This is a genomic window from Tenacibaculum agarivorans, from assembly GCF_001936575.1.
GTDB classification, from domain to species: domain Bacteria; phylum Bacteroidota; class Bacteroidia; order Flavobacteriales; family Flavobacteriaceae; genus Polaribacter; species Polaribacter agarivorans.
The window spans coordinates 1-115,343 of sequence record NZ_MSMP01000013.1 but is presented as its reverse complement, the minus strand read 5'-3'; the positions used below and the strand labels follow the sequence as shown (position 1 = coordinate 115,343).

Here is a 115,343-nt window from a genome sequence, read left to right as displayed (position 1 = left end):
ACGAGAAGTAGCAATTCCTAAACGGAAAACAGTATTATCTAAACGTGATTCACATAATTGTAATAATACCTCACCAGTAATTCCACCTGATGCTTGTGCTTTTTTGAATAAGTTACGGAATTGACGCTCTAAGATACCATAAGTATACTTAGCCTTTTGCTTCTCCATTAACTGTACTGCATATTCAGATTTCTTACCTCTTCTCTTACCAACTCCGTGTTGTCCTGGAGGGTAGTTTCTTTTTTCGAAGTTTTTATCTTCTCCGAAGATCGCTTCACCGAATTTACGAGCGATTTTAGTTTTTGGTCCTGTATATCTTGCCATTTCTTAAAATTTAAGTAGGTATTGTGAATTAAGGCGTACTCCTTCGACAATCATTTTATCCTACTAGGTTAAAATATTTATTATACTCTTCTTCTTTTAGGTGGACGACATCCGTTGTGTGGAATTGGTGTAACATCTACAATTTCTGTTACTTCAATACCTGAATTGTGTAACGATCTAATTGCTGATTCTCTTCCGTTTCCTGGTCCTTTAACGTATACCTTTACTTTACGTAAACCTGCTTCTTTAGCTACAGAAGCACAGTTTTCAGCTGCTAATTGTGCAGCGTAAGGAGTATTCTTTTTAGATCCTCTGAATCCCATTTTTCCTGCAGAAGACCATGAAATTACATCTCCTTTCTTGTTAGTTAAAGAGATGATAATGTTATTGAACGATGCTGTGATATGAGCCTCACCTGTAGACTCAATTACAACTTTACGTTTTTTTGTTACTTTTGATTTTGCCATGATTCTTTACGATTAGTAAAAATAATCTAACGATTATTTTTTCTTGTTAGCTACAGTTTTTCTCTTACCTTTTCTAGTACGAGAGTTGTTTTTTGTTCTTTGTCCTCTTAAAGGTAATCCAAGTCTGTGACGGATTCCTCTTTGACAACCGATGTCCATTAAACGTTTGATGTTTAATTGAACTTCAGAACGTAATTCACCCTCTATAGTGTACTTTCCAACTTGCTCACGTATTGCAGCAATCTGATCATCGTTCCAATCTTGAACCTTGATGTTTTCATCAACTTTTGCATCTACTAAAATATCTTTAGCTCTGCTTCTTCCGATTCCAAAAATGTATGTTAAAGCAATTGCTCCTCTTTTGTTTTTTGGAATATCAATACCTGCGATTCTTGCCATATTGTTTTAGTTTTTAGTGTTAGCTTTTAGTTGTTAGAATCCTAAACATTTCTATTTCAAGCAGATTCATCTAACTACTAATTACTAATGACTTATTTTTTAACCTTGTCTTTGTTTAAACCTAGGATTTTTTTTGTTAATCACATATAATCTACCTTTTCTGCGTACAATTTTGCAGTCGGCACTTCTTTTCTTTAATGATGCTCTTACTTTCATCAGTGTGTGTTTTTAATATCTGTAAGTAATTCTTGCTTTAGTTAAATCATATGGACTCATTTCTAACTTTACCTTATCACCTGGTAAAAGTTTGATATAGTGCATACGCATTTTTCCTGAAATGTGAGCCGTAACAATATGTCCATTTTCTAATTCTACACGAAACATTGCATTAGATAATGCTTCTGTTATTGTTCCATCTTGTTGAATTGCTGGTTGCTTAGCCATATTATTTTAATGATTTTCTGTTAGTATTACCTGTTTTCATTAAACCGTCATAACGACTGTTTAATAAATATGAATTAATTTGTTGTATTGTATCTATTGCAACACCTACCATAATGATTAATGAAGTTCCTCCATAAAATAATGCCCAGTTTTGAGTTACCCCAAATTGAACAATTATAGCTGGTAAAATAGATAATGCTGCTAAGAATAAAGATCCTGGAAATGTAATTTTAGATAAAACAGAATCTAAATGATTTGCTGTTTCTTCTCCTGGCTTATATCCAGGTACAAATCCATTACTTCTCTTTAAATCTTCAGCCATTTTATTAGTAGGTATAGTAATTGCGGTATAGAAATAACTGAATATAATTATTAAAAGCGCAAAAATAACATTATACCATAATCCATTAATATTTGATAAACTTACTAATGCTGGATATTTTTGTCCTAATGTAATCGGTAAAAACATTATTGCTTGTGCAAAAATGATTGGCATAACCCCTGCAGCATTTAACTTTAGTGGGATATACTGTCTAGCACCTTCTACATCTTTAATATTAGCAATAGCAGTTCTTCTTGCATATTGAACAGCTACTTTACGTACTGCAGTAACAAGTAATACTGTTAATAATATTACTACAAACCACACTAAAACTTCGATTAAAATCATCATGATACCACCTCCACCAGTATTGGTTGTTTTAGAGATAAACTCTTGTAAAAAGGCAGCAGGGAAATTTGCAATAATACCCACAGTAATTAACAATGAGATACCATTACCAACACCCTTATCTGTAATTCTTTCTCCTAACCACATTGCAAAGATTGTTCCTGCAGTTAGTAAAATCATAGATGATACCCAGAATGTTGCGCCCCCTACTAAGAAAGCAGCTTCTGGTAATCCCATTTGAGTTTTAATGAAAGTAATATATGTTGGTCCTTGAACTAATGTGATAAGTATTGTTAACCAACGTGTAATTTGTGTAATTTTCTTACGTCCACTTTCTCCATCTTTTTGTAGTTTTTGTAAGTAAGGAACAGCAATTCCCATTAATTGTACTACAATAGATGCAGAAATGTAAGGCATTATACCAAGCGCCATAACGGATGCCCTAGCAAATGCCCCACCTGTAAATGCATTTAATAAACCTAAAAGACCGCCGTCAGCGTTATTCTTTAGGGCTGTTAACTGTGTTGGATCAATTCCAGGTAATGGAACTGCAGCCATAAAGCGATAAACAGCGATTAAACCAATCGTTAAAAGCAATTTTTCTCTTAACTCTTCAATCTTGAAAATGTCTCTTAGTGTATTTATAAAATTCATCATTTACAATTCTTATAAAGTTACTGCTTCACCTCCAGCTGCTTCGATAGCTGCTTTTGCTGTAGCTGTAAATTTGTGTACAGTAATATTTAATTTAGCCTTTAATTCTCCACGTCCTAAGATCTTTACAAGATCATTTTTACGTGCTAATCTGTTAGATACTAAAACGTCCATAGTTACTGTATCAGTAATTCTACCGTTATCTACTAACTCTTGTAATTTATCTAAGTTTACACCAACGTATTCTTTACGGTTGATGTTTTTAAATCCAAACTTAGGCACACGTCTTTGAAGTGGCATTTGCCCTCCTTCAAATCCGATTTTACGAGAGTATCCTGAACGAGATTTAGCTCCTTTATGTCCTCTTGTAGAGGTACCACCATGTCCAGACCCTTCACCACGAGCGATTCTTTTCCCGTTTTTTGTTGATCCAGCAGCTGGTTTTAAGTTATGTAAACCCATGTTATTATCTTCTTATTTAATTTCTTCTACAGAAACTAAGTGTTGAACTTTATTTACCATTCCCAAAATTGTAGGTGACGCATCATGCTCTACAGTTTGGTTAATTCTTTTTAATCCTAAGGCCTCTAGCGTTCTTTTCTGATTTTTAAGGCGACCTATTTGACTTTTTACTTGTGTAACTCTAATCTTACTCATCGTCTTAAATTTTATCCGTTAAAAACTTTCTCTAAAGAAATACCTCTTTGTCTAGCAATAGTTTCTGCACTACGTAACTGTAATAATGCATCAAAAGTTGCTTTAACAACATTATGAGGGTTAGATGATCCTTGAGACTTAGATAATACATCGTGTACTCCTACAGACTCTAATACTGCACGTACAGCACCACCTGCGATCACTCCGGTACCATTTGAAGCTGGTTTTATAAACACTTTAGCTCCTCCGAATTTACCTTTTTGTTCGTGTGGTAATGTTCCTTTTAATAAAGGAATACGAACTAAATTCTTCTTTGCATCTTCAACAGCTTTTGCAATTGCAGATGATACATCTTTAGACTTTCCTAATCCGTGTCCAACAACTCCTTTACCATCACCAACTACTACGATAGCAGAGAAACCGAATGCTCTACCTCCTTTTGTTACTTTAGTAACACGTTGCACACCAACTAATCTATCTACAAGCTCTAATCCGCTTGGTTTTACTCTTTCTACGTTTTTATATCCTAACATAATATAATTTCTTAAAATTTTAAACCAGCTTCTCTTGCAGCGTCTGCTAATACTTTTACACGTCCATGGTATAAGTAACCATTTCTATCAAAAGCAACAGTCTCTAAACCTGCCTTAACAGCTTTTTCAGCAATTGCTTTACCTACAGCTGCAGCAGCTTCTGCTTTAGAACCAGATGCAATTTCTTTATCTCTTGATGACGCTGATGCTAAAGTAACACCATCTACATCATTTATAATTTGAGCATAGATTTCTTTATTACTTCTAAACACTGATAATCTTGGCTTTTCAGCTGTTCCAGAAATAACTTTTCTTATTCTATACTTTATACGTTGTCTTCTCTCAAGTTTTGATAATGCCATAACACTAATTATTATGCAGATTTACCTGCTTTTCTTCTAATTACTTCACCAACAAACTTAACTCCTTTACCTTTATATGGCTCAGGCTTACGGAAAGAACGAATCTTAGCCGCAACTTGCCCCACTAATTGTTTATCGTGAGAAGTTAATTTTACGATTGGATTTTTACCTTTTTCAGATACTGTTTCAACCTTAACCTCTGGTGCTAACTCTAATACGATGTTATGAGAAAATCCTAAAGCTAAATCTAATTTTTGACCTTGATTAGATGCTCTATAACCAACTCCTACTAACTCTAATTCCTTAGTATAACCTTTAGTTACACCTTCAATCATGTTACTGATTAAAGCTCGGTATAAACCATGTGCAGCTTTGTGTTCTTTACTATCTGATGGTCTTTCTACTGTTAAAGTACCATCCTCTTCTTTTACAGTAATATTAGAAGTTAATTTTTGAGATAATTCTCCTAACTTACCTTTTACTGTTACCACGTTATCGTTTACTTTAAATTCAACACCTTGTGGCAATGTGATTGGGCTTTTACCTATTCTACTCATCTTACAAAATGTTTATTAATAAACGTAACATAATACTTCTCCACCAACATTCTCTTGACGTGCTTTCTTGTTAGTCATCACACCTTTTGAAGTTGACACGATTGCGATACCAAGACCATTTAAAACTCTTGGCATTTCTTTAGCACCTACATACTTACGTAAACCTGGAGTAGATACTCTTTGAATTTTTCTGATAACTGGTTCTTTTGTCAATCTATCGTACTTTAAAGCTATCTTGATAGTCCCTTGAACTTTATTGTCATTGAACTGATAACTTAAAATGTAACCTTGATCAAACAAAATCTTAGTCATCTCCTTCTTCAATTTTGAAGCTGGAACTTCTACAACTCTGTGTCCTGCCATGATAGCATTTCTAACACGAGTAAGGAAATCCGCGATTGGATCTGTATACATATTAAATTAATTGCGGTTTTGGTTTTCAGCAGTTTCTATTTTCCCTACGGTATACGTAACTACTAAACCTGAAACCAGTTAATACTTATTTTTTGTTTTCCGTAAATGACACTTCATTTTAGTTCACAACAAAGCATAATTTACCCTCTGAAAACAGAGTGCAAATATACATAAACTTTTCGAAAAAAAAAGGGTTTTATAAATTATCAGTTTGACTATTAATTTATTGCTAATTTTCATTGCTTTTTAAGATCAAAATAAACTTTGCAAAAATCTTTTCAAAAAAAGTTTATTTTTAATATTTACCATTCACTTTTTCCCGTTTTTTATCCTCTTGATCTTCATTCCAAATAAAAATCTGGTAAGTTTAAATGGATATATTAAAGTCATATAAATTAAAATAATACTACAGAAAGAGCTAAAAAAGAGTATTAGAATTTTAAACAGAATGCTTATATCGAGCTTTAACACATAATATCCTATAATAATAATTATGGTCTGATGTAATATATAAAAAGGATATACTGCTTCATTTAATTTTACTAATAACCTACTTTCTTTATTTAAATATTCTTTTCCGTAACCTAAAATAGTGATTACAACAGACCAACTTACTAGTACACTAACAATATACCACAACCTCCATCTGTTTTTTATTGATAGATAAGGAGCTATCCATTCTCTTGGCATAAAATAGTATCCATAAAAAATTAAAGTAAAAACAAGTACTAACCGTAAATTATATTTCCTCCTTAAATGTAAAAGTTTCCATAATTCATTGTTTGTGGCTAATATGACTCCGCTAACGAAAAAGAATATAAAATACAAAGAAGAGGATAAATTTCTAATACTCTTCTCGTTACTTGGAAAATACTCTTTGGTTATAATTCGTATACATAGTAATAGAATTACCCAAGAAATCATTCTGTACTGTTTTGAAAGTTTTACAATGGTATTTTTTAACTTATTGCTCTTATTCGATCGGCAATACATTACAAAAGGGATAAAAAGTATAGAAATGATAAACAGATTTTCTATAAACCACAAATGATTTACTTTGAATTTTATTACAATTGAGTTATACGCTTCTAAAAAGGAAGAAAAGTTTATGATATTTTCATAGTAAACTTGTGGTGGCACGATACACAAAACTCCAAAAACAAGCGGCACTAAAAGTCTTTTTACTCTTTCTAAGGCAAAAGCGAGCCAAGTTCTTTTTGAAAAAGCATATACTGTTCCTACACCAGAAACTAAAAATAATAATGGTAGTCTAAATTGTTCAAAATAAACCATAGTATCGTCTAGAAATTTACTATGAGTTGTATTCATAATATGAAAATCATCTCCATTAAAAGGCATTAATATATGATGTAAAAAAACTGCAAACACAGATATTACTCTTAGCCAATCTAAATCATAGCGTCTTTGTTGTATCATAATTGTATCATTTAAAGTTTGTTCAAAACTAATTTTACCAGATACATTTACGCCTCATTATTAGAACAATGGGATTAACAACAAGTATTATGTTACCAATAACAAACTAAATATTCACTTGAATCATTTTTTCTTCAAAAAGAGTTAACTGATTTCTCGAAACAGGAATTTTAGCATCTGAGTTTTTTAATGACAATTTGTAACCTTGTGCATTTCCTTTAATGTCTATAATAGATCTAAGGTTAACTATAAAAGACCTATGTGTTTTTAAAATGAAGTTATAATTAAACAACTGTGTTTCTAAGCTTCTAATAGTCATTCTTTTTATAAGTATATCACTATTTTGCAAATAAATTTCCACATAATTTTTATCTGATTTAGCAAAATTAAAGTCGTTAATATTTAAAACAAAATCATCGGATTTAACTTGGGTTGTTATCTGTATTTCTTCTCTCTCATTTATTTCTTCTTTTTCATCTATTTTTATTTTATGTGCTCTTTTATTATAATTACTTTTTAACCTTTCTATATTTAGTGAAGTAATAATAAAAATAAAAAGTCCACCTACTAATAGCGTATTTCTGACTTCTTCAAATAAATATCTTAGTGACCAATTATCATCTTTATTATAAATAAAATCTCGAATTAAAAATTGAACAACTCCAATTAATAATAGAATTGTTAAAAGTAAGATTAGCTCGTGTTTAACTTTCCAGTCTTTTTCTTCACTCTTTTTACTATTAAGAAAAAGAGTTACAATCATAAAAACACAAAAAGAAACTAAAGAGTGAATTACAACAACTATAAAATAAGAATACTTTAATTCACTATAATTGACCTCGAAAGGCTCAAATAAGAAACTAAATAAAATTGATAGAATGAATATAAGAACACCTATTAAAATGCCTGTTCTCACATCATAATAAAAAGGGTAAAAACTATTGAAAAAATTTTTCAAGATGCATGTTTTATAATTACTGACAATATAAAACAAACTGAAATCATTAACTTAAAAAATATTCAACGGAATTAAAATAGCGTATTAACTATAAAAAGTTATTCCAAACGATATGATTGAAAAAGATAAAATAAAAAAAGGCGAACAATAATGAAATTGTTCGCCTTTTTATATCTCTATAGCTAGATAATAATACTACCAGCTTGCTTTCTTTACTCCAGGAATTAATCCTTGGTTTGCCATTTCACGGAAAGTAACACGTGAAATTCCAAACTGACGCATGTATCCTTTTGGACGCCCAGTTAATTTACAACGATTGTGCATTCTAACTGGTGAAGCATTTTTTGGTAACTTTTGTAATGCTTCATAGTCTCCAGCTTCTTTTAAAGCTTTTCTCTTTTCTGCATATTTAGCAACCGTTTTAGCTCTTTTACGCTCACGCGCTTTCATTGATTCTTTAGCCATCTTTATTAATTCTTTTTAAATGGTAAACCTAATTCTCCTAATAATGATTTAGCTTCCTTATCAGTTTGTGCAGATGTTACAAAAGTAATATCCATACCACTAATTTTCTTCACTTGATCAATATTAATCTCTGGGTAGATGATTTGTTCAGTAATTCCTAAATTGTAATTACCTCTACCATCAAAACCATTTGCTTTAATTCCGTTGAAATCTCTTACACGTGGTAAAGAAGCAGTAATTAAACGATCTAAAAATTCGTACATAATATCTCCTCTTAACGTAACTTTAGCTCCGATTGGCATTCCTTTACGTAATTTGAAGTTTGCAACGTCTTTTTTAGACATCGTTGGCACTGCTTTTTGACCTGTAATAGTGGTTAATTCCTCAACAGCGTATTCAATTAATTTCTTATCTGCAATTGCAGCACCTACACCTTTACTTACAACAATCTTCTGTAACTTAGGCACCTGCATTACGTTCTTGTATCCGAACTCATCAGTTAGAGCTTTAATAACTCTAGCCTTGTACTCCTCTTTTAATCTTGGTACGTAACTCATAATTATATTGCTTTATCTGATTTTTTAGAAAATCTTACCTTCTTATCACCTTCTACTCTATAACCAACTCTTACTGCTTCACCATTTTCAACTAAAGCAATGTTAGAAATATGTAATGGTGCTTCTTGCTTTACTATTCCTCCTTGTGGATTTTCAGCACTAGGTTTAGTATGCTTAGATATCATATTAACACCTTCTACTACAACTCTGTCTTTATCTTTAAGGATACGTAAAACTTTTCCTTCAGATCCTTTATGATCTCCTGCGATAACTTTAACAGTATCTCCTGATTTAATTTTAAATTTCTTCATCTTAAAATCTGATTTTATAACACCTCAGGTGCTAATGATACTATCTTCATAAATTGTTTCTCACGTAACTCACGAGCCACTGGACCGAATACACGAGTACCTCTCATTTCCTCAGAAGGATTTAAAAGTACACAAGCATTATCATCAAATCTAATATATGATCCGTCTTTACGTCTAACTTCTTTCTTAGTACGAACAACAACTGCACGAGATACTTGACCTTTCTTTACAGTTCCGTTTGGAGTTGCAGACTTAACAGTAACTACAATTTTATCTCCAACACTAGCGTAACGCTTTTTTGTTCCTCCTAAAACTCTAATTACTAAAACTTCCTTAGCTCCAGTATTATCTGCTACTTTTAATCTTGATTCTGTTTGTAACATATTATTTAGCTCTTTCTAGGATTTCTACTAATCTCCAACGCTTAGATTTACTTAATGGACGTGTTTCCATTATTTTAACTGTATCTCCAATGTTGCAATCGTTATTCTCGTCATGTGCAACGTACTTCTTAGTTTTTAATACGAACTTTCCGTACATTGGGTGCTTTACTCTTTTTACCTCGCTAACCACGATAGACTTCTCCATCTTGTTGCTAGATACTACACCTATTCTCTCTTTTCTAAGATTTCTTTTTTCCATCTTTAAAACTGACTAGAATTTATTGTAATTCTCTTTTAGTTAACTCTGTTGCAATTCTTGCAACAGCTCTTCTTAAGGTTCTTAACTGCAATGGATTTTCCAATGGAGTTATAGCATGAGCCATCTTAAGATCACTATAATTTTTCTTCAACGCTCCTAGCTTATCTTGTAAGTCAGCTGTTGATAATTCTTTTATTTCTGATTGTTTCATGATCTATTAGAATTAAGCGTTATAATCAAAATCTCTTGCAATGATAAACTTAGTCTTCACAGGAAGTTTTTGAGCAGCTAAACGTAATGCTTCTTTAGCTACTTCCATTGGTACACCACCAACTTCAAATAAGATTCTTCCTGGTTTAACTACAGCTACAAAATGATCAGGAGCACCTTTACCTTTACCCATACGTACCTCTAATGGTTTCTTAGTGATAGGTTTGTCTGGGAAAATTTTAATCCAAAGTTGCCCTTCCCTTTTCATATAACGTGTTGCTGCGATACGAGCAGCTTCAATTTGACGAGAAGTAAGTAAGTTCTGATCTAAAGACTTAATACCAAACATTCCGTTTGATAATTGGGTACCTCTACCTGAGTTACCACTCATATTACCTTTACCTTTCTGAACTCTACGAAACTTTACTCTTTTTGGCTGTAACATCTTCTAATTTCTTTAAAAATTATTTTCTTCTACGAGGTTGACGTCTACCACCTCCACCTTTGTTATTTGAATTACCTTTTTGCTTAGATAATCCAACTAACGGAGATAATTCACGTTTACCATATACCTCGCCTTTCATAATCCATACTTTCACACCGATTCTTCCGTATGTAGTATGTGCTTCAACAAGTGAATAATCGATATCTGCTCTAAAAGTAGATAAAGGAATTCTTCCTTCTTTGTAGTGCTCAGAACGTGCCATTTCAGCTCCGTTTAAACGTCCAGAAAGTTGAACTTTGATTCCTTCAGCATTCATACGCATTGCAGCCGCGATCGCCATTTTAGTAGCACGCTTGTAAGAAATTCTATTTTCGATTTGACGCGCAATACTGGCTGCAACTAAATTTGCATCTAATTCTGGACGCTTAATTTCAAAAATATTGATTTGAACTTCTTTACCAGTAATCTTCTTAAGCTCTTCTTTTAACTTATCTACCTCTTGCCCTCCTTTACCAATAATGATACCTGGACGTGCAGTAGTGATAGTAACGGTTATAAGTTTTAAAGTACGCTCAATAATAATACGAGAAACACTTGCTTTAGATAATCTGGCTTTTAAGTACCTTCTTATCTTATCATCTTCAGCAATTTTATCACCGTAGTCATTTCCACCATACCAGTTAGATTCCCATCCTCTGATGATTCCTAAACGATTTCCTATTGGATTTGTCTTTTGTCCCATTTCTACTAATGATTAATTACTGTTATTTTTAGTTCCTAACTCTAAAGTTACGTGATTAGAACGCTTACGAATTCTATGTGCACGTCCTTGTGGAGCTGGTCTTAATCTCTTTAACATTCCAGCGCTATCTACATAAATAGATTTCACGAATAATCCAGCATCTTCAATACTTGCATCTTCATTTTTAGCTTGCCAGTTAGCAATAGCTGATAATAATAACTTTTCTAAGTTACGAGATGCTTCTTTTGGACTGAATTTTAAGATTTGTAAAGCTTTTTCAACTTCTACACCTCTTACTTGATCCGCTACTAAGCGCATTTTTCTTGGTGACGTAGGACAGTTAGTAAGCTTAGCGATAGCTTTTTGCTTCTTAGCTTCCTTTAACTGTTGTGCCATGTTATGTTTACGACTTCCCATAATATCCTACTATTTTTTTCCTTTATTTTTAGCACCAGCGTGTCCACGGAATGAACGTGTTGGTGAAAATTCGCCTAACTTATGACCTACCATGTTTTCTGTAACGTAAACAGGTACAAACTGACGTCCGTTATGAACTGCGATAGTTTGTCCAACGAAATCAGGAGTAATCATACTAGCTCTAGACCAAGTTTTGATTACAGATTTTTTACCTGATTCAACGTTAGCTAACACTTTTCTTTCTAACTTATAGTGAACGTAAGGTCCTTTTTTTAATGATCTTGCCATGATTTATTATTTCTTTCTACGTTCTATAATATACTTGTTACTAGCCTTAGTTTTAGATCTAGTCTTATATCCTTTAGCTGGGATACCGTTCTTAGATCTTGGATGTCCTCCAGAAGAACGTCCTTCACCACCACCCATTGGGTGATCAACTGGGTTCTTTCTAACTGCGTTAGTTCTTGGTCTTCTACCTAACCATCTTGATCTACCTGCTTTACCAGAAACTAATAATTGGTGATCTGAATTAGATACAACTCCAATAGTTGCTAAACAAGTTTGTAAGATTAATCTTGTTTCACCTGAAGGCAACTTTACAGTAGCATATTTTCCGTCTCTTGCCATTAACTGAGCAAAAGAACCTGCAGAACGAGCCATAACTGCTCCTTGACCTGGACGTAATTCGATACAAGAAATTGTTGTTCCTAATGGAATATCACTTAAGAACATTGCATTACCTACATCTGGTGTAGCTTCTTTTCCTGAAACGATAGTTTGTCCTACTTTTAATCCGTTTTGTGCAATCACATAACGCTTTTCTCCATCAGCATATTGAACTAAAGCGATAAACGCTGTACGGTTTGGATCGTACTCAATAGTTAATACTGTTGCAGGATCGTTATATCTATTTCTTTTGAAATCAATAATACGATATCTTCTTTTATGACCTCCACCTCTGTTAGGAGTAGTCATACGACCCTGATTGTTTCGACCTCCAGTTCTTTTTTTCGGTGCCAATAATGACTTTTCCGGCTTATCAGTAGTGATGGTGTCGAACCCATTCACAACTCTAAAACGCTGACCTGGTGTTATTGGTTTTAATTTTCTAACTGACATTTGTCTTGCTATTCTTATAGGTTGTTATAAAAATCAATTTCGCCTTCTGCTAACTGAACAACCGCTTTTTTATAACCGCTTGTTAAACCAGTAACTAATCCTTTCTTAGTGTACTTAGTTTTTCTTAATGCAGGATGATTTAAAGTTCTCACTTTTTCAACTGTTACTCCGTAAGCAGCTTCTACAGCATCCTTAATTTGAATTTTGTTAGCATTCTTATTTACAACAAAAGTATATCGATTAAACTTTTCGCTATCTACTGTTGCTTTTTCCGTAATAATAGGTTTTATTAAAATACTCATCTGAAAAATCCTATTTACTTAAATTAGATTCAATTCCTTCTATAGTGCTTTCAGAGATAATTACTTTATTTGCATTTAATACATTGTAAGTATTTACTCCTGTAGCGTTAACTACTTTAGAATTCTTTAGGTTACGAGATGATAAGTATACATTTTTACTTTCTTCTCCTAATACAAATAATGTTTTCTTTGTATCTAATTCTAAAGCTTTTAAAACATTAACGAATTCCTTAGTCTTTGGAGTTTCAAAATTGAAATCTTCAACTACTACTAAATTGCTATCTTTTGCTTGAATACTTAAAGCTGATTTACGAGCTAAACGCTTTAAGTTTTTATTTAATTTGAAAGAATAGTTTCTTGGTCTTGGACCGAAGATACGTCCTCCGCCTCTAAAAACAGGAGACTTGATACTACCCGCACGAGCTGTACCTGTTCCTTTTTGTTTTTTTATCTTTCTGGTACTTCCAGCAATCTCACCTCTTTCTTTAGATTTGTGAGTTCCTTGTCTTTGATTTGCCAAATACTGCTTAACATCTAAGTAGATTGCGTGATCATTTGGCTCAATTCCGAATACTTCGTTAGAAAGTTCAACTTTTCTACCAGTATCTTTTCCTGTAATATCTAATACTGCTACTTTCATTACTTCTCAATAATTACATAAGAGTTTTTGTGACCTGGTACAGCTCCTTTCACTACTAAAAGATTCTTTTCTGGTACTACTTTTAATACTCTTAAATTTTGAACTTTAACTTTATCTCCACCCATACGTCCTGCCATACGCATTCCTTTGAATACTCTTGCAGGGTAAGATGCGGCACCAATAGAACCTGGTGCTCTTAAACGGTTATGCTGACCGTGAGTTGCTTGTCCAACACCACCAAATCCGTGACGTTTAACAACCCCTTGAAAACCTTTACCTTTAGAAGTTCCTGAAACATCTACGAACTCTCCTTCAGCAAAATGTTCAACTGTAATTGAGTCACCTAATTTAAACTCTCCATCAAAACCTTGAAACTCAACGACTTTTTTCTTAGCAACGGTACCTGCTTTTGTAAAGTGACCATCTAAAGCTTTATTAGAGCTTTTTGCCTTTTTGTCATCGAAACCTAGTTGTAAAGCGTTGTAACCATCAACTTCTTCGGTTCTGACTTGGGTAACTACGCAAGGACCTGCTTCGATAACAGTACATGGGATATTTTTCCCATTCTCATCGAATAAGCTGGTCATTCCGATTTTTTTTCCTATTAACCCAGACATATCTGTTAATTTTAAGACGATTAGATTATTTTATCCAGCGCGTCTATTAATAAATAATTATTTGAAACAAAAGTTTCTAAATCCTTAAAATCTCATTCAAAAAAAAAGAGCGTAAAACACGTTTTTAGCTCTTAACTTACTGTGTTCTACCGTTTTTCCTTCGCGAAACCCTCCGGACATGTAATTGAAATTTTGTGTTAAATAACTATTAACCACCAATTTCGGACTGCGAAAGTATAAAAAAATAAACACATAACCAAAATAAAGTCAATTATTTAGAGGTCTTTTCAGTAAATACAGAAATAAACATTAATCTTTGGTAGTATTTACCTATATCCACTCTCTATTCTTTTTGTTTCTTTACATATATTTTAACAACAAACAAAAAAAGCTTTCTTACACAATATTGTAAGAAAGCTTTTATATTCTTAAGTATTAAAAACTTATACTTTAATCTCTACCTCAACTCCACTTGGCAACTCAAGCTTCATAAGAGCATCAATAGTTTTAGAAGAAGAACTATATATGTCTAATAAACGCTTGTAAGCTGATAATTGAAATTGCTCTCTAGATTTTTTGTTTACGTGTGGTGAACGTAATACTGTAAAAATCTTTTTATGAGTTGGTAATGGGATTGGTCCGTTAACAACCGCCCCTGTACTTTTTACGGTCTTTACGATTTTTTCAGCAGACTTATCTACTAAGTTATAATCGTAAGATTTTAATTTTATTCTAATTTTTTGACTCATCTTAATTAACCTTTTGCATTAGCGATAACTTCTTCAGCGATATTTGAAGGAGTTTCAGCATAGTGTGAAAATTCCATTGTAGAAGTAGCTCTACCAGAAGATAATGTACGTAACGAAGTTACATATCCAAACATTTCAGATAATGGAACAATCGCTCTTACTACTTTAGAACCTGAACGATCACTCATATCGTTTACTTGTCCACGTCTTCTGTTTAAGTCTCCTACGATATCTCCCATGTTTTCTTCAGGAGTTAACACTTCTAACTTCATCATTGGCTCCATGATTACAGCTCTTGCAGCTTTTGCAGCAGCTTTGTAACCTAATTTTGCCGCTAATTCGAATGATAACTGATCAGAATCAACTGGGTGGAAAGAACCATCTTTTAAAGTAACCTTCATGGCATCCATTTCATATCCAGCTAAAGGACCATTTTTCATTGCTTCTTTGAAACCTTTCTCTACTGAAGGAACAAATTCTTTAGGAACGTTACCACCTTTAATGATAGATTCGAACACTAAACCTTGAACACCTTCTTCAGCAGGCTCCATTGTAAATACAATATCAGCGAATTTACCACGACCACCAGACTGCTTTTTGTACACTTCTCTGTGATCTGCAGATGCTGTAATTGCTTCTTTATACTCTACCTGAGGCTGACCTTGGTTTACCTCAACTTTAAATTCACGCTTTAAACGATCAACAATAATATCTAAGTGTAACTCACCCATTCCTGAGATTACTGTTTGTCCTGAAGCTTCGTCAGTTTTAACTGTAAATGTTGGGTCCTCTTCAGCTAATTTTGCTAAAGACATACCTAACTTATCTACATCTGCTTTAGTTTTTGGCTCAACTGCGATACCGATTACAGGATCTGGGAAATCCATAGATTCTAATACGATTGGCGCTTTTTCAGCTGATAACGTATCTCCTGTTTTAATATCTTTAAACCCTACAGCAGCACCAATGTCTCCTGCTTCAATAAAATCGATTGCATTTTGTTTATTAGAATGCATTTGGTAAATACGTGAAATACGCTCTTTCTTACCAGAACGGTTATTTAACACATAAGAACCTGCATCTAAACGACCAGAATACGCACGGAAGAATGCTAAACGACCTACGAAAGGATCTGTTGCAATCTTAAATGCTAAAGCTGCAAATGGATCTTTCACATCTGGTTTACGAGCTATCTCGTCTCCTGTATTAGGATCAGTACCAATAATAGCTTCTTTATCTGTTGGAGAAGGTAAGTAACGGCAAACTGCATCTAATAAGAATTGTACTCCTTTATTTTTGAATGCAGATCCACATACCATAGGAATGATAGACATATCCATTACAGCAGCACGTAATGCAGCGTGTACTTCTTCTTCTGTAATAGAGTCCTCATCTTCCATGAACTTCTCTAATAAATTCTCATCGTAAGCAGCAACCTCTTCAATTAATTTAGCTCTTAATTCAGCAGCTTCTTCTTTTAAATCTTCAGGAATATCAACGATATCAAAAGTAGATCCGAAGTTATCATCGTGCCAAACAATAGCACGGTTCTTAACTAAATCTACAATACCTTTGAAATCTGCTTCATCACCAATATTTAAAACAATTGGCACTGCATTAGACTTCAACATATCTTTAACCTGTTGACATACTGCTAAGAAGTTAGACCCTTGACGATCCATCTTATTAACGAAACCAATACGAGGCACTTTATAGTTATCTGCTAAACGCCAGTTCGTTTCTGACTGAGGCTCTACACCATCAACTGCAGAAAACAAGAATACTAAACCATCTAATACACGTAAAGAACGATTTACCTCTACAGTAAAGTCAACGTGACCTGGAGTATCAATAATATTAAAGTGATACCCTTTTGTATCAGGAGTAGCTTGTCCGTTTTCAAGTGGAAATTTCCACTCACAAGTTGTCGCTGCAGAAGTAATTGTAATACCTCTTTCTGCTTCTTGCTCCATCCAGTCCATCGTAGATGCACCATCATGAACTTCTCCAATTTTATGAGAAACTCCTGTGTAGAATAAGATACGCTCTGTAGTTGTTGTTTTACCTGCATCAATATGTGCAGCAATACCAATGTTTCGTGTGAATTTTAAGTCTCTAGCCATTTTTATTAAAATCTAAAGTGTGAGAATGCCTTGTTAGCTTCAGCCATCTTGTGAGTATCAACTCTCTTCTTAACTGCTGCTCCTTCTTCTTTAGCTGCTGCTAAAATTTCAGCTGCTAAACGTTGTGCCATCGTTTTTTCGTTACGCTTACGCGCATAACTTATCATCCATTTGATCGCCATTGACACTTTACGATCTGGACGGATTTGCATTGGTATTTGAAATGTAGCCCCACCCACACGACGTGAACGAACTTCAACGTGAGGCATTACATTTGACAAACCATCTTTCCAAATTTCTAAAGCTGACTTCTCTTCGTCAGTTTTCTTCTGATCTACAATATCAATTGCATCGTAGAATACTTTGAACGCTACTGATTTTTTACCATCCCACATTAAGTTATTCACAAAACGTGTTACTAATTGATCATTAAATCTTGGATCTGGTAATAAAATCCTTTTTTTCGCTCTTCTTTTTCTCATGTCTTTACATTAAAAAAGTTACTGAATAATTACTTTTTGTCTTTAGGGCGTTTAGCACCATATTTAGATCTACGTTGAGTTCTTCCTTCAACACCTGCAGTATCTAATGCACCACGTACGATGTGATATTTAACCCCTGGTAAATCTTTTACCCTTCCACCTCTAACTAATACTATCGAGTGCTCTTGAAGATTGTGCCCCTCTCCTGGAATATACGCGTTAATCTCGTTACCATTTGTTAACCTAACACGAGCAACTTTACGCATTGCTGAATTTGGTTTTTTTGGTGTTGTAGTATAAACACGCGTACAAACTCCACGTCTCTGAGGACAAGCCGTCAAAGCAGCCGATTTACTCTTCTTAGTTATTTTGGTTCTTCCTTTACGAACTAATTGTTGAATAGTTGGCATACTAATTAATTACTTGTTTTCGTTTGTATTTTTACTATTAATCTCTATTTTTAAGAGTGTGCAAATGTACGATTAATTTCTAATTAATCAAATATCAACAAGTTATTTTTAAAACTCAAAACAGAATCAACTTTAATTCTATTGATTTTAATGTACTTTAGCCTTTATTTTCAAACGTTGAAAACACTAGTATTTTTTTCTTTTTTTATAACAATCTTAAATTCCAACCATCTTCTTGCTCAAAAGAAGATAATTAAAATTATCCCTAATGATTCTGCACATCAAAAAATCATTGATAACATATTTCCAAAAGAATTAAAAGCTAAGAACAATCATAACTATCTAAAGGATTCAATTTCTGAAGCCCTAAAGAACTACGGATATTTCTACCACAAATTAGACTCTATTAAAGAAATAGAAAACAAAAAACTCTTTTACATAAATTTGGGCAAACAAATAGATTCTGTAAGAATATCCACTTCAGATAAAAATATCACACTTCACATATCTGAATTAAAATCTTTTCTCCAAAAAGTTAATGACAATTTAGAAAAGAAGGGAAAATCTTTTTCAAAAACAAAACTGACAAATATACAGCTAAACAAAAACATACTTAAAGCCAAACTTACCATACATACTTCTCAAAAAAGGACTTTAGATCGTATTATCATAAAAGGTTATGATAAATTTCCTAAATCTTATTTAAGACATTACCTTAGAATAAAGAACAAACCTGTATTTAACAAAGACCTCATAAATCAAATTTCTCAGAACTTAAAAGGAATCCCTTTTGTAAATGAAATTCGAAATCCAGAAATTCTTTTCTCGAAAGATTCCACAGTAGTTTACCTATATTTAGAAAAAATAAAGAACAGTAGTTTTGACGGGCTACTTAATTTCAGTTCTGATGATAATTTCTCAATTAGCGGTAATATTAATTTAGAATTAAATAACATATTGAATACTGGTGAATCTTTTAATCTTAATTGGAATTCTAGTGCAGATGATAGACAAAATCTAAACTTAAAGACTTTCATTCCCTACCTATTTAATTCACCTATTTCTAATCAAACTTATTTTGAAATCTATCGTCAAGACAGCACTTTTTTAAATTCAAAATTAAATACGTCCTTATTATATGATTTTAATCCAAAAACCAAAATAGGAGTATCTTTTGAAACACAAACTTCTACTAATACTTTAACCGAAATAAACAACTCGATCTCTAATTTTTCTTCTTCTTTTATTGGATTACTATTTTCGTTTAAAAGTTTGCGTAAAAATCTTTTTAACGAACCCAAATTCACATTTCAAATACAATCTCTTTTAGGCTCGAGAACAGATGATATGGATGCAGTACAAAATCAAATCAAACTGAATTTTTCAGGCTCCTACACATATAATTTAAATCAGAAAAATGCTATTTACATTAGAAATGAAAGTAACTTTTTATTCTCAAATAATTTTCTCCTAAACGAAACCTATAGATTTGGTGGTGCTAATTCTTTCAGGGGAGTAGACCAACAAAGTATTTTATCTTCTAAATATTCATTTGTTAACATTGAATACCGGCTATTAACTTCAAACAATTCCTACTTATATTCTATATCCGACATAGGAGTTAGTCAAAATATTTCTAAAAAGACCGAACATCTCTTTAGTTACGGACTAGGTTACTCCTATATAAGAAAAAGAACCAATATTAATATTTCGATTTCAAAAAGCAATCAGAAAAACAACAGCAACAATGGATTAAACCTAGCAATTACTTTTAAAAACTATTTTTAAAAAACCTTACTTTTAACAGAACCTTTAAAATATTTATATTTTATTAACTGTTTTTATTGTTTCTTTAAATTTATTTTAAGATTTTAGCTACAATTAACCAAATAATTGTAAATAATGAAAACAAAATTTAAAGGCATGTTAACGCTTTTAATAGCGTTTGTTGTGCATATTTCTTTTGCACAAATCAAAATGATTTCAGGTGCTGTTTCGGATGATTCCGGACCACTCCCTGGGGTTTCAATTCAAGTTAAAGGCACCAATACTGGTACTGAAACTGATTTCGATGGAAAATATTCCATCAAAGCTAAAGCTGGAGATACATTAATATTCAGCTTTGTTGGTATGAAAACTACAGAAAAAGTAGTAGGCAATTCAAATTCTCTTAATGTTGTATTAGCTAGTGATAATGTTCTTGATGAAGTAGTTGTAACTGCTCTTGGTTTATCTAAACAAGAAAAAGCAATTGGTTATGCTATACAAACTGTTAGAGGCGCAAAAATTGATCAAGCTAAGGAACCCAATCTTGTAAACTCCTTACAAGGCCAAATTGCTGGTGTACAAATTCAAGGAACCGCTTCTGGCTTAGGAGGATCTTCTAGAATCACCATACGTGGTGCTAATTCTTTTTTAGGTGAAAACCAACCTCTCTTTGTTGTAGATGGAGTACCAATAAGCAACGCCAGCTACTCTTCCAACTCTCAACAAAGAGGCTTTGGTGGTGGTGCATATGACTACGGAAATGCTGCTTCTGATATTAATCCCGCTGATATTCAAGATATGTCAGTTTTAAAAGGTGCAGCAGCTACAGCATTGTATGGAGCTAGAGGTGCCAATGGTGTCATATTAATTACAACTAAAAGAGGTAAGAATAAAACAAGTATTGGTATAACTTTTAATTCTAGTGTTACACTTGAAAGCGTGAGAAATTTAATACCTGTACAAACTGTCTATGGTGGAGGAACAACATTCCCAACTACAAGTGGGTTTGATGAATTTATTCAAGACGGAATCAGATATTTAGCTCCGAATTATTCTAAGGATGGCTCATGGGGACCTAAATTTAATGAAAATGTTTTAGTTAGACATTGGGATTCTTGGGATCCAAATTCACCAAACTACAAAGAAGTTAGACCATGGACAGCTCCTAAAAATGCTTATGATAATTTTTTTGATACAGGTATTACTCTAACAAATAGTATAGCGCTAGATGGAGGTAATGACCAAGGGACTTTTAGAATTTCTTACACAAATTTAAATGTCGAAGGTACAATGCCAGAATCTAATTTAGAACGAAACACCTTCTCTTTAAACACTGGCTATAATTTAAGCAACAAGTTAGAAGCTAGTGTTTCTGCCACTTATACTAAAACTGATGCAAAAAACAGAAATGTCACAGGTTACAATAATGGTAATCCTCTACAAGCATTTACCCAATGGTGGCAATCAAACCTTGATGTTGAGCGATTAAGAAGTCAACAAAACACTTCTGAAGGCAATCAATATACATGGAATCCTAAAGGATTAAACATCGTTAATGGGGTTTTTCAATCTTTCGACCCTACACCTAATTTCTTTGATAATCCTTTCTGGGTTAGAGAAAACTTTTTACAAGAGGACACCAGAAATAGGGTTTTTGGTAATATAAACCTTAATTATCAATTTACAGATAATTTAAGTATTGCTACTCAATTTGGTACTGACTTATTTCAATTTAGCATAAGAGAAGGTATTCCTTTACGTTCAGTTGATGGATCAAGATACGAAGAAACTGAAAGAAAATTCCAAGAAACCAATATGGAAGTAAGATTACAATATAATAATGACCTTACTGATGAACTCTCTATTAATGCTATCTTAGGAGCTAATAGAATGCGCCAAACATCTAAAAGATTAACAGCTCAGACTGTTGGAGGAATTGTGATAGATAGATTTTTCAATATTGAAAATTCAGCTGATAATGCACAAACTGACACTTTTGAAAGCAATAGAGGTATTAACAGTATATTCGCTTCTGCTTCTTTAGCATGGAAAGATATGTTGTTTTTAGATTTAACAGCTAGGAATGACTGGTCATCAACACTTCCTGAAAAGAATGCGAGCTTCTTCTACCCATCTGCATCTATGAGCTTTGCTTTGTCCGAAATCAAAGGCATAAAAGAAAGTAATGTAATCAATTTTGCAAAAATCAGAGCTAGTATTGCACAAGCTGGTAATGACGGAGATCCTTATTCGCTTTCTCCAGTATTCAATCCTATAACTCCTAATTTTGGAGGTAATCCATTATATCAGGTACCCAATTCTAGGCAAAATCCCGATTTAGTAAACGAATTAACTACTGAATATGAAATTGGTTTTTTAGTAAAAATGTTCCGAAATAGATTAAACTTAGACTTTGCCTATTACGATAGAACTACTAAAGATCAAATATTTAACGTACCTTCTTCTGCTGCTACAGGGTTTACATCTCGTTTATTAAATGCAGGTGAAATGAGAAATTTTGGTTTTGAAATTCAACTATCTGGAACACCTATTAAAACTGATGATTTTTCATGGGATTTAGGCATCAACTTCACTAATCAGAATAATGAAGTAGTTGAGTTATTAAAGGATGAAAATGGAGACACCATAGTTGAAAGTATAAATCAAGGAACTACTTGGGCAGCTGAGTTAAGAATCCAAGAAGGGTTCCCTTTTATGGCTATTTTTGGACAAGATTTTATTTATGATGAAAGTGGTAATAGAACAGTGGATGATACTGGTAATTATTTATACACTGATGATAGAGTATTTCTCGGCTCAGCTTTGGCTGATTGGACCGGAGGTTTTAACACCTCTTTCACTTATAAAAATTTTACTCTTTCCGCTCTTTTTGACTTTCAAGTAGGAGGAACTATTCATTCTACCTCTCTACAATGGTCTAAATTCTCAGGAGTAAATCCTGAAACTGTATCTTACAACGGAGAAAGTGATATTAGGGCAAATGGACTTGTATTACCTGGCGTAAAACAAGATGGAACTCAAAATGACATCAGAATAGATGCGCAAACTTTCTTTTCTGATTTTAGAAAAGCAGCTCCAAATATTTTTGACGCTAGCTTCATCAAGTTTAGAGATGTGAGATTAAGCTACAATTTCCCTTCTAAAATCATAGAGAAAACACCTTTTACCAACCTAAACCTAAGTGCATTTGGTAGAAATTTGGCAATTCTTCACTCGAATATCCCTTATTTAGATCCTCAAGTTGTAACTGGTTCTGGTAATGCACAAGGGTTAGAGAATGCTCAAATCCCTGCTACTAGATCTTTTGGTTTTAATTTAACAGCAAAATTTTAAACTAAAAAAATGAAAAAAATAAACAAATACGCACTTATTTTTATAACTGCTTTACTGATCGGTTGCGATAAAGAATTATCGGAACTAAACATCGATCCCAATAATGCTATAGCCGTACCTCCTTCTACCTTGCTTACTACTGCTCAATACAATTTCTACACCTTAATTCAAGGGGTAGCAATAAACGCTGACTGGGGCAATCTAATGGTTCAACAATGGTCTCAAAATGAATTTACCGAAGATAGCAGATACAGACAAGATATAAATACGTTCAATGGGACTTGGCAAACAATGTATGCTAGTATACTAGCAGAATTATCTCAATCTAAAAAGTTAGTAGATGACATAGAAATTCCTGTTAATATAAAAAATAACCAAAAGGCTATTATTGATGTAATGTCAACCCAAGTATTTGGTTTTTTAACTGATGGATTTGGTGCTATTCCTTACACTGAAGCATTAGGAGATTCTCCTTTACCTGCATATGATTCCCAAGAAGTAGTTTACAAAGAAATGCTTTCTACCTTAGAAAATGCTTTATCTAATTTTTCTACTTCTTCAAGTTCTTTCGATAGTGGAGAAATAATTTTTAATGGTGATGTTTCTAAATGGATCAAACTAACCAACTCCCTCATGCTTCGTTATGCTATGAGGATAGCAGATGTTGACGCTGATACCGCAAGAAAATATGTGATTGCTGCTTCAAATAATTTAATTTCAAGCAATTCCGAAAATGCTTTATTTGTATTTGAAGAGAGCTTACCTAGGGCTAATCCTTTACACAGAAATGCTAGTCCTCAAGGTGGAAATAGAGATGATTATGCTGTCTCTGAACTTCTAGTAACGACTTTAAATTCCTTAGGAGACCCTCGATTAGAAAAGTATGCCAAACCCAATAATGCAGGAATATTTGCCGGAATGCCTTTTGGACTTAGTGATAATGATGCTTCTGTATTAAAAGCAACTACCTCTAGACCCAATGATGCAGTTAGAGAAGCTACAACACCTCATGTGATAATATCATACGCAGAAGTGCAATTCTTGTTAGCTGAAGCATACGAAAGAGGTTTCTTATCAGGCAATGCATCTGATGCATATAACCAAGGCATTACTGCTTCAATGAACTATTGGAACGTCACAGACACAAATGCTATAAATACTTACTTGATCAATAATCCATACAATACTGCTAATTGGAAAGAATCTATAGGCATTCAAAAATGGTTAGCACTATACATGAATGGTTTTGAAGCGTGGAATGAATGGAGAAGACTCGATTTTCCTCAATTGTCAGCTCCAGCTGCGGCAGATATAAGTACAATTCCTGTTAGAATGCCTTACCCTTTATCTGAAACTCAAACTAATTCTAGTCAACTATCAAAAGTTACATCTACACCTGGAAGTCTGACTGAAAAAGTATGGTGGGATGTAAATTAATTATCATTCTAAATTAAACGTATTAAAACCTTTGGGAAATTTCTCAAAGGTTTTTTTATGTAAATTCAATCACACTAATCCCTTCCACATCTAACTTTATTAGTTTAAGGTTTCTCTTCATTTTAAAATTAAATAAAACCTGACCATCAACCCCCTAAGGATTTTTCAAAAAAAACCTCACTTTTAACAAAAACATTGAACTATTTATGTTAAATTAACTATTTCAATTGTTTTTTAGAGTTTAATTTAAGACTTTAGCTGCAATTAACTCAAATAATTGTAAAAAAATGAAAACAAAACTTAAAGGCATTTTAACGCTTTTAATAGCGTTTGTTGTGCATATTAGTTATGCACAAACTAAAACGATTTCAGGTGCTGTTTCGGATGATACCGGACCTCTCCCTGGAGTTTCAATTCAAGTAAAGGGGACTAATACCGGTACCGAAACTGACTTTGATGGAAAGTACTCAATTAAAGCAAAACCAGGAGACATTCTTATTTTTAGTTTCGTTGGTATGCAACCTGTAAGCAGAACTGTGGGGAGTTCATCTACTATTGACGTTACATTAAAACAAGATAATGTATTAGAGGAAGTAGTAGTAACAGGAGTTGCATCTGGTACTTCAAGAAAAAAAATAGGGGTAGCCGTAAACTCTGTAAAAGCTGAAGACCTTCAAGATGCAGGTGCACAATCTATAGATCAGGCACTTCAAGGTAAAATTGCAGGTACTGTAATTCAATCTACTTCTGGTCAACCTGGACAACAACAAAACATCGTATTAAGAGCTATTGGTAGTTTAAACTCATCTCAACCAATGATTTTAATAGATGGTATTGAAGTATCTAGCTCTCAAAACAGTGTTGGTGGAGCTTCTAATTTAAGTTCGAGACTGTCTGACATTGATTTTACCAATGTTGAACGTGTTGAAACAATTTCTGGTGCAGCAGCTGGTACAATATACGGAGCTCAGGGGGCTAATGGGGTAATCAATATTATAACTAAAAAAGGTAAAGCTGGTAAAATCAAAATCAACATCAACACAAATCTTGGTATTAATCAAGCTATTGCTGATGACAGAATGAGAAGAAGTACATTACATAGATATTCTACTAATGCACAAGGATTAATTGTTGACACATCTGGAACTCCTGTTACACAGTTAAATGGATCTGCTCAATATTTAGCTGTAGATGTTAACGAAAGAACTGTAGGGACGACACAACTAGGATCGCAAGGTATCAATGATACTCCTTTCGCTGAACAAACATTTGACGCTACTGATGTATTATTTAAAAATGCATTGAGCTTAAGATATGGGGTTTCAGCTTCTGGTGGCTCTGATAAAATTCGTTATTTAGTTTCAGGAAACAAAACACAACAGGAAAGTGTTTTAGTTGTAGGAGAATATGTCAAATATGACGCGCGTTTAAACCTAGATTTTGATGTTGCAGATAATTTACAAATTACCACTCGTTTTGATGTAATAAATAGCGCTAACGATACAGGTACAAATACTGATAATGCAAATGCGAGTAACTTAATCAATAATGTATTTCAAAATCTACCTCATGTTGATTTATTCAATAGGAATAGTGACGGAGAACTTACAGTTGCACCTGACGCCACAGACCCTAACTCTGTTAACCCTTTCTTTTTCAGAGAAATTCAAAACAGATTAGATCAAGTCAACAGATATATCACAAATTTCAACATCCAATACCAACCTTTTGAAGTTTTAAGTTTAAACGCTAAATATGGGTATGATAGTTATGTACAAAATTTTTCTTTTTTTCAAGAAAATCAAGCTTCTCATATTCAAGCACAACAGATACCAACAAACAGAAGAGGAGCTATTAACAATTTAGATACTCAAGAATATTTTCAAAACTTACTGTTATCCGCTAATCTTGCATTAGACTTTGAAAAAGACTTGAACATATCTGCTCCTATCACTTCTACCACCACTTTTAACTTTGACTGGAGAGATCGCTTTTTTAGACAAACTACCACATCTGGTATAAACTTACCAGAAGGAGAATTCGGACAATTCAATGTTAATCAAGCAGCAACAAAAGTATTCGGAGGCGTTTTAGAACAACCTTTTAGAACATTTGGTTTTTTAATCAATCAAAAGTTTGATTTTGGTTCTATTGCAGGTTTCTCTGCTGGTTTAAGACGTGACAAATCAAACCGATTTGGTAGCGGAAAGAGTTTTACCTTCCCTAGGTTTGATGCATATGTTAATATTTCTGAGTTATTAGAATCAGATACCGTTAGTGGTTTAAAACTAAGAGCAGCTTATGGAGAAGCTGGTATCCAACCTTTATTCGGTCAAAATTTATTCACTTTTCAGCTAACTACTGTAGGAAGTGAAACAATCGCTAGCTTACCTTCTACGGTAGCTAATCCTGACCTTGATGTAGAAATTGCGAAAGAATTCGAAGTCGGTACAGATTATCGCTTTGATTTCAAAAATGAAAGTCCATGGCTTAACTCCATAGATGGATCTATAAACTACTTTGATAGAAAAACAGAGGGAGCTATATTTGACCTAGGATTAGCAACAAGTTCAGGTACATCAGCAATCTCTGACAATGCTTACGAAATCAGCAGTAATGGTATAGAAGCTTCTTTAAACATAAACACTTACAAATCCGAAGATTTTAGTTGGGATTTCGGTTTACGCTTTACCAAATCTAAGGCTACTTTAGATAAGATTGCTAATGGCTTACCAGTTGTAGTTGGTGATTTCTTCGTTTTAGAAGAAGGTCAAGAAATTGGAGCTTTCAATGTAAGAAAGGTAGTTACTAGCTTAGACGAAACAGACTCACAAGGAACACCAATAATTGCAACTGCAGATAGAGATAACTTTACAGTTGCAAGCTCAGGCTATGTAGTAAACAAAAACACAGGTAGAGCTGTAATTACCTCTGAAACTCAAACACTAGGAAGCACACAACCTGATTTTGTAATGACATTTTTAAATGATTTCACATTTAATGATTTTGTTTCAATGTCTATACAATTAGACTGGTTTCAAGGTATGGATGTCTACAATAGAGCTAAACAGTGGTTATACAACAATGGGCTACATGAAGAAACTTCTATCCCAGTTACTATAGAAGACCCAACAGGAACCAACCAAACTGGTGCATTTGTTTCTTATTATACTTCTTTATACAACACCAATGTTCCCACATCTCACTTTATCGAAGATGGTTCTTTTTTACGACTTAGAGACATTAGTTTTAAATTTAAGTTGAATAACTTAATTAAACTTAAAGAAGTAGAACAAATCACCCTTACCTTATCAGGAAGGAATTTAATTACTATTACTGATTATACAGGATTAGACCCTGAAGCCGCCAGAGGGTTTGGTAACACTTTTCAAAGAGGGTTTGACGAATTTACACATCCAAACGTAAAAAGTTATAATGTAGGTCTTAATATTACATTCTAAAAATTGAAAGAAATGAAATCTATTAATAAAATATCTCTGATATTACTAACCATATCAATTATATGGGGTTGTGAAGACAACTTACTAGACACCAATATTGAACCAATAAACAATAATTTACCTGCTTTAAGTTCATTGAATTCTGTAGATGGACTTACTACGTTTTCAAGGTCAATGTATGACTTTTTGGCTACAGATGATGTGTTTCAAGACATTGGCAACGAAAACGAAAGTCCAATGCTATGGTTTACTTATGGATATCACGAAACCATGGGAGACGTAATGACCATGCCTTGGGGTAACTTCGGCGGACGTTGGGTAAACCAAGCGGCCTCTGTTACTCTAGACGATGGATCTGTTGTTAATCCTCCAGAAGGAGGTCCTCAACCTGGAGAAATAGCAAAACGAAATGATAGAGCTGCAGGTAGCGATAATGCAATTCAATACGAATGGCGTGACATGTACAGTTTGATAGTTCAAGGGAACACTGTTATTAGAGCTCTACAAGACTTATCAGCTACAGACGCTGAAAAACAAGCATTCAATGCTTGGGCCACTTGGTGGAAAGCTTATGCATATCATAGATTAGGTTCTTTATACGAACAAGGTGTAATCAATGAAAATAATATTATAGATAATCCTAACCCAGTAACATCTAATACTTTTGTTGCTAACACACAACTTATAGAAAAGTCTAACTCACTATTAGACGAATTATCAACAATAATAGGATCAATCTCAGATGATGACGCATTTAATTCTAGGCTTTCAAATTTACAATTAGCTTATTTGAGATCAGATGCTGTTATCACTAAAAACAACTTGATTGAGAATATCAATACTTTAAGAGCTAGAAACTTAATCTACAATACAAAAGTTATAGACATGAGCAACGCCAATTGGAATGATATCATATCTTGGACCAATTTAGGAGTTTCTAATAATAGAAATGCGTTTATCATGAAGACCGAGTCAACTTTTATTGGTGAAAATTGGTTACCTGATGCTGTTTTTGGCTTTTGGTATTTCCCTAGCGATCGTTTAATACAAGATATCAATCCTGGAGATGAGAGATTAGATCGTTATTTCACAAATACAAGAAGCGGTTTCCCTTTCCCTAACCCAAGAGGTAGAGGAATACATTATGGAGCGAGTTACTTCTGGAAAGATTCTCAAATAGCATCAACGAATCTAGGACAAGTAACTATGTTCTATGCTGGATCATATGAAGAAAATCAATTACTATTAGCTGAAGCCAAAGTTCATACAGGTGACATCGAAGGTGGTTTAGGTCATCTTGATGCCGTAAGAAATTTTCAAAATTCTGGATTACCTGCAACAGTGGGCACAATGCTAACTGAAGAACAAGCTCTAGAAGAAATTAGAAAAGAAAGACGTTTAGCTTTAATTATGAGATCTGTTTCTTTTTATGACGCTAGACGATATGGTGTGGCTGCTGGTTCTAGGACTGGTGCTAGAGTTCTAGATACCGATGGTAATTTAAACACCAATGCGACAATTAATTATGGATACTTAGAATATTGGCCTGTTCCAACGTTTGAAAGCGACTTCAACTCCACAAGTCCTACTCCATTATAAAATTTAATCATTAGTATTAAAAGAGGTTGTTAAAGCAACCTCTTTTTTTTAATAGCATAAATTTCCTTTTCAATACATGAAAACTAGGTTAATAACACTATTATTCGTTTTATCACTAACACTATTTAATTGTGATAAAACAAACAAACAGAGCCCTCCTATTAAAAATAAAAAGTATTTATTTGAAAAAGTATCTACAGAAATAACGGGTATCAATTTCAAAAACGAAATTGAAGATAACGAAAAACATAATATCATTAGCTATATTTATTATTATAATGGTGGAGGGGTTGCTATTGGTGATTTTAACAATGATCAACTGGATGATATTTACTTTGTTTCTAACAAACAACAAAACAAACTCTACCTTAATAAAGGAAATTTAAAATTTGAGGATATTACTGCACAAGCTGGCGTACAGGGAAAAGCTAGCTGGCAAACTGGAGCTACTGTTGTAGATATTAACAATGATGGATTTTTAGATATTTACGTATGCGCCGTATCAGGACTATTAGATTTCACAGGACATAATGAATTGTATATTAACAATGGTGACAATACATTTACTGAACGATCTAAAGAATACAATCTAAACTACAAAGGATTTTCTACTCAAGCCTATTTTTTTGATTATGATAAAGACGATGACTTAGATGTATACATAGTCAACCATGCAGTACACACAAAAACTTCTCATGGTCCTGCTCTACTCAGAAAAAAAAGAACTGATCTTACAGGTGACGTTTTATTAGAAAACAAAAAAGGAAATTATATAAACTCAAGTGAAAAAGCTAAAATTTACGGTGGTGTAAATGGATACGGATTGAGTGCTTCAATAGCTGATTTTAATAATGATGGATGGGATGATATTTATGTATGTAATGATTTTCATGAAGATGACTACTATTATCTAAATAACCAAGATGGAACTTTTACAGAATCATTGGCTAAAAATTTCTCCACAATTAGTAGGTTTTCTATGGGTAGCGATGCTTCTGATATTAATAATGATGGATATCAAGATTTAATTACTTTAGACATGCTTCCAAAAGACGAAAGAGTTATTAAAGAATCAGAAGGAGATGACACTATGTTGAATTTTCAAATTCAATTACAAAACTTAGGATATCAAGATCAATATTCTCGTAACATGTTACAAGTAAATAATTCTGGTGCTTATTTTCATGAAGAAGCTTTATTTAATGATGTTGCAAGTACAGATTGGAGCTGGAGTCCATTATTTGCTGATTTCAACAATGACGGACATCAGGATTTATTCATCACAAATGGAATTTTAAGAAGGCCTAACAACCTAGATTTCAGAATGTATATTTCTAGTAATTATAAATACAGAGATAAAAATAAATCTAAAGAACAATGGCTTCTTTCTTCTTTAAAAGAAATGCCCAATGGGAAAGTCCCTAATCAAATATTTAAAGGTAACTCCAATAAGTTTGAAAATAAAAATAATGAATGGATAGACAATACCCCTTCCTTATCTAATGGAGCAGCTTACAGTGACCTTGATTTAGATGGAGATTTAGATTTAGTAATCAACAACATCAATGAACATGCTGTTATTTATAAAAACACCAGCAGTTCCAATAAGAATCATATCACTTTAAATCTAAAGTATCAAAAAAACAATAGCAATGGAATTGGTTCTAAAGCGATTCTTCACAGCAAAAATAAAAAACAAACAAAACAACTATTCAATTCAAGAGGTTTTCTATCTGCAACCAGCAATAATTTACACTTTGGATTAGATACTATCAAAAAAATAGACTCTATTCAAATAATCTGGCCCAATAACTTAACTCAAAAGATTATCAATCCCGAAATAAACAAAACTCATACTGTAACCTTCAATAAGAATGAAGCTGTACAATATGACCACAAAAAGCATTCAGCTAAAAACTTATTTATAAGCTCTAACGAGGTTATTGATTTTACACACCGAGAAGATTCTTATAACGATTTTTACAACGAACGTTTAATCCCATTTAAAGTTTCAACCACCGGACCAGCTATTTCCATTGGAGATATTGACAAAAATGGTTATGACGATATTTTTATAGGTAATGGTAGCGGAAACAAAGCTAAACTTTTCCTCAATGATGGAAGTCAACTAACCCCTAAAAACATCCCTGAAATTGAAACAGACAAAGAGTACGAAGATATTTGTTCTTCTTTTTTTGACGCTGATAATGATGGAGATTTAGATCTATATGTAGGATCTGGTATTCATCAAAAAAGAAATGTTAAGTATGAAACGGATAGATTATACATTTATGAGAATGGAAATTTCATAAAATCTAACACCACCCCACTAAATCCAAATATTGTTTCATGTGTAAAACCTTGTGATTATGATAAAGACGGAGACATTGATTTGTTTATAGGTAACAGATCTAATCCAAATGATTATGGGCAAAAAGTTTCATCCTATATTTTAAATAATGATGGACAAGGGAATTTCACTATTGACGAAAATTTTAAATTAAAATCCCATGTTACGGATGGTTTATGGATAGATATCAATAATGATCAACAACCTGACTTAATCATTTCTACTGAATGGGACACTCCAAAAATCTATATTAATTTAGACGGTAAACTTTCATTACAACAAACTAACAATTCTTTAAAAGGATTATGGCAAACTGTTAGTTCTTTTGATATTGATGATGATGGTGATTTAGATCTTCTTTTTGGAAATTGGGGTAAAAATTCAAAATTCCAAGCTTCGGAAAAAGCTCCTTTACATATGTATCATCTAGATTTTGATGACAATGGAAAAGCAGAAACTATTTTAGCCTATAATCTCAATGGTGAATATTACCCAATATATTCTAAGGATGAGTTAGCATCACAAATGAATATTATAAAAAAGAGATTTGTAAAATACAAAGACTATGCATTGAAGACAATAGATGAAATCCTTACTCCAGAAAAAGTGAATAAATCTAACAAATATATCGTCAATCATCTGTCTTCAGGATATTTAAGAAATGACAATGGAGTTTTCACAGAATTTATTGACTTTCCTAAACCTTTTCAATTAGCACCAATTCATTCTTTTTTAACTATTAAAAATCCAATTGTAGAAGGCGTTTTAGCTTTTGGTAATTCAAAATCAGTAAACACGTATCATGGAGCATATGAAAGCTTGAAAGGATTATTACTAATGAAAAACAATCAATACAAGTCTACTAATGATTTAGGTATCTCTCCTATTAGTCAAGAAATCAGAAATGCTCAAATACTTAAATTAAGAAACAAAAGTATTTTGCTTTTAATCCCAAACAATAATGCTATAAATTCTTATATCATCAATGAAAAATAAATCACTTTTAGCAATACTACATATTTCATTACTATTACTTCTATTGATTTCATGTAAAAAAGAAAATGCTAAAATTCAAATAGAAACCAAAGAATATCATAACCTAATAGATAAGATTACTGAAATCATGATACATGATGTGTTTTCTCCTCCTGTAGCTAGTAGAATTTATGTATATCCTAATATTGCTGCCTATGAAGCTTTAAACAGCGACAGTAAAACTTATAAATCACTATCAAATCAACTCAATGAGTTTACAATAAACAAAGCAAAAACAAATCAAAGATCGATAAATTACGAGCTATCTGCATTAATTGCGTATATGGATGTAGCAAAAGAGCTTATTTTTTCAAAAAAAGAGTTAATTTCTTATAGAGACAGTTTATACAATAAATGGAAAAAAGAAAATAACTATGATTTTTCAATATCAAAAAATCATGGTCTCCATTATGCTAAACAAGTTATAAAATGGATGAATAAGGATAATTATAAAGAAACTAGAACTTTTCCAGAACATAATATTACTAATAAAAAAGACGATCCTTCTCAATGGAAGCCTACTCCCCCTTCGTATATGGATGCTATTGAACCTCATTGGAATAAGATTAGAACTTTTGCATTAGATTCTGCTTCTCAATTTAAACCCTCACCACCACCAAAATTTTCATTAGATAAAAACAGCAAGTTTTATAAAGAACTTATGGAGGTTTATGAAGTGAAGAATAAAATTACTGGAAAGGGAGATCAATCAGAAGAAATTGCTATAGCTCAATTCTGGGACTGTAACCCTTATGTTTCCGTTAACAAAGGACATTTCATGTTTGCTTCAAAAAAAATAACCCCTGGTGCCCATTGGATTGGTATTTGCAAAATTGCGTGTTTACAAACAAAATCTAATTTTCAAAAAACAATATATGCTTACACAAGAACTTCTATAGCTATTGCTGATGCATTTATTAGTTGTTGGGATGAAAAATACAGGAGCAACTTAGTTCGTCCGGAAACATTAATCAACAACTATATAGACGACAGTTGGGAACCTATACTTCAAACTCCTCCATTCCCAGAATACACAAGTGGTCATTCGGTAGTTTCTGGCGCCGCATCAGAAACATTAACATATATTTTTGGTGATAATTTTGAATTTATTGATACTACAGAAATACCATATGGTTTACCTAAACGTAAATTTACATCTTTCAAAACAGCTGCTCAAGAAGCTGCAATAAGTAGGCTATACGGAGGTATACATTATAAATCCGCTATAGATTATGGTTTAACCCAAGGAATCGCAATTGCCAAGAAAAATAAAGAAACCATAAATTATAGCTATTAAAGACTGAAAAAATTATTCAAAAAACAGATAACTATTTATTTTCTTAAACAAAATTTAAAGAAACAATACTCAACACCAAGTTATTAGTCTTTTTATGTTAAAAAATTGTTTATTTAAGATAAAATTAAGATTTTAGCCGTTGATTAATTCAAACAATTATACAATGAAAACAAAGTTTAATGGAATTTTAACGCTCTTGTTAGCGTTGGTTGTGCATTTTTCTTTTGCGCAAGAAAGAATAATTTCAGGAACTGTTTCAGATGAATCTGGACCTTTACCTGGGGTTAATGTATTAAAAAAAGGCACATCTTCAGGTACTGAAACTGACTTTGATGGAAAGTACTCTATCAAAGCTAAAAATGGAGATATCCTTGTCTTTAGCTTTGTTGGAATGAAAACAGTTGAAAGAACTGTTGGAGCTTCTAGCAATATAAGTTTTACTATGGAGTCTGATAATGTACTTGAAGAAGTAGTAGTTACAGCTTTAGGTATCTCTAAGAGTGCAAAATCTCTTGGATATGCAACAGACGTTATTAAAAGTGAAGAATTAGTAAAAGCTAGAGAAAGTAACATTATTAACTCTTTACAGGGTAAAGTTACAGGTGTTAAAGTAACTAGTTCTGGTGGTAATTTAGGTGGATCATCTAATATCATCGTAAGAGGGGTTACATCTCTTTCTGGTAGAAATAATCCATTATTTATTGTTGATGGTGTTATTTTAAACAACCAACAAACTGCTGGTAATGGTGATAGAATTACAGGAAACAGAGATTTTGCTAACGGTGCTGCGACTATCAACCCTGATGATGTAGAGTCTATGAACGTTTTAAAAGGTGCTGCTGCAACTGCACTTTATGGTTCCAGAGCTGCTGCTGGTGTAATCATCATTACTACTAAAAGAGGTAGAAAAGGACAAGGTGGGCCAACAGTTAGTTTCAATTCTTCTTTACGTTTTGATGAATTATTTAGAACACCAAATTACCAAAACGAGTACGCTATGGGATTTGATGGCAAGTACAATTCTAACAGTACTAATGACTGGGGACCAAGAATTGTAGGTCAAACCGTTCCAAATTTACCAATTACAGGTTTACCAGGTGCTTTGACTTCAATTGAGGATAATGGAGTAAATGAGTTTTTTAATACTGGTGTAACGGCTATTAATAACTTTTCTATTGCTGACGCTGATGAAAAATTAGACTATCGTTTAAGTTTAACTGCTTTAAACCAAACAGGTATTTTACCAGGTGCTGAATTAGATCGTTATACATTTAACTTCAATGCTGGTGTAAAACATAACGATAAATTACAATCAAGATTCACAGTACAATATACTAAAACTGAGTCTACTGGTACAGGTGCTGTTGGAGCAAATGACCCAAACATTGTTAGTTTAGCTACATTTAGTAATTCAGTTGACCCGAGATTATATGATCCTTGGATTGATGCAAGTGGTAATCAAATTAACAAACTTGTAACTAATGACGGTAATACTGAATCTAACAACCTTTTATGGTTACGTAATGAAAATAGTAATGATAGAAATGATGATCGTTTTGTTGGTAGTTTTGAAATGAAATATACTCCAATTGAAAAATTAACATTTACTGGTAGAGCTGGTTTAGACTTCCAAGATGATAAGCGATTAATCGAAAACAACAATGGAACTATTGGTAGATTATTAGGAGACTTTAGAGTTGATAATATCCGTCGTAGTTTCTTAACTGTAGACTTATTTGGAAATTATGCTACTGATTTTACAGAAGACCTAAGCTTTAATGCAATTGTAGGTACTCAATACAATTCAAGATTGAATGAAATTGAAACTTTAACAGGAGTTCAATTAACAATACCTAATTTATTTAGTCCTGGTAATGTTGCACAAAGAATCCCTGAAAGAGATTTTGACGAATCTCGCTTAATTGGGTTATATTCTTCTATAGAATTTGGATATAAAGATTGGGCAACCTTAACTTTAACTGCAAGAAATGACTGGTCTTCTACTTTACCTAAAAATGGTAATTCATTCTTTTACCCTTCTGCTAGTTTAGCATTCATATTTAGTGATGCATTTAACATTGAAAGTGATGTGTTATCATTTGGTAAGTTAAGAGCAAGTTGGGCGCAAGTAGGTAATGATGCTCGACCTTATGCATTAGATTTTAGATATTTTCCAGCTACAGAAGCTGCAGGTCAATATAGTTTAAATAACAACTTCCCATTTGATGGTCGTTTAGGATTTGTAGCAACTCAAACTATTCCTAATGCTGATTTAGTACCTGAAGAAACGACTTCTTATGAATTTGGTTTAGACTTACGTTTATTTAATAACAAAATAGGTTTAGATATATCTTACTTTAATAGTGATAACGACAATCAAATTTTAAACATTCCAATACCACAATCTACTGGTTTTGCTAGAAGAACTGTAAATGCTGGATCTATTAATACTGAAGGTTTTGAGGTTGCTATAGATGCAACACCAATTTCTACAGAAAACTTTACATGGAATACTAATGTTAACTTTTCTCAAGTTGAATCTACAGTAACAGAACTTGTTGGTGGAGTTGAAAGAACTCTGATTCAATCAGCATTTGGTAGTGTACAAATACAAGCTATACCTGGTAAAGAATTCCAATTATGGGCTATTCCTTTCTTACGTGATGAAGAAACAGGTAGACCTATTATTAACCCTACTACTGGTAGAAGACAAGCAGGAGATGCTCGAGCTTTTGGTTCAGTATTACCTGATTGGACTGGAGGATGGGTAAATACTTTCTCTTACAAAGGATTTACATTATCTTCTACTGTTGATGTTAGCTGGGGTGGTATTATGAAATCGGCTACAGTTGAGGATTTACAAACCCAAGGTTTAGTAGCTGAAACATTAGTAAATAGAGAAGGCACTTTTATAGATACTGAAGGTATTTTAGTTACTAATAACCCAGATGGAAGTGTAACTAGAACCGACAATAATATTCCGTTACGTAATGCACAAGATTTCTGGACCTCTTTAGACGATGCAAGTGTATCTGAAGCATTTATTTATGACGCTAGTTTTGTTAAGTTAAGGGAAGTAGCCTTATCATATACGTTACCAAGTAGTATCTTTAATGAGAAGAGTTTCTTTAAAAGTGTTACCTTAGGTATCGAAGGACGTAATTTAGCTTTATTGTACTCTAAAGTTCCTCACATTGATCCAGAAGCAAACTTATTTGGATCTGGTGCTGTTGGAGGTTTTGGAGTTGAAAGAGCTAGTGTGCCTTCAACTAGAAGCTACGGATTTAATGTAAAACTAAGATTCTAAAAACATATTTCACATATGAAAAATATAAAATTAATTTTATTATCATGTTTAATGGTTATGCTCACTTTTTCAAGTTGTGACGAAACATTAGACATCAATACAGACCCACAGGCAGCTCCAAATGCTAATCCTAATGCCTTATTTCCTTATGTTTTTACTACATATTCTGCAAGAACAGTAACTGAATTGGGTACAAGAATTTGTGATGTATCTCAATATATTTCAAATACTTTCAACAGCCCTAACCGTGGTAATGTAAGTCAATTCCTTACTGGTAATGCATGGAGAGTGTATTATACTGATGTATTATCTAATTTAAGTCTAGTAATTCGTGATGCTGAAGCTGCTGGTGCTTCAAGTAACAATATCAATGCGGTTGCTAAGATATTCTCAGCTCATATTTATATTCAATCTACTAGTTTATGGGAAGATATTCCTTTTACTGAAGCTTTAAATTTCGATCAATTTCCTACTCCTCAATTTGATAGCCAAAGGGATGTATTATTAGGTGTTGTTGCTCTATTAGATGAATCTATCCAACTAATAGACACTAGAGACACTTCTTCTGAATTCGATTTTCAAGTTGGTGATATTTTATATGATGGAGAGATTAGCAAATGGAGAATTTTAGCGAATTCATTAAAATTAAGAGCATTAATGCTATTAAGGAGTGGTGGTGAAGATGTTACTACTCAGATCAATGCAACATTAGCACAACCTTTAATGTCAGATAATGCCGATGCAGCATTTATTCCTTATTCTGGTGACCCTGGACAACAAAATGCTATGGCTACCATTATTTCTCAGTTTTTTGGTGCTGGTGGAAATGAAGTACAAAATATTTTTGGCCCTGGTGACCCAATAGATGCGTTATTAAATGGTTCTGGTGATCCTCGTTGGGATTTATGGGTAGCAAGAAATGACTTACCTGCTCCAGGAAATGATGTTTTTCCTAACAATGCAGACTCTGTGTTAAGTAATAATATTATTCGTACTACATTACCTGACATGATAATGACTCCAGCTGAAATGGATTTATATAAAGCAGAGCTAGCTTTAGATGGATTCACTGCTGCTGGTGATGCTCAAACTAACTATAGAAATGGTGTACGTAACTCTATCGACTGGTGGAATGGTGACATTCCTGGATTTACTGGTACTGCAGTAGCTCCAGCTGATGTGACTGCCTATGTAAACGGATTAGCTACTCCTACTGCTAATGATATATTTAACGAACAATATTTAGCTTCATTTTTGATGCCTGTATTGTCTTGGAACCATGTGAGGAGAAACAGAGTACCGGTTTTATCTCCTCCTCCTGCAGCGACTATACCAACTATATTAAAAAGATTCACCTATCCTGTTGATGAAACTGGTGCTAATCCAAACACACCTTCTAACAAGCTTACTGAAGATCCTATGTGGTTTGAAAATTTATAATTTAACAATATAACAAATGAAAAAAATAAAATTTTTAATATTAGCAACTGTTGCTGTTATGTTATCTAGTTGTTCTGATGAATTCAGTATTAATGATATTACATCTGTTGAAGAATTACCAGGTTATGTAGCATTTAATCCTGATGGTACTGCGGTTACTATCGCTCCATTTCAAGTTGATGAGAATGATGGTCTTTTGGAAGATATAAATGTAGAAATTCCTACTGGAAATTTATCTGATGTTACAGTAACTTATTCTCTTAGTGGTACAGCTGTATTTGGTACTGATTATACAATTGATGGTGCTACTGCTAGTGGTGGAACCTTAATTATTGAGCATAAACAAACTACAGATCCAGAAGATGAAGTTGCAGACAATGAAGATATTCCTGTAAGAGTATTAACAGATGGTGTAGCTGATGGTGAAAAAACAATAATAATTACTTTAGTTAGTGCTTCTAATGCCGAAGGTGATTTGGCTGTTGGTAGAGGTGGAACAGACTTCTTAAAGACTGCTACTGTAGTAATCGCAGATGTTGACTAATCTTCACATTAATATAAATTTATTTAAAAATCCAGAGTTTATCTCTGGATTTTTTTATGGATCATATTTAAATATTTTTCATAACTATATTCTTTAAACTACCTTTGCAATATGCAAGAGACTACAACAATATTTGGTATTAGAGCTATCATTGAAGCTATAGAAAGTAATTCAACAATCGATAAGGTATATCTTCAGAAAGGATTACGTGGAGATTTATATTTTGAGTTGGAAAAGCTAATTAAAAAGAATAAAATATCAACAAGTGTAGTTCCTGTAGAAAAATTAAATCGTTTATCTAAACACAACAATCACCAAGGAGCTGTAGCTAAAATATCGCCTATTACTTTTCAAGATTTAGATGAATTAATACAAAACACTTTAGCTTCTGACACTACTCCTCTATTCATATTACTAGATCAATTATCTGATGTTAGAAATTTCGGCGCTATTATAAGAACTGCTGAATGTACTGGTGTACATGGAATTATTATTCAAAAAAGTGGTAATGCTCCTGTAAATGCAGAAACAATTAAGACTTCTGCTGGTGCAGCTTTTAAAGTGCCTATATGCAAGGTTGATCATATAAAAGACGCCATTTTTCAGTTACAAGCTGCAGAAATACAATTAGTAGCAGCTACTGAAAAAACAGAATCATCGATTTATGATATAGATTTAAAACAGCCACTTGCTATCATTATGGGTTCTGAACATAAAGGGGTAAGCAATTCGGTTTTAAAAATGGCAGATCATAAAGCGAAGTTACCTTTATTAGGGGAAATTCAATCTTTGAATGTTTCCGTTGCTTGTGGTGCGTTTTTATATGAAACTGTAAGGCAACGAATAAAATAACATTAATTTATAATAGAATATCTTCTAGCTTTGCTAAATTTAATGTTATAACTAATAATTAACCTAAAAAATATTATAATGAGTACTATAAGATTAGGGGATGAAGCTCCAAACTTCACTGCTGACACTTCTGAAGGCACTATAGACTTTCATGAATGGTTAGGTGATAGTTGGGGAATTTTATTTTCCCACCCCGCAGATTACACACCAGTATGCACAACAGAATTAGGTACGGTAGCTAAATATAAAGAGGAGTTTAAAAAACGAAATGTAAAAGTAGTAGCATTAAGTGTAGATAGTGTTACTTCTCATAAAGATTGGATTAAAGACATTAATGAAACTCAAAGCACCACAGTCAACTTTCCTATTATTGCTGATGAAGACAGAAAAGTATCTAATTTATATGATATGATTCATCCTAATGCAGACAATAATTTAACTGTTAGATCTGTATTCATTATCGATCCAAATAAAAAAGTAAAATTAATTATTGTTTACCCAGCATCTACAGGAAGAAATTTTGATGAGCTATTACGAGTTATTGATTCTCTTCAATTAACCGCTTATCATAAAGTTGCTACACCTGCTAACTGGAAGCATGGAGATGATTGTGTGATAGCACCATCTGTTACTAATGAAGAAATTCCTGAACTTTTCCCTAAAGGACATAAAGAAATTAAACCTTATTTACGAACAACACCTCAACCTAATATCGATTAAAAAACAAAAGACGCTTATACAAAGCGTCTTTTTTTATTCTTCTTCAGAAGATTTATAGATATAATTTACTTGAATTCTTGGTAATTCTTTTTCTTCTTCAATTACTGGAGGAACATAATTTCCATCATCATCAAACATATCATCAAATTCTGTTCTTGTAAATTCATACTTTTCCTTAACAATACCTACTTTTCGAAATCTATATGCAAATACCAATCCGATTAAGAAACCAGAAAGATGACCTTCCCAAGAAATTCCTTCTTTTATAGGAAACAGGTACCATATCATACTTCCATATAAAAAGATCACTATCAAAGACATGGCTACTAATCTATAGTGCTTTTTTATAATACCACTAAAAAATATAAAACTAAACAGTAAATAGACTATACCACTTGCTCCAAAATGATATGCTTCTCTTCCTATAACCCAAGTCAACAAACCTGTTAATAGCCCACCATATAGCAATAATTTAAGAGCGACATCTTTATAAAAATAAAACAAACTCATTAAAAGCACAGTTAAGGGCACTGAATTATTAAAAAGATGCTTGGTATCACTGTGTATAAAATGAGATAAAAAAACGCCTCTAAGCCCTTTAAAAGACCTTGGCAATACTCCTAATTTATTAAAATTCCAGCCAAATTTAATTTCTAGCCAGTATACAAACCAAATAATTAGTACTGCTATAAATGGAATAATTATAACATTATCTCTGAATTGAAATTGATCTTCATCTCTCATGTTATAAAACTATAGCAAAAAGAAATCCATTTTGTTTTTGTGATCAATCTGTCATAAATCTTTCCTATTTTTACTTTATGAATGCACCTTTGGCAGAAAGAATTCGACCTAAATCTCTTAATGACTATATTAGTCAGCAACACTTAGTTGGTAAAAATGGCATTCTTACCAATCATATTAAACAAGGTATAATCCCATCTTTAATTTTTTGGGGACCTCCTGGCATAGGGAAAACAACATTGGCTAATATTATAGCTACTGAATCTAAGCGTCCATTTTATACACTTAGTGCAATTAGTTCTGGAGTAAAAGATGTTAGAGAAGTAATTGAAAAGGCAAAAAAAAGTGGTGGACTATTCACTCAAAAGAATCCTATTTTATTTATAGATGAGATACACCGTTTTAGCAAATCGCAACAAGATTCACTTTTAGGAGCTGTTGAAAAAGGATGGGTTACTTTGATCGGTGCCACAACAGAAAACCCTAGTTTTGAAGTTATTCCTGCCCTACTCTCACGTTGTCAAGTTTATATTCTAAATTCATTTGATAAAGATGATTTAATCGCGCTTATTGAACGTGCCATGAGAGAAGATGAATTTCTTTCTGAAAAAAATATTACTCTTAAAGAAACTGATGCTTTATTACAAGTTTCAGGTGGAGATGCTAGGAAATTATTGAACATTTTTGAATTATTAGTTGCATCTGAGGACACCATAGAAATAACAAACGCACTAGTTTTAGAAAAAATTCAAAAAAATACTGTTCGGTATGATAAAACTGGTGAACAGCATTATGATATTATATCAGCCTTTATAAAATCAATTAGAGGTAGTGATCCTAATGCTGCTGTATATTGGTTAGCAAGGATGATTGAAGGAGGTGAAGATGTTAAATTTATAGCTCGTAGACTATTAATATTAGCTTCTGAAGATATTGGAAACGCAAATCCAACTGCTTTGATACTTGCAAATAATACATTCCAAGCTGTTTCTGTAATTGGTAATCCTGAATCTAGAATTATTTTAAGCCAATGTGCTGTGTATTTAGCTAACTCTCCAAAAAGTAATGCATCTTATGCTGCTATTGGAAAGGCACAAGAACTTGTGAGAAAAACTGGCGATTTATCTGTTCCTTTACACCTTAGAAATGCCCCAACTAAATTAATGAAAGATTTAGATTACGGTAAAGATTATTTGTATTCACATAATTTTGAAAACAACTTTATAGATCAAGAATTTTTACCTGATGAAATTAGTAATACTAAACTGTATGAACCTGGTAATAATGCCAGAGAAAACAATTTTAGAGAAATTTTAAAAAAGCGTTGGAAGAAAAAGTATAATTATTAAAATTTAATCTTGTAACTTTTAGTCATTAACTTTCCGTCTTTGTAAAATTGGGCATCCCAAAAACCATTCTCCTTTTTAATTAACATTCCATTCGCATCTTTTAAAATGTACAAGTCAGGATATTGTGTTTTTAATATTTGAAAAACTATTTCTGGTTTAGAGTTGACTAATTGATACCCTAAATCGATAGGTTGTGCATAAAGTGTCTCACCTGTAACTATACTATTTATCTTTAACGGAGTAGCTTTTGCCTCATTAACAATAGGCTTAGAAGCCTCAGTTGCTATTGTCTTCTTTTGCTGTACAGTAGCAGAAGGCTTATAGCTATAATTTAACGCTTGTATAGACTTAAATGATCTACGAATAGCTTCATGATACGCCTTCTTATATTCTTTTAGTTTACTTGCTCCCTCTTTAGATGTATAAACAGTTGTGTTAAAGCAATCCTTTAATTCGATTTGAGTTTTTGTAGCAAACATTCCTGATTTATTTTTTAGCGACAATAATAAAGCAGAACATTTATCACGTGCTAAATCTTCTGGCAAAGTTTCATCATCGAAATAAGCCGTGAAATTATATTTATTGAATAAAAATTTCAATAAAGAACTTGTTTGATATTGATCAGATTTTTTAAATCCCTCAAATTGCTTCGGTACTATTATGTATTTATAATTGTTTATTGACTTTTGTGCAAAAGAAAATTTAAATGCACAGAATAAAAAAAGGAATAGTATTTTTTTCATATTCAAATGTAAACATTATTTGATTACAAAGTTAATTCCAAATTGGAATGCAGCATTATTAGCGTTGGCAATATCAGTAAGTCTAAAAATATTATCTGCAATAGCATAAACATTCATTTTCCAGAAATTGGTAGAAACTCCTAAACCAAAATTTGAATATGAAAAATCATCTACAGTATACGTAACTTTGGTATTTAAATATTTAGAGAATTTTCTTTCATAAAAACCAGTTAATGCAAATCTTGGGCCTGCAGGTGTTAATACTGAATACAATTGCCCTCCAACTGCATTATCATAATAATCATTAAAAGAAATATCAGAACAAAATTGTTCACTTCTAGACTTTCCAAAACTATATTTTGCTCCTGCATATAGTTTTATAGGTCTTAATACAGTGTAAGACTCCTTGTTTTCTGATCTTGGTAAGCTAGCATCTAATTCATCATTTAAGTTTTGCCAATAATCAGGATTAGTTCCATCATACTGAAATTCAAGACCTGTAAATGTATAACTTCCACTTAAAAATTGATTGCGTGTATTTTCAGAATAACTTATAAAACCAACATCTAATAAACTAGCTGAATATTCAAGCTGATCATTATATCGATAAGTAAATCCAACGTCAAATCCTAAACCTAAATTACTTCCAAAAAAAAGTCCTCCTCTTTGATCTAAATCAAACTCATTATCGGCATCATACAATCCTGAACTGTATCCAGAATATTGTAAATTACTAAATACATGTTCATAAATACTGTTAGCTCCTTGTCTTGTGGTAAAGGTTCCTTCGTTTCCTGTAGATGTAGCATTTACTGATCCAGAATATATTTTTAGTCTACCTCCAACAATTAATTTGTCACTCATTTTCCTGGTTAGTCCTACATGTAATACTCCAAGTAAGTCTGCATTAAATTCAGCATCTGATAAATCAAAACTTTTATTAATAAACCCTGCATTACCTTCTTTTATCAATACGAAAAGATCTTTTGGCAGTGTACTAAAAACATCAAATTCTACATAAAAACCTGCAGTTAAATAGTCTCTCCTATTAATTTGATATCCTCCATTGATAACCTCAATTTGCGAATTAATGTGTACATAATCATTATTTTCTAATTGAGTCAGTACTCCATCTAGCTTATCATTAAAATTGATATTATCATCTCTAAACAAGTCTGCAATTCTAAAACCAGATACTCCTACATCTGTAGATATCCCAGAAAGTACAGGAACACCGACATGATATTTATAATTAGTTTCAGCACCAGGGTTTACTAATAACCCTTGAGGAATTTTATCAAACCCATATAAAACCTTCTTATTCTGTGATCCAACTTTTACACAAACCAATAAGGATATAACTAAGTAAAACTTCTTCATAAATTATTAATTTGTTCTAAAATAAATTGTTCCTGAAGATTTAAATGTAAAAGTTCTCGGATCATTTGCATCCAACACTGAACCATCTGTACTTGGTAATAATTCTAAGCTAACTTCTACCCTAGTAGAATTTAAAAAGTCAGAATTACTCGCTATTATAATTTCTTCTTCTTGGGTAAAATTAGTTTGATTAGCTCCTACATTTAAAACAATAGGATTAATTGTTGCCATATCACTTTGATCAAAAAAAGTAAATACAATTCTAAAACTTCTACTAAATTCATTTTCAATCTCAAACCTCAACACTACTCTTTCCAGATTTTCTCTAGCAACGCTACTATTTAAGAGTGTTATTGAAGAAGAATCTCTTAAAGGTGTACTTAATTCTACCCCTCCTACAACTAAATCATTCTGTGTAATTGACGAATTTACTAACGATACATCAAGAGTAGGAGTCAAAACTAATTGATCTGCTTGATTAAAATCCACGTCTTTTACGCATGATATATTCACACATAAAAAACTCAACATTAACATCGTATACAATTTTCTCATTAACTAGTACTTTTTTACTTAACGCGTAAAATCAAAGAAATTGTTTGATTTCTAACAAATTATTAACATTTTTAACCTTATCATCATATTTAATCCTTTCAGGATTATAAAAGATTGGCAATATACCTATATTTCTAGCTCCTAGAATATCAGCTTCAAAATTATCACCAATCATAACACAGTTTTCTGCTTTAGCTTTCACATTACGTAAAGCAAACTCATATATTTTAGGATTAGGTTTTTTAACACCTACACTTTCAGAAGTAACAATAAGATTAAAATAATCCATGATTTTAGACGCCTTTAATTTATTGTATTGTACTTCTTTAAAACCATTAGTAATAATATGGAGTGTATACTTTTTTTTCAGGTAATCTAATAATTCAATTGTTCCATCAATCAAATAATTATAATTAGGGAGGTAATTGATATAATGTTCAGAGATCCTATGTATCATCTCATCACTTATTTCATGTTTTAAAATTGAAAATGTATCTTTTAATCTCCCGTACCTTAACTCTTCTTTTGTTACTTGTTCTTCTCTGTATAACTTCCAATAACTAAAATTAATTGGAATATATGTTTTCAAAAAAACAGTAAAATCAAGACGTATATCTTCCTCTTTAAAAATTTGTTTAAAAGAGAGTTCAGAATTCTTATCAAAATCCCATAAGGTATGATCTAGATCAAAAAATATATGTTCAATCTTTTCCATGGGGTCAAAAGTAGCAATATAATTTATCTGTAATGGCCTATTACCGTTAAAAAAGCGACTAAATTACTGCTATATTTTTAAAAATTTAACATTTACATCTACTTACGGACGAATTTAACAAAAAAGCTTTCATTGGTCACCCCCCTTCTACAACTCGTTACAATCTCAAATTGATAGGATTTTCTTCCAAATATGCAACGGATTTCTACAATAAGATCAATTAAATAGCATTGTTAAAAACTGTTTTTTTTAAAATTACCTATCACTTCTGATATCAATCCTTTTACAGTGAAGGCATTAAGAGGGAACTCTAATAATACATGCAAATAACTAAGGAAAAATAATCCGGTAAGTCCCGTTTTGTAATCATAAAAATACAGTCCAAGTGAAAAAGCATATATTACCAACATCCAAATAACCTTCTGCTTAGAAAGTGTTTTGCCCCAACCTATAACAGAAGTTTTTGATAACCAATTCAAATAGTGGTAAGTATAAGCAAAGGCTATGAAAATTTGAATCCTAAGACCTATTTCTGACAATAATACAAATCTACCATTTTCTAATCCTTTGAATACTTTAGCAAGCATTATATTAAGATTAACAAAACTGCTATTTACAAAAATATTGAGAAGTTCGCTTGAAGGTTTTGCGATTTGAACTATTTCTATAGGAAGATACCAAATAACAAAAGGAATTATTGCTAAAACAATAACAGAACTAATACCTATTTTACTTTTTGATTTAATTGAACCAAACAATACAAACATTAGCGTAAATAAGTATACATGTATTAAAGTAGGAAGGAAAATAGAAACATAAATAAATGTACTATGCAAATAATTTGTAGATATAAACGAGATTAAGCTCACAACTACTAAAAGTATAAGTAAAGTTCTTGTTTTTTTATAAAAAAGTAATCCGATTGCAAATAAAAAAGAACTGATCAAAAACGCAGAATTATATCTTGATATAATTACAAGAATACTTTGAATAGAAGGGGCTAATTGTAAATCTAAATATCTAATTGACGGTGATATTGACACTAAAATGGCTATAACAATAAAAATAATGGTATGTTTTCTATCTGCTAGCATAAAGTATTTCTTTTCACGAAGCCAATTTATTTCGGTAAGGTAATGTAATGGTCCCAACACTGCATACGAAAACAGGAATAGTTTAAAAGGGATGAAAATAGCTACAATTAATGACAAAATCATAAATGCGATATTTATCAGATCAATGTTATTCTTAATTTTTTTTTTCACTGTTTAAATCTTTAGTTATATTTTTATTTAACCTGAATTCGATATAAGAACTTAAAATTATCAATTCCAGTGGTTTTCAATAGAAGATCGTATCGAAAAAAGCTATTTTGATCACTAAAAAAATATTCTAAGCACAAAATTCTTTCGGAATTTCACTCGAACTGACATCTTTTAGTTTATATAGAAACTCACGTTATTTACTTATGACTAATTTGCTTACACATTCATAAAGCACTCTACGCTCATTAATTTTGATTCCTAAAAGATATGTCTGTGCATTTTTTATATACAAAACGGCAAAAATAGTTAAAGAATAATAGAGTTTTTCTACTAATTTTTAAAAAAGTAGTTATCAAGAATTCCTATGAGTTTTTAGTAGTAGATAACTATAAAAAACTACAATAGTTATCTTTTAATAAATCTATTTTACATTTATATTATCTTTTGATTAACTCAAAAATAATTTTAGCGTCAGATTTTTAATCAATCTCTTAACCAAATAGAATGAAATGCTAAAACTTAGCTTCAGTATTGTCTTATATAACCTCTCACCTACTCAAGATTAAAAAATAATTGATAATTTAACCTGTCGTTATCAATCAAAAAAGGCAGATTATACACTCATACCTACCTATAATGACTAGACATACTGTATACTACATCAGATCCTTTCAAATCTTAAACACAGATTAATAAGACTCAAGAAATTGAAAAATATCAATTCTAAAAAAGGAACATGATACTGCTTTAACACACTTCAAAAAAGTTCTACTTTCTATAGAGTTATGATGTAAAGAAAAAAGATCCCACCACACATTCCTTACATTTAATTTAAAAAAATAAAACCTTACTAAATTTGAAAAATGAAGTAAAAACACTTTCCACAATCCGACAGCAAAAAGTTAATCCATAAAAACTCAACTTAGATTCCAATGACATGCTGATTAATTTGATCTTAAGTATATAGTTTTATCGTAAAATAATTATCTTGCGTTTGTAAAAGAAATTAAATTGCAGCTCACAGAATTCTTTAATTTATTTTTAATTGCTAGTGCATTGCGCGGTTTTGCTTTTAGCATTTTTTTAGTCACTAAACACCGAAAAAGTAAAAGTATTCTATTCTTAAATCTTATGATATTAGCTATTGCTTTAAATAATTTACAATCATGATTATTGACTAAGATTTTTTTTCTTCTACAGTATATACAAGTTCCTTGGCATTTTCTTATTACATTATTTAAATATCAGAGAAAAATTCTTCGGTATTTTAAAGGTGCTTATTCCTTTTTCCTGATTAGTATTATTATCCAAGTAGTTTATTTATCTCTTAGTAAAGATTTTAATGGCTACTCTGAATATGTATTAGTATATGAACAATATACTGGTATTGAAGAACTTATTAGCTTCGATTTTAGTTTCTTTTTTACATGAATTTATTAAGAATATTGATAACAAAAGTATAAGAAGTCTCATAATTAAAGTAATTTATAATAGTTGAATACATAAGAAATATTGTTTCATCTCACTAAATCTCCATCCGACACTAAATTAAATATAATATTTTGCATTCATCTTGAAGGTTAAAGTCTCTATTTCTAAATTTATAAACCTGTAAAAGAAAAAACGCTTGATACAACACCAAACGCATATATTTAAAATTGACAATTAAATTTAATTGCTGATTTTATCGTTCTCTGGAGTAATTTGACATCTTTCCTTTCTATAATGTAGAATCACTTAGCTGTAAAATAATCCCAAGCTACTTTAGCAATATCAGATATTATTTTCTCGTTTACTTTAAAATCTTCTTTAGACTCAGTAACAAATGCACTAATTGTAAAGTATTTCCCATTTGGTAAAAACACAATTCCTATATTATTTACCGCAGCAGTTATACCTGTCTTTTTATGCTTACCTGACCAGCCTGTTTTATGTGCAACCACAGTTCCTTTGGGCAATTGTCCTTTTAATCTATTTTTCCCTGTTTGGGTTTCTTTCATAACATTCCAAATAAAGTCGTAACTTCTTTTAGAAAGTAAACCTTTTTTGTTCTCATAAAATGTTGTCAGTATCCTATTTGCTTCTTTGGGCGTAGTCCAATTTAAAAACTGTAATTCCCAATTATTCTGCATAGTTTCCTCATTTATTTTAACAGCAAAGTCTTTAAACCCTAGGTTTGAAAAATAACTTTCTACCGCCTGAGGTTTTCCTAAAAGTTTAAGTAAAACATCACAACCAACATTATCACTTAAAGCTACAGTATATTCTATAATTTCTGCAATGGTAAGTGTACATCCTTCTGGATATTTTTTTCGTATTGGACTCCATAATCCTGGTAGCAATTCACTTTTCTTAATGTTTATTTTTTGATCAAAAGAAAGATTCCCTTTATCTATTTCAGATAAGATAGTTAATGCTATCGGAAACTTGAATACACTTTGCATTGGAAAATGCTTTCCTCCATTAACACTAAGAGTATCTTTAGCTTCTATACCGTTGATTGCAATACCAACAGTTGCTTTTTTAGTATTGATGAGTTTCTCTATTTTTTCTCTTAATGATTCAATTTCTTGAGCATTTCCTTTTGAAAAAATCATTAGAAAGACTAAGCATGTAAAAACTATTTTTTTTGTCATAGTATTTTGGTTGAAAAATCGTTGTGCTGTTTTTAGTAATTATTTTTCATATTGATAAACCTCGAATTACAAGGTAGTTTAAGTAAAAAACGTAAGCAACATTATTTTTGATACTTTTCACCAAATTCATTATAAATTTCTGTCATACTAAATGCATTTGGACTTGATCCATTTTGATTCAATTCATCCAATTTTGCTTTAGCTTCAGTTACTGTAGGAATATGACCTTTTTCAACATACCACATTACGGCTTTATGTCCTTCTATTTCATTTGACCATTTTTTTCTACTTTTTAGAAAATAACTATGCACTGTTTTATAGGTATACTCTTTTAAAAACTCATAGTTTTCCCAAACTGACATATTTATAAAAATCAATTTATCTTCATATGGAGTTTCTAAATCCGTAGCACTTTCTCCACCTTCATCTTTTAGTCTCCAAATGAACCCCTCACTTTCTTCTGCTAATAAATTAACTGGTGCAAGAAAATCTCTAAATTCTTTTACAATAGGTGAATTCAATTCGTCTTTTAATTTAATGATATTGTACTGTGCAAGATGTTTAGTATTCATTTTTTAATTTTATTATTAGGAGTTGTTTTTCATTTAATTATTAGTAATAGTATTACTTCCAATTCATTGTTTTTTATAGATATATTCTTTTCTAAATGAATTCATTAAATTACATGTAGCGTATTTATGTTTATTTTTCTATGAGAAAATAGAAAAATCATTTTCTCGTAAGTTCAAAATAACAAATTACCTTGAGTCCCTACTCACAATTAATTCTTAAAATTATAGTTGATAATTTCTCTTTAGATCACATTCGAATTGAACAGTTGTACGTCCAAATTATAAAAAATAGTTGCAAAGGAATTCTAAACCATAAATATGAAAGACCATTTCCATCAAATGTTCCTTTTTGATAGTTTATATGATGGACAGAAGCATAAATATTAGCGGGTAGCATTAACAAAAGAAAAATGATTAACACAAATCCTGATATATATTTAAATCTAGGGATTAGAAGTCCTATCGCAAGTAAAACTTCAAACACCCCAGTTAAGTGAACAAAAGATTGTTTAAAAGGAATAAATTTAGGAATCATCATTGACATTCCTTTGGTAAACACAAAATGTCCAATAGCCGTAAATACGAGCATTGTTGACATGGCAATTCTAGCCGACATTTCAACGTTAAATTCTTTTTTTAAAGTTTTTATTGCAAAGATTGAAATAGCAAAGCTTAATAATAATATAATTAGTGGTTTCATATTTTTTGAATTATTAAAAAGCAAAGGTCAGAAAGCATTAAAGTAAAAACAATGAATCCAAGTTAAGTAATTCGTCTCCTTATTCGGCTTAATGCTTGTGGAGTTACACCAATATATGATGCAATATATTTTAATGGAATTTGTTGTATCAATTTCGGCCTATCAGAAAATAAATCTAAATATCTTTCTTCTGCTGTTTTACTTAACAAGGAAAGTTCTCTCTTAGATTTTATTAAAAACATTTTTTCTGCCATCTTACGTCCAATACTATTTCCACTACTCGTATTTGCATAGACTTCTTCTAAGCCTTGACGTGAAATTTTCCATAAAACAGTATCTGTCAATGTTTCTATTTGGTATTCAGAAGGCATTTGCGTTAACCATGAATCATAACCTGTAACAAATTCATTTTCGAATACAAAACCAAAAGTTAAATCAACTTCTTCACCTGGAATATAAAATCTAACTATTCCTTTAGCTATAAAGGATAGATGATTCTCAATCTCTCCAAATTTCAATAGTGTGGAATGTTTTTTAAGTCTTACTTCTTGTAATTTAGAAGAAAAAAACTGCCAATCAGAATCACTCATTGGAGAGATATTTTCAATAAACTTTCTGATTTCGTTCATCTATTTATGGATTTTAGTTTTATTTGATAGCCTTAAATAACTATTATAAACGAATTAAATTTACAAATTTTCGGCTAAGTGTTAGCTCTTACAATTCCATTGAGTTTAGTAATAATTGAGTTCACACGGAATTAGGATTATCTATTATTATACTACATTATTATTGAATTCTATTTACTTGACAGTTATAACATCCAGGGTTAGCATTATGAACTTGGATATAGCTTGCCTTATCATTACTAAAAATGCTTTCAATTTCTTCTTTTATTTCTTTACCTTCTAGTATTTTCGCGTCTATCATCATACCTGTTTCATCATAAACTCTTAAAGATTGTAACCTTTTAAATAGCATATCTGGAACTTCATCAACATCTAAGTTTGCCTTTTTCACATTTTTTCTCACAAAAATAGGTCCACTAGACTCATATGGCGATGTTGTTTTATGATGCTTAAATGACAATAAAATAACTTCTTCTCCAACTTCTGCATCTTCAAGACTAACTCTACAAGGGTAGCCAGGTTTTTCATCTACAATCATTCTAATCATTTTTTTTGAAGCTAATTCTTCTTCGTTTAAGTTGAATAAATGATTAAAATCATTTTCTATTGCTGATATTTTGAAGTTTGTTTTCATAATTATTTAATATTTTCGATTTATAGTTATTTAGCATTGATCCTATTTTCATGCAAAATATTCTTAATTAGAAAGATCTTAACAATCTAATTCTTGCTATCTTTATAACTTTATTGATTCATAGCTATTTATAGCAATTTTTCTTTCTGTACTCCACCTGTAATCTCCCATATTTCCATCACTTTTAATCACCCTATGACAAGGAATCAAATAAGCAATTGGATTTTTTCCAATAGCAGTACCAACAGCTCTCACAGCTTTAGGATTATCTATCATTTTTGCTATATCTTGATATGCCAATAAATTTGAAGAAGGTATTTGCAATAAAGCTTTCCACACTTGAATCTGGAATGATGTTCCTACTAAATCTAAACTAATTGATGTTAAAGGTATTTTCCAATTTTTAAAATACTCTTGAACTATTTTTCCATTGGTAGCTAATTCATTTATAAAAATTGCTTGATCATATTCTTTCTTAATCCTTTCAAAATGTGATTTATCAAACGACAGTGAAGAGATTCCTTTTTGGGTCTCTACAATTATTGCATTTCCAAAAGGTGTTTCGATTTCGCCGATATGAAATTTTAAATTTCGTCCTCTTTTTTGAAACTCTCCAGGTGTACAACCTTCTATTTTAATAAATAAATCATGCAACCTGCTATTACCTGATAATCCAATAGTATAGGATGTTTCTAGTGTAGATTTTCCTTTTCGTAGAGACTCTTTAGCTTTTTCTAATGTTATGAATTGTAAATAATCTTTAGGACTAATTCCAACCCATTTTTTAAACACACGTTGAAAATGAAACTTACTTAAATTAAATTGATTCGCAATCTCGTCTAGCGAAGGTTGTTCTTTATGATGATTTTTAATAAAGGAAATTGCTTTTGCAATAATGTCGTAATGATATGTGTTTTTCATATTGCTAAAATCACTTTATCTTGATAAAGATTCAATACGATTGTTGCTATTATTCTATATAAAATGAAAAATAATACCTTTTATCAGAGAATAGAAATAATAAAAACACATTTTCAGCTTGAAGAAAAACAAATCTATATTAACGTTAAGTTCTGAATTCGTTATTCTTTATCGCATTACTTATATTTAATGCTAAAAAATAAAGCCCTACTAAATTTGAAAAATGACGTAAAATACTTTCAACAAACTGACAGCAAAAAGTTAATCCATAAAAACTCAACTTAGATTCTAATGACATGCTGATTAATTTGATCTTAAGTAGATAGTTTTATCGTAAAATAATTATCTTGCGTTTGTAAAAGAAATTAAATTGCAGCTCACAGAATTCTTTAATTTATTTTTAATTGCTAGTGCATTGCACGGTTTTGCATTTAGCATTTTTTTAGTCACTAAATACCGAAAAAGTAAAAGCATTCTATTCTTAAATCTTATGATTTTAGCTATTGCTTTAAATAATTTACAATCATGGTTATTGACTAAGAATTTTTTCCTATTACAGTATATACAAGTTCCTTGGCATTTTCTTATTACTCCAGCTTTTTATATTTTCTTATTGCATTATTTAAATATCAGAGAAAAATTCTTCGATATTCTAAAGGTGATTATTCCTTTTTTTCTGATTAGTATTATTATCCAAGTAGTCTATTTATCTTTTAGTAAAGATTTTAATGGCTACTCTGAATATGCATTAGTATATGAACAATACACTGCTATTGAAGAACTTATTAGCTTTATTGTTTCTTTGATTTTATTTTTCTACTCCTATTATATATTGAAATATAAAACCCATCTTTTTAAAGACATTTTGAGTTACGATAATTTAAAATGGTTAAGTACATTTATAGTTTTAGGTGGTATTTGTCATGTATTATGGGCTACAGCAGTAATGGTAAAGTTTTATTTAAACTTTGAAAACTTTATCCATTTCTACTATCCTCTGAGAGTAATGACAACCATTTTAATTTATTGGTTGGGGTATGAACTAGTAAGTATCGCTAGACAGATAAAAGAGCGTAAATCGATTCGAGAAAGAGGGATTAAGAAAGCGTCAAAACCTCATCAGGAAAATGCTAAAAAGTTTATTGAAATAGAAAATTATATTATTGAACATAGGCGTTTTTTAGATAATACTTTAAGTTTAGAAACCTTATCTAATGAATTACAAATGAGTACTAGCTCAGTATCTAAACTTATAAATGAGCAAACTTCTCAAAATTTTAATTATTTATTGAACTCCTTTCGAGTAGAGTTCTCCAAAAAACTATTGTTAGATACCACGTACGGAAACTACACTATTACTTCTATAGCTCTAGAATCTGGCTTCAATTCAAAATCTACATTCTACAGTGCTTTTAAAAAACATGCTAATAGTACTCCTACTGAATTCAGGAAAAAACAAAATAACTAGAAGCAAGAAGTAAAATTAAAAAACTATACAACATTTTAACCTATTCATTTTTCCGATATAAAACAGAAGGTAAAAATGTAGATTGAGCTTGTCGAAATCGAAGTTGGTAAGATATATATTGATCAGTATTATTCACAATATATTTCTAATTCATTACCAACTACCGCTTCCTAGAAAGTCCTAAAACATCTATCAGTGTCCTATTTTCAGCATTTCGGACGAATCTGGACAGCAAAAGAATAATAAATAGTAAGTTTACATCGAAATTAAATTTCTAACCAAATACATCTTTTTACAGTAAAGGGTAAAGGGGGAAATTGCTGAAGGGAGGATAATTTGAAAAACTATGAAGCGCTTAAAGAACTTATTTTAAGCGCTTTTTTTATGCAAACTAACTTTCTCTAAAAAACTTTTCTCATACAATTCATCCAAACTTTTCCAATTTTCAGCATTCTGGAGAATTCTAGACTATTGAAAAATCTACCAAGTTTACTTTTACCATAAATATTTTAATATATCTACTTATGAAAAAAGTTACCCTATTATGTTTTCTACTCGTATTTATGAGTTGTTCCCTATCAGACAAAGATTCGGGAATAGCATATTACCATCATGAACAAAGTGATATCAATAGAATTTTAAATTATAGTAAAAATCACACACTGGCTTTTAAAAATCAAAATGATGAAATATTAAACTTCCCTATTGATAAAATTTCAGATGAATACAAAACTAGGTATGCAACAGGTTTTGGTTTCTTTTCTCCAGCTGCTTCATATCATTATTTTTATGATAATAAAGACATTAACTTCTATTCTACGGATACGGATCCGTATCAATTTAATCTGAAATACAATTTTTACAGGTGGCCTGATGATTATGAAACAGCTAAAGAGAATATCTACACAAAACAAACTTCTTCTTTCTACGCCTATTTAGATTTCTCCTTATTCAATGGTGATAGTTATGGAAGGGTAAAAATCGATTACAACAAACCTAAATCAACATTAACTATTGGCAATAAAACTTATACTAATGTTTTCATTTTTAAAGCTAAAAAAACTACTAATACTAGAAATGTTACAACACTGTATTATGATGAATTTGAAGGTGTCATAGGATTTGATGACCTGAAGAATCTTGAATGGAGACTAATATCTAATTATAATTAATTATGAACACACCTATTTTACTTATCTTTTTCAGATTACTATTAGCGCCTATCATATTAAGTTTAGCGTATTTTTTTGGAGAAAGTACTAAATCAATAATTATAATACTCATGTATTTAGGTCTACTTTCAGACATCTTAGATGGTATTATAGCACGAAAACAGAACATATCGTCAGAAAAATTAAGACGCATGGATAGTCAAACAGATATGATATTTTGGTTTTCTCTTGGTATTTCTACATGGATTTTAAATCCTACATTAATATCAAATCATTACATAGCTATTTGGAGCATATTAATCATGGAACTGTCTTGTTACATCATAAGCATCCTTAAGTTCAAAAAAGAAACCTGTACGCATGCTTTTCTATCAAAACTTTGGGGAATTACCTTATTAATAGCTTTTACTTCATTAATAGGCTATAATCATGCAGGTTTACCTTTTACTTTAGCAATTGTAATGGGACTTGTTTCACATATAGATGTTATTCTTATCATACTCATTTTACCCAAATGGACTCATGACGTTCCTAGCGCATATCACGCATACCTGATACGAAAAGGGATCCACTTTAAACGAAACGAATATTTAAATGGATAAAATCTATTAGTATAAAAAATTAGGCTACTTTTAAGGCATTGTATACTCAGTGTTTTTATTATTAATCTTGAATACTAAAAAACTTCATGTGCTTTTTCTCTGTGGTTGGTATCCTTCTAAAGTATTACCTACTAATGGAGATTTTATTCAGCGTCATGCCGAAGCTGTAAATCAATTACATAAAGTAACAGTTATTCATATTATTAGTGATAAAAACTGTACTTCAAAGACACTATTTTCTTTACAAGAAATTAATGGAGTTGATACACATATTGCTTACATAAAACCCTCGACAAATCCTTTAACAAAAGGACTCCGATTTTATAAAGCATTTAAACATCTTTTAAAAAATACGCCTAGTTTTGATATCGTTCATTTACATCAGCTCTTTCCTTTTGGAGTTTTTGCTTTGTACTTAAAATGGTTTCAAAAGAAAAAGTTCATCATCTCAGAACATTGGACAGGGTATTTTCAACCTCAAGTACAAAAGCTTTCAAAACTACAAGTTTGGTTTTCTAAATTAATCTGTAAAAAAGCTGATCGAATTTGCCCTGTATCAATAGAGTTACAAAACTCAATGCAAAAAATAGGTTTTAATGGACAATATACCATAGTACCTAATGTAGTCGACACACAACTGTTTAAACCTGTAACTATTAAATCTAAGCAATTTACAATTCTCCATATTTCTAATATGGTAGATGAACATAAAAATGTTTCTGGTATTATTAATGTTATAGCACAACTTTTAGAGCATACTACTGATTTTACATTGGTTCTTATTGGAGATCATTCAAAAAAATATAAAACGCTAGCAGATGAATTGGGTGTATCAAAGTATATTAATTTTATTGATCATATACCTCATGAAGATATTGTATCTCACATTCAAAAATCTGATGTGTATATTTCTTTTAGTAATTATGAAACTTGGGGAATTGTTATGATAGAAGCTTTAGCTTGTGGTGTTCCCGTGATTTCTACAGATACTGGGATTATTAATGAATTACAACTAACAGATTTCTGTGAGATTATTCCTAAAAAAGATGAGAAGGCACTTCTTACTAAGCTCTTAACAATTCAAAAATCTAATTTTGATTCGATTGAAATGCACAACTTTGTTAAACATAATTTTTCTAAAGAGGTAATTGCAGAAAAATTCTCCGAGATATATGATAAAACAATAATTTTGAGCAAAACAAAATCTTGAGTCGAATCAAAAAATTCATACAAAGTTTTTTAAGCAGATCTGGAAGTTATGTATTTGCTGCTTCTATACTTTCTAAAGTTTTATCTTTTGTAACTTCTTGGATTGCATTACAATTCATCGAAAATAAAATTTTAGGAGAAGTTTTATTTTCTTGGAACATTGTAGTCTTTTTATTGCCTTTTATTGGTTTTGGATTGCATCAAAGCTTAATTAGATATGGAGCATTAGCCTTAGAAAGCGATAAAAAGATTATACTTCGTTATGTATTAAAACACGGTACCATTTGCTCTTTTATATTGACTATAGTAGTAATGGGATTTGCTATTTTTTATCCTTTCAAATTTGAAAAAACACATCTCTATCTTTTTGTTTTTTCCCAAAGTTTTGTACCTTTCTTTTGGTTTGAAACTATTAAAATTCAATTACGATTAGAACACAACAATAAGATGTTCTCTTGGGTAGATATTATTTATAACGTTCTTCTCTGCATATTGGTTCTGATACTAAGTTATTTGTATCAACAAAATGGTTATGTAATCGCTATTGTACTTTCCCCTATACTAGTTACCTTATTTTTTAATAAACATCTTAAAACAGGTCAAAAATCAATTAAAAAACTATCTGTTTTTAATTTGGAGTTTTGGAAATATGGTTTTTTTGGAGGATTAACTGGTGTAACTACTACATTACTCTTCGTTATAGATTTACTTTTGATTGGAAATATACTCGATAATCCAGAATACATAACAGCTTATAAATATGTATCAATTATCCCTTTGAGTTTATTATTTCTTCCAAGGGTATTTATGACTACTGATTTTGTGAGTTATACTGAAAAAATTAGAGATCGAAATTATATTATAAACTATATAAAGAGTTATATCACTACGTTTCTAATCATTAGTTTACTGGTTATACTTTTTCTATTTACTTTTTCTCATGAATTATTGAGTTTATTCGACCCTAGTTTTGTTGAATATTCAAATGCATTTCAAATTTTAGCTGTTGGTATTTCTGGAATCCTGATTCTAAGAGGTGTTTTTGGTAATTTATTGTGTTCTATTGGAAAAATTAAGATCAACTATTATATCACACTAGTCGCATTAGTAATTAACTTTATCACCAATTATCAGCTAATTCCTTCTTATGGTATTACTGGCGCTGCTATTACTTCTGCCTCTATGATGTGGTTTACTGGAATAGCAACTTGTATTTGTTTTTTTATATACTATAAAAATGAAAAAAATATTTAGACTTCTTAAAGCTATACAGCTTCTTACAAGAAAACCTAATTTACTCAATTTAATTATTGATAGTCAATATCGTTGGGATACTTATATTCAGAAAAAATATACTCCAATAAAACAACTTCCTACAATTCAATTTACTGATATTGTTTCCGAAGATAAAATTAGCTTAAATACATGGAGTTTTTTAGGAGGAGGATCCATGCCTACAGATATTTTACTATTGAAACAATTGGCTTCTAAAATTCCTGCTTGTTCCTATTTTGAAATTGGTACATGGAGAGGAGAAAGTGTAGTTAATGTATCTGAAATAGCAAAAGAGTGCTACACTTTAAATCTTTCTGAAGAAGAAATTAAAGCTTTAGGGTTATCAAATACATATGCAGAATTACATGGTTATTTCTCTAAAAAGAAAAACAATATCACACATCTTTATGGAAATTCGATATCATTTAATTTCAAAAAAATAGATAAAAAATTTGATTTAATTTTTATTGATGGAAATCATACCTATGAGTATGTAAAAAAAGATACTCAAAATGTTTTTAAGCACCTTACACATGAAAATTCAATTATAGTGTGGCATGATTATGCTTATGACCCTGAACATATCAGAAGTGAAGTTTTTGCAGGTATTTTAGATGGAGTTCCTAAGAGTTTTCATCAGAATTTACATCATGTTTCTAACACAAAATGTGCAATTTTTTATCCAAAAAAAATAAATTCAACTCTTGAAAAATTTCCAAGTACACCCATTAAAAATTTTGAGTTTCAGGTTACAATTACTTCTTTAAAAAACGAATCAATTTAGGCAGTGTATTGTAATGCAACTGAATATATTCAGAATCTACAGCTCCAAAGCTTTTGAAAAACTGTGCAATACTCCTTATTATAGAACCACCAAAATTGAATTGTTTATAGTTTTTTATGTATTTAAAAATGGCTCTATCAATTAAGAATGTATTAGCCCCATTTTTACGGTTTTTAAAGTTTGTAGAAGATACTAAGATCATTACTTCCTCATTATGCTTCAAGAAAAAACCAGAAGCCACAGGCTTATTTTCTTTGTCATAAATAGATAATACCTCACCTTTGTTTCTTGTAATGCATTTATACATTAGTTTTTCTAATATTATATAATCTTTTTCTTTAATCTTCTTTGTTCTTCTACCTACGTTTCCTTTAAACAAATTAATTAATGTTTCAGGATCATCCCCCCACCTTTCTAACAAATCATTCTTAATACTTTTCCTAATATCTTTCTTTCTATCCTTTCTGTAATTTGCTAAAACAACCTCATAGTTACCACTTAACTGTAATGATTGCATTTTCATATACTTAAAATAGGTATGAAACATACTAAATCCATTTTTAAAATGCATTCTGAGGTTTACATATTTAAATTCAGAAAATAATTCAATTAAGAATTCATTCTCATCTTCAATTTCTTTAGAATAAATTCCAAGTTGTAATACCCAAAAGGGTTGATACGTATATTTGATGAATAGCTTCTTTCTCCAAGGGATAGGCATTACTGCCTCATAATCATTTAACACAAAAACACTCCATTTATCAGCAGCTGTATCCAAATACCAAGAATATCCAAAAATATTTGATTGAATTGCTTGTGAAATACAATCGTTGTATTTTTCAGTGTCTAAATTTGCTCTTGAAACAAGTTGTATCATTTATTTAGTAACAATCTTAAGCATAGATTCATAAACTCTTTCCCATCCTTTCCAACGTGAATATCCACTTAAACTTTCATTATGAAATAATGTAATAAAAGTACCATTCACTTTTTTCACTTCATTATATAAATCGTTTATTTTCCCTAAAGATTGTTTTGGTGTTAATTTCATGTAATCATTTAGCGTAGTATCCATTAAAGCAAAAGGGAAGATTTTTAGTGGAGTTTGAATTTCAAAATCTAAATCATAAAAATAAAAAGGTGTACATGTGCTAGCTCTAAACCCTACATGACTTGCATATCCCATAGAATGGTCTTCATGAATTTCTAAATCAATTAGTTTTTGAAGTGTTTCGGGCAACGAAAACCTAAGATAATGTTGTCTAGATCTAAAAATAGGCATATTAGTAATACCTTCTAAACGTTCTTTTTCACTCTTTAATTTCTCCACATCCTGCATGGTATAATAAGAAGGATGTAGCCCTACCCGAGCGTAATCTACCATATCTTTTATGAGTAATCTGAACTTCGTTTTAAATGCTGAAACATTAGTATCAAAAGAAGTATAATCACTAATTAAGAAGAAGAAAATAGTTTTTATATCATATTTATTTTTAAGCTTAACAATATTTTCAAAAGTATCAAAAGGATCTTTTTTAAGATTAAAACGAACAGCTATTCTATCAAAAACCTTCATGAAATGAAGATTATATATATCTTTAAATAATCCTCCAAATGCTCTGATAACACTTTTATGTTTATATGCATATGCATTATCGACATCAATTGTAGAAATAAATCTATAATCCTGACTTCCATGCTCTAAATCAGGAAACTTTTCTTTTAAACTATCTAATAATTTATAAGCCCATATATCAACCACTGGTTTTTCTAAAAAACCATTTTGAAATGCTAAACTTTGATTTGCTGGAAAACGTTCATGTACATCTTTTATATGCGGTAGATATTCTTCATATCGAGTAATCAGAAAAAAACTAGCTGAAAAAATATCGAATGGAATTGTAGATTTTACTCCTTGGTAGAAAAAGCAAGGTATACCATCCCAATTAGAAACTTCTATATCAATATCACTAATACCTTGTTCAAACAATAAATTAGTGCTTTTCACAAAAAACTCTTTCCCTAATGGAATTGTAGTGTAAGACATTTTAGGCCCATTATGCGCCACAAATTTTTCCACTTTAGATGTGAAATCTACTTCCACAGAAAGTATACGAGTAAATATATGCTTAAAAGTATAACGTACTCTAGGAGTTATTTTATGTGTATAAACTAATATCATTTAAAAGTGTCAGTTCATTAATCTTTTTTAATCTGAAATGATTATAAAATTCCTTCATCTGCAAAGCTAAAATAATTTTTCTCAGTAATAATAACATGATCAAGAACTCTTATATCCAAAGCATGTCCTGCATTTTTTATTTTCTCCGTTAACATTTTATCAGCTCCACTAGGAGATAATTTTCCTGAAGGATGATTGTGTGTTAATATTACTCCTACCGCAGATAGCTCTAATGCTCTTTTATAAATCAACCGTACATCTACTAATGTACTATTTAAACCTCCTTTACTGATTTGTTGTTTTGCTAAAACTGCATTTGAATTATTCAAATATACTACCCAAAATTCTTCATGAGATAAGTCTCCTAAAATGTACTGCATTAATTCAAAAACATGTTTAGATGAAGATATTTTTTGTATACTTTTTTTATGTTCATGTTGCCTACGCTTTCCTAATTCCAAGGCAGTGGTTATGGTAATCGCTTTGGCTTCTCCAATCCCCTTAAAATTCATCAACTCTTGTACTGATAATTTAGAAAGCTTATTTAGATCGTTATCTACAGATAATAAAATACGTTTTGAAAGTTCAACAGCGCTTTCTTGTCTATTTCCAGAACCTATTAAAATTGCTATTAATTCAGCATCTGATAATGCATTAATTCCTTTTAGGAGTAGCTTTTCTCTTGGTCTGTCATCAACAGCCCAAGATTTAATACTTAACTTTTTCATTACTTTTTTTGACAAATATATTAAACTGTTTGCAGTTTATTGAAAAATTATTAGTTGCAATGGTAGGAGTTTATTAATTTCCAATGTTTTATTTACCTATAGCATAGTAAACTATCTTAAAAAAGACAATCAATAAATCCCATGAGAAAGATCTGTTTAATAATTCTATTACTCTTTTTTGGAATTTCCTCAATTTTATCCGCTCAAGTACGAGTTAATAACACTGCTGACCCTGAAGCTTCATTTGATCCAGCACAGTTAATAACAGATGTATTGGTCACTGGTAATTGTACTACTGTATCTAATGTTACTTCATCTGTAAGAGATGCTACCGATTTAGGCCAAAGAAGTTATGGTTTTTTCAAAAAACAAACTGGCAGTAACTTTCCTTTTGATGAAGGTATTGTCCTTACATCAGGAACAGTAGGAAATATTGGAATATCTGGGGCAGATCTGGATAGTCCATCTACTGGTAGAACGGATACTGATTTGAGTACTGCTATAGGTGAATCTCCTACTAATATTATAGATGCAAGTGCTATCGAATTTGATTTTGTCCCAAAAGGAAATAGAATTAGTTTTAGATATCTGATGGCTTCTAACGAATATCATGTTAATTTCCCTTGTAATTTTGCTGATGGTTTTGCCTTTCTATTGAGAAAAACAACTGAAACTGATTATACAAACATTGCTCTACTACCTGGCACTACTACTCCTGTAAGTATTACTAATGTGCATAATACAATAACAGGGGTTGATGGTTGCCCTGCTCAAAATGCTATTTTTTTTCATGGAAGCGATTTTGGAGAAACTGGATTTAGAGGTAGAACAGTTGTATTAACGGCAGAAGCTACTGTTGAACCTAATGTAGCTTATCATATAAAACTAGTGGTAGCTGACTTTAGTGATGAAAGATTGGATACGGCTATCTTTTTAGAAAAAGGGAGTTTTAATTTAGGTTTAGATTTAGGTGAAGATCAAATTTTAGCGGATGGTAATTCTGTTTGCGATAACGAAAAGTTATTGACTTCGAATGTAGATGCGACTACTTATAAATGGTTTAAAGATGGAAGTGAAATTTTAGGAGAAACTAACAAATCTTATTTGGCTAATTTAGGTAACGGAACCTATACATGTGAAGTGGATTTAGGAGGGGGATGTACAGATAAGGACTCAATTGTTCTTGAGTTTTCGGAACCACCTTTAAATAATACAAGTATACCAGATATTTCATCTTGCAATACAAATATTATAGATTTAACTTCTAGATTTAATGATGTTTTAAATGGTCAAAATCCCACGATATTTGAAGTAGCTTTTTATTCAGATGCTGGATACACAACACTCATTTCCAATCCTAACAATTACACTTTACCAAGCGATAATGAAACTATTTATGTGAGAAAAACGAATAAAATTGCTACACATTGTTTTGTTGATTCTTCTTTTAAAGTTATGGTTACTACCACTCCTACTGCTTCTCAGCCTGCTGATTATGAAGTTTGCGATGATAATGTTAGTGGAACTGATACTGATGATTTTTTTAATAACTTTATATTGTCAACTAAAGACAATGTGATTTTAGGTAGTTTATCTCCTACTCAGTACAGTGTTACTTATCATACGACTATGAGCGGTGCTCAAACTAACGCCACTACAGATCTAATTGATAAAACCATTCCTTATAGAAATACAAACCCTAAAGAACAAACTATTTATGTACGAGTAGAAAATATAGCCAACACCAATTGTTTTATAGCCTCAGATCCTACTACAAGTTTTAAACCTTTCAAACTTGTAGTACACCCATTACCTATTATTGTTAACAATCCTGCTCAAATAAAACAATGTGACACCAATTTTGACTTAACTTCTACTGTAAACTTAACTCAAGCCCAAATTAGTATTTCTAATAATCATACTAATGAGACTTTTAAATACTATCGCTCAGAAACTGATGCAAATAATGATACTTCTGAAATTACAGACCCTGTAAACGTCACAGCTACTAATGGTGATTCTTTCTGGGTTAGAACTATATCTAACAAAGGTTGTTACCGAGTTTCTAAACTAGATGTAATCATCTCTTTTTTCTCTGATATCGCATACAATAAAGAATTTACAGCTTGTGATGATTTTTTAGACCCCGATGGAAACGATACAAAAAATAACGATGATACTGACGGCATTTCTAATTTTGACCTTTCAAACGCTATTGATGAAATAAAAGCTCCTTTTACTCCTGCAGTTAGAAATAACCTAGATATTTTATTCTTTGAATCTGAAACTGATAGAGATGCTGTAACGAATCAAATTAAAAATCCATCTAGTTATAGAAATACGAAGCTGCCAGCCATCACCCCTCAAACTATTTTTATAAAAATTATCAATAAGATAAATAACGATTGTACTGGTCTTGGAAAACTCTTTATCAAAGTAAATCCATTACCTAAATTTACTGTTACCTCTCCTCAAATTTTATGTTTAAATGCACCATCTCCTATTAGCGCTGAAATGCCTAGTGAAGATTACAACTATGAATGGACAAGAAATGGTAATCCAACTGTTATTGGGAATACTCAAGAACTAGATATTCTTCAAGGTGGCACGTATCAAGTTAAAGCTATAGATAAAATAACTAATTGCGAAAAGACAAAAACCATTATTGTTGATGAATCAATTATAGCCAGTATTACTTTAGATGATATTACAATTAATGACGATACTACTAACAATACTATAACTATTAACGAAAGTTCTAGTTTTAATATTAAAAATTATGAGTTCGCTCTTGAAGACCAAAAGGGTAAAATGATTAGAGACTTTCAAAAAGAACCTTTTTTTGAAAACCTATCAGGAGGCATTTACACAATTTTAATTCGTGAAATAAATGGTTGTGGAACTTCTAGAGTTAAAGTATCTGTGCTTGAATTCCCTAATTTCTTTACTCCAAATAACGATGGAGAAAATGATACTTGGATTGTTAAAGGTGGTACTTTAGATTTCTATCCTAAAAGTAATATTACTATTTTTGACAGATTTGGAAAAATAATTACTTCATTTAAAGTTAATGATGAAGGTTGGGACGGGTTATATAAAGGTAAAATGCTAACTCCTAGTGATTATTGGTTCAGCGTTGAATTGACTGATACTAGAGGAAACGTAGTAAACCGCAGAGGACATTTCTCTCTTTTAAGGGAATAATATGAAATATGTTGATTATATAAATATACATCAGATGTTTAATTTGCTAAAAAAAGAAACAATTTTTTTATACCTTTTTTGTTGCATTGCTTATGCACAAGAAACACTACCTATTTATCAAGACTATTTATCTGATAATGTCTATTTATTACATCCTGCAGCAGCTGGTGTAGGAAACTGTGGAAAAATAAGACTGACAGCTAGAACACAGTGGTTGGGTACTGATAATGCTCCTGAATTACAAACATTAAGTTTTCATTCTAGATTCAATGAGTATTCTAACGCTGCTTATGGAATCATATTATTTAATGATAAAAATGGGTTTCATTCTCAAAAAGCAATTCAAGGAACTTATGCTTATCATATTAAGCTAAGTAATGGGTCTACATTTAAGCAATTGTCTTTTGGACTTTCTTTATCTATTGTACTTAATGATGTTGACCAAAGAACTTTTTCAGGAGATCCCCAAGTACAACAAATTATTGAAAGTGACCTCTATACGAATGCTGATTTTAGTGTCGGATATCATCATAAAGGTTTATCTAGTTATCTAACTGTAAAAAATATATTTTTATCTGCACAGAATAACCTAAGGCCCGAATTTGAAACATTAGATTTGAGAAATTATATTATAGGTGCCGGATACTTTTTTGGTAATAAAGAAAAACTTCAGTTTGAACCTTCGTTTATGTTTCAACTCAAAGAAAGAACCTTCGAAAAAGTTTTAGATCTGAACATGAAAGTATATAAGAACTTTAAAAAATCGCAGATTTGGTTAGCAGCTTCGTATAGATCTTCTTTTGGAGGAAGTGCATTTGGTGATGCTCAATACATCTCTCCAATAGCAGGAATAAACTTTAATAGATTTATGTTCTCTTATACCTACACAAAACAGTCTGGTGAGATTTTATTCTCTGATACTGGTTTTCATCAAATTACATTAGGCTTAGATCTTTTATGTAAACGAAGTGGATTAGAAGCTTGCCCTAATATTTCAGGAAGACTGTTTTAAATCACAGCAAACATCGTTTCAAAATAAATCTAGTTACCTATAATAAAAGGTAATAAGTAACACATAAATATTATAAATAAAAGTTCTAACTTTTATAATCTACTGAAAACAAATATATTTGTTTTATAACGACATATAAATTTTTGGGGTTCAATACACATACTAGCTACTTAAAATAAATAATTTTATTTCCTAAACCTCCAAAACTGTGTATGTAAAAAAAAGATTTTTTAGTATTGGTCTTTTATTTTTCCTTTTATTTAACTTAAGTACTAATTCACAATCTAGAGCAGTAATTTCTGGAGTTATTTCTGATGAATTTGGAGGTATTTTACCAGGTGCTAAAGTTAGTATTGAAGGGACAGATAATGTAACTACTTCTGATACCAATGGTAATTATAAATTAGAAGTGGAAGCAGGTATTTATATTATAAACGTAAGTTTTATAATGTATAATAGTGCCTCAAAATCAATTCAAGTTGATCTAGAAAATAATATTATTCTGGACTTTACACTCTCTGCTGGTTTTTCAATAGACGAACCTATATCTCTAGGATCGAGAGCTCAACCTAGATCATTATTAGAAACTACCGTTCCCGTAGATATCATTTCTCCTGAACAAATCACAAAATCACCTCAATTAGAATTGAGTCAAGTTTTACATTTTCTAATTCCATCCTTTCACTCTACCCATCAAACAATTTCTGACGGTACTGACCATATAGATCCTACTAGTTTAAGAGGGTTAGGTCCTGATCAAGTATTAGTACTTGTAAATGGAAAACGAAGGCATTCAAGTTCTTTACTAAATGTAAATGGCACCGCTGGTAGAGGAAGTGTAGGTACAGACTTTAATGCGATCCCAATTACTGCTATAGATCGCATAGAAATTTTAAGAGATGGTGCTACCTCCCAATATGGTTCTGATGCTATAGCTGGTGTAATTAATATTATACTGAAAAAACAAACTGATGTTATCGATTTAAATACACAATTTGGCACCAATACTGAAGGAGATGGTAAAACAAGTTATTTTGGAATCAATTTTGGTACACAAATAGGTAAAGAGGGATTTTTAAATTTAACTGGAGAATTTAGACAAAGAACTCCAACTAATAGAGCAGGTAATTACACAGGTAGTGTGTATAGTAATGACCCTAACCTAGATGCTCAGCTTATAAATCAAAACCAATTCTTTTCCAAAACAGGTTATAAAAATCAACAAGTAATGGAAATAGGTAATTCTGCCACACAAAACTTGAGCTTTTTCTTTAACGGAGAATTCTTTATTTCAACAGATACTCGTTTGTATTTCCATGGCGGACGTAATTATAGAGAAGGGATTTCAAAAGGATTTTATCGATTTCCTAAAGATCAAGACAGAGTTGTTTTAGAATTAAATCCTAATGGTTTTTCACCACAAATTGTAACTGATATTATGGATGATGCTATAGTAGCTGGGATAAAGAGTATAAAAAATGATTGGAATATTGATTTTAGTCAATCTATCGGTATTAATACTTTGGGATTTAATGTAGAAAATTCAAATAATGCTTCATTAGGAATCTCTTCCCCCAGAGGATTTAATTCTGGAGGGTTTAAATACCAACAAAGCACAACTAATTTGGATCTATCCCGAAAGTTTGATCAGTTTGGAGACTTGAATATTGCCTTAGGAGGAGAACTTAGGTTAGAAAACTATCAAATTAAAGCTGGAGAAGAGGCTTCATATATAAACGGTGATAGTACTTTTATAGATAGTAATGGCGATGTACAACCAAGAATAACAGGGGCTCAATTATTTCCGGGTATACGTCCTGAGAATGAGTTAAGTCGTTTTCGCACTAATGGATCTGGTTATTTTGATTTAGAAATCAATCCGAGTAAAAAATTACTTTTAGAAGGTGCTCTACGATACGAATTTTATAATGATTTTGGCTCCGAAACCATATGGAAATTAGCTTCTCGATATCGTATTTCTGAAAATCTGAGTCTTAGAGGAAGTTATTCTACGGGCTTTAGAGCTCCTTCTTTACATCAGGTGTACTTTCAAAATGTTAGTAATCAATTTATAGATGGAGACTTTAAACAAGTTGGTACTTTCAACAGTGAAAGTGCTGTTGTTAATGATGCTTTTAACTTAGATGATTTAAAACCCGAACTTTCTGATCATATTAGTTTAGGTATAAGTGGTAAAGTCAATAATACATTTACATTTTCTTTTGATTTTTATCAAATTAATATTGAAGATAGAATTGTTTTATCTGCAAGATTAGAGGACGGTTTTGAAACTATTTTAACTCCTTTTAATGTGAGTTCAGCTCAATTTTTAACGAATGCTATAGACTCTAGAACTAGAGGTTTTGATGCTGTTATTAATTATAAAAATAAAATTGGTTCTGGAGAACTTTACGGTTCTATAGCAGCGAATGTAAACAGTGCCAAGGTAAACAACATACATATTAATAGCTCACTTTCTAGCAATTTAGGAAGTACAGCAATTTTTAATCGTGAAGAAGTAAGTAGAATAGAATCTGCACAACCAAACTTCAAAATTAACACATTGGTTGCTTACGAAATAAACAAAATTGAATTTCGGTTACATAACACTTATTTTGGAGAAGTTTCCTATTTACATCCTAATGATGGTAATAGTAATAACTGGGTTTTAAATGAATTTACTGGAAATATAGAATCTAGAGACCAAACATTTTCTCCAAAAATTTTAACAGACTTTTCAATTGGATACCAGTTGAAAAATTGGTTATATCTTAATGTTGGGGGAAACAATATTTTTAATGTTTATCCTGATCGGCATACACATTCTGCTAATACAAGTGAAGGAAATTTTATTTATAGTAGACGAGTACAGCAATTTGGAGTAAAAGGAGCTAATTATTTTTTCAATCTAAATGTTAAACTATGATTAGATCTATACATAAAAAAACTATTTATACTCTACTATTCTTTTTGAATTTCACTCACCTTACTTCTCAAAACAACGATATAAAACGTCTACAACGAGCTATATTTATATTTAATTTTGCAGAACAAGTTACTTGGCCAACCCCTCTAAATCAAAAAATTACTATTGGAATATTAGGTAAAGATAGTACTGTAGATGATATTAAAAACTTAGCTGAAAAACGTAAAATCAAAAATAAACCTGTACTCGTAAAACAATTTAATAGTATTAGAGATATTAAAAATGTACAGCTCATATTTGTAAATAAGAAGTATGATTTTGACATTAATTATCTACTTCAAAAAATATCAAAACAAGGCATATTACTTGTCACAGAAGACTACACTTATCATACTTCAATGATTAATATTATTAGTGTAAACAATTCATATGCTTATGAAATTAATGAATCGCTTCTTAAGAAAGAAAATTTTAATACCGCTCCAACACTAAAACAATATGCTATAAGTTCTTCTGAAAAGTGGAGGCAACTATATCAAAACAAAAAACTACAACTTGATAAAGTAGAAGAAAAAAAGCAAGAACAAGAAAAACTTATTGAGAATAAAGAACAACAAATTGAGGATCAAAAACAGGAAATAAAGCAACAAAAAAAGAAAATTGAAATTCAAAAAGAAGAACTTACAGATAAAAACAAGTCAATCTTACAACAAAATCAAGCCTTAGAAGCACTATTAGATGAAACAGAGTTACAGGAAAAAAAGTATAACGAAAAATTAAAAATTGAAAAGCAATTAGAAGAACGTATTAAAAATCAACTGAAAGATATTAAACAACAACAAGAAAATATTACTTCTATTAACAATGAAATTCTGAACCAACAAATAAAATTAGAAAAACAAAAGGAAGAAATAATAGAAAAAGAAAGTATATTAAAAGAACAAAACATCAAATTAAATACACAAAAAACTATTTCATATTTACTTATAACTTTATTTTCTCTGGCATTGTTAATATGTTTTATAGTATATAGAAGCTATAAATCGGTTAAAAAATTCAATAGTAAACTAGCTTCTAAAAATGATAAAATATATAAGCAATCCGTATTATTAGAATCAAAAAATAAAGAATTAGAACAGTTTGCCTACATTACTAGCCATGACCTTAAAGAACCTCTAAATACTATTGCTAGTTTTTCTAAAATTTTACAAGAAGACTACAAGAGTAATTTAGATGATAACGGATTAATAATACTCGATTTTATTGCTAGTTCAAGTACAAGAGGTTTAAGTTTTATTGATGCCTTATTAGAATACTCCCGCTTAGGAGAATCTGAAGTTACTGATATAGATTGTAATGCTATAGTTAATCATGTTAGTATTGATTTGTCTAATGTTATTAGTCGTAATAAAGCTATAATTACTAAAGAAAATCTTCCCCATATTAAAGGATCCACTATAGAGCTACGATTGGTTTTTCAAAATTTAATAAATAATGCCATAAAGTTTAGAAAAAAAGAAACATCTCCTCAAGTCTATATTAGTTGCGAGAAAGTTACTCCTGAAGGACAAACTTCTGATTTCTGGCAGTTTTCCATAGCTGATAACGGCATAGGAATCCCAGAGAAATTTAAGGAACGAATATTTGTTATTTTTCAACGATTACACACTAAAGAACAATATGAAGGTACTGGAATAGGGTTAGCTTATTGCAAAAAAATTATTGAATCTTTAGGAGGTGAAATTTGGTTTGACTCTGAAGTAGGAAAGGGAACTACATTTTACTTTACTATTCCTATATAACTTTAATTTGGTAAAAAAGAAAACATCCTTTACTCGCTCAATGTAAAGGATGTTATTTCCCCCAATATTCGTACAGTAAGTTAGTTTCTATTGTACGATTATATAGTTTTATACAATTTTGATAAATCTAGTATTATTAATTTTTTGGATTAAATAGTTGAACTAATTAATAATATTAAGTTTGGTTTCAAAATTGCTTGTTGTATTTACAACTTTCTTCCACTCAAATATATAAAAAAAACACAAAACACTGAAAAAATAACACAAATCTATTCTACACTTAAAGAAAAAAGACATTTTAAGATATTTTTTTAACAAAAAAAGCACCTCGGAATGAGGTGCTTAAGCTTAAGAACAAAACTAGTTCAATAACTAATCGCTAGGGGGATTAAATTATTAATATAAATTGGGAATTATTTTAAAATTTACTAGTCATGTTTTCTTAAGCTATTACTTGGACCATATTATTTAATTAATGTAATAATTTATATTCTTCAGGAGACATTCCTGTATTTAGCTTAAACAACCGTTTAAAATAATTTGGAAACCTAAAACCTAATTTCTTTGATAGTTCTTCTGAAGAAATATCACGCTCAGTTAAAATAATTTTAGCTTTATCAATTATAAAGTTATAAATGTATGTTTTAGCATTTTTACCCGTTTGTTTTTCTAACAAATCACTTAAATAATTTAATGATAAGCCTACTTTCTCTGCTAAAAATTTAACTTTAGGTATGCCTTTTTCAGTTAAATAATTTAAGTCATAATATTCCTGTAATAACAAATTAACTTGAAGTATAATATTATTATTATGAACTGATCTTGTATTAAATTGTCGTTCATAAAATCGAGCACACAAGTTTAGTAATAACTCTAAAGTAGAAACAATCACAGTCTGACTGTGATTATCAATACGTTCATTAACTTCATTTTTGATTAAATCAATACAATTTAAAATGATTCGTTCCTCTGAATCTGATAAATGTAAGGCTTCATCAGGCGCGTAAAAAAAGAAATTATAATTATCTATTTTATCTTCTAAAGAAGTATTTCTAAACAAATCAGAATGGAATACCAACATCCAACCTTCTAACTCATTTGGATAACTAGAATTTTTTAAAATAACAGTCTCGTTAGGCTCAGTAAACCTCATCACACTTTCATCGAAATCATAAGGCTTTCTTCCATAAAAAAATCCGCAACGTTTGTCTTTCAAAGAAACCGTGTATAAATCTAATTTATATGCAACATCAATACCTTCTCTATTTTTTTTCCATTCCGAAGCTTGAACTACACTAACCAAAGGATGTTTAGGTTTTGAAAAACCAAAAGATCGGTGCAATTGAGTTATAGATTGTATGTTAGGGGAACCTTTACTCATTTATAATTATACGTTATATTAACAAATATCTCCATTTTGTTTAATATTATGCAACACAAAATGAATAAAACCAAACATAAAATCACTTTAACTATTTGACTTTTAACATTTCTGTTTTTTTTAATACAACGTTAAAATTATTGACTTTAGTATATCAAAAAACTGATAACATCATTATAATCAAAGATTTAAAAACAAAAAATATATCAGGATTAAAAACTCCTATTTTATCATTCCCTTAGAAGCCCTTTTAGCTTATCTAACATCTTACGCATTTCGTTATAAGAATCTAAATTCATTGCGTTTTCATGTTTTACTTTATCTAAATAACTTTGAAGTTGTTCAATGTTTTCTCTTTTCTCTTTATCAAGAGGAGTATTTTTATGTATACCTACAACTTTTTCAAAATGAGGTAGTAATTTTTTATGCAATACACTCATGTTGTTTTTAAGAATGTATCCTGAAGCACCAGAAAGAATTGAATTAGCAGCTAACTCTTCATCATTAATTGTTCCAGTTACAAAAACTAAAGGGATACGATGTTGAGCTTGGGTATTAATATACTTTAAAATCTCAAAACCATTAAATCCTTGCAATCGATAATCACATAAAATTATATCTGGATTACTTTTTTCTAGCGCTATGATGAAGTCTTGAAATGTATCTACACAAATAATTTCAGGAGAAGCTACAACTTTTTTAATTTGTATTTCTATTAAAGCAGCATCAGCAGGATTGTCTTCTACCATTAAAATTTTTATAATATCCTGAATCATTTTACACATTCATTTTTGTAAATTTACTAAAATCTAATTTCTCCTCAAATAATTAACCGAATTATAAAACACCTAAAATCAATTTTTTACAACATTGATTACACATTTAACATTAACTCTAAAAATATTTATATATGAGAGAAAAAGAGTTAGAGAAGGAAGTGTTAGCTTTAAAAGCAAAACTTAATGAAACTGAAGCTCAATTAAGAGATAGAGACAAGATATTACGTGTTATACTAGAAGACACTATGACTGGTTTTTGGGACTGGTCCATACAAGAAAACATAGAATATTTATGTCCTACTTTTAAAAAAATGTTTGGGTATGCTGATGATGAAATGCCTAACCATCCTGATTCATGGCAAAAAATTGTACACCCAGATGATCTTCCTCTTGTATTTGAAGCATTAAATAAACATATAGAGTCTAAAGGAGAACTTCCTTACAGTAGTGAAGTTAGATATTACCATAAAGATGGCACGATAGTTTGGGTATATTGTAAAGGTAAAGTAATTGAATGGGATGCTGCTGGAAAGCCTTTACGGATGGTAGGATGTCATATCAATATTACACCTTTAAAAAACGCCTTAAATAAAGTTTTAGAACATCAGGAAGAACTTAAAATCAAGAATAAAGAACTTGAACACTTCGCATACATTGCTTCTCATAATCTAAATGAGCCCATACGTACAATAGACAGTTTTGTAGAAATTATAAAAGAAGAGTATCATAATCCTGAAGATAAAAACTTAAGTACTTATTTCTCATTTATACATGATGCATCCTTAAGAATGCAAGGCATGATTAGCAACTTATTAGACTATTCTAGGTTAGGTAAAAACAGAAACTTTTACAACGCTGATACTAATCAAATCATCAAAGATGTTATTATGGATCTAAATGGTTTGATAAGAAAAACAGATACAGTCATTTCAATACCTGAATTACCTAAAATGGATTGTTTACCTTCAGAAATTAGACTTGTTTTTCAGAACCTAATTGCAAATGGTATAAAGTTTCAAACTATAGATTCAAAACCTAAAATAACTATTAGCTGGAAAAATAAATTTAACTTTTATGAGTTTTGTGTAGAAGATAATGGTATTGGAATACCTAATGATAAACTAAAAGACATTTTTCAAATTTTTACAAGATTACACAATTTTTCAAAATATGAAGGGCAAGGTATAGGCTTGGCTTTTTGTAAAAAAATCATTGAAATACATGAAGGAAAAATTTGGGTTGAATCTAGTTTAAATAAAGGAAGTCGATTTTACTTTACCATTTCTAAAACACTCAAAGCAAGCCTAAATTAACATGAAAAAAAAGTTAAAATCTATATTACTAATAGACAATTCAGAAGCAGATATTTTTCTAATGTCTAGAGTAATAAAAAAATCAGATTTTTTTGACAAAATTTTAGTTAGTTACAATGCTCAAGAAGCCTTAGATATGTTATTTACAAATAATGAAAAAGAGTGTATTCATCCTGATTTAATTCTTTTAGACATTAATATGCCTGGTATGACTGGTTGGGATTTTTTAGATGAGTATATAAAGCTTTCTGAAAAAATAAAAACAAACACAATTATATGTATGATTAGTACCTCTGAAGCTATTGAAGATAAGGAAAAAGCTAATCAGTATGATATTTTAAACGCCTTTATCAATAAACCTTTAACACTAGAAGAATTTATATCCATCATCAATACAAACTTCGCTGATTATTGTGAGAACTAAAGAGATTAATGCTTTTGTCTATATTGTTGAGGTGTCATACCTGTTTTAGCTTTAAATAATCTACTAAAATAATGAGGATAATTAAAGCCTAGATTATACGCTAGTTCACTTACAGATGTATTATCTTTTAGTAACAACGTTTTCGCTTTATCTATAATATAATGATTAATGTAGTCTTTAGCACTTTTACCTGTTTCTTTCTTCAATACTTCACTTAAATAATTAGCTGAAAAACCAATTTCATTTGCTAAATTTTCGACACTTGGTATCCCTTCTTTAGTTAAATACCCCGTAGTATAGCATTCTTTCAAAAAACTATTTACTTGGGTAACTACATAATTACTCTCTAAAGGTCTACTATCAAACTGTCTCTCATAAAATCTGTTACAAAAGTTTAAAAGCAGGTCTAAAATTGAAACAACTACTGATTTACTATAATTATCTTCTGTATGACTAGTTTCAATACGTAAAAACTCTATACAGTTTGTTACTATTTCTTGCTCTTTACTAGATAAAAATAATGCCCGATCTGTATCGTGATAAAAAAATCGATATTCCTCTATTTTTTGTTCTAAAAACGTATTTCTTATTACATCTGGATGAAAAATAAGCAACCAACCTTCTACATCATTGAGTTTTTCAGTTTTAGATAAATAAAGAGTCTGGTTAGGAGCTGTGAATGTCATTACACCTTCATCAAAATCATAATTTTTTCTACTAAAATATAAACCATAATTTTTGTCTTTCAACATTATAGAATACATATCTAAAACAAATTGCTTACCTAAGCATTGTTCTATAACTTGTAACTTTTCAATTGGTATGATATGTATAAATGAATGTTTAGGTTCTTTTAGTTCTAAAATCTCAAATAATTGATTTACAGAACCTATTACGAGTATATCATTACTCATTATTTTAGGGGTGATATTAATTATTAGTTAACATCAAAATTGTAATTTTTTTGTATTAACAACTAACACAAATTACCTTTTGTTAAACATAATATCAATAAAAAGCGAATCTTAAAAGTATGATAAAAACACTCTCTAATTTTCGTATTTTTTCCTGTACACTTGTGGGGTAACTCCTGTTTTAGCTTTGAATAGTCTACTAAAATAATGAGGGTAATTAAACCCAAGTTCATATGCTAATACACTTACAGAAATGTTACGATTCATTAATAACGTTTTTGCTTTATCTATCACAAAGTAATTAATATACTCTTTAGCACTCTTACCTGTTTCTTTCTTTAATAAGTCACTTAAGTAATTAGGAGATAAGTTCACATTTTTAGCTAAATATTCCACATTAGGTATACCTTCTTCTGCTAACAAACCTTCTCTATAATATTTTTTTAAAAGTGAGTTTACCTGAGTAACTATATAATTATTTTGGGTAGATCTTGTATTAAACTGTCTCTCATAAAACCTGTTACACAAATTAAATAGAAGATTTAATATTGAAACTAAAACAACTCTACTATGATTATCTTCTTTTTTACTTATCTCTTCTTTAATTAAATCCAAACACTCATTTATTGTATCTTGTTCGCTATCTGATAAGTGTAAAGCTTCTTGAGTATCGTATGAGAAAAATTTATAATTCTCTATTGTTTCTGCTAAAGAAGAATTTTTTATCAAATCTGGATGTATAAATAACATCCAACCTTTCATTATATTTAACTCATTTATTTCCGTAAATCTAAGCACTTGATTGGGCGCAGAAAACACCATTACTCCTTCTCCAAAATCATAATTTTTTCTTCCAAAAAAAACTCCAGAAGCTTCATCTTTCAACGTCATGCAATACATATCTAATACAAACTCTTGTTGTAATAGTTCTTGATCTGTCTTTAATGTTGCCATATCAATAATGGCAATTAATGGATTTGTCGGTTTTTTAAATCCGAATAATTCTGATAATTCAACAATAGATTTTACCTGTATCATTTCTTTTAAAATTGATAATACTTTTATTACTGCAAAAAAGAATCAATAGGGAATTTAGTACTTATTTTGCCTAGAAAACTGACATTTAAAAAAGAATAATTTAATTTTTACTAAATCAACAGTGTTTAACTGTATATGTTCGTATATATTGGGATTACAAAACTACGATTAAAAATCATATTTAACTAAATGATTTTCAAAAAAATACAAAAAATTATTAACATTTTCTGATAATCTAATTTATACAAATCAACGATATTCTTCAATCCCTCTATTCCCTATGGCACTAAACAAAAATAACACCAAATAAGTCCATACTATTTTTTTTTCTCCTAGGGGAATACTTACACATAGCACTCTCTCATATACTTCTTGTTTTCAATCGAAATAGTAAAAATCAATTCGATTTTTACAGTTAAAAATGTATCTTTGTATACTTATTCATTAATTTTTGATATGAAAATTATAATAGCCGGAGCTGGTGATGTAGGGTTTCATCTGGCTAAGCTGCTATCTTACGAATCTCAAGATACTTACATCGTCGATTTAGATGGTGACAAGCTAAGTTATATAAATAACCACTTAGATGTTATTACTAAAAGAGGTGATGCAACATCTATAAAACTTCTTAAAGAAATTGGAATTAGTTCAACTGATCTATTACTTGCAGTTACTGAAAACCAAAACACTAACTTTACTATTGCTGTTATAGGAAAAGCTTTGGGAGTTAAAAAAACTATTGCTAGAATTAAGAATCCTGAATTTTTAAGTAGTGATATTATTGATTTCAAAGATTTTGGTGTAGACTTTATGATTTCACCAGAGGAATTAGCCGCTGAAGAGATAAAATTACTACTACATCAATCTTCTTTTAATGATACTGTAGCTTTCGAAAATGGTCTTTTTAATGTAATGGGAACTACCTTAGGATATAAATCTCCTATCTTAGATCTTTCAGTAAAAGAAGCCAAAGAAAAATTTAATATGGTAGATTTTATTACCATAGCTATAAAGAGAGAAGGAATTGCACAAACTATTATTCCTAGAGGAGACACACAATATAAATTAAACGATCAGGTATACTTTTCAGTACCTAATTATAGTATTGAAAAACTTTATCCTATTATTGGTAAAGAACATCTTGCCATTAAAAATGTAATGATTTTAGGAGGAAGTAGTGTTGGAAAAAAGACGGCTCGTAATTTATGTAAAGACAACTTTAAAGTAAAATTAGTTGAGAAAAATAAAGATAAAGCTTTAACATTAGCTGAAGATTTAAGATCTACTTTAGTGATTAATGGAGATGGAAGAGATCTTGAGCTACTTGAAGAAGAAAATATTAGAGACATGGATGCTTTTATTGCTGTTACAGGCGATTCTGAAACAAACATCATGTCATGTTTAGTCGCAAAATCTAAAGGTGTAAAGAAAACAGTGGCTTTAGTAGAGAATATGGATTATATAAGCATTTCTCAAACTATAGGTATAGACACTCTTATTAATAAAAAACTTATTGCAGCTAGTAATATTTTCCGTCATATCCGAAAAGGAGAAATTCTAGCTTTAGCAAACCTACATAATATAGATGCTGAAGTTTTCGAATTTGAAGTTCAACACGGAGCAAAAGTTACTGAAAAACCTATTAGAGAACTGCGTTTTCCTAGGGAAGCTGTTTTCGGAGGAATTATACGTAATGGTAATGCATTAATGTCTTTTGGAGATATGCATATTCAAGCTGGTGATCATGTTATCGTTTTCTGTTTACCAGAAGCAATTTCAACTGTAGAAGATTTATTTAACTAATGGAGAACTTAAATCTTAAACTCATCTTTCGTTTTTTAGGAGTCACAGCCATCTTGAATGGTGTATTCATGTGGGTAGCTATTCCTTTTAGTTTTTATTTTAAAGAAACTGATGTTGTTTTAGGAATTTTAAGTTCAGGTATAATGACTATTTCTTTAGGAGCTGTATTGTACTTTTTCAACAAACCAACAAATAAGAATTTACAAAAAAAAGAAGGTTATTTAATTGTAACACTAGGTTGGATTACATTGACCATTACTGGAATGTTACCTTATTTAATGACTGGAAGTATACCTTCTATTATTAATGCACTTTTTGAAACCATTTCTGGGTATTCTACTACTGGTTCTTCAATTTTAACAGATATAGAAAGTATGCCTAAAGGTATTTTGTTCTGGAGAAGTGCAACACATTGGATTGGAGGAATGGGAATTATTGTATTAACTATTGCTATTTTACCTCTATTAGGAATTGGTGGTATGCAGCTATTTATGGCTGAAGCACCAGGCCCATCTGCAGATAAGCTACATCCTAGAATTACAGATACCGCCAAACGTTTATGGTTAATTTATGTTGGATTAACAATTACTCAATTTCTTTTACTAAAAGTTGCTGGAATGACTTGGTATGATGCGATAAATCATGCAATGGCTACTGTTAGTACTGGAGGTTTTTCTACTAAAAATGCTAGTGTTGCCTATTGGAACGGCATGCCTTTAGTTCAGTATATTATCATCTTTTTCATGTTTATAGCTGGTACCAATTTCGTACTTACCTATTTTGCTTTAAAAGGAAAAATTCGAAAAGTAATACAAAGTGAAGAATTTAAATATTATGGTTTAGGTATTTTATTTATAACCATATTAGTAACAGTATCTATTCTCTTTTTTAAAGATCCCTCGTTACAAAGTTCGATAGAACACCCAATGATATTAGGCAAAACTGAAAGTGCCTTTAGACACGCTCTATTTTCTATTATTTCAGTAGTTACTACTACTGGTTTTGTATCCGCTGATTTTACTATGTGGAGTTATTTTATCACCGCCATCTTCTTTGCTTTATTTTTTGTTGGTGGTTCTGCAGGATCTACATCTGGAGGAGTAAAGGTTGTGAGACACATAGTAATGTTAAAAAATAGCTTTTTAGAGTTTAAAAAGACATTACATCCTAATGCAATCATTCCTGTTCGTTACGACGGCAAAGCTGTAAAACAAACTATTGTTTTTAATATCATCTCTTTCTTCATCTTATACATGTTAATTTTTATTGTAGGTGCTGTAGTCTTAGCACTTATGGGATTAGATATTAAATCTGCTCTAGGTGCTTGCGCTTCTTCTCTTGGAAATATCGGTCCTGCTATAGGAAGTGTTAGTCCTGTAGATAATTTTGCCCACTTATCTAATAGTGCCAAATTGTTCTGTTCTTTCTTAATGTTAATTGGACGTTTAGAGTTATTTACTGTACTTATTTTATTTACTCCTTTTTTCTGGAAGAAAAACTAGATCTTCCATTCTATTTTTAGAATCAGATTTTCTGTTTTTTTATATAGAAATCCACACTCATAACTGAATATGGCACGCTTGTGATCAGTTATCACACGCTCACGTCCCAAAAACCAATAAATAGGCTTTATCGTTACACACTTATTCCTTTTATGTAAACGCCTATAATCAAAAAACCAACACTCAAGAAAAAAAATAGCACTTCAGTTTTTTTCCTAATTAAATTTGATTGGGGACAACATATTACTCTTTATTAATCAAGCATTAAAAAGTGTAATCTATCTATAAAATTACTAACTTTTAAACTTTATTATTATGGATCCATTTTTAGGACAAATTCAAACATTCGGATTTAATTTTGCACCGCGTGGGTGGTCAACTTGCTCAGGCCAATTACTAGCTATTGCTTCTCATTCTGCTTTATTTTCTTTATTAGGCACTACTTATGGTGGAGACGGGAGAACAACTTTTGCATTACCAGACTTAAGAGGGCGTAGTATTGTTGGTGTAGGCCACGGGGCTGGGCTTTCTACAATTACTTGGGGTGAAAGAGGTGGTATAGAATACAAGACTTTAAATATTCTTGAAATGCCATCACATAACCACATCTTTGATCCAACAAGTACTATTGATGTAAGTGTTTCTACACTAAATAATGGTAGTGCTACAAATGAAACAGGTAACGGTGAGAATATTTTAGGTACAGAAGATGCAAGTCTTCCTGAAATATATAGAGAACCAGGAAGTGGTACTGCAGGTAAATTAGGAGGTGTTACAGTTACTGGATCAGCCTCTGGAACAATCACGCATGCTGGTGGTAGTCAATCATTCAATATTAGAAATCCATTTTTAGGTATGTATGTATGTATTGCTATGGTTGGAATTTTCCCTTCTAGAAGCTAAAACATTATCAATTAAGGCTCATTCTATATGGGCCTTAAATTTCAACTATTATTTTATTATGGAATTACAAAAAATCGGGGTACTACTTCCACAGTCTAAACAATATCCAACCATGGCAAAAGAATTCATGAATGGATTAAAGTTATCATTATCTGATCATTATAAATTATGTATTGAAGGTATAGGATTAGGGAATGAAGCTGAAAACATAGTTAATGCATCTCAAAAACTAATAAATCAAGAAGAAGTAGTAGTAACTACAGGAATTCTAGGACATCGAGATTTAAGTAAAGTACTAGATTTTTTTGATAACATGGAAGAATCATTGGTTTATACAGACTTTGGTGCTACCAAACCTTTAAACTTAGACAGTAGACAACATATTTTCTGCAACTCTCTAGATTTATATAACGCTACGTATTCACTTGGTAAATACTTTATAGATAAAGGAATTAAACATGTAGGAACTTCTACATGTTTCTATGAATCTGGTTATGGTTTTATTGAAGCTATACAAGATGCTTTATATGAAAAAAATGAAGCTGAATTCTCAGGACATTTTGTAACTCCATTACATCCAAGAGAAAATGAAGCTGAATTAATGACTCAATTTGTAGACGTTACTAAACCTGATGTATTATTTGCTTTTTACAATGGAGTTTATGCAGAGGAACACGCTGATTTTTTACATAAAAATAAAGTTAACAGCTCAACACCACTTTACACATTACCTTTTTCTATAAATAACAAAATACTTTCTAAGTATCCTCAATTATTTGATACTACAAAATACATATCTTCTTGGCACAGTAATTTAATGACTGATGACAATATTAACTTTATTGCATCATACAAAGAAAAGTATAATAAAACCCCAAGTATATTTTCCGTTTTAGGATTTGAAAATGGATTAATTATCAACAATAAACTTAAAAAGAAAACAAACTCAACCCTAAATAAGGTATTAGGACCAAGAGGAATTATAAATACCGATATTACAACAAATAGATTCTCTCCAAATCAACATTTATGGGAAATAAAGTGGGTAGAAAACTCATATCAGTTTCAATATACAGAAACGCTTACACATAACAACATTATAAAAACAACAGATAACGACGAAAATAAAGGATGGCACAATTCTTATCTATGCCATTAAAAATCATATATTTATAATATATTAACTTAATCCTAACAACATGAAAAAAACAATACTGTTTATAATTTTTACTATCATACTCAATATCCCTCAGGTTTTTTCACAATTAGCTGCTGGCGATATTGCTATAATAGGATACAATACTGATTCCCCTGATGGCTTTAGTTTTATTACATTAACCGATATACCCGCAAGTGAAGTAATTTTTTTCACAGAGCAAGGTTGGAGTGATATTACAAATACTTGGGTTGGAAATACAGAACCTCATTTCCAATATACCGCTCCTGCAGGCGGATTATCTTGTGGGACTATTGTCAGTATCATTGAAACCACCACTGATTCCTTTGCTATAACAGGAGGAGGTAGCATTAGCCTTGTAACCCTAGCTGGTACTGGCTTCAATTTATCTGGCGGAGATCAAATACTAATATACCAAGCTGCCACCGCTAAACCTGCATCAGCAGCAGACATTACTTTTATCACTGCTTTGAATGGAGATATATCTCTTGATACAGATGGGTGGAACTCGAACTTAACTTCTACTTCTACTACAAGATCTTCTCTACCACCAGGACTTACAAATGGCACCAATGCTGTAGGATTATTCCCTCCAGGAACAACAGAAAGAAATAATGCAAAATACACAGGTACCTTAACTGGAAATTCATCTGCTTTAAGCATCTCCATAAACAACAGAAATAACTGGTCTGTTAACGACGGGACAAACTTAGGCATCACTCCTTCTGACTACTCTGGCGTGAGTGTAACTTGTTCTGCCCCTTGTGATGCTTCATTTTCTTATGCTTCTTCATCCTATTGTGTTAACGGATCAGACCCAAGCCCTACCATAACAGGAACTACAGGAGGTACATTTAGTTCTACTTCTGGACTAAGTATAGCTTCTAACGGAACCATTGATTTGTCTGCTTCTACACCAAATACCTATACTGTAACTTATACCGCTTCAGTAGGATGTTCTGAAGATGTATCTATAACAATCACCGCTGCGGACGATGCAAGTTTTAGTTACAGCTCTTCTAGCTACTGTAAAGACGCTTCTGATCCTTCTCCTACAATCACAGGATTAACAGGAGGAAGTTTTAGTTCAACATCAGGATTAAGTATTGCTACCAATGGAACAATTGATGTATCTGCTTCAACTGCTGGAACATATACTGTTACCTACACTACAGCAGGAACTTGTCCTAATTCTAGTACAGCGAGCATCACAATTAATAACTTAGATAATGCCTCTTTTGCTTATGGGGCTTCTTCATATTGTGTAGACGCTTCCGATCCTTCTCCTACAATTTCAGGACTAACAGGTGGAAGTTTTAGCTCAACATCAGGATTAAGTATCGCTACAAACGGTACAATTGATGTATCTGCTTCAACTCCTGGAACATATACAGTAACATATACTACAGCAGGAACTTGCCCGAATTCTAGTACAGCAAGTGTAACGATTAATGCTTTAGATGATGCTTCTTTTAGTTATGGTTCGTCTTCATATTGTAAAGATGCTTCAGATCCTTCTCCTACTATTACAGGATTAACAGGTGGAAGTTTTAGTTCAACATCAGGATTAAGTATTGCTACAAACGGTACAATTGATGTATCAGCATCTACTGCTGGGACATATACTGTTACCTACACTACAGCAGGGACTTGTCCAAATTCAAGTACAGCGAGCATCACAATTAATAACTTAGATAATGCTTCTTTTGCTTATGGAGCTTCTTCATATTGTGTAGACGCTTCCGATCCTTCTCCTACAATTTCGGGACTAACAGGTGGAAGTTTTAGCTCAACATCAGGATTAAGTATTGCTACAAACGGTACAATTGATGTATCCGCTTCAACTCCTGGAACATATACAGTAACATATACTACAGCAGGAACTTGCCCGAATTCCAGTACAGCAAGTGTAACTATTAATGCTTTAGATGATGCTTCTTTTAGTTACGGTTCTTCTTCATATACAATTGACGATGCTGATCCTTCTCCAACAATTAGTGGATTAACAGGAGGAAGCTTTAGTTCAACTCCTGGATTAAGTATTGCTTCCAATGGAATTATAGACCTTTCTGCTTCTACACCTAATACATACACAGTAACTTACACAACTGCTGGCACTTGTCCAAATTCAAGTACTTTTGATGTAACGGTTACTTTTAGTACATATACATGGACGGGGGCAATAAATAACTCTTGGGAACAACCTGGTAACTGGAATACAAATGTCGCACCTCATAGCACTGGTGATGTTATTATACCTTCTGGTTTAACCAGTTACCCTACTATTTCTTCGGCTGTAACTGTGGGTACCATTAGTATAGCATCTGGTGCATCCTTAATTGCAAATGCATCAGTAACAGGTACAACTACATACACAAGAAACTTACCAACAACAAATTGGTATTTAGTTTCTGCTCCAGTATCTGGTGAAACTCAAGAAGATATTATTAATAATCCTAGTCATAACTTTGCAACTGGTAGTGGCTCAAATATTGGTATTGGCGCATTTACAAATAATGGTACTGATCCATGGGTTTATGCTACTTCAGCCACAACTGGTCCTTTGGTTTCAGGTGCAGGAGTATCTATGAAATTAGCCGCAACCGGAGACGTTTCTATTACTGGATCTGTAAATACTACTAATATTAACTTTCCTATTGCTACAGGTACTAGAAATAACTTTAACTTAATAGGTAATCCATTTACTTCTTTTGTTAATTCAAGCACTTTTGCAACCGCTAATACGGGATTACTAAGCGAAGAAACAGTTTGGTTATGGGATGGCTCACAATATATTACTTATAACAACATGAGCTCAATCGAAATAGCTCCTGCCCAAGGTTTCTTTGTAGAAGCTAGTGGTTCAGGTAATGTTACATTTTCTACAGCAAATCAGAGTCATCAATCTTCTGATACATTCTTAAGAGAAACTCCAAAATCTTATTTTGAATTATTTGCTGAAAGTAACGGAAACAAAAAAGCAACCAAAGTTTTCTATCTTGAAGGAAAAACTAAAGGTTTTGATAATGGATATGATTCAAAAATATTTGGAGGTACAAATGATAATTTCACAGTTTATACGCAATTATTAAACGATAACGATGGTCGAAACTTAGCTATTCAAACATTACCTAATGTTGATCATAATACCATGGTTATTCCTGTTGGTTTAATAGCTGAATCAGGAAATCAAATTACTTTTTCTGCTATTTCTGAAAATTTACCTGACGGATTACACATTTATTTAGAAGATAGAATTGAAAGCACTTTTACGAATCTTACTGACACAAATTATAGCATCTCATTAACTGACGCAACAAATGGAATAGGAAGATTCTACATCCATACAAGTGCTAAAAGTTTAAGTTCGGAAGATATTAAAAACAACGTATCTGAAGTGAGTATATATAAATCTGCAAGTAAAGAAATTACAATTGCTGGTTTACAGACTGAAGCTAATGTAAAAATATATTCTACTTTAGGTAAAAGTTTAGTTAATACTCAGATTAACTCTAATGGAATTAGCACAATTGAATTACCTTCTTTTGCTGCAGGTATATATTTAGTAAAACTAACCTCAGATAGGGGCATTGTAACTAAAAAAGTAATTATAGAATAATAATCTTCTAACCCAACTATAATGAAAAAAAATAATCAATATAAAGATGAAATGACTCGTAAAGAAGCATTACAAAAGCTAGGTACTTATGGAAAGTATGCTGCATTAACTGCATTAGGAACATACTTAATATTAAACCCTAAAAAAGCACAAGCTGCTTCTCCAGAACCACCTGGAGGTGGATTTTAAAAAACTAAAAAAGCCTCAAGTATACTTGAGGCTTTTTTTTGAACTAATATTTAAATAATTGATCTTTCGATCTATGCATCTATATTTGCATACTTTGCATTCTTTTCTATAAAATCTCTACGTGGTGGTACTTCGTCACCCATTAACATAGAGAAAACTCTATCTGCTTCAGCCATATTGTCAATAGTAACTTGACGAAGCGTTCTAAATTCAGGATTCATGGTAGTATCCCATAATTGCTCTGCATTCATTTCTCCAAGACCTTTATAACGCTGAATTGCAGCACCACCTCCCATTTTTTGATTAATTAAGTCTCGCTGATTATCATCCCAAGCATATTCTCTCTTCTGACCTTTCTTTACTAAATATAATGGCGGAGTTGCAATATAAATATACCCTTGTTCAACCATTTCTTTCATATAACGGAAGAAGAATGTTAAGATTAAAGTAGCAATATGAGATCCATCTACATCGGCATCACACATAATCACAACTTTATGATAACGCAATTTTGATAAATTTAAAGCTCTTGGATCTTCTTCTGTACCGATAGTAATACCTAAAGCCGTAAACATGTTTTTGATTTCTTCATTTTCAAAAACCTTGTGTTGCATTGCTTTTTCTACATTCAAAATTTTACCACGTAATGGCAAAATAGCTTGGAAGTTACGATCTCTACCTTGTTTAGCAGTTCCACCTGCCGAATCTCCCTCAACTAAGAAAATTTCACATGCAGCTGGATCAGTTTCTGAACAATCTGATAATTTACCAGGTAAACCACCAATACTCATTACTGTTTTACGCTGCACCATCTCTCTGGCTTTACGTGCAGCATGACGTGCTTGAGCGGCTAAAATTACCTTCTGTACTATCGTTTTAGCATCATTAGGGTTTTCCTCCAAATAATCTGTAAGCATTTCAGATACCGCCTGAGAAACTGCTGAGGTTACCTCTCTATTTCCTAATTTTGTTTTTGTTTGACCTTCAAACTGAGGTTCTGCAACTTTTACAGATACAATTGCAGTTAATCCTTCACGGAAGTCATCACCTGAAATTTCAAACTTGACGTTTTTTAACAAGCCTGAATTATCCGCATACTTCTTTAGAGTTCCTGTTAAACCTCTTCTGAATCCTGATAAATGAGTACCTCCTTCATGTGTATTGATATTATTTACATATGAATGTAAATTTTCAGCATATGAGTCATTATAAATCATAGCTACTTCTACAGGAATACCATTTTTCTCTCCTTCCATTGCAATTACATGCTGAATTACAGGAGTACGAGTGCTATCTAGGTACCTAACAAATTCTGAAAGTCCTTTATCACTATGGAAAGTTTCAGCAATGTCATTTCCTTCATCATCTTTGTTACGCTTGTCTGTAAGAGTAATTGTAATTCCTTTATTCAAATACGCTAATTCACGCATACGAGTCGCTAGCGTATCATAATTATATTCCGTTGTTTGCTGGAAGATAGATTTATCTGGTGAGAACGTGACTTCTGTACCTGTTTTATCTGTACCACCTACAGTTTTTACTGGATATAATGTTTTACCTCGTTCATACTCTTGCTGCCAAATTTTACCATCACGATGTACTGTAGCTTTCAAATGGTCGGAAAGTGCATTTACACAGGATACACCAACTCCGTGTAAACCTCCAGAAACTTTATATGAATCTTTATCAAACTTACCTCCTGCTCCAATCTTGGTCATTACTACTTCTAGTGCAGAGACACCTTCTTTCTTATGTAAACCTACTGGAATACCTCTACCGTTATCTCTTACAGTAATAGAATTATCTTCATTTATATCTACTGAAATTACATCACAATGACCTGCTAATGCTTCATCAATTGAATTATCTACTACCTCATACACTAAGTGATGTAAACCACGAACACCAACATCTCCGATATACATCGATGGACGCATACGAACGTGCTCCATTCCTTCTAACGCCTGTATACTATCGGCAGAATAGTTGTGCTTTTTTTCTTCGCTCATATTTTGAGTTTAAATTTTGTTATTTATCTATATTTAAGACATAAAAAATTAGGCCCAATTATTAATCGTTTAATAATTTCCTAATTTAATATTGTAAAATGTTCCCCTTACTATATCGTTACCTTAAGATAACGAGCAGTTTACAAATTTATGTTTTTTTAACCTTAAAATAAAGTTTTTAAGCAATTTTATCACAAAATTATCAACAATTCTTAAAAACTAAGAAAATGGCTTAAATCGAACAAAAAAGGACTTAAACTCGATTTTGTTGTTTTTAATGAATTCAGGCCTAACTATAAAAGCCTAAAACAGCTATAAATACTTTAAAAAAGCTTCCCTAGAAATCTCTTTTGCACCTAAACTTGCCAAATGATCATTATATACTTGGCAATCGATAAGTTGATACCCGCATTCTTTTACCAAATAAATAAATGCCACCTTGCTCATATTGCTAACTTTTGTAAACATACTTTCCCCACAAAAGACTTTATTCCCTAAATCTACCCCATACAAACCTCCAACTAATTCATCATTCCTCCATACTTCAATAGAGGTAGCAAATCCTTTTTTATGCAAGTTAATATAAGCTTTTTGCATATCATTAGTAATCCAAGTACCATCTTGACCTTTTCTAAAACTTTGTTTGCAGTTTAAAATTACTTCTTGAAAAGATTGATTGATCGTTATTGTGAAGTCTTTTTTTCGAAGAATTTGCTTCATTGATTTGGAGATTTTCAAATCCTCTGGAAATAATACCATTCGTTCTTTTGGACAATACCAAACAATGGGCTCCCCTTCATTAAACCAAGGGAAAATTCCTTTTTCATAAGCATGAACTAAACGTTCAGTAGACAAATCTCCTCCTAAAGCTATAATACCTTCTTTAGAAGCCACATCATACGGAGGAAACTCTATTTTTTCATCTAACCAATAAAACATTTATAAAATAATTAATCCTAAAATATAGATAAACATACCAACAAACATAGCTATTAAGGTGTAAGGTAGAATCTCTTTAGCTTTTAGCTTAGTAATTCCTAATAAAGGTAAGGCCCAAAAAGGTTGTAACATATTAGTAATTTGATCTCCATAGGCCAATGCCATAATCGCTTTTGGTAATGGTACTCCTAATTTTAAAGCACTTTCTAACACTATTGGTCCTTGTACTACCCATTGTCCTCCTCCACTCGGCACAAATATATTCACTAAACCTGCACTAAAAAAAGTAAATATAGGTAAGGTTTGACTTGTAGATATTGAAACGAAAAAATCTGAAATTAATGTTACCATTCCTGTATGCTTCATTATTCCCATAATACCAAAATACAATGGGAATTGGATTAAAATCCCAGATACATCTGAAATAGCTTCTCCCACTGCTTTACTAAAATTTTTAATATTTCCATGTAAAATGATGGCCAAACCTAACATAAAAAAATTAATAAGATTTGGTGTTATTTGTAAACTCAACAAATTAGCATAGTACCTGTAGAAAAAAGTAATTAAAATAATTCCTCCGAGTAGAAAAGCTAAAGCGTTTGATTGATCTAATTGTTCAGCTTTTGTTTTTGGTAAATCATTATTAATCCTTTCATAAATATTTAATTGAATTTGGGTTGGCTTACTTTTTTTTCCAATGATAAAAAACGTCAAAGACACTGCAATAACCACTAAAAAGAACAATACTATGTTCCACCAACTCAAAACGGTTTCATTAAAACTAATCAGCTCTGGTAACTTATTTAGATCTGTACTAGTTGACAACGATTTCATCATAGTTTTCAAATGACCTGATTCATTAATTTTAATTGGTGCTGATCCTGAAATCCCACCATGCCATACCATTAGTCCTACATAACCTGAAGCTCCAATTAATGGATAATTAAGTTGAATATTTTTCCGTTGTGCATCTTCTGCAACTTTTCTAGCCAAAAGAGCTCCAAAAATTAAACCCAAACCCCAATTAAAAAAGGACACCAGCATTGTCAAACTACTAACTATTGCGGCACTTGTTGCTGTAGTTGTACAGTATTTAGTAACTTTTAAAATTAAAGTACTCATTGGCTTACTTAAAACTAATACATGTCCTAACACTAAAATCAACATCATTTGATATGCAAACACGAGTAAATTTGCATTCCATATTTCAGACTCCCAAAATCCTAAAATTCTAAATAAATAACCTGTGGTTGTTTCATTATTTGAGTTTGTAAAAAATAAAGCAAACACAAGAGTTACTAGTGTTAACAATACTGCTATAGTGAAAGGAGAAGGAATGTATTTTTTAAAAATAATTTCTATGATTTTTGTCGCCTTCATAATTATGACTTGGTACGTAAAAATAATAAGTTTTAACTTTGGTACTCGTAAAAAGGTAGCTATTTTTGCCGCTTAAATGTTTGATGCAGACGGATATGAAAAAAAAACTGTCAAAGAAGAATAAAGATCCACATGTAAAAAGACTACATAACTATTATCAGCGTACTGGTTTTTACATGTTTATATGGGAAAGTATTAAAAAAGCATTCTGGCCAGCAGTTGTTATTGCTATTTTAGTTTTTGTTTTTAATAAATATGTTTACAATATTAATGACGGGTTACAGAAAATGACCGAAACTTTTTCTAGACCTAGTTTGTTAATCACATTTTTTATTTCTGAAACTATACTAGGTTTAGTTCCTCCTGAAATTTTTATTGCTTGGTCTAAAAAAACTTCCACACCATTATTAAATGTAGCTATTCTAGCTGTTTTATCATATTTAGGAGGTATAACTGCTTATTTTTTAGGAAAAACTTCTTTAAAAATAAAATCGATAAAACAGTATTTGGAAGTTAAGATGGCAGATCATTTAAAAAACACTAAAAAATGGGGTGGCCTTTTAATTTTAGTAGGAGCCTTACTTCCACTTCCTTTTGCTATTAGTTGTTTAACTGCAGGAATGATTCGTTATCCAATCAAAAATGTAATCATTTTTGGATTATTTCGTTTTTTACGATTCGCTATTTATGCTTGGGCCATTTTTTCTGTGGTAAGCTAATCATATTATTAATGTAAACTTAACAAAAAACCTCTCCGAAGAGAGGTTTTAAGATTTCATTGAGAAATCGGGGTACAATACAACTAGATTACTACTATTGTAAATATAATAAATTTATACTTTACATTCCTCATTATACAAGCTATATTTTTCGCTTTTTCATAATAAAAAACCTCACAATATTGTGAGGCCTTATCTTTTATTATAAATATTATCTAGAACGGTAAGTCATCAGGTTCGTTATCCGTTAAATCTGGCGCTGGTTGAAACTGATCAGTTGGAGGTAAGTTTTGCGGAGCTGATTGCTGTAAATTCTCAATTCTCCATCCTTGAATAGAGTTAAAATATTTTGCTACTCCTTCAGGATTAATCCATTCTCTACCTCTTAAATTTATAGAAACTTTCACATCCTGTCCTACTTGAAAACTATTCAATAAATCACATTTATCTTGAATAAATTCAATTAATATCATCTGAGGATATTGCTCATCTGTAGTTATTACTAATTCTCTCTTTCTAAAACCATTGCTACCAAAGGTTTGTGTTTCGTTAATAATTTTAATCTTCCCTATTACTTCCATACTGTTATCTGTTTATTAAAAGTACTTTCCAAGCACTTTCTACATCATTCTTTGCTAAATATAGTTGTGCAAATGTATGTTTTTTTTCGGCTGATATACCAACATACTCAGGATGTTGTTCGCTAAAGTTATTAACAACCTCACTAGTAGGTAGCTTTTCTATATTCGCTAACATTCCCAGATTATTACCCGTTAAAATAGAACTATTTTTAATCTCATTTGGTAATTGATCTACACCAATACCTAAAGTAGAAAGTGGTTTTGGAATTTCAAAGAAACCATCTCTAGCTCTAGAATAGAAACTTCCTCCTGCTCTGGACACTAAATCTATTTTGTATTGATCTATTTGTCCTTCTTCGTTTAAAACTTCTTCTTTAATATGCATTTTAACTACCTCACATACAATCAGATTTCCTGCACCGCCTTCTTTTCCTGTGTAAATAATATCGTTCACTTTACATTCAAATTGCACGGGAGATTCTTTAACCCTAAAAGGTTTTACTTCTTCGGATGCTAACATCGTTAGCCCAGACTTCACAAATTCATTAACACCTTTGGGATACATAGTACTACTTAATGACATTTGCTGTACTATATCATAATTTACCACATTAACTACTACTTCTTTTGTTTCCTCAGCATTATCTAATGTGTGTTTAGTTGTATTATTCCTTACACTTCTGGCTGGTGAAAAGATTAAAATAGGTGGATTAGCTCCAAATACATTGAAAAAGCTAAATGGTGATAAATTAGGATTTCCATCTTTATCTATAGTACTAGCAAAAGCAATCGGTCTAGGTGCAATAGCACCTAATAAATACTGATGCAGTTTACCCGTAGGAATTTCTTTTGGATTTATGGTTAACATGTTATTTTGTTTTAAAAAACTATAGTGTAAATATACTATGCTTTTAGGGATTAAGTTATAATGTTCAGAATAGTTTATATTTGAACAATGACATTTTTCAAAGATTTTTTCTGGGTTAAACGTATCATATTACTGACTTCTTTCTCCATTTTAACATTGATTTTATGGAATACATATGCCTTTTTCAAAAAGTTTAAAACTGATGAAAGAGTAAAAATGGAGCTTTTTGCTATGGCTATTGAGCGTTTTGGCAATGACACTTCAGATCTAGATGCAGATATGAGTCTAGAAATAAAAGCTTTAGGAGAAAATAAAATCCCTTGTATTTTAACGAATATTAATGGAACTATCATAGAACACCATAATTTAGACCCTTTAAAAGCTTCAAGTAATCTTTACTTACAAAAACAATTGGCTATTATGAAAAAGCAGAACAAGCCAATTGAAATTAACTACTTGGGAAGAAAGGAGTTCATTTACTATAACAACTCAGATCTTTTAAAAAGACTAACCTACTATCCTATAGTTTTAATCTTAGTTTTAGCTTTATTCTTAACTATTTTACTTTTATTCTTCAATTCTAGTAAAATTGCAGAGCAGAATAAATTATGGACTGGTATGGCTAAGGAAACTGCACATCAAATAGGCACACCATTATCCTCTCTTTTAGGGTGGGTCGCTATTTTACGATCTGAAGATATTAATCCTGAATATGTGCATGAAATAGAAAAAGATGTACAACGTTTAAGTACTATCGCTAATCGTTTTTCTAAAATTGGATCTTTACCCAAACTTGAATTAAAAAATATAGTCAGTACAACCAAAACTACTTTTGATTATTTAGAAACCAGAAGTTCTAAACAAATTCAATTCAATTTTGAAACTTCAAGTGATACCATTAATGTCAATTTAAATGATGAACTTTATGGTTGGGTTATTGAAAATTTAATCAAAAATGCTATTGATGCTACTCAGGGTAAAGGAAAAATAGGAATTTCAATTCTAGAAGACAAAGAGGAAGAACTAATCAAAATCTTAATCAGCGATACTGGTAAAGGAATTCCTAAATCTAAATTTAATAAAGTATTCAGACCAGGTTACACTTCTAAAAAGCGTGGCTGGGGATTAGGACTTTCTTTATCCAAACGAATTATTCAAAACTACCATAAAGGACGAATTTTTATACGAAAATCAGAAATTGGAAAAGGAACCACTTTTGAAATTCATTTAAATCGTATGTCTACTTAAAATTAGCTGAAATTTGCGCTGCTAATGATACAAATTCTTCAGAAGATAATTCCTCTTTTTTCATAAACTGCATATCTGCCATTGAATTAATTGGAATTAAATGTACATGAACATGAGGCACTTCTAAACCAACAACACTCATTCCAATTCGCTCACATGGAATTGCTTTTTCTAATGCTTTAGCTACTCTATAACTAAAGTTCATTAATGCTGAATATTCTTCTTCAGAAAGATCAAAAATTTTATTTTCTTCTTTTTTAGGAACCACCAAAGTATGTCCCTTTGCATTCGGGTTAATATCTAGAAAAGCATAAAACTGATCGTTTTCTGCTACTTTATACGAAGGTATTTCTCCTTTTATAATTTTTGTGAATATACTAGCCATGATTTTAAGATGTATTTGGTCGTATAAAAATAAAAAAACAATCGAGTTTTGAAGGTATCAAAACTCGATTACATTACTATTTTTTAAAACTTAACGTGATATCTCTAAGATCTCAAACTTCATTAATCCATTAGGCACCTGAATCTCTGCTACATCTCCTACTTCTTTACCTAATAAACCTTTTCCAATAGGTGAGTTTACAGATAATTTACCATTACGTACATCACTCTCACTATCAGCTACTAATGTATAAGTAAACTCCATACCATTGGTCGTATTTTTTAACTTCACTATGGAGTGAATTAATATTTTAGATGTATCTAATTGACTTTCGTCTATAATTCTCGCACTTGCAACTACATTTTTTAACTTTGCTATTTTGGTTTCTAATAACGATTGCTCTTCTTTAGCCGCATGGTATTCTGCATTCTCACTTAAATCCCCTTTATCGCGAGCATCCGCTATTTCTTGAGACACTCTAGGTCTTTCCACCTGTTCTAGGTGTGCTAACTCAGCTTTAAGTTTTTTTAATCCTTCTGCTGTGTAATATGAAACGTCACTCATAACTCTATAATTTAAAAAATCTCAGTCCGTCAGGAATGAGATCATCTAACAAATGTACAAAATATTTGTAAATTAGCCTCGTTAGTTTATTTACTTAAGTTTCATTTTATGAAAAAAATATATTTTTTATTGCTTAGTTTTCTCCTTCTCAACTGTTCAGATGATATAAATTCTAACAATTGTTTTTTAGGTGTATTCTTAAACGAAACTGTAAATTTATCTAATCCTGAATTTATAGACATTCAAGTTCCGGGAGGCAGCACTATTACTACTATTGGTGGTAGAAGAGTTCTAATTATCAGAAGAACTAACACTAGCTTTAAAGCATTTGATTTAGAATGCCCTAATGGTAACTGTTCTTCTCCTATGACTTTTGATGGCTTGCGCTTAGTTTGTTCTTGCAATAATGACATGTATAGCACATTAAATGGTTGTCCTGTAGATGAGAATGGAGAATGCATTAGAGATGGTTCTTGCTTTGCTTTAGAGTACACCGCATTACTAGCAGGTAACGTTTTACAAATAAGACGTTAAAAAAATTATTTATCTACCCAATTAAGATTAGTACTTTTGTGCCAACAACACAAAAGATTAGACGTGCAAAACTATTTTTCTTCACAATTTAAATTAGGTGTTTTAGGTGGCGGACAATTAGGAAGAATGCTACTTTCCGAAACCCAAAAATTAGACATACATACAGTAATCTTAGATGCTTCTGAAGATGCACCTTGTGCACAAATATGTAATGAATTTCATCAAGGTGATTTACTAGACTTTGATACGGTTTACAATTTTGGAAAAAAAGTAGACTTATTGACTATTGAAATAGAAAACGTCAATATAGATGCTTTAGATAGACTAGAAGATGAAGGATTACCCATTTACCCTAAACCTAGTAATCTTAGAATCATTCAGAATAAAGCGAAGCAAAAGCAGTTTTATAAGGAAAATAATATTCCTACAGCTGATTTCACACACTATGCTTACATAGATGAACTAAAACATGCTTATGAAAATGATATGGTTGATTTTCCTTTTGTATGGAAATCTGCTCGTTTTGGTTACGATGGTAATGGCGTAAAAGTAGTAAAAAACTATAGCGATCTCGAAAACTTACCAGAAGGAGAATGTATAGCTGAACAAATGATTCCTTTTAAAAACGAGTTAGCAGTAATTGTAGCTAGAAATTTAAAAGGTGATATAGAGACATATCCTGTAGTAGAAATGGAATTTCATCCTGAAGCCAATCAGGTAGAATATGTAATTTGCCCTGCTAGAATAGATGAAACTGTAGCTAAAAAAGCTAGACAAGTAGCTTTACAAGTTGCAGATACTTTTGATTTTGTTGGGTTATTAGCAGTTGAAATGTTTCAAACTCAAAATGATGAAATTTTAGTTAATGAAGTAGCACCAAGAACTCATAATTCAGGACATTATAGTATTGAAGGTAGTTACACAAGTCAGTTTGAACAGCATTTACGTAGTATTTTAAATTTTCCTTTAGGAAGTACTGAAAGTAAACTAGCCGGAATTATGGTAAATTTAGTTGGTGCTGAAGGTCATACAGGAGAAGTGATTTATGAAAATATAGAAGAAATTATGAACATCGATGGAGTTACCCCACATTTATATGGGAAAAAAATTACTAAACCTTTTCGTAAAATGGGACATGTTACTATTGTAAATAAAGATGTGAGTAAAGCTAGAGAAATTGCTCAAAAGGTAAAAGAAACTGTTAGAGTTATAAGTAAACTATAATCAAACCAATAATTAATAATTGATAAAATAATATGGTAGGAATTATAATGGGAAGTGATTCTGATCTTCCAATCATGCAAGAAGCAATCGATGTTTTAGAAAGTATGGATATTCAAATAGAAGTAGATATTGTTTCTGCTCATAGAACTCCAGAAAAACTATTTGACTATGCTACAAATGCACATAAAAGAGGAGTACAAGTAATTATTGCTGGTGCTGGTGGTGCTGCTCATTTACCAGGAATGGTAGCTAGTATGAGCCCGTTACCTGTCATTGGAGTTCCTGTAAAAAGTAGAAACTCTATTGATGGATGGGATTCTGTACTATCTATTTTACAAATGCCTGGAGGTGTACCTGTAGCAACTGTGGCTTTAGATGGTGCTAAAAATGCTGGAATTTTAGCCGCTCAAATTATTGGTGCTTCAGATAAATGTGTTTTAGATAAAATAATTGCTTATAAAGAAGGCTTAAAACTTAAAGTAGAAAAGGCCTCTGAAAGAGTAAAAAAATAAGTATCTTAGTACTACATAAAATACAAAACCTCACAGATCATTCATCAGTGAGGTTTTGTAGGTTTTTAAATTATTATTCAATGACAAAGAACCCATTATTACAAGAATTTGATACTCCTCCTTTCCAGTCTATAAAAGAGGAACATTATAAAGTAGCGATTAAAAAAGCTATTGAAATTGCTAAAGAAGAAATCGATGCTATTGTTAATGCTACTGCTAAACCGACGTTTGAAAATACAACTGTTGCTTTAAGTAATGTAGGAGAAAAGCTAGGTCGAATTACACCTATTTTTTTCAATTTAAATTCTGCTGAAACTAATGAAGAAATCCAAAAAATAGCAAAAGAAATTTCTCCTTGGTTAAGTGAATTTAAAAATGATATGATTTTAAACGAATCCTTATTCAAAAAAGTTAAAGCCGTTTATGATCAAAAAAACACTCTTACACTTACTCCTGAACAATCTATGCTTTTAGATAAGCAATACAAACGTTTTTCAAGAAATGGTGCTAACTTGAGTGATAGTGATAAAAACGAATTACGAAAGTTCGATACTGAATTAGCCAAATTATCACTTCAGTTTGGAGAAAACGTATTGGCAGACACCAATACTTTCGAAATGTTGATTACCAATGAAGAAGATTTATCCGGACTTCCAGAAGGAGCAAAAGAAGCTGCTAAATTGTTGGCTACTCAAAAAGAAAAAGACGGTTGGTTGTTCACATTAGACTACCCTAGCTATATTCCTTTTATGACTTATGCTGACAATAGAGAACTAAGAAAAAAGCTAGCTATTGCCATGGGTAAAAAAGGATTTCAAGACAATAAAAATAATAACGAGAGTATCGTATTAAACATTGTTGAAATCAGACATAAACGAGCTCAATTGTTAGGTTACAATTCTCATGCGCATTTTGTATTAGAAGAACGTATGGCTGAATCTCCTGAAAAGGTACTTTCTTTTTTAAATAACTTACTAGAAAAAGCAAAGCCTGCTGCCGAACGTGAATTTAAAAATTTAGAAAACTATGCCAAGAATTTAGACGGTATTGATCGTTTAGAAAAATGGGATGGTTCTTATTATTCTGAAAAATTAAAAAAGGAATTGTTTGATTTAGACCAGGAAGCTTTAAAACCATATTTTAAATTAGAAAATGTTATTGATGGTGTTTTTGAAATTGCTAATCGTTTGTTTGATCTCAAGTTTGAGGAAATCGACACTATTGACAAGTACCATGAGGATGTAAAAACATATAAAGTTATCAATACCAAAGGAGCGTTTATTTCTCACTTTTATGCTGATTTCCATCCTAGACCAGGAAAAAGAAATGGTGCTTGGATGACTTCTTACAAATCACAACAAATCAAAAATGGATTGAATGATAGACCTCAGGTATCCATTGTTTGTAACTTTACTAAACCTACTGAGACTAAACCTTCTTTACTAACTTTTAATGAAGTTACTACACTATTTCATGAGTTTGGACATGCATTACATGGAATGTTAGCAAATACAACTTATAAAAGTTTATCAGGAACCTCTGTTTCTTGGGATTTTGTTGAGCTTCCAAGTCAAGTTTTAGAAAATTGGTGTTATGAGAAAGAAGCCTTAGAATTGTTTGCTAAACATTACGAAACTGGAGAAACAATTCCTATGGAATATGTGGAAAAAATTAAAGAATCTGCTACCTTTCATGAAGGTATGCAAACGTTACGTCAGTTAAGTTTTGGTTTATTAGACATGAGTTGGCATTCAGGTAATACATCTGAAATTACTTCTGTTAAAGATTTTGAACTAAGAGCTTTTGGAGACACGAAGCTATATCCTGATGTTCCTGAAAATTGTATGAGTACAGCCTTTTCTCATATTTTCCAAGGAGGATATTCAGCTGGATATTATTCTTATAAATGGGCAGAGGTTTTAGATGCTGATGCTTTTGAATATTTTAAAGAGGAAGGTATTTTTAATAAAGAAATAGCAACAAAATTTAAAGATCATGTATTATCTAAAGGTGGTACTGAAAAACCAATGGAACTCTATAAGCGTTTTAGAGGTAAAGAACCAAAACCTGAAGCGCTTTTAAAACGTGCTGGACTTATATAATAATCAACAATAAATTACGAATTATGAGCTTTTAGTTTATAATTCGTAATTTGTTACTTGTTCTTCTCTTCTATCCACTTGCTCATATATTTTGTGGCCTGTAATGTTTGATATTGCAATAAGCTACCTAAAAAGTTTTCTTGTCGGTGCTTAACTAAGTTTTTACCAATCGTATTAATATCTTGAATAAAAATTTTAGCTAATTTCTCTTTATCATACATTGTATTTATTATTGCTATTCCGTTTTGCTGTGATTTCTCCCACAAATTTTTATCAGTATATACTTCTACTGCTTTTTCTACAAAAACCTCTAAATCATCTTCTACAAAACCATTCCATGGTAAATCTTCATGCATTCCTTCGGCGCCTATTGATGTAGTAATACTTGGTGTTCCGCTCAGCATAGCTTCAGTTAGCTTCCCTTTTATTCCTGCTCCAAACCGTATTGGGGCTAAAACAACTTTTGCTTTTCGTACTACTTCTTGAGCATCAACAGCATATCCTTTTACTATAAATCCTTCTTTAGGTTGATGTAATTGTTGAATTTGTTGTGTTAGATAAGCTCCATAAATATGTATTTCCGCATCAGGCAACTTTTTTCGGATTCGCTTCCATATTTGTTTCAATTGTAAAACAGTATCCACATTAGGCTTATGGAAATAATTTCCTATAAATATAAAATGTTTCCTATCTTCAAAAGAATACCAACTATCAACGGCTTCTTGATTTATTTTATCTAGTAAAAAAGGTAAATACAGCAATAGATTTTCATTAATACTAAAAACATTTTTTAGCAATTCCATTTCATAAGTAGAAATAATCAAACTCAAATCGCAACGTAAAATAGAAGCTATTTCTCTTTTAGTATCATCAGATTGCAATAAAGCTTCATTAGAAAATTCTTCTCCTTTTTTTAATTGTTGATGTCTGATTTTCCTTAAGAAATGTAAATCTTCTGTATCTAAAACCCGTATCGCATCAGGACAGTTTTCAGCAACTCTCCATCCAAATTGTTCCTCCATCATAAAACGATCAAAAATCACAATATGAGGATTTAAATCACTAATGAAATCATCAAATGAAGACGAATTCAATTCAATTTGTACTTCATCAACTCCTAATTCTACTAAGTTTAACGCTTTATTCCCTTTTTGCGCAGGGCTTGCAAATGTAATTTTATAATTGTTTTCTAAAAAAACATTCATAAGTTGTAACATCCTGCTTCCAGCTGCAGAAGAAGTTGGTTCAACCCAAACGTAACCTATAATTAAAACTTTTTTATCCAATTATTTTCGCATTTCAGCAGCATATTTTTCCTGAACTCCCTTGGCCCAATTTACTACTAACGTGATTTCTTCTTCAGTTAATTTAGCTTCACTATGTGTCCAAGTGTAAGAATCAATAGGCATGTGTTTTTCTCCAACTTCTTCCCAAAATTCTTCCATTTTATGCTCTTTTCTTTTTATTGAATACGAAGACCATTCCGATAAGTTTAAATGTTCCTTTCCTTCTTCAACATGATGATCCATCCAAAAATTAATTGGGGCTATTGAATGATACCAGGGATATGATGTTGTATTACTATGACAATCGTAACATGCTTTAGATAAAATATCATGAACTGCCTTTGAAGGTTTTGTGTCATTTACAAATACATCAAGAATGCTTAATTCACCTTCATTTTTTGTAGTGGGGATAAATTGAATAGCAAGTAATAACAACAATGCAACCCATCCTATTTTTTTAAGTAATTTCATACAATAACTAACTTATTCGTTTAAAAATAGCAATAATAAGTAATACTCACTTTTAATTCGTAAATAATTGTAATTTTGTAGTAAAATTAAAACAACTCATGAAATACGATATCATCGTTATAGGTTCTGGTCCTGGTGGATATATAGCAGCGGTTAGAGCGTCACAGTTAGGTAAAAAAGTAGCTATTATTGAAAAATATTCTACCCTTGGTGGTACTTGTTTAAATGTTGGATGTATTCCTTCAAAAGCTTTATTAGATTCTTCTCATCATTTTTACGATGCTGTTCATCATTTCGAAGAGCATGGTATTTCTGTTGAAAATCCAAAGTTTGATTTTCAAAAGATGATTGACCGTAAAGCTAAAGTAGTAGAACAAACTACTGGAGGAGTTAAGTTTTTAATGGATAAAAACAATGTTGATGTTTATGAAGGATTAGGATCTTTTGAAGATGCAACACATGTAAAAGTTACTAAAAACGATGGTAGCTCTGAAATCATTGAAGGAACTAACATTATTATTGCTACTGGATCTAAACCTTCTACTTTACCTTTCATTACTATTGATAAAGAACGTATAATTACTTCTACTGAAGCTTTAAAACTTAAAGAAGTTCCTAAACATTTAATTGTAATAGGTGGTGGGGTTATCGGATTAGAATTAGGTTCTGTATACAAGCGTTTAGGAGCAGAGGTAAGCGTTGTTGAATATGCGCCAACTATTACTCCTACTATGGATAAAGACGTTTCTAAAGAACTTACTAAAGTTTTAAAGAAACAAGGAGTTAAATTCAATGTAAGTCATGGAGTTACTGGTGTGGAAAGAAAAGGTGATGAAGTTGTTGTAAAAGCTACTAATAAAAAAGGAGAGGAAGTAGTATTCACTGGTGATTACTGTTTAGTTGCTGTAGGACGTAGACCATATACAGATGGTTTAGGACTGGAAAAGGCTGGTGTTAAAGTAACTGAAAGAGGTCAAGTAGATGTAAACAATCATTTACAAACTAATGTTTCTAACATTTATGCTATAGGTGATGTTGTTAGAGGAGCAATGTTAGCGCATAAAGCTGAAGAAGAAGGTGTAGTTGTTGCTGAATATTTAGCTGGTGAAAAACCACATATTGACTATAACCTAATTCCTGGAATTATTTATACATGGCCTGAAGTTGCTGCTGTTGGAAAAACTGAAGATGAACTTAAAGAGGCTAAAATAGAGTATAAATCAGGTAAATTTTCTATGCGTGCTTTAGGTAGATCACGTGCTAGTGGAGATATTGATGGTTTTGTAAAAGTTTTAGCTGATAAAAATACCGATGAAGTTTTAGGAGTTCATATGGTTGGAGCTAGAGTTGCTGATCTAATTATGGAAATGGCTGTTGCTATGGAATTTAGAGCTTCAGCAGAAGATATCGCTAGAATTTGCCATGGACACCCAACTTATTCTGAAGCTGTAAAAGAAGCTGCTAAAGCTGCTTGGGATGGTAAGCCTTTAAATGCTTAAACAACCTAAAAAAATATATTAAAGAGGCAACCTATTGGGTTGCCTTTTTTAATACCTTATTTTTATAAAGTCTATTTTTTACAGTATTTTATTTTGATTTCAATAATTTTTGTGCTAATTTTTTATCACAAACAAATTAAATTAACACAAAAGCCCTTTTTAATGAAATCAAAATTTAAACAGCTAATAGTATTAGCTCTTATCCTCTTTACCTCATTTTTTTCTTATGCACAGCGTTTTATAGAAAAACAGCTACCCGCACCAGATCAACTAAGTACTTTCTTTATTGGACCTTTATTAAAATCTACTATTCATTATGGTAAAACCCCTCCAAATTATAATGGAGAAATTTTACTTTTTAATCATGGATATATCGATTTGAATCAGTTATTTTTCACCAACAACACCTTCTATCAAGATGTATATAATGATGGATATCAAGTTGTATTTGTTGCTACGACTCGTGGTGAGGGAATGTGGGTAAATGGAGAGCTCTTAGCCGAATCTATTGATATTATTACAAATAAATATCAAGTAAACAACTTAAATATAATTGCTCATAGCAATGGTGGAAAAGCAACAGAAGCTGCGATGTTCTTTTATAATAAAAGGGATAAAGTAAAAAAAGTAATTGCGCTTGGTACTCCATTTTGGGGCACTTATTTAGCAGATGTCTCTCAACAATGGTGGTTTAATTGGATATGGAGAAATACAGGATTAAATGAAGGTAGTGCTACTTCTACTACCTATTATTGTAGAGATGTGGTTAGGCCTTATTTCGATAATGCATCGAATAATCAACCAGAAAAATTCATCATTTTAGGCGCTTCTGGTTTCAAAAATGGTCATACTATTCTAGCACCATTAATGTTCACCAGTGGTTCCATTTTATATCTTGCACAAGGTACAAATGATGGCGTAACTCCATACAGCAGCTCTCTACGTCCTGGTGCGAGTTATATTTTTGATAAAGGAGAGGCCAAATTAGATCATATAGATGTAGCTTTAGGTCAATATGTATGGAATACTATAAAGCCATATTTAAACACCTCTTTTGCTAGAAAAAAGGTTAATAGTACTATAGAAATTTCTAAAAGAGAAATTATTAGTAATTATCAAATTATAAATTCTGAGAATAGTTATGATCAAGTTATTGCTAATAAAAGTATCACTCCAACACTTGTTACTATTTTTCATGAAAAAGAACTCAATGATTTCAAAATTTACAATAATAACTCTGAGTTAATTCCTTTGCAGCATAAAAAGACTCCACATGAACAATCTAAATACCAAAGTTCTTATACCATTGAAAAGCTTCAAAACTTGAATGCCAATTCACGATTCGCTGCTTTTATTCATTATTCTGATGGACCAAGAATGAAATATGCAACAAATAAAGAAAACGAATCTGTTTCAATAAGATTTGATCGTACTGATATCTCTTTAGATGAAATAGTAGTAAATGCTATAATTACTAAAACTGGAAACTTATACGGTGAAACTATTAAGGGAGATTCCTTTGTATATTCTTTCACCTTAGATTCTAACGCTAAAAACTTCACATTAGACACCTCTGATTTTGAAAACGGCACATATTCAATTTATGTTACAGGGAAACATCAAACTTTTGTACGTTCTATAGCCTCAGGATTCACTGTTGGACAGTTTTCTTTAGAAGGTTTAAAAAAACAAATTAACATCTCTAAAAGTGCACCTGAATACACATTACTAACTAATATAATTGATGATCAAATTGAAATTTCTAATAACTCTGGCCGACAGGAAGTTTCTTATTCTATTTTTAATTTAAATGGTCAACTTCAATTACAAAATAAAGTAATATTCTCTAACCAAAAACTCATAATACAGGAAGGAATTTCTTCATTAGCTAAGGGTATCTACATCCTTATTGTAAATGACAATAATTCCAAAAAGAGTTTTAAAATAGTTAAGCAATAAAAAAAAGCCGAGTGTTATACTCGGCTTTCTCTATATTTTTAATCAATTGATTGATTATTTATTGTCCTACACCATAAAAAGATTCACCTAAATCATCTTGAATATCAGAAGCTTTTTTAATGGCTTGATACATGTTGTAAGTTTGGTTTCTTCTTTGGTTTGCTATTCTCTTTCTGTAGGTATCGTAGTTTGGTAAATCAGCTGGCTTAGTTTTAGCTGTAACCTTAAAAGCATATACTCCTCTATCTCCTACTATTGGTTTAATAATCTCATTTTCTTTAGCATTTAACATTGCTCCAACTACTTTAGGCTCGTAACCTACACCAGAAATTGTTGGCGACTTTAAGTTCACATCTGTTACTTTTCTAACAGTTTGTTTATTTTCTTTAGCAATATCTTCTAAAGTTGCTGCATTTAATTTAGCTTCCAACATCTCTGCTTTCTTTTCATTCAATAAGATTGGACGTACTTTAGTAGTTGCTTTATCAACAGACATTAATCCTTTAGCTGCTTTACCTTTTAATGTAGCTACAACATATCCTCCATCAACATCAAAACGCTTATAGCTACCAACTTCAGTATCTTTAGCGAAAGCCCAAGAAATAATTTGTCTTTCACTACCTAAAGTAGGAATATTCTCATCTAAAGCTTTTAAACCTTCAGCTGGTGAAACTGTTAGCTCTTTTTCTTTAGCTACATCATCTATACTTTTTCCGCTTGATAATCCTTGCGCAAATGTTTCTGCATTTTGATATACTGCATTTTCTGTAGCTTCAGAAGCTTCTATTTTACGAGCAAATGTTGCTAATTTTAATGCTTTTTGGAAATTCTTTTGATCTTGAATATCGATAACGTGGAAACCAAACATAGTTTTAACTACACCAACATCTCCTGTTTTATTATTGAATGAATAGTCTCTAAACTCAGGAACCATTCTAGTATACGTAAACCAATCTAACTCTCCTCCTTTATCTGCATTTGATTTATCTGCTGAAAACTCTTTAGCTAAATCTGCAAACTTAGATTTATTTGTTTTTACAACATTTGCTAAACTATCAGCAATCTTTTTCGCTTGCTCTTCAGTTTCTTTTGTTTCTGGTGTAGCTGAGTTTGAACCAACAAATGGAATCAAAATATGTCTAGCCTGAACAGAATCTGGCATTTGAATGATTTCTGTAATCTTAGATAGTTTAAAATATTCTCCATCTTTATAAGGACCGAAAACATCTCCTGCATTTCCTGTGAATAACGTATCTGCTATTACTTGAGGAACTTGAGATTTAAACTGAATATTATCATTAAATGGTAAATCTGACTCTGTTTCTTGTAAAAAGACTGCATAGTCAGTAGTAGATTTTAACCCTTTAACTGCACCATTATCTTCGATTAATTGAGCTACGCTTGTTTGAATTGCTGCTTCATCTTCTGGAGTAGCTTTGATATCAAACTTTACAAAACTAATATCTCTAGAAGCTTCTACCTCATATTCTGAAGCATGACTTTCGATATATTTTCTAACATCTCCTTTAGTTATTTTAACTAATGAATCTGCAACTGCAGTATAAGGAACATATACTAGATCTGCACTTACTTTTGTATTTTCATTAAAGTATTCTGATTTTCCTTCTTCAAGAGAAGCTCCTAAACCTGCAGCTACTAAGTTATCATAAGTAGATTTTTGGAGATTACTTTTTACACTCGCCATATAATCTCTCCAAGCTTTCCACTGATCTCCATTTTCTGCTTTTAAAGTAGCTAAAAATTCTTTGAATTTATCTTTATCAAAAATTCCTGAAGTTTGATATTTAGGATCGTTTTTTACGAAATCTTTATCATAAAGATCATTTAATATATCAGCTTCTCCAACTGTAATTCCTGCTTCAGCTAATTGAGCATCATAAATTTTCTGGCGTACTAAGTTTTCCCAAACATTTTTAGCTGCTTGCATTTCAGACAATCTATTACCTGTTTGTGCTTTATACGCATCTAATGCTTCCGCAAATTCTTGACGTGAGATTGATTCTCCATTTACTTCTCCTACTTCATTAACTTTACTTGAATTAAAAAAGTCTCCTAGTGTAGATGGATCTAATACAAAAGCAAATAATGCTAAACCTATTATAACGATTAAGAACAATGAGCGTTCTCTAATCTTAGATAAAATTGCCATACTTCATTTATTTAATTAACAGTGTGCGAAAATACAATTTCGCATTTAATAATGCAATGTTTTTAATGGTTTTAGCTCTAGATTTAGTTCGCTCTTTTTTCTTACCTTAATTCTCTTTTGTTGCAACCTTTAAATGTATGGTATCTATTTTGGTTGAGCTCGCTTTAGTAATAACAACTTTAAAATTATCTATTTCTATTTCTTGATTTTCTTCTGGGATACTTTCGGTATGATTTATAATAAAACCTCCTAAAGTTTCATAAGCTTCTTCCTTCGGAATTTCTAAGTTATATTCTTCATTTAAATAGTCAACCTCTAATCGTGCAGAAAAATTAAACTCCTTCTCGCCTACTTTCTCTTCTAACAATTCTTGATTGTCATGCTCATCTTCTATCTCTCCAAATAACTCTTCAACAATATCTTCTACCGTAATAATTCCTGAAGTTCCACCATACTCATCCACAACAATTGCGATACTTTTCCTTTTCTTAATCAATCCATTTAACACATCATTAATAATCATAGATTCTGGAACAAATTCCACAGGTAACAAAATTGATTTTATTGTTCTAGGCTTTTTAAAAAGTTCAAAAGCATTTACATAACCTATAATATCATCTAATGAGTTTTTATACACTAAAATTTTAGAGAATCCTGTTTCTATAAATGTTTGTTTCAAATTACTTACCGATTCATGAAGGTCTACTGCCATAATTTCTGTTCTAGGCACCATGATTTCTCTTGCTTTGACCTTATGAAATTCTAATGCATTTTGAAAGATTTGAATTTCGGAATCTACTTCTTCATTCTCTTTTCTTGTTTCTAATTGTTCAGAAATATAGTTCCCTAATTCTTCTTTACTAAACTCTGTTTGTGCTTCTATTTCACTCGTTTTAAAAAACACTCTAAGTAAGAAATCAGAAATCCTAGAAATTAAACTTGAAAGCACATAAAATAACAGGAAAAAGAAATAAGCGGGAATAGCAAAGATCTTTAAAGCTTCATTAGCATAAACTCTAAACAAAGCTTTGGGTAAAAACTCTGCTGTGATAAGTATAACAATGGTAGAAATTACTGTTTGGGTTAATAATTGTACATCCTCTAATAAGGTTTGCACTATTATATAGCTTGAAGGTAAAAAGGTTTTAAACCATGTCATTAATAATTCTCCCATGAAGTAACTATAAATTACTAGGGCTATGTTATTCCCTACTAACATGGTTGTAATAAATCTGGATGATTTTTGTGTAATTTTAGCTAGTATTCTTGATAGTAGTCCATCTCCTTTTTTTTCTAGCTCAATATGTAGTTTATTTGCCGATACAAATGCGATTTCCATTCCCGAGAAAAAAGCTGAAAAAAGTATCGATACAAATATGATTAGAATTTCATAATTCATTTTTGCTGATTATTCCTTTGCTCTATTTTCTTTCTAAAATTACGTTTAAAAAAGAAAATAATGGTAATAAATATAGCAAATCCAAACATTAAAAAAGCTTGTTGCTTATCAGAATTCCATTTTAGTATACCTTCTACTAAAAAAATGATCCCCACAACTAAGTACCCATATTGGGTATATTTCCAAATTTTATTCATTATAGTTCTTCTTTTTTGACAGCTACATTACCGCTAATGTCTTTTAATATCCATTTTGATAAGTCTTGTTTAGATTCAAAACCAAAACCATTAATCGTATCTTTAGTACTGGTAACTCTAAAGCCATCTTCTGTAAACAAATATTTTTCTCTTTGATCCCAAAAAAGTTGATTTGTTTCTAGTTTTCTACCATTGGTATGATTGTAAACTACAACATTTCCCTTAATTTCTGATACACTAGTTTTAGCATATGACAATGCATAATTACCTGTAATAGTGGTAGAATCTAAACCATCATTTTCATAGGTAATAATTTTAATTCCTTTAGGAAATTCATTATAAGGATGATTCTTTCTATTTGAAAAATCTCGGAGTAAAGGAGTAATCAATTTTGATGTTACTTTCCCTGAATCTTTATATACATGATAGGCATCTTTAGCAACACCAATAGGTAAATTTTTATCCGCTAGAAAATCCCTAACCTTATTAGTATCATTTGTACAAGAAAAAAACATTGCCACCATAAAAAAGGCAGCAATGTTACTAATATATATGTTATGATTTTTAATCATTATTTACTAGGTACTCGAACTGACTCTCCAATCCAACATCCAACTCTATGAGAGCTTCCTGGAGCTATACCTTTTTGGAAGATTAGCTTTTTAGAAGGAATATTTCCTCTATAACTCTTAATATATCTTCCTGCACCAGAACCCGGGTCAACTCTTTGTGCTTTTTGTGCTTTATTTAATGCCGCTACATACACCATTCTTTTCTCAAACTCATCGCTTCCACAAGAGTTAGCACTCTTAGCATATAAACTTGCAATATATAAGTATGCTTTACCCATATTAGGATTGTACTTTAATGCTTCATACGCTAAAGCTCTTGCTCTTGATTTGTTACGAGTTCCTTGTGCTTCTCTTAACTTTAATCTTGCTTTCTTTAATGGATCAGTTTCTAAGTCAAACGCCTTTTTTCTCATTGCAGCAGCTCCTGCTTTATCTCCATTATCCTGTAAAACTCCAGCTACAAAGTTGAATGCATCTGCAGATTGTGTAACATCAGCATAAGATTTCGCTAATTTTTCGAATAATGGATCAGTTTGACAACCTTTGTTATACATTCTTGATACTGCTCTTCTTAACCAAACTCCATTTCCCTTATTCGCTTCGTAATCTCTTGTATAGATAGGGATCAATCTTTCACAAGTTGCTATTGCAGAAATTTCAGCATCTAATCCACCTTCTACTAAACCTAAAGCTTTAGAATTGATTGTATATGCTTTTAATCTTTTCTTTTCTTTTGCTCCAATAGTTTTTAAAGAATCTTTAATTAATAAAGGTGCTATTTTTTTATTGTAATCGTCTAATTTTTCTCCTACAGATTCCATTACATCATCATAAGTATCGAATACTTTTTGAGGATTCGCATCTTTATATTTTCCTACAATACCTTTGAAATATTTGAAAATATTTTTTACTCCCATATCTTTTGGAGAAATTTCATAGGCTTTTTGCAGAATAGCAAAAATTTCATCGTCAGATGCCAAATTATTTTTAGCTAAAAAAGTAGCATAGTCACTGTGTGCTTTAGCTGTTCCTTTATTTGGGAAGTTAGCTAACCTTGTTTCATATACTTTTTTGTATAGAGCACCATCTTTAGTTTTATCTGCTACTTTAGCTCCATACTTGTAAATATTAACAGAAAGCTTTGGGCAATTGGTCATTAACAGATTCAAATCTGGTTTTGCTTCTTCATACTTCTTTGTTGTAACGTTTCCTTTAAACAGGTTGTACTTAATGTTACACTCTTGGCTTGCTTGAGCCTTAACTGATACTGTAGCTAATACCATTAAAGCTGATAGTAAATACGTAATTTTTTTCATAATTATCGTTCTATTCTATTTAATCTATTTGTCTCTTTTTTAACCAATTTAGGCCGTTCAAAGATAAACTTAATCTTATATTAAAGTAACTCTCTTTTATTAAATTATTGTCTATTGATCCTTTTTGACCGTATTCAAATCCTAAATTCAAATTAGAGATTTGTTTTGGTAATGGTAAACCAAAACCAACATTTATGCCAAAATCGTTTATTGAATCAAAATTATTTCCATCACCTATTCCGTCAACTAATAATCCTGTACTCTCAAATCGCAAACCAGCTCTATAGGTAACTCTATCCCAGTAACTTGAAATAGAATTTATTTTTGGGATGTAATATCCTCCTAAAGACAACCTATTTGATGATTCAAATTTATATGTTGATCCTTCTACAATATTTCCTTGGTTATCAAAAGCATCTTGAAACTCTAAATCTACCCCTGCATACCATTTATTTTGTTTTCCTATACCAGCTCCTATTACTGTTTTAAGAGGATTAGTTAAAGTACCTGCTGTAGACCTATCATAAAGTGTATCTCTAGGTATCTCTACTCCACTTTGACCAAAAGACATTGTAAATAATCTTTCACTACCACTTAATCTTAATTCATTTTCTAATTGAAAAGAAGCCCCTACATTTAGTTCTAAATCGTTTTTCAATTTTCTTTTATACTGTGCTCCAATCTTAAATTGCCCCCCTCTAACTGCAGTACTTTTTTCATATTTAGTTGCTAATGAAACATTTCTTCTCTGATTAATTGTATTGTTTTCTATAGTACCAAAAACAAAACCTGCTTCAATACCTACAGCTAAATCTTTTAACACATTAATTCCAAAACTACCAAACAATTTACTTGTTCCTCCGTTACCTGCAAATCTTGATACCTCAGTAATTTCTCCATCTGTGTCTAGGGTTTCATTACTTAAAGCATATCCCACAGAAGATACTGGTTGTAAACCAGCTGAGAATCCTGCTTTACTTCCTATGGGAATACCTAATGCTATATATCGTAAACTTGTAGCATTATTAGATTCACTACTAGTTTCACTAGATACATTTAAAAGAGATAACTCTCCTCCTAATCCATAAGTTGCATATCTTAAATCTGCATTTGCAGCTGGGTTGATAAAATTTAAATGGTTTAAATCTTTCAATGCTACTCCTATCCCTCCCATTGAGGCTTGTTCGACTGTGATAATATTAATATCTTCCCCAATACCAAAAAAAGAATATGGTGAAGAACTATTTCTTTGCCCCCATATATTTATTGAAATTGTTATTAAAACTACAATAAAAAGTCTCTTAATCATTCGCTCTGTTATAAGTCAATATTCTATAAAGTCCTTCCAAAACCAAATTTGGATTGGCAAATATGTGATTTTTTAATTGTATAGCCAAAAAATTCGTATCTCCTCCTGTTAAAACAACTGTTAAATCTTGATACTCATACTTATATTGATTAATGACTCCATCTATTTCATTACAGATTCCGTTTACTATACCTGAATGTATGCTTTCTTGGGTATTATTTCCTATAAAACTTTCAGGTGTTTTAGATTCTAAAAGTGGTAATTTAGACGTATAATTATGAAGTGATTGATACCTCATTTTTAATCCTGGGGAGATAGCCCCTCCTAAATATTCTCCTTTTTTATTTACAAAATCGAAAGTTACGCAGGTACCTGCGTCTATTATTAATACATTTTTATGTGAGTATTGACTAGCAGCAAAAGATGCTAAAGCTATTCTATCTACTCCTAAAGTTTTTGGTGTAGCATATAAATTTATAAATGGAATCGGAGTTTCGTGATTTAATTCTACTAAATCTAGTATTGTATGTAATTTTTGAAGCTTATTATCACTTAATTTAGAAACTGCGGAGATGATTCCCCTGCTTATTTTATATTTTTTTAAAATTTTTTTTACTGAAGAAATTATTTTTTCTTTTTGAAAAATCACAACCTCTATCAAGCTATCTTTTTCAAAGACAGCAGCTTTCACTCGAGTATTACCTACATCTATTATTAATTCCATTATTCCTAATTCAGAAGGCAGCAAATTTATAATAGATTTTTTACATTTTTTTTTGGTTCAATTCAAAAAACTGTTATATATTTGCATCCGCTAACAAGCTGGTACCTTAGCTCAGTTGGTAGAGCAAAGGACTGAAAATCCTTGTGTCCCTGGTTCGATTCCTGGAGGTACCACTTCAAAAGCCCTGATTTTTCAGGGCTTTTTTTATGAAACGAAATTAACTGATCCATATACTTTATTTTATACTAATGGGAAAAATACCCTTTATCGAAACTTATGCTTCAATTTAGCAGTAAGTGATTTACCTGTATATCTATAATTTAGCAAACAAATAAAAAAAATTAATTATATTTGATTTTAAGAAGATACTAATCTGAGTCTAAGACTCTTTAATTGCACCCCCAAATAGAATGAGCAATCTTACCAAAAAACTTAATCAAATAGCTGGTTATCTAGCTTGGAATTCTTTCAGCTCTATTTTCAATAATGACGAAAGTTATATTATATCTAAGGAAGGATTAGAAATACTTTCTGATGAAAAACAACTAACAGAAATTAGTAAGCTAATTGAAAATTCAAAGAAAAGTGAAAATGCTGCAAGTTCAGAATTAATAGTACTAAAATCTGAAGAAATACCTGCCTAACACCACACTCTAAGCTATATGGATATTTCTATAGGCTTTCTAATAGCTTTTGTTTTAATAATATTTCCTGGACTTATTTTTAGAAGACTTTATTATTATAATGAGTTTTCTAAGCAATTCAATTCAGGTCTAAATATTCCTGCTTTAATTGCAATATCTGCATTACCTGGTCTTGTATTATTGATTATTACATCTTTATTATATGACACGTATTTTAATAATATAGATCTTGGGGAAATTATTGATATCATCAAAAAAATAATTTCTGATGAGCACTTGTTTACGGAAAACAATGAAATTCCTTTAAAGACCAAAATTTATGATAAAGCATCACCATATTTAGGTTTTCTTTATGTTTCCAGTGTTGTATTAGGTTTAATATCAGGAAGGTTAATAAGAATTTTAAGATTAGATACTAAATTTAAAATACTCAGATTTAAAAACTACTGGTTTTATTTTTTTAATAGTCAGCATACGAGATTTCCTAAAATGAGGCCTTTAAAAGTAAAAGGAAAAAAACACCTTTTTACGTGGGGAGATATTCTGATAAATTCTGATGGAAATAAGCTATATTCTGGCTATATAATGGATTATGAATTAGATCAGGAAAATTGTGATAAACTGAGTAAAATATATTTAAGAGATGCTATTAGATATGACAATAACGGAGAGAAAAAACCTATAATTCCAAGTCAAATTTTTATACTGGACTGCAAGGAAATGGTGAACATAAATTTAACTTATATATATAAAGAAAGGGAAGATATTCGTAAAACGAAAATTCCTCAAATTTTAAATATCTGGTTAAGTGTTATAAATATTGTCATCGCTATATTTCTAATCTTTAAAACAAATCTAATTACGTGGTCTTATTATCAGGAAATTCTAGGGTTAAGTTATGGTCACAGAATCTTATTCTACTTGTTAGTCATTCAAATTTTAAGTTTAGCTAATATTTTTATTAAAAATAAAGAGGTGGATAGTGAAACTGGTATTCTCAAAGAAGAATACAACTATATTGGTATTGAAGATATTATATACAAAGTAGCACTAATAGGTTTTTTCTTTTTATTATTTAGGTTAAGTTTATTCATATAAATACTCTGTAAAACTTACTAAAACTACTCCATAAACCTAAAAACATACGCTGAACAATAGTATACTTTTATAAGCATAATATCATTAGCGTATGTGAGCAAAAATTACTAATTAA

At 31.2% G+C, this 115,343-nt stretch carries 108 protein-coding genes and 1 tRNA gene (1 of these 109 running past the window's edge); 42 read left to right on the top strand and 67 right to left on the bottom strand.

Features of this window, described 5'->3' with window-relative positions; genetic code table 11:
- From rpsD to rpsL, 32 genes are all read right to left on the bottom strand, one after another.
- On the bottom strand, nucleotides 1-324 hold the 5' portion of the coding sequence (rpsD, locus tag BVC87_RS11980) for a 30S ribosomal protein S4 (RefSeq protein ID WP_075342622.1). Its footprint begins 282 nt before the window's first position; only the first 324 of its 606 coding nucleotides appear in the window; the start codon lies at nucleotides 322-324; the stop codon falls past the left edge of the window.
- A gap of 80 nt (nucleotides 325-404) precedes the next feature.
- Nucleotides 405-791, bottom strand: coding sequence for a 30S ribosomal protein S11 (gene rpsK / locus BVC87_RS11975; protein ID WP_075342621.1), 387 nt, complete (start codon nucleotides 789-791; stop codon nucleotides 405-407).
- 33 nt (nucleotides 792-824) lie between these two features.
- A complete protein-coding gene (gene rpsM / locus BVC87_RS11970) occupies nucleotides 825-1,190 on the bottom strand; it encodes a 30S ribosomal protein S13 (RefSeq protein WP_075342620.1) in 366 nt (121 codons plus the stop codon).
- 99 nt (nucleotides 1,191-1,289) lie between these two features.
- Nucleotides 1,290-1,406, bottom strand: coding sequence for a type B 50S ribosomal protein L36 (gene ykgO / locus BVC87_RS11965; RefSeq protein WP_010181906.1), 117 nt, complete (start codon nucleotides 1,404-1,406; stop codon nucleotides 1,290-1,292).
- A gap of 12 nt (nucleotides 1,407-1,418) precedes the next feature.
- Nucleotides 1,419-1,634, bottom strand: a complete 216-nt coding sequence (infA, locus tag BVC87_RS11960) for a translation initiation factor IF-1 (protein WP_068206835.1) — start codon at nucleotides 1,632-1,634, stop codon at nucleotides 1,419-1,421.
- Between the two features lies 1 nt (nucleotide 1,635).
- Nucleotides 1,636-2,958: a preprotein translocase subunit SecY gene (gene secY, locus BVC87_RS11955; RefSeq protein WP_075342619.1), complete on the bottom strand. Its 1,323-nt coding sequence runs from the start codon at nucleotides 2,956-2,958 to the stop codon at nucleotides 1,636-1,638.
- Between the two features lie 12 nt (nucleotides 2,959-2,970).
- Nucleotides 2,971-3,420 carry a 50S ribosomal protein L15 gene (rplO, locus tag BVC87_RS11950; protein ID WP_075342618.1) on the bottom strand — a complete coding sequence of 150 codons (450 nt, stop codon included), beginning with the start codon at nucleotides 3,418-3,420 and terminating at the stop codon, nucleotides 2,971-2,973.
- Between the two features lie 12 nt (nucleotides 3,421-3,432).
- On the bottom strand, nucleotides 3,433-3,615 hold the full coding sequence (gene rpmD, locus BVC87_RS11945; RefSeq protein WP_075342617.1) for a 50S ribosomal protein L30: 183 nt from the start codon (nucleotides 3,613-3,615) through the stop codon (nucleotides 3,433-3,435).
- A gap of 11 nt (nucleotides 3,616-3,626) precedes the next feature.
- Nucleotides 3,627-4,148 (bottom strand): 30S ribosomal protein S5, encoded by a 522-nt coding sequence (gene rpsE, locus BVC87_RS11940; RefSeq protein WP_075342616.1) that lies wholly within the window; start codon nucleotides 4,146-4,148, stop codon nucleotides 3,627-3,629.
- 11 nt (nucleotides 4,149-4,159) lie between these two features.
- Complete coding sequence (gene rplR, locus BVC87_RS11935) at nucleotides 4,160-4,510, bottom strand: 50S ribosomal protein L18 (RefSeq protein ID WP_075342615.1); 351 nt, start codon at nucleotides 4,508-4,510, stop codon at nucleotides 4,160-4,162.
- An 11-nt stretch (nucleotides 4,511-4,521) separates the two neighbouring features.
- Nucleotides 4,522-5,067 carry a 50S ribosomal protein L6 gene (rplF, locus tag BVC87_RS11930; protein WP_075342614.1) on the bottom strand — a complete coding sequence of 182 codons (546 nt, stop codon included), beginning with the start codon at nucleotides 5,065-5,067 and terminating at the stop codon, nucleotides 4,522-4,524.
- Between the two features lie 15 nt (nucleotides 5,068-5,082).
- Nucleotides 5,083-5,481: a 30S ribosomal protein S8 gene (rpsH, locus tag BVC87_RS11925; RefSeq protein ID WP_075342613.1), complete on the bottom strand. Its 399-nt coding sequence runs from the start codon at nucleotides 5,479-5,481 to the stop codon at nucleotides 5,083-5,085.
- A gap of 309 nt (nucleotides 5,482-5,790) precedes the next feature.
- Nucleotides 5,791-6,918, bottom strand: a complete 1,128-nt coding sequence (locus BVC87_RS11920) for an acyltransferase family protein (protein ID WP_075342612.1) — start codon at nucleotides 6,916-6,918, stop codon at nucleotides 5,791-5,793.
- A gap of 106 nt (nucleotides 6,919-7,024) precedes the next feature.
- Nucleotides 7,025-7,876 (bottom strand): LytR/AlgR family response regulator transcription factor, encoded by an 852-nt coding sequence (locus tag BVC87_RS11915; protein WP_083629419.1) that lies wholly within the window; start codon nucleotides 7,874-7,876, stop codon nucleotides 7,025-7,027.
- Nucleotides 7,877-8,071: 195 nt separating this feature from the next.
- A complete protein-coding gene (rpsN, locus tag BVC87_RS11910; protein WP_068363324.1) occupies nucleotides 8,072-8,341 on the bottom strand; it encodes a 30S ribosomal protein S14 in 270 nt (89 codons plus the stop codon).
- A gap of 5 nt (nucleotides 8,342-8,346) precedes the next feature.
- The gene (gene rplE, locus BVC87_RS11905) at nucleotides 8,347-8,898 is read right to left on the bottom strand and encodes a 50S ribosomal protein L5 (RefSeq protein WP_075342611.1); all 552 of its coding nucleotides are present in this window, start codon (nucleotides 8,896-8,898) and stop codon (nucleotides 8,347-8,349) included.
- A 2-nt stretch (nucleotides 8,899-8,900) separates the two neighbouring features.
- Nucleotides 8,901-9,209 carry a 50S ribosomal protein L24 gene (gene rplX, locus BVC87_RS11900; protein WP_075342610.1) on the bottom strand — a complete coding sequence of 103 codons (309 nt, stop codon included), beginning with the start codon at nucleotides 9,207-9,209 and terminating at the stop codon, nucleotides 8,901-8,903.
- Between the two features lie 14 nt (nucleotides 9,210-9,223).
- The gene (gene rplN / locus BVC87_RS11895; protein ID WP_028890735.1) at nucleotides 9,224-9,592 is read right to left on the bottom strand and encodes a 50S ribosomal protein L14; all 369 of its coding nucleotides are present in this window, start codon (nucleotides 9,590-9,592) and stop codon (nucleotides 9,224-9,226) included.
- Nucleotide 9,593: 1 nt separating this feature from the next.
- Entirely contained in the window at nucleotides 9,594-9,851 is a 258-nt protein-coding gene (gene rpsQ, locus BVC87_RS11890; RefSeq protein ID WP_075342609.1) for a 30S ribosomal protein S17, read from the bottom strand.
- A 19-nt stretch (nucleotides 9,852-9,870) separates the two neighbouring features.
- Nucleotides 9,871-10,062 (bottom strand): 50S ribosomal protein L29, encoded by a 192-nt coding sequence (gene rpmC, locus BVC87_RS11885; RefSeq protein WP_075342608.1) that lies wholly within the window; start codon nucleotides 10,060-10,062, stop codon nucleotides 9,871-9,873.
- A gap of 12 nt (nucleotides 10,063-10,074) precedes the next feature.
- Nucleotides 10,075-10,506, bottom strand: a complete 432-nt coding sequence (rplP, locus tag BVC87_RS11880; RefSeq protein ID WP_075342607.1) for a 50S ribosomal protein L16 — start codon at nucleotides 10,504-10,506, stop codon at nucleotides 10,075-10,077.
- Nucleotides 10,507-10,525: 19 nt separating this feature from the next.
- Nucleotides 10,526-11,248 carry a 30S ribosomal protein S3 gene (gene rpsC / locus BVC87_RS11875; RefSeq protein WP_075342606.1) on the bottom strand — a complete coding sequence of 241 codons (723 nt, stop codon included), beginning with the start codon at nucleotides 11,246-11,248 and terminating at the stop codon, nucleotides 10,526-10,528.
- Between the two features lie 12 nt (nucleotides 11,249-11,260).
- The gene (rplV, locus tag BVC87_RS11870; protein WP_075342605.1) at nucleotides 11,261-11,665 is read right to left on the bottom strand and encodes a 50S ribosomal protein L22; all 405 of its coding nucleotides are present in this window, start codon (nucleotides 11,663-11,665) and stop codon (nucleotides 11,261-11,263) included.
- 9 nt (nucleotides 11,666-11,674) lie between these two features.
- Nucleotides 11,675-11,953, bottom strand: a complete 279-nt coding sequence (gene rpsS, locus BVC87_RS11865) for a 30S ribosomal protein S19 (RefSeq protein ID WP_075342604.1) — start codon at nucleotides 11,951-11,953, stop codon at nucleotides 11,675-11,677.
- Between the two features lie 6 nt (nucleotides 11,954-11,959).
- On the bottom strand, nucleotides 11,960-12,784 hold the full coding sequence (rplB, locus tag BVC87_RS11860) for a 50S ribosomal protein L2 (protein ID WP_075342603.1): 825 nt from the start codon (nucleotides 12,782-12,784) through the stop codon (nucleotides 11,960-11,962).
- A gap of 14 nt (nucleotides 12,785-12,798) precedes the next feature.
- Nucleotides 12,799-13,086 (bottom strand): 50S ribosomal protein L23, encoded by a 288-nt coding sequence (gene rplW / locus BVC87_RS11855; protein WP_075342602.1) that lies wholly within the window; start codon nucleotides 13,084-13,086, stop codon nucleotides 12,799-12,801.
- Nucleotides 13,087-13,096: 10 nt separating this feature from the next.
- Nucleotides 13,097-13,726 carry a 50S ribosomal protein L4 gene (gene rplD, locus BVC87_RS11850; RefSeq protein WP_075342601.1) on the bottom strand — a complete coding sequence of 210 codons (630 nt, stop codon included), beginning with the start codon at nucleotides 13,724-13,726 and terminating at the stop codon, nucleotides 13,097-13,099.
- Nucleotides 13,726-14,343 (bottom strand): 50S ribosomal protein L3, encoded by a 618-nt coding sequence (rplC, locus tag BVC87_RS11845; protein WP_075342600.1) that lies wholly within the window; start codon nucleotides 14,341-14,343, stop codon nucleotides 13,726-13,728. The genes rplD and rplC overlap by 1 nt, the downstream gene beginning before the upstream one ends.
- Before the next feature lie 443 nt (nucleotides 14,344-14,786).
- Nucleotides 14,787-15,092: a 30S ribosomal protein S10 gene (gene rpsJ, locus BVC87_RS11840; RefSeq protein WP_075342599.1), complete on the bottom strand. Its 306-nt coding sequence runs from the start codon at nucleotides 15,090-15,092 to the stop codon at nucleotides 14,787-14,789.
- A gap of 5 nt (nucleotides 15,093-15,097) precedes the next feature.
- Nucleotides 15,098-17,215, bottom strand: a complete 2,118-nt coding sequence (gene fusA, locus BVC87_RS11835) for an elongation factor G (RefSeq protein ID WP_075342598.1) — start codon at nucleotides 17,213-17,215, stop codon at nucleotides 15,098-15,100.
- A 5-nt stretch (nucleotides 17,216-17,220) separates the two neighbouring features.
- Entirely contained in the window at nucleotides 17,221-17,697 is a 477-nt protein-coding gene (gene rpsG / locus BVC87_RS11830) for a 30S ribosomal protein S7 (RefSeq protein WP_075342597.1), read from the bottom strand.
- 29 nt (nucleotides 17,698-17,726) lie between these two features.
- On the bottom strand, nucleotides 17,727-18,107 hold the full coding sequence (gene rpsL, locus BVC87_RS11825) for a 30S ribosomal protein S12 (protein ID WP_075342596.1): 381 nt from the start codon (nucleotides 18,105-18,107) through the stop codon (nucleotides 17,727-17,729).
- A gap of 177 nt (nucleotides 18,108-18,284) precedes the next feature.
- Between rpsL and BVC87_RS11820 the strand changes: the two genes are divergently transcribed.
- The 12 genes from BVC87_RS11820 (at nucleotide 18,285) to BVC87_RS11765 (ending at nucleotide 41,270) form a co-directional block, all read left to right on the top strand.
- Entirely contained in the window at nucleotides 18,285-19,895 is a 1,611-nt protein-coding gene (locus tag BVC87_RS11820) for a BamA/TamA family outer membrane protein (protein WP_075342595.1), read from the top strand.
- Nucleotides 19,896-20,009: 114 nt separating this feature from the next.
- Nucleotides 20,010-23,228 (top strand): SusC/RagA family TonB-linked outer membrane protein, encoded by a 3,219-nt coding sequence (locus BVC87_RS11815; RefSeq protein WP_075342594.1) that lies wholly within the window; start codon nucleotides 20,010-20,012, stop codon nucleotides 23,226-23,228.
- A 9-nt stretch (nucleotides 23,229-23,237) separates the two neighbouring features.
- Nucleotides 23,238-24,665, top strand: coding sequence for a SusD/RagB family nutrient-binding outer membrane lipoprotein (locus BVC87_RS11810; protein WP_075342593.1), 1,428 nt, complete (start codon nucleotides 23,238-23,240; stop codon nucleotides 24,663-24,665).
- 287 nt (nucleotides 24,666-24,952) lie between these two features.
- Complete coding sequence (locus tag BVC87_RS11805; RefSeq protein ID WP_075342592.1) at nucleotides 24,953-28,126, top strand: SusC/RagA family TonB-linked outer membrane protein; 3,174 nt, start codon at nucleotides 24,953-24,955, stop codon at nucleotides 28,124-28,126.
- A gap of 12 nt (nucleotides 28,127-28,138) precedes the next feature.
- Nucleotides 28,139-29,725: a RagB/SusD family nutrient uptake outer membrane protein gene (locus tag BVC87_RS11800; protein WP_075342591.1), complete on the top strand. Its 1,587-nt coding sequence runs from the start codon at nucleotides 28,139-28,141 to the stop codon at nucleotides 29,723-29,725.
- Between the two features lie 76 nt (nucleotides 29,726-29,801).
- Nucleotides 29,802-33,071 carry a VCBS repeat-containing protein gene (locus tag BVC87_RS11795; RefSeq protein ID WP_075342590.1) on the top strand — a complete coding sequence of 1,090 codons (3,270 nt, stop codon included), beginning with the start codon at nucleotides 29,802-29,804 and terminating at the stop codon, nucleotides 33,069-33,071.
- Nucleotides 33,061-34,407, top strand: coding sequence for a vanadium-dependent haloperoxidase (locus tag BVC87_RS11790; RefSeq protein ID WP_075342589.1), 1,347 nt, complete (start codon nucleotides 33,061-33,063; stop codon nucleotides 34,405-34,407). Before BVC87_RS11795 ends, BVC87_RS11790 begins: the two co-directional genes overlap by 11 nt.
- 163 nt (nucleotides 34,408-34,570) lie before the next feature.
- On the top strand, nucleotides 34,571-37,714 hold the full coding sequence (locus BVC87_RS11785; RefSeq protein ID WP_075342588.1) for a SusC/RagA family TonB-linked outer membrane protein: 3,144 nt from the start codon (nucleotides 34,571-34,573) through the stop codon (nucleotides 37,712-37,714).
- A 15-nt stretch (nucleotides 37,715-37,729) separates the two neighbouring features.
- The gene (locus tag BVC87_RS11780; protein WP_075342587.1) at nucleotides 37,730-39,154 is read left to right on the top strand and encodes a SusD/RagB family nutrient-binding outer membrane lipoprotein; all 1,425 of its coding nucleotides are present in this window, start codon (nucleotides 37,730-37,732) and stop codon (nucleotides 39,152-39,154) included.
- A gap of 16 nt (nucleotides 39,155-39,170) precedes the next feature.
- Entirely contained in the window at nucleotides 39,171-39,698 is a 528-nt protein-coding gene (locus BVC87_RS11775) for a hypothetical protein (protein WP_075342586.1), read from the top strand.
- Between the two features lie 111 nt (nucleotides 39,699-39,809).
- A complete protein-coding gene (rlmB, locus tag BVC87_RS11770) occupies nucleotides 39,810-40,550 on the top strand; it encodes a 23S rRNA (guanosine(2251)-2'-O)-methyltransferase RlmB (protein WP_075342585.1) in 741 nt (246 codons plus the stop codon).
- Nucleotides 40,551-40,628: 78 nt separating this feature from the next.
- Complete coding sequence (locus tag BVC87_RS11765; protein ID WP_075342584.1) at nucleotides 40,629-41,270, top strand: peroxiredoxin; 642 nt, start codon at nucleotides 40,629-40,631, stop codon at nucleotides 41,268-41,270.
- A gap of 33 nt (nucleotides 41,271-41,303) precedes the next feature.
- Here BVC87_RS11765 and BVC87_RS11760 read toward each other — a convergent pair whose 3' ends face one another.
- Nucleotides 41,304-42,014, bottom strand: coding sequence for a rhomboid family intramembrane serine protease (locus BVC87_RS11760; protein ID WP_075342583.1), 711 nt, complete (start codon nucleotides 42,012-42,014; stop codon nucleotides 41,304-41,306).
- A gap of 77 nt (nucleotides 42,015-42,091) precedes the next feature.
- Between BVC87_RS11760 and BVC87_RS11755 the strand changes: the two genes are divergently transcribed.
- Nucleotides 42,092-43,363: a replication-associated recombination protein A gene (locus tag BVC87_RS11755; RefSeq protein ID WP_075342582.1), complete on the top strand. Its 1,272-nt coding sequence runs from the start codon at nucleotides 42,092-42,094 to the stop codon at nucleotides 43,361-43,363.
- Here BVC87_RS11755 and BVC87_RS11750 read toward each other — a convergent pair.
- The 11 genes from BVC87_RS11750 to BVC87_RS11695 all read right to left on the bottom strand — a co-directional run bounded on the left by BVC87_RS11750 (nucleotide 43,360) and on the right by BVC87_RS11695 (nucleotide 54,113).
- Nucleotides 43,360-43,962, bottom strand: coding sequence for a hypothetical protein (locus BVC87_RS11750; protein ID WP_143569772.1), 603 nt, complete (start codon nucleotides 43,960-43,962; stop codon nucleotides 43,360-43,362). The two genes, BVC87_RS11755 and BVC87_RS11750, sit on opposite strands and share 4 nt — an antisense overlap.
- 159 nt (nucleotides 43,963-44,121) lie before the next feature.
- Complete coding sequence (locus tag BVC87_RS11745) at nucleotides 44,122-45,486, bottom strand: DUF5723 family protein (protein ID WP_075342580.1); 1,365 nt, start codon at nucleotides 45,484-45,486, stop codon at nucleotides 44,122-44,124.
- Nucleotides 45,487-45,492: 6 nt separating this feature from the next.
- On the bottom strand, nucleotides 45,493-46,041 hold the full coding sequence (locus BVC87_RS11740) for a hypothetical protein (protein ID WP_143569771.1): 549 nt from the start codon (nucleotides 46,039-46,041) through the stop codon (nucleotides 45,493-45,495).
- 31 nt (nucleotides 46,042-46,072) lie between these two features.
- Complete coding sequence (locus BVC87_RS11735) at nucleotides 46,073-46,756, bottom strand: YjjG family noncanonical pyrimidine nucleotidase (protein WP_075342578.1); 684 nt, start codon at nucleotides 46,754-46,756, stop codon at nucleotides 46,073-46,075.
- A 233-nt stretch (nucleotides 46,757-46,989) separates the two neighbouring features.
- The gene (locus BVC87_RS11730; protein ID WP_143569770.1) at nucleotides 46,990-48,021 is read right to left on the bottom strand and encodes a hypothetical protein; all 1,032 of its coding nucleotides are present in this window, start codon (nucleotides 48,019-48,021) and stop codon (nucleotides 46,990-46,992) included.
- Nucleotides 48,022-49,754: 1,733 nt separating this feature from the next.
- Entirely contained in the window at nucleotides 49,755-50,657 is a 903-nt protein-coding gene (gene bla, locus BVC87_RS11720) for a class A beta-lactamase, subclass A2 (protein ID WP_075342575.1), read from the bottom strand.
- Between the two features lie 101 nt (nucleotides 50,658-50,758).
- On the bottom strand, nucleotides 50,759-51,229 hold the full coding sequence (locus BVC87_RS11715; protein WP_075342574.1) for a DUF3291 domain-containing protein: 471 nt from the start codon (nucleotides 51,227-51,229) through the stop codon (nucleotides 50,759-50,761).
- 247 nt (nucleotides 51,230-51,476) lie between these two features.
- The gene (locus BVC87_RS11710) at nucleotides 51,477-51,929 is read right to left on the bottom strand and encodes a DoxX family protein (protein ID WP_075342573.1); all 453 of its coding nucleotides are present in this window, start codon (nucleotides 51,927-51,929) and stop codon (nucleotides 51,477-51,479) included.
- Nucleotides 51,930-51,991: 62 nt separating this feature from the next.
- On the bottom strand, nucleotides 51,992-52,558 hold the full coding sequence (locus BVC87_RS11705) for a Crp/Fnr family transcriptional regulator (protein WP_075342572.1): 567 nt from the start codon (nucleotides 52,556-52,558) through the stop codon (nucleotides 51,992-51,994).
- A gap of 160 nt (nucleotides 52,559-52,718) precedes the next feature.
- A complete protein-coding gene (locus BVC87_RS11700; protein WP_075342571.1) occupies nucleotides 52,719-53,192 on the bottom strand; it encodes a DUF1203 domain-containing protein in 474 nt (157 codons plus the stop codon).
- Between the two features lie 102 nt (nucleotides 53,193-53,294).
- The gene (locus BVC87_RS11695; RefSeq protein WP_075342570.1) at nucleotides 53,295-54,113 is read right to left on the bottom strand and encodes a bifunctional helix-turn-helix domain-containing protein/methylated-DNA--[protein]-cysteine S-methyltransferase; all 819 of its coding nucleotides are present in this window, start codon (nucleotides 54,111-54,113) and stop codon (nucleotides 53,295-53,297) included.
- A 490-nt stretch (nucleotides 54,114-54,603) separates the two neighbouring features.
- Between BVC87_RS11695 and BVC87_RS11690 the strand changes: the two genes are divergently transcribed.
- The 6 genes from BVC87_RS11690 to BVC87_RS11665 all read left to right on the top strand — a co-directional run bounded on the left by BVC87_RS11690 (nucleotide 54,604) and on the right by BVC87_RS11665 (nucleotide 60,623).
- Nucleotides 54,604-55,581 carry a helix-turn-helix domain-containing protein gene (locus tag BVC87_RS11690; protein WP_143569769.1) on the top strand — a complete coding sequence of 326 codons (978 nt, stop codon included), beginning with the start codon at nucleotides 54,604-54,606 and terminating at the stop codon, nucleotides 55,579-55,581.
- 524 nt (nucleotides 55,582-56,105) lie between these two features.
- Nucleotides 56,106-56,753 (top strand): hypothetical protein, encoded by a 648-nt coding sequence (locus BVC87_RS11685; protein WP_143569768.1) that lies wholly within the window; start codon nucleotides 56,106-56,108, stop codon nucleotides 56,751-56,753.
- Nucleotides 56,754-56,755: 2 nt separating this feature from the next.
- A complete protein-coding gene (locus BVC87_RS11680; protein WP_075342567.1) occupies nucleotides 56,756-57,355 on the top strand; it encodes a CDP-alcohol phosphatidyltransferase family protein in 600 nt (199 codons plus the stop codon).
- A gap of 67 nt (nucleotides 57,356-57,422) precedes the next feature.
- Nucleotides 57,423-58,565 (top strand): glycosyltransferase family 4 protein, encoded by a 1,143-nt coding sequence (locus tag BVC87_RS11675; RefSeq protein WP_075342566.1) that lies wholly within the window; start codon nucleotides 57,423-57,425, stop codon nucleotides 58,563-58,565.
- Nucleotides 58,562-59,818, top strand: coding sequence for an MATE family efflux transporter (locus BVC87_RS11670; protein ID WP_075342565.1), 1,257 nt, complete (start codon nucleotides 58,562-58,564; stop codon nucleotides 59,816-59,818). The genes BVC87_RS11675 and BVC87_RS11670 overlap by 4 nt, the downstream gene beginning before the upstream one ends.
- Nucleotides 59,802-60,623 (top strand): class I SAM-dependent methyltransferase, encoded by an 822-nt coding sequence (locus BVC87_RS11665; protein WP_075342564.1) that lies wholly within the window; start codon nucleotides 59,802-59,804, stop codon nucleotides 60,621-60,623. The genes BVC87_RS11670 and BVC87_RS11665 overlap by 17 nt, the downstream gene beginning before the upstream one ends.
- Here the strand turns inward: BVC87_RS11665 and BVC87_RS11660 are convergent.
- The 3 genes from BVC87_RS11660 to radC are packed head-to-tail and all read right to left on the bottom strand — an operon-like array spanning nucleotide 60,595 to nucleotide 63,533.
- Nucleotides 60,595-61,500, bottom strand: a complete 906-nt coding sequence (locus BVC87_RS11660) for a hypothetical protein (protein WP_075342563.1) — start codon at nucleotides 61,498-61,500, stop codon at nucleotides 60,595-60,597. The two genes, BVC87_RS11665 and BVC87_RS11660, sit on opposite strands and share 29 nt — an antisense overlap.
- Nucleotides 61,501-62,805, bottom strand: a complete 1,305-nt coding sequence (locus BVC87_RS11655) for a polysaccharide deacetylase family protein (RefSeq protein WP_075342562.1) — start codon at nucleotides 62,803-62,805, stop codon at nucleotides 61,501-61,503.
- 41 nt (nucleotides 62,806-62,846) lie between these two features.
- Nucleotides 62,847-63,533, bottom strand: coding sequence for a RadC family protein (gene radC, locus BVC87_RS11650; protein ID WP_075342561.1), 687 nt, complete (start codon nucleotides 63,531-63,533; stop codon nucleotides 62,847-62,849).
- A 141-nt stretch (nucleotides 63,534-63,674) separates the two neighbouring features.
- On the opposite strand from radC, the gene BVC87_RS11645 reads away from it, so the two are divergent.
- The 4 genes from BVC87_RS11645 to BVC87_RS11630 all read left to right on the top strand — a co-directional run bounded on the left by BVC87_RS11645 (nucleotide 63,675) and on the right by BVC87_RS11630 (nucleotide 72,477).
- The gene (locus BVC87_RS11645) at nucleotides 63,675-66,737 is read left to right on the top strand and encodes a choice-of-anchor L domain-containing protein (protein ID WP_075342560.1); all 3,063 of its coding nucleotides are present in this window, start codon (nucleotides 63,675-63,677) and stop codon (nucleotides 66,735-66,737) included.
- 34 nt (nucleotides 66,738-66,771) lie between these two features.
- Entirely contained in the window at nucleotides 66,772-67,749 is a 978-nt protein-coding gene (locus BVC87_RS11640; protein WP_075342647.1) for a PorP/SprF family type IX secretion system membrane protein, read from the top strand.
- A gap of 208 nt (nucleotides 67,750-67,957) precedes the next feature.
- Nucleotides 67,958-70,675 carry a TonB-dependent receptor gene (locus BVC87_RS11635; RefSeq protein WP_234974663.1) on the top strand — a complete coding sequence of 906 codons (2,718 nt, stop codon included), beginning with the start codon at nucleotides 67,958-67,960 and terminating at the stop codon, nucleotides 70,673-70,675.
- Nucleotides 70,672-72,477: a YfiR/HmsC family protein gene (locus BVC87_RS11630; RefSeq protein ID WP_075342559.1), complete on the top strand. Its 1,806-nt coding sequence runs from the start codon at nucleotides 70,672-70,674 to the stop codon at nucleotides 72,475-72,477. Before BVC87_RS11635 ends, BVC87_RS11630 begins: the two co-directional genes overlap by 4 nt.
- A 472-nt stretch (nucleotides 72,478-72,949) precedes the next feature.
- On the opposite strand, the gene BVC87_RS11625 is transcribed toward BVC87_RS11630, so the two are convergent.
- Both BVC87_RS11625 and BVC87_RS11620 read right to left on the bottom strand, forming a co-directional pair.
- Nucleotides 72,950-73,858: a helix-turn-helix domain-containing protein gene (locus BVC87_RS11625; RefSeq protein WP_075342558.1), complete on the bottom strand. Its 909-nt coding sequence runs from the start codon at nucleotides 73,856-73,858 to the stop codon at nucleotides 72,950-72,952.
- A gap of 230 nt (nucleotides 73,859-74,088) precedes the next feature.
- On the bottom strand, nucleotides 74,089-74,634 hold the full coding sequence (locus tag BVC87_RS11620) for a response regulator (RefSeq protein WP_075342557.1): 546 nt from the start codon (nucleotides 74,632-74,634) through the stop codon (nucleotides 74,089-74,091).
- 134 nt (nucleotides 74,635-74,768) lie between these two features.
- On the opposite strand from BVC87_RS11620, the gene BVC87_RS11615 reads away from it, so the two are divergent.
- On the top strand, nucleotides 74,769-75,950 hold the full coding sequence (locus tag BVC87_RS11615; protein WP_075342556.1) for a sensor histidine kinase: 1,182 nt from the start codon (nucleotides 74,769-74,771) through the stop codon (nucleotides 75,948-75,950).
- 1 nt (nucleotide 75,951) lies between these two features.
- Nucleotides 75,952-76,374, top strand: a complete 423-nt coding sequence (locus BVC87_RS11610) for a response regulator (protein ID WP_075342555.1) — start codon at nucleotides 75,952-75,954, stop codon at nucleotides 76,372-76,374.
- 5 nt (nucleotides 76,375-76,379) lie between these two features.
- Here BVC87_RS11610 and BVC87_RS11605 read toward each other — a convergent pair whose 3' ends face one another.
- Both BVC87_RS11605 and BVC87_RS11600 read right to left on the bottom strand, forming a co-directional pair.
- Nucleotides 76,380-77,288 (bottom strand): helix-turn-helix domain-containing protein, encoded by a 909-nt coding sequence (locus BVC87_RS11605; protein WP_075342554.1) that lies wholly within the window; start codon nucleotides 77,286-77,288, stop codon nucleotides 76,380-76,382.
- A gap of 135 nt (nucleotides 77,289-77,423) precedes the next feature.
- A complete protein-coding gene (locus BVC87_RS11600; protein ID WP_075342553.1) occupies nucleotides 77,424-78,326 on the bottom strand; it encodes a helix-turn-helix domain-containing protein in 903 nt (300 codons plus the stop codon).
- A gap of 456 nt (nucleotides 78,327-78,782) precedes the next feature.
- On the opposite strand from BVC87_RS11600, the gene trkA reads away from it, so the two are divergent.
- From trkA to BVC87_RS23695, 6 genes are all read left to right on the top strand, one after another.
- Nucleotides 78,783-80,129, top strand: a complete 1,347-nt coding sequence (gene trkA, locus BVC87_RS11595; protein ID WP_075342552.1) for a Trk system potassium transporter TrkA — start codon at nucleotides 78,783-78,785, stop codon at nucleotides 80,127-80,129.
- A complete protein-coding gene (locus tag BVC87_RS11590) occupies nucleotides 80,129-81,631 on the top strand; it encodes a TrkH family potassium uptake protein (protein WP_075342551.1) in 1,503 nt (500 codons plus the stop codon). The genes trkA and BVC87_RS11590 overlap by 1 nt, the downstream gene beginning before the upstream one ends.
- A 315-nt stretch (nucleotides 81,632-81,946) precedes the next feature.
- Nucleotides 81,947-82,534 (top strand): phage tail protein, encoded by a 588-nt coding sequence (locus BVC87_RS11585; protein WP_075342550.1) that lies wholly within the window; start codon nucleotides 81,947-81,949, stop codon nucleotides 82,532-82,534.
- A gap of 58 nt (nucleotides 82,535-82,592) precedes the next feature.
- Nucleotides 82,593-83,693, top strand: a complete 1,101-nt coding sequence (locus BVC87_RS11580) for an ABC transporter substrate-binding protein (protein ID WP_159439352.1) — start codon at nucleotides 82,593-82,595, stop codon at nucleotides 83,691-83,693.
- A gap of 40 nt (nucleotides 83,694-83,733) precedes the next feature.
- Complete coding sequence (locus tag BVC87_RS11575) at nucleotides 83,734-87,330, top strand: beta strand repeat-containing protein (protein WP_075342548.1); 3,597 nt, start codon at nucleotides 83,734-83,736, stop codon at nucleotides 87,328-87,330.
- 21 nt (nucleotides 87,331-87,351) lie between these two features.
- Entirely contained in the window at nucleotides 87,352-87,519 is a 168-nt protein-coding gene (locus BVC87_RS23695; protein ID WP_200799185.1) for a hypothetical protein, read from the top strand.
- A 71-nt stretch (nucleotides 87,520-87,590) separates the two neighbouring features.
- Here BVC87_RS23695 and gyrB read toward each other — a convergent pair whose 3' ends face one another.
- The 3 genes from gyrB to BVC87_RS11560 all read right to left on the bottom strand — a co-directional run bounded on the left by gyrB (nucleotide 87,591) and on the right by BVC87_RS11560 (nucleotide 91,847).
- Entirely contained in the window at nucleotides 87,591-89,528 is a 1,938-nt protein-coding gene (gyrB, locus tag BVC87_RS11570; RefSeq protein WP_075342547.1) for a DNA topoisomerase (ATP-hydrolyzing) subunit B, read from the bottom strand.
- A 312-nt stretch (nucleotides 89,529-89,840) separates the two neighbouring features.
- A complete protein-coding gene (gene aat / locus BVC87_RS11565; RefSeq protein ID WP_075342546.1) occupies nucleotides 89,841-90,467 on the bottom strand; it encodes a leucyl/phenylalanyl-tRNA--protein transferase in 627 nt (208 codons plus the stop codon).
- Entirely contained in the window at nucleotides 90,468-91,847 is a 1,380-nt protein-coding gene (locus BVC87_RS11560; RefSeq protein WP_075342545.1) for a short-chain fatty acid transporter, read from the bottom strand.
- A gap of 95 nt (nucleotides 91,848-91,942) precedes the next feature.
- On the opposite strand from BVC87_RS11560, the gene BVC87_RS11555 reads away from it, so the two are divergent.
- Complete coding sequence (locus BVC87_RS11555; protein WP_200799184.1) at nucleotides 91,943-92,566, top strand: YqaA family protein; 624 nt, start codon at nucleotides 91,943-91,945, stop codon at nucleotides 92,564-92,566.
- A gap of 215 nt (nucleotides 92,567-92,781) precedes the next feature.
- On the opposite strand, the gene BVC87_RS11550 is transcribed toward BVC87_RS11555, so the two are convergent.
- Both BVC87_RS11550 and BVC87_RS11545 read right to left on the bottom strand, forming a co-directional pair.
- Nucleotides 92,782-93,147, bottom strand: a complete 366-nt coding sequence (locus BVC87_RS11550; RefSeq protein WP_075342543.1) for a DUF3127 domain-containing protein — start codon at nucleotides 93,145-93,147, stop codon at nucleotides 92,782-92,784.
- 4 nt (nucleotides 93,148-93,151) lie between these two features.
- On the bottom strand, nucleotides 93,152-94,015 hold the full coding sequence (locus BVC87_RS11545; RefSeq protein WP_075342542.1) for a flavin reductase family protein: 864 nt from the start codon (nucleotides 94,013-94,015) through the stop codon (nucleotides 93,152-93,154).
- An 87-nt stretch (nucleotides 94,016-94,102) separates the two neighbouring features.
- Between BVC87_RS11545 and BVC87_RS11540 the strand changes: the two genes are divergently transcribed.
- Nucleotides 94,103-95,263, top strand: coding sequence for a sensor histidine kinase (locus BVC87_RS11540; RefSeq protein WP_075342541.1), 1,161 nt, complete (start codon nucleotides 94,103-94,105; stop codon nucleotides 95,261-95,263).
- Here BVC87_RS11540 and BVC87_RS11535 read toward each other — a convergent pair.
- Together BVC87_RS11535 and greA are read right to left on the bottom strand one after the other, a co-directional pair.
- Nucleotides 95,256-95,648: an HIT family protein gene (locus BVC87_RS11535; RefSeq protein WP_075342540.1), complete on the bottom strand. Its 393-nt coding sequence runs from the start codon at nucleotides 95,646-95,648 to the stop codon at nucleotides 95,256-95,258. The genes BVC87_RS11540 and BVC87_RS11535 overlap by 8 nt on opposite strands.
- A 90-nt stretch (nucleotides 95,649-95,738) precedes the next feature.
- Nucleotides 95,739-96,212 carry a transcription elongation factor GreA gene (gene greA, locus BVC87_RS11530; protein ID WP_075342539.1) on the bottom strand — a complete coding sequence of 158 codons (474 nt, stop codon included), beginning with the start codon at nucleotides 96,210-96,212 and terminating at the stop codon, nucleotides 95,739-95,741.
- A gap of 108 nt (nucleotides 96,213-96,320) precedes the next feature.
- Between greA and BVC87_RS11525 the strand changes: the two genes are divergently transcribed.
- The 4 genes from BVC87_RS11525 to BVC87_RS11510 all read left to right on the top strand — a co-directional run bounded on the left by BVC87_RS11525 (nucleotide 96,321) and on the right by BVC87_RS11510 (nucleotide 100,584).
- Entirely contained in the window at nucleotides 96,321-96,746 is a 426-nt protein-coding gene (locus BVC87_RS11525) for a Rieske (2Fe-2S) protein (RefSeq protein ID WP_075342538.1), read from the top strand.
- A 63-nt stretch (nucleotides 96,747-96,809) separates the two neighbouring features.
- A complete protein-coding gene (locus tag BVC87_RS11520) occupies nucleotides 96,810-97,970 on the top strand; it encodes a 5-(carboxyamino)imidazole ribonucleotide synthase (RefSeq protein ID WP_075342537.1) in 1,161 nt (386 codons plus the stop codon).
- Nucleotides 97,971-98,002: 32 nt separating this feature from the next.
- Complete coding sequence (gene purE / locus BVC87_RS11515; protein ID WP_075342536.1) at nucleotides 98,003-98,482, top strand: 5-(carboxyamino)imidazole ribonucleotide mutase; 480 nt, start codon at nucleotides 98,003-98,005, stop codon at nucleotides 98,480-98,482.
- A gap of 80 nt (nucleotides 98,483-98,562) precedes the next feature.
- Nucleotides 98,563-100,584: a M3 family metallopeptidase gene (locus tag BVC87_RS11510; RefSeq protein ID WP_075342535.1), complete on the top strand. Its 2,022-nt coding sequence runs from the start codon at nucleotides 98,563-98,565 to the stop codon at nucleotides 100,582-100,584.
- A gap of 53 nt (nucleotides 100,585-100,637) precedes the next feature.
- On the opposite strand, the gene BVC87_RS11505 is transcribed toward BVC87_RS11510, so the two are convergent.
- Both BVC87_RS11505 and BVC87_RS11500 read right to left on the bottom strand, forming a co-directional pair.
- A complete protein-coding gene (locus tag BVC87_RS11505; RefSeq protein WP_075342534.1) occupies nucleotides 100,638-101,870 on the bottom strand; it encodes a glycosyltransferase in 1,233 nt (410 codons plus the stop codon).
- Nucleotides 101,871-102,341 carry a heme-binding domain-containing protein gene (locus BVC87_RS11500; RefSeq protein WP_075342533.1) on the bottom strand — a complete coding sequence of 157 codons (471 nt, stop codon included), beginning with the start codon at nucleotides 102,339-102,341 and terminating at the stop codon, nucleotides 101,871-101,873.
- 98 nt (nucleotides 102,342-102,439) lie between these two features.
- On the opposite strand from BVC87_RS11500, the gene lpdA reads away from it, so the two are divergent.
- Nucleotides 102,440-103,840 carry a dihydrolipoyl dehydrogenase gene (gene lpdA / locus BVC87_RS11495; RefSeq protein ID WP_075342532.1) on the top strand — a complete coding sequence of 467 codons (1,401 nt, stop codon included), beginning with the start codon at nucleotides 102,440-102,442 and terminating at the stop codon, nucleotides 103,838-103,840.
- Between the two features lie 162 nt (nucleotides 103,841-104,002).
- Nucleotides 104,003-105,799: a T9SS type A sorting domain-containing protein gene (locus BVC87_RS11490; RefSeq protein WP_075342531.1), complete on the top strand. Its 1,797-nt coding sequence runs from the start codon at nucleotides 104,003-104,005 to the stop codon at nucleotides 105,797-105,799.
- 58 nt (nucleotides 105,800-105,857) lie between these two features.
- Here BVC87_RS11490 and BVC87_RS11485 read toward each other — a convergent pair whose 3' ends face one another.
- The 7 genes from BVC87_RS11485 to BVC87_RS11455 form a co-directional block, all read right to left on the bottom strand.
- Complete coding sequence (locus BVC87_RS11485) at nucleotides 105,858-107,969, bottom strand: peptidylprolyl isomerase (protein WP_075342530.1); 2,112 nt, start codon at nucleotides 107,967-107,969, stop codon at nucleotides 105,858-105,860.
- A 106-nt stretch (nucleotides 107,970-108,075) separates the two neighbouring features.
- Nucleotides 108,076-109,368: a hemolysin family protein gene (locus BVC87_RS11480; RefSeq protein ID WP_075342529.1), complete on the bottom strand. Its 1,293-nt coding sequence runs from the start codon at nucleotides 109,366-109,368 to the stop codon at nucleotides 108,076-108,078.
- Nucleotides 109,365-109,565, bottom strand: a complete 201-nt coding sequence (locus BVC87_RS11475) for a hypothetical protein (protein WP_075342528.1) — start codon at nucleotides 109,563-109,565, stop codon at nucleotides 109,365-109,367. The genes BVC87_RS11480 and BVC87_RS11475 overlap by 4 nt, the downstream gene beginning before the upstream one ends.
- Complete coding sequence (gene lptC, locus BVC87_RS11470) at nucleotides 109,565-110,137, bottom strand: LPS export ABC transporter periplasmic protein LptC (protein ID WP_075342527.1); 573 nt, start codon at nucleotides 110,135-110,137, stop codon at nucleotides 109,565-109,567. Before lptC ends, BVC87_RS11475 begins: the two co-directional genes overlap by 1 nt.
- Nucleotides 110,137-111,453: a hypothetical protein gene (locus BVC87_RS11465; protein WP_075342526.1), complete on the bottom strand. Its 1,317-nt coding sequence runs from the start codon at nucleotides 111,451-111,453 to the stop codon at nucleotides 110,137-110,139. The genes lptC and BVC87_RS11465 overlap by 1 nt, the downstream gene beginning before the upstream one ends.
- 19 nt (nucleotides 111,454-111,472) lie before the next feature.
- Nucleotides 111,473-112,762 (bottom strand): hypothetical protein, encoded by a 1,290-nt coding sequence (locus tag BVC87_RS11460; RefSeq protein WP_075342525.1) that lies wholly within the window; start codon nucleotides 112,760-112,762, stop codon nucleotides 111,473-111,475.
- A complete protein-coding gene (locus tag BVC87_RS11455; RefSeq protein WP_075342524.1) occupies nucleotides 112,755-113,486 on the bottom strand; it encodes a type III pantothenate kinase in 732 nt (243 codons plus the stop codon). Before BVC87_RS11455 ends, BVC87_RS11460 begins: the two co-directional genes overlap by 8 nt.
- A gap of 100 nt (nucleotides 113,487-113,586) precedes the next feature.
- Here BVC87_RS11455 and BVC87_RS11450 point away from each other — a divergent pair.
- The 3 genes from BVC87_RS11450 to BVC87_RS11440 all read left to right on the top strand — a co-directional run bounded on the left by BVC87_RS11450 (nucleotide 113,587) and on the right by BVC87_RS11440 (nucleotide 115,228).
- Nucleotides 113,587-113,659: transfer RNA gene (locus BVC87_RS11450), tRNA-Phe, on the top strand.
- A gap of 237 nt (nucleotides 113,660-113,896) precedes the next feature.
- Entirely contained in the window at nucleotides 113,897-114,130 is a 234-nt protein-coding gene (locus BVC87_RS11445) for a hypothetical protein (protein WP_075342523.1), read from the top strand.
- 18 nt (nucleotides 114,131-114,148) lie between these two features.
- Nucleotides 114,149-115,228 (top strand): hypothetical protein, encoded by a 1,080-nt coding sequence (locus BVC87_RS11440; protein ID WP_075342522.1) that lies wholly within the window; start codon nucleotides 114,149-114,151, stop codon nucleotides 115,226-115,228.
- Nucleotides 115,229-115,343 lie beyond the last annotated feature (115 nt).

What these genes read in the sequence shown, in the direction of transcription:
- rpsK (WP_075342621.1), bottom strand. Translation starts at nt 791, where the DNA reads ATGGCAAAATCAAAAGTAACAAAAAAACGTAAAGTTGTAATTGAGTCT.
- rpsM (WP_075342620.1), bottom strand. Translation starts at nt 1,190, where the DNA reads ATGGCAAGAATCGCAGGTATTGATATTCCAAAAAACAAAAGAGGAGCA.
- ykgO (WP_010181906.1), bottom strand. Translation starts at nt 1,406, where the DNA reads ATGAAAGTAAGAGCATCATTAAAGAAAAGAAGTGCCGACTGCAAAATT.
- infA (WP_068206835.1), bottom strand. Translation starts at nt 1,634, where the DNA reads ATGGCTAAGCAACCAGCAATTCAACAAGATGGAACAATAACAGAAGCA.
- secY (WP_075342619.1), bottom strand. Translation starts at nt 2,958, where the DNA reads ATGAATTTTATAAATACACTAAGAGACATTTTCAAGATTGAAGAGTTA.
- rplO (WP_075342618.1), bottom strand. Translation starts at nt 3,420, where the DNA reads ATGGGTTTACATAACTTAAAACCAGCTGCTGGATCAACAAAAAACGGG.
- rpmD (WP_075342617.1), bottom strand. Translation starts at nt 3,615, where the DNA reads ATGAGTAAGATTAGAGTTACACAAGTAAAAAGTCAAATAGGTCGCCTT.
- rpsE (WP_075342616.1), bottom strand. Translation starts at nt 4,148, where the DNA reads ATGTTAGGATATAAAAACGTAGAAAGAGTAAAACCAAGCGGATTAGAG.
- rplR (WP_075342615.1), bottom strand. Translation starts at nt 4,510, where the DNA reads ATGGCATTATCAAAACTTGAGAGAAGACAACGTATAAAGTATAGAATA.
- rplF (WP_075342614.1), bottom strand. Translation starts at nt 5,067, where the DNA reads ATGAGTAGAATAGGTAAAAGCCCAATCACATTGCCACAAGGTGTTGAA.
- rpsH (WP_075342613.1), bottom strand. Translation starts at nt 5,481, where the DNA reads ATGTATACAGATCCAATCGCGGATTTCCTTACTCGTGTTAGAAATGCT.
- BVC87_RS11920 (WP_075342612.1), bottom strand. Translation starts at nt 6,918, where the DNA reads ATGATACAACAAAGACGCTATGATTTAGATTGGCTAAGAGTAATATCT.
- rpsN (WP_068363324.1), bottom strand. Translation starts at nt 8,341, where the DNA reads ATGGCTAAAGAATCAATGAAAGCGCGTGAGCGTAAAAGAGCTAAAACG.
- rplE (WP_075342611.1), bottom strand. Translation starts at nt 8,898, where the DNA reads ATGAGTTACGTACCAAGATTAAAAGAGGAGTACAAGGCTAGAGTTATT.
- rplX (WP_075342610.1), bottom strand. Translation starts at nt 9,209, where the DNA reads ATGAAGAAATTTAAAATTAAATCAGGAGATACTGTTAAAGTTATCGCA.
- rplN (WP_028890735.1), bottom strand. Translation starts at nt 9,592, where the DNA reads ATGTTACAAACAGAATCAAGATTAAAAGTAGCAGATAATACTGGAGCT.
- rpsQ (WP_075342609.1), bottom strand. Translation starts at nt 9,851, where the DNA reads ATGGAAAAAAGAAATCTTAGAAAAGAGAGAATAGGTGTAGTATCTAGC.
- rpmC (WP_075342608.1), bottom strand. Translation starts at nt 10,062, where the DNA reads ATGAAACAATCAGAAATAAAAGAATTATCAACAGCTGACTTACAAGAT.
- rplP (WP_075342607.1), bottom strand. Translation starts at nt 10,506, where the DNA reads ATGTTACAGCCAAAAAGAGTAAAGTTTCGTAGAGTTCAGAAAGGTAAA.
- rpsC (WP_075342606.1), bottom strand. Translation starts at nt 11,248, where the DNA reads ATGGGACAAAAGACAAATCCAATAGGAAATCGTTTAGGAATCATCAGA.
- rplV (WP_075342605.1), bottom strand. Translation starts at nt 11,665, where the DNA reads ATGGGAAGTCGTAAACATAACATGGCACAACAGTTAAAGGAAGCTAAG.
- rpsS (WP_075342604.1), bottom strand. Translation starts at nt 11,953, where the DNA reads ATGGCAAGATCATTAAAAAAAGGACCTTACGTTCACTATAAGTTAGAA.
- rplB (WP_075342603.1), bottom strand. Translation starts at nt 12,784, where the DNA reads ATGTCAGTTAGAAAATTAAAACCAATAACACCAGGTCAGCGTTTTAGA.
- rplW (WP_075342602.1), bottom strand. Translation starts at nt 13,086, where the DNA reads ATGAGTATTTTAATAAAACCTATTATTACGGAAAAAGCAACAGTAGAT.
- rplD (WP_075342601.1), bottom strand. Translation starts at nt 13,726, where the DNA reads ATGAAAGTAGCAGTATTAGATATTACAGGAAAAGATACTGGTAGAAAA.
- rplC (WP_075342600.1), bottom strand. Translation starts at nt 14,343, where the DNA reads ATGTCTGGGTTAATAGGAAAAAAAATCGGAATGACCAGCTTATTCGAT.
- rpsJ (WP_075342599.1), bottom strand. Translation starts at nt 15,092, where the DNA reads ATGAGTCAAAAAATTAGAATAAAATTAAAATCTTACGATTATAACTTA.
- fusA (WP_075342598.1), bottom strand. Translation starts at nt 17,215, where the DNA reads ATGGCTAGAGACTTAAAATTCACACGAAACATTGGTATTGCTGCACAT.
- rpsG (WP_075342597.1), bottom strand. Translation starts at nt 17,697, where the DNA reads ATGAGAAAAAGAAGAGCGAAAAAAAGGATTTTATTACCAGATCCAAGA.
- rpsL (WP_075342596.1), bottom strand. Translation starts at nt 18,107, where the DNA reads ATGCCAACTATTCAACAATTAGTTCGTAAAGGAAGAACCAAAATAACT.
- BVC87_RS11815 (WP_075342594.1), top strand. Translation starts at nt 20,010, where the DNA reads ATGAAAACAAAATTTAAAGGCATGTTAACGCTTTTAATAGCGTTTGTT.
- BVC87_RS11810 (WP_075342593.1), top strand. Translation starts at nt 23,238, where the DNA reads ATGAAAAAAATAAACAAATACGCACTTATTTTTATAACTGCTTTACTG.
- BVC87_RS11805 (WP_075342592.1), top strand. Translation starts at nt 24,953, where the DNA reads ATGAAAACAAAACTTAAAGGCATTTTAACGCTTTTAATAGCGTTTGTT.
- BVC87_RS11800 (WP_075342591.1), top strand. Translation starts at nt 28,139, where the DNA reads ATGAAATCTATTAATAAAATATCTCTGATATTACTAACCATATCAATT.
- BVC87_RS11795 (WP_075342590.1), top strand. Translation starts at nt 29,802, where the DNA reads ATGAAAACTAGGTTAATAACACTATTATTCGTTTTATCACTAACACTA.
- BVC87_RS11790 (WP_075342589.1), top strand. Translation starts at nt 33,061, where the DNA reads ATGAAAAATAAATCACTTTTAGCAATACTACATATTTCATTACTATTA.
- BVC87_RS11785 (WP_075342588.1), top strand. Translation starts at nt 34,571, where the DNA reads ATGAAAACAAAGTTTAATGGAATTTTAACGCTCTTGTTAGCGTTGGTT.
- BVC87_RS11780 (WP_075342587.1), top strand. Translation starts at nt 37,730, where the DNA reads ATGAAAAATATAAAATTAATTTTATTATCATGTTTAATGGTTATGCTC.
- BVC87_RS11775 (WP_075342586.1), top strand. Translation starts at nt 39,171, where the DNA reads ATGAAAAAAATAAAATTTTTAATATTAGCAACTGTTGCTGTTATGTTA.
- rlmB (WP_075342585.1), top strand. Translation starts at nt 39,810, where the DNA reads ATGCAAGAGACTACAACAATATTTGGTATTAGAGCTATCATTGAAGCT.
- BVC87_RS11765 (WP_075342584.1), top strand. Translation starts at nt 40,629, where the DNA reads ATGAGTACTATAAGATTAGGGGATGAAGCTCCAAACTTCACTGCTGAC.
- BVC87_RS11760 (WP_075342583.1), bottom strand. Translation starts at nt 42,014, where the DNA reads ATGAGAGATGAAGATCAATTTCAATTCAGAGATAATGTTATAATTATT.
- BVC87_RS11755 (WP_075342582.1), top strand. Translation starts at nt 42,092, where the DNA reads ATGAATGCACCTTTGGCAGAAAGAATTCGACCTAAATCTCTTAATGAC.
- BVC87_RS11745 (WP_075342580.1), bottom strand. Translation starts at nt 45,486, where the DNA reads ATGAAGAAGTTTTACTTAGTTATATCCTTATTGGTTTGTGTAAAAGTT.
- BVC87_RS11740 (WP_143569771.1), bottom strand. Translation starts at nt 46,041, where the DNA reads ATGAGAAAATTGTATACGATGTTAATGTTGAGTTTTTTATGTGTGAAT.
- BVC87_RS11735 (WP_075342578.1), bottom strand. Translation starts at nt 46,756, where the DNA reads ATGGAAAAGATTGAACATATATTTTTTGATCTAGATCATACCTTATGG.
- bla (WP_075342575.1), bottom strand. Translation starts at nt 50,657, where the DNA reads ATGACAAAAAAAATAGTTTTTACATGCTTAGTCTTTCTAATGATTTTT.
- BVC87_RS11715 (WP_075342574.1), bottom strand. Translation starts at nt 51,229, where the DNA reads ATGAATACTAAACATCTTGCACAGTACAATATCATTAAATTAAAAGAC.
- BVC87_RS11710 (WP_075342573.1), bottom strand. Translation starts at nt 51,929, where the DNA reads ATGAAACCACTAATTATATTATTATTAAGCTTTGCTATTTCAATCTTT.
- BVC87_RS11705 (WP_075342572.1), bottom strand. Translation starts at nt 52,558, where the DNA reads ATGAACGAAATCAGAAAGTTTATTGAAAATATCTCTCCAATGAGTGAT.
- BVC87_RS11700 (WP_075342571.1), bottom strand. Translation starts at nt 53,192, where the DNA reads ATGAAAACAAACTTCAAAATATCAGCAATAGAAAATGATTTTAATCAT.
- BVC87_RS11695 (WP_075342570.1), bottom strand. Translation starts at nt 54,113, where the DNA reads ATGAAAAACACATATCATTACGACATTATTGCAAAAGCAATTTCCTTT.
- BVC87_RS11690 (WP_143569769.1), top strand. Translation starts at nt 54,604, where the DNA reads ATGATTTTAGCTATTGCTTTAAATAATTTACAATCATGGTTATTGACT.
- BVC87_RS11685 (WP_143569768.1), top strand. Translation starts at nt 56,106, where the DNA reads ATGAAAAAAGTTACCCTATTATGTTTTCTACTCGTATTTATGAGTTGT.
- BVC87_RS11680 (WP_075342567.1), top strand. Translation starts at nt 56,756, where the DNA reads ATGAACACACCTATTTTACTTATCTTTTTCAGATTACTATTAGCGCCT.
- BVC87_RS11665 (WP_075342564.1), top strand. Translation starts at nt 59,802, where the DNA reads ATGAAAAAAATATTTAGACTTCTTAAAGCTATACAGCTTCTTACAAGA.
- BVC87_RS11660 (WP_075342563.1), bottom strand. Translation starts at nt 61,500, where the DNA reads ATGATACAACTTGTTTCAAGAGCAAATTTAGACACTGAAAAATACAAC.
- BVC87_RS11655 (WP_075342562.1), bottom strand. Translation starts at nt 62,805, where the DNA reads ATGATATTAGTTTATACACATAAAATAACTCCTAGAGTACGTTATACT.
- radC (WP_075342561.1), bottom strand. Translation starts at nt 63,533, where the DNA reads ATGAAAAAGTTAAGTATTAAATCTTGGGCTGTTGATGACAGACCAAGA.
- BVC87_RS11645 (WP_075342560.1), top strand. Translation starts at nt 63,675, where the DNA reads ATGAGAAAGATCTGTTTAATAATTCTATTACTCTTTTTTGGAATTTCC.
- BVC87_RS11640 (WP_075342647.1), top strand. Translation starts at nt 66,772, where the DNA reads ATGTTTAATTTGCTAAAAAAAGAAACAATTTTTTTATACCTTTTTTGT.
- BVC87_RS11630 (WP_075342559.1), top strand. Translation starts at nt 70,672, where the DNA reads ATGATTAGATCTATACATAAAAAAACTATTTATACTCTACTATTCTTT.
- BVC87_RS11625 (WP_075342558.1), bottom strand. Translation starts at nt 73,858, where the DNA reads ATGAGTAAAGGTTCCCCTAACATACAATCTATAACTCAATTGCACCGA.
- BVC87_RS11620 (WP_075342557.1), bottom strand. Translation starts at nt 74,634, where the DNA reads ATGATTCAGGATATTATAAAAATTTTAATGGTAGAAGACAATCCTGCT.
- BVC87_RS11615 (WP_075342556.1), top strand. Translation starts at nt 74,769, where the DNA reads ATGAGAGAAAAAGAGTTAGAGAAGGAAGTGTTAGCTTTAAAAGCAAAA.
- BVC87_RS11610 (WP_075342555.1), top strand. Translation starts at nt 75,952, where the DNA reads ATGAAAAAAAAGTTAAAATCTATATTACTAATAGACAATTCAGAAGCA.
- BVC87_RS11605 (WP_075342554.1), bottom strand. Translation starts at nt 77,288, where the DNA reads ATGAGTAATGATATACTCGTAATAGGTTCTGTAAATCAATTATTTGAG.
- BVC87_RS11600 (WP_075342553.1), bottom strand. Translation starts at nt 78,326, where the DNA reads ATGATACAGGTAAAATCTATTGTTGAATTATCAGAATTATTCGGATTT.
- trkA (WP_075342552.1), top strand. Translation starts at nt 78,783, where the DNA reads ATGAAAATTATAATAGCCGGAGCTGGTGATGTAGGGTTTCATCTGGCT.
- BVC87_RS11590 (WP_075342551.1), top strand. Translation starts at nt 80,129, where the DNA reads ATGGAGAACTTAAATCTTAAACTCATCTTTCGTTTTTTAGGAGTCACA.
- BVC87_RS11585 (WP_075342550.1), top strand. Translation starts at nt 81,947, where the DNA reads ATGGATCCATTTTTAGGACAAATTCAAACATTCGGATTTAATTTTGCA.
- BVC87_RS11580 (WP_159439352.1), top strand. Translation starts at nt 82,593, where the DNA reads ATGGAATTACAAAAAATCGGGGTACTACTTCCACAGTCTAAACAATAT.
- BVC87_RS11575 (WP_075342548.1), top strand. Translation starts at nt 83,734, where the DNA reads ATGAAAAAAACAATACTGTTTATAATTTTTACTATCATACTCAATATC.
- BVC87_RS23695 (WP_200799185.1), top strand. Translation starts at nt 87,352, where the DNA reads ATGAAAAAAAATAATCAATATAAAGATGAAATGACTCGTAAAGAAGCA.
- gyrB (WP_075342547.1), bottom strand. Translation starts at nt 89,528, where the DNA reads ATGAGCGAAGAAAAAAAGCACAACTATTCTGCCGATAGTATACAGGCG.
- aat (WP_075342546.1), bottom strand. Translation starts at nt 90,467, where the DNA reads ATGTTTTATTGGTTAGATGAAAAAATAGAGTTTCCTCCGTATGATGTG.
- BVC87_RS11560 (WP_075342545.1), bottom strand. Translation starts at nt 91,847, where the DNA reads ATGAAGGCGACAAAAATCATAGAAATTATTTTTAAAAAATACATTCCT.
- BVC87_RS11555 (WP_200799184.1), top strand. Translation starts at nt 91,943, where the DNA reads ATGAAAAAAAAACTGTCAAAGAAGAATAAAGATCCACATGTAAAAAGA.
- BVC87_RS11550 (WP_075342543.1), bottom strand. Translation starts at nt 93,147, where the DNA reads ATGGAAGTAATAGGGAAGATTAAAATTATTAACGAAACACAAACCTTT.
- BVC87_RS11545 (WP_075342542.1), bottom strand. Translation starts at nt 94,015, where the DNA reads ATGTTAACCATAAATCCAAAAGAAATTCCTACGGGTAAACTGCATCAG.
- BVC87_RS11540 (WP_075342541.1), top strand. Translation starts at nt 94,103, where the DNA reads ATGACATTTTTCAAAGATTTTTTCTGGGTTAAACGTATCATATTACTG.
- BVC87_RS11535 (WP_075342540.1), bottom strand. Translation starts at nt 95,648, where the DNA reads ATGGCTAGTATATTCACAAAAATTATAAAAGGAGAAATACCTTCGTAT.
- greA (WP_075342539.1), bottom strand. Translation starts at nt 96,212, where the DNA reads ATGAGTGACGTTTCATATTACACAGCAGAAGGATTAAAAAAACTTAAA.
- BVC87_RS11525 (WP_075342538.1), top strand. Translation starts at nt 96,321, where the DNA reads ATGAAAAAAATATATTTTTTATTGCTTAGTTTTCTCCTTCTCAACTGT.
- purE (WP_075342536.1), top strand. Translation starts at nt 98,003, where the DNA reads ATGGTAGGAATTATAATGGGAAGTGATTCTGATCTTCCAATCATGCAA.
- BVC87_RS11510 (WP_075342535.1), top strand. Translation starts at nt 98,563, where the DNA reads ATGACAAAGAACCCATTATTACAAGAATTTGATACTCCTCCTTTCCAG.
- BVC87_RS11500 (WP_075342533.1), bottom strand. Translation starts at nt 102,341, where the DNA reads ATGAAATTACTTAAAAAAATAGGATGGGTTGCATTGTTGTTATTACTT.
- lpdA (WP_075342532.1), top strand. Translation starts at nt 102,440, where the DNA reads ATGAAATACGATATCATCGTTATAGGTTCTGGTCCTGGTGGATATATA.
- BVC87_RS11490 (WP_075342531.1), top strand. Translation starts at nt 104,003, where the DNA reads ATGAAATCAAAATTTAAACAGCTAATAGTATTAGCTCTTATCCTCTTT.
- BVC87_RS11485 (WP_075342530.1), bottom strand. Translation starts at nt 107,969, where the DNA reads ATGGCAATTTTATCTAAGATTAGAGAACGCTCATTGTTCTTAATCGTT.
- BVC87_RS11480 (WP_075342529.1), bottom strand. Translation starts at nt 109,368, where the DNA reads ATGAATTATGAAATTCTAATCATATTTGTATCGATACTTTTTTCAGCT.
- BVC87_RS11475 (WP_075342528.1), bottom strand. Translation starts at nt 109,565, where the DNA reads ATGAATAAAATTTGGAAATATACCCAATATGGGTACTTAGTTGTGGGG.
- lptC (WP_075342527.1), bottom strand. Translation starts at nt 110,137, where the DNA reads ATGATTAAAAATCATAACATATATATTAGTAACATTGCTGCCTTTTTT.
- BVC87_RS11465 (WP_075342526.1), bottom strand. Translation starts at nt 111,453, where the DNA reads ATGAAAAAAATTACGTATTTACTATCAGCTTTAATGGTATTAGCTACA.
- BVC87_RS11460 (WP_075342525.1), bottom strand. Translation starts at nt 112,762, where the DNA reads ATGATTAAGAGACTTTTTATTGTAGTTTTAATAACAATTTCAATAAAT.
- BVC87_RS11455 (WP_075342524.1), bottom strand. Translation starts at nt 113,486, where the DNA reads ATGGAATTAATAATAGATGTAGGTAATACTCGAGTGAAAGCTGCTGTC.
- BVC87_RS11445 (WP_075342523.1), top strand. Translation starts at nt 113,897, where the DNA reads ATGAGCAATCTTACCAAAAAACTTAATCAAATAGCTGGTTATCTAGCT.
- BVC87_RS11440 (WP_075342522.1), top strand. Translation starts at nt 114,149, where the DNA reads ATGGATATTTCTATAGGCTTTCTAATAGCTTTTGTTTTAATAATATTT.